The sequence below is a fragment of the Thermus antranikianii DSM 12462 genome (genome assembly GCF_000423905.1).
Lineage (GTDB): Bacteria > Deinococcota > Deinococci > Deinococcales > Thermaceae > Thermus > Thermus antranikianii.
In genome coordinates this window covers 10,586-101,466 of the sequence record NZ_KE384104.1, presented here as the reverse complement: position 1 = coordinate 101,466, position 90,881 = coordinate 10,586, and the positions used below count along the sequence as shown (strand labels likewise).

The window sequence follows — 90,881 nt, the reverse complement described above, 5'->3', positions numbered from 1 at the left end:
CCCCTTCTCCCTCAAGGCCCTTTCCCAGCGGTAGTAGGTGGCCCGGCTGATGCCCAAAAGCTCCTGAATCTCCTCCCACCTCCTCTTGCCCTCCCGCAGGGCTTTCACCAACTTCACCTTGCGCAGGCGTTCCTGGACATCCGGGTCGCCTGCCCCGGCCTCGGCCAGTCTTGCCCCTTGGCTAGCTCCTTTCCATATCGCTCGGCCAACCGTGGTAAGCTGCATATGGGGAACCTCCTCTCTCGGGTCGGTTCCCCATCTTTTTATCCCATTCAGCGTCTCACATGTGTCTGTCCGGGTTCATTCCTCGATGGGAGGGGTAGAGGAACGGTTGCGGATTGTATATGACGTTTTCCTGCATACCTGCAGTGTTACGATAAGGAAGATGGTGACTACCCCCGAACAAAAGTTGGTGCTGGACACCGTGCGCCAGGTGGCCAAGGAGGTTCTTTACCCTCTGGCCCCAGAGTACGACCGGAAGGGGGAATATCCCTGGCCCCAGCTGAAGGCTTTGGCGGAGCTGGGCTTTTTGGGCATGACCACTCCGGAGGAGTGGGGGGGAGCGGGCCTGGACTCCGTGACCTGGGCCTTGGCCCTCGAGGAGATCGCCGCCGCCGATCCCAGCGTGGCCGTGGTGCTTTCGGTGACCAGCGGCCTTCCCCAGTACATGCTGCTTCGCTTCGGCACCGAGGCGCAAAAAAGAAAGTACCTGGTGCCCCTGGCCCGGGGGGAGTGGATCGGGGCCTTCTGCCTCACCGAGCCCCAGGCGGGTTCCGATGCCGCCAGCATCCGCACGGAGGCCAGGAGGGTGCCCGGGGGTTTCGTGCTGAACGGTCTGAAAAGCTGGATCACCTCCGCAGGCCAGGCCCACCTCTACGTGGTCATGGCCAGGAGTGAGAAGGGCATCAGCGCCTTCCTGGTGGAGAAGGGCACCCCCGGTCTCTCCTTTGGTCCTCCGGAGGCGAAGATGGGCCTCCACGCTGCCCACACCGCCGAGGTTCGCCTCGAGGAGGTCTTCGTGCCCGAGGAAAACCTTCTGGGCGAGGAGGGAAGGGGCTTGGCCTACGCTCTGGCGGGCCTGGATTCGGGCAGGGTCGGGGTGGCGGCCCAGGCGGTGGGCATCGCCCGAGGGGCCTTTGAGATCGCCAAGGCCTATGCCGATGAGAGGGAGCAGTTCGGCAGGAAGCTCCGGGAACACCAGGCCATCGCCTTCAAGATCGCCGACATGCACGTGAAAATCGCTGCCGCCCGGGCCTTGGTGTTGGAGGCTGCCAGGAAAAAGGATTCCGGGGAGCGGTTCACCCTCGAGGCCAGCACCGCCAAGCTCTTCGCCAGTAGCGTGGCGGTGGAGGTGACCCGGGAGGCGGTGCAGGTCTTGGGGGGCTACGGCTACCACCGGGATTACCGGGTGGAGCGCTACTACCGCGACGCCAAGGTGACGGAGATCTACGAGGGCACCTCGGAGATCCAGCGCTATATCATCGCCCGGGAGCTTTACCGGTAGTTGGCTTTGGGCCTTTCCTTTCTCATCCTCCCGGCTTAGGGTGGAAAGGGTATGGTCCGCCGCCTCCTTTCCCTCTCCCGACCCCTCTACTGGCTTTACGAGCGGCGCCTCCTCAAGGAGGTGAGGAGGGGGCCCATGCCCAGGCACCTGGGCCTCATCCTGGATGGGAACCGCCGTTACGCCAGGGCCTTGGGCCTATCCCCCGTGAAGGGGCACGAGTTCGGGGTCCAGAAGGCCTACGAGGTTCTGGAATGGTGCCTGGAGATGGGCATCCGGACGGTGACGGTCTGGGTCTTCTCCACGGACAACTTCAAGCGCCCTCCGGAGGAGGTGGAGGAGCTCATGCGCCTCTTCGTGCGGGAGGCCGAGCGGATGGCGGAGGACCACCGCGTCCTGGAGCATCAGGTTCAGGTGCGGGTCATCGGGCGGAGGGAGGGCTTTTCCGAGGAGGTGCTTCGGGCGATGGAGCGCCTTGAGGAGCGCACCCGGCACCACCAGGGCATGGTGCTGAACATCGCCTTGGGCTACGGGGGGCGGGAGGAGATCGTGGATGCGGTGAAAAGGCTCCTTCTGGAGGCTTGGGAAAGAGGCCTTTCCCCCAAGGAACTTGCGGAAAGGCTTACCCCTGAGGACATCGCCCGCCACCTCTACACCGCGGGCCTTCCCGATCCCGACTTCATCATCCGCACCTCGGGGGAGATCCGGCTTTCCGGCTTCCTCCTTTGGCAGTCGGCCTACTCCGAGTTCTACTTCGCCGACGTGCTCTGGCCGGAGTTCCGAAAGATCGACTTCTTGAGGGCTCTAAGGAGCTACCAGGCCCGCGAGAGGCGGTTTGGGCGTTGACAAAAGGGAGGGTTTCGTATACCCTTACAGGCAAGATGCTGGCCCTGGAGAAAAAACTCGGCCGCCGGGGGGTAGGGTAGCCCCAGAGGGTTCCTTATCCCCCGGCCCGAGTTCGGGCCGGTTTTCTTTTTTGGGAGGAGCGCATGCGGGAATGGAAGATTATAGATTCCACCTTAAGGGAGGGCGAGCAGTTTGAAAGGGCCAACTTTTCCACCCAGGACAAGATCGAGATCGCCAAGGCCCTGGACGAGTTCGGCGTGGAGTACATCGAGGTCACTACCCCCATGGCCTCTCCCCAGTCCCGCAAGGATGCGGAGGTCCTGGCTTCCTTGGGCCTCAAGGCCAAGGTGGTGACCCACATCCAGACCCGGCTGGAGGCGGCCAAGGTGGCCCTGGAGACCGGGGTGCAGGGCATAGACCTCCTTTTCGGTACCAGCAAGTACCTCAGGGCTGCCCACGGACGGGATATTCCCCGGATCATCGAGGAGGCCCGAGAGGTGATCAGCTTTATCCGGGAGAAGGCCCCCCACGTGGAGGTACGCTTCTCCGCCGAGGATACCTTCCGCTCCGATGAGCACGACCTTTTGCAGATCTATCAGGCCGTTGCCCCTTATGTGGACCGGGTGGGTCTGGCGGATACCGTGGGCATCGCCACCCCCAGGCAGGTCTTCGCCCTGGTGCGGGAGGTCAGGCGGGTGGTGGGCCCGCGCGTGGACATTGAGTTCCACGGGCACAATGACACGGGCTGCGCCATCGCCAATGCCTTTGAGGCTATAGAGGCTGGGGCCACCCATGTGGACACCAGTATCCTGGGGATCGGGGAGAGGAACGGGATCACCCCTCTAGGGGGTTTCCTGGCCCGCATGTACACCTTGCAACCCGAGTACGTGCGCCGGAAGTACAAGCTGGAGATGCTCCCCGAGCTGGACCGCATGGTGGCCCGGATGGTGGGGGTGGAGATCCCCTTCAACAACTACATCACCGGGGAGACCGCCTTCAGCCATAAGGCTGGGATGCACCTTAAGGCCATCTACATCAACCCCGAGTCCTACGAGCCCTATCCGCCGGAGGTCTTTGGGGTGAAGCGCAAGCTCATCATCGTCTCCAGGCTCACGGGCCGGCACGCCATCAAGGCGCGGGCGGAGGAGCTTGGCCTGCATTACGGGGAGGAGGAGCTTGCCCGCATCACCCAGCACATCAAGGCCCTGGCGGATAAGGGTCAGCTGACCCTCGAGGAGCTGGACCGCATCCTGAGGGAGTGGATCACGGCATGAGGCTAAAGGTTCCGGAATTCCTCCTCGGTGAGGCCTACGTCCTTAAGGATGCCCAGGAAGGTGCCCCTTTTAAGTTCCTTGCGGTGAAAGGGGACTACCGTGCGCCGGCCGTCGGGGTGGATAAGGACCCTGTGACTTCCTTTGCCACCCACCTCCTCGAAGCCCAGGCGCTTCAACTTGCGCAGGACCTCCTCGGGTCTAGGCGGCATCCACTTGCACCTCTACCCATTCCTCCTCGGCCTCGGGGATGGGAAGGCCTTTGGCCTTCAAGGCTTCCAGCATGGCCTCGAGGGCTTCTTGCACGTTGCGGATGGCCTCTTCACGGCTATCCCCGTCTGAGCGCACCCCGTATACCGCGGGGACCTCGGCCAGCCAGACCCCAGGTTCTTCAGGGTCGGGATAGACCCGGATCCAGTAGCGCTTCATATCCTCAGTATAGGAGGCGGGCATGGGCATGACCTTGGCGGAAAAGATACTTTCCAGGAAGGCGGGAAGGGAGGTGCGGGCCGGGGAGCTGGTGGTGGTGGAGGTGGACCAGGTGATGGTGGTGGACTCCATCGCCGGGAGCTTCTTCAAGCGCCTGGAGTATCTGGGGGCTACCCCCCGGTACCCGGAAAGGGTTTCCATCGTCATCGACCACGTGGCCCCAGCGGCCAACCTCGAGGTGGCCAAGGCCCAGAAGGAGATCCGGGAATGGGGAAGGAAGCACGGCATCCGGGTCTTTGACGTGGGAAGAGGCGTGTGCCACCAGGTGCTCATCGAGGAGGGCCTGGCCCAGCCGGGCTGGATCGTGGTGGGGTCGGATTCCCACTCCACCACCTACGGGGCGGTGGGGGCCTTCGGCACGGGCATGGGGGCCACGGATATCGCCTTGGCCGCCGCCAGCGGCCGCACCTGGTTCAGGGTGCCGGAAAGCGTCAAGGTGACCTTCCGGGGGAAGCTTCCCAAGGGGGTCACCGCCAAGGACGCGGCCCTTGAGATGGTGCGCCTCCTCACCGCCGAGGGCGCCACCTATATGGCGGTGGAGATCCACCTCCTGGACGGGGCGGAGTCCTTGAGCCGGGGCGAGCGCATGACCCTGGCCAACCTCACCGTGGAGGCTGGGGCCAAGGCGGGGCTGGTGGTGCCCTCGGGGGAGATCCTGGATCTTTACCGGGTGCCCGAGTGGCTCTACCCCGACCCCGACGCCCAGTATGCCCGGGAGGTGGAGATCGACCTTTCCACCCTCTCCCCTAGGGTTTCCGTACCCTTCCACGTGGACAACGTGCAGGAGGTGGCCGCCGTCCGAGGCAAGCGGGTGGACCAGGTGTTCATCGGCACCTGCACCAATGGGCGCATCGAGGACCTGAGGGCCGCCGCCGAGGTGCTAAAGGGGAGGAAGGTGGCCCCCGGGGTGCGCCTTTTGGTGATTCCCGCAAGCTCCCAGGTTTTGGAGGAAGCCACCCGGGATGGCACCCTTCTCACCCTGCTGGAGGCTGGGGCCACCATCGGCACCCCTGGGTGCGGTCCTTGCATGGGGCGGCACATGGGGGTTTTGGCCCCGGGAGAGGTGTGCGTGTCCACCAGCAACCGCAACTTCCGGGGGCGCATGGGGGCTCCCGATGCCGAGATCTACCTGGCAAGCCCCCGCGTGGCGGCGGCCAGCGCCGTGGCCGGGTATATCGCCACTCCCGAGGACCTAGCCCCTTTGTCCCAGGAGGAAGCCCATGCCTAGGGTTTGGAAGTTTGGCGACCACATCAACACCGACGACATCCTTCCCGGCAAGTACGCGCCTTTCATGGTGGGGGAGGACCGGTTCCACACCTTCGCCTTCGCCCACCTGCGGCCCGAGTTTGCCAAGGAGGTGAAACCCGGGGACATCCTGGTTTTCGGAAGGAATGCCGGGCTTGGCAGTAGCCGGGAGTACGCCCCAGAGGCCCTGCGCAAGCTGGGCATCCAGGCGGTCATTGCCAAGAGCTACGCCCGCATCTTCTTCCGCAACCTGGTGAACCTGGGGATCATTCCCTTCGAATCGGAGGAGGTGGTGGATGCGCTAGAGGACGGGGATAGGGTGGAGCTGGATCTGGAAACGGGGGTTCTGGTGCGGGGAGGAGAGCGCTTTGCCCTTCGTCCCCCGCCGCCCTTCCTGTTGGAGGCTTTGAGGGAGGGTTCCCTGCTGGACTACTACAAGAAGTATGGCCGCTTCCCGGGGGAGTAAACTAGGCCTATGGAGGATCTGGAGATCACCTGCCCGGTGTGCGGCGAGGCCAGCGTGGTGCTGGCCGAGGACGTGGAGACCCTGGAAGTAGGGGACGTGCTGGAGTGCGAGGCTTGCGGGGCCTTTCTGGAGGTGGTCTCCCTGGATCCTCTTGAGGTGGAGGTGACGGAGGAGGGCCTCGAGGCCTTCTTCGTGGACTGCCCCCGTTGCGGCTATACCTTCGAGGTATCCGAGGAGGATCGAGGCCAAGAGGTGGAGTGCCCGGAGTGCGGCTTTCGGTTTGTCCCTGACTGGAGTGAAGTGGACGAGGAGGACGAGGAATGGTAGCCACTTGCCCTGAATGCGGTGCGGAGCTGACCCTGGCAAACCCCGAGTTGGGGGAACTTGTGGTGTGCGAGGACTGCGGCGCGGAGCTGGAGGTGGTGGGGCTGGACCCCCTTCGCCTGGAGCCCGCCCCGGAGGAGGCGGAGGACTGGGGAGAGTGAGGCCATCCCCTTAGGGTAGGGAGCCTCGAGGCCCTGGGCCGGGCTTCAGCCCGGTCCGGGGATTCCTGGAAGGGGAAGAGCCATCGCCATGCTGGCCATCCTGTACGACCGCATCCGCCCCGACGAGAAGATGCTCTTTGAGAGGGCTGAGGCCCTGGGCATTCCCTACAGGAAGGTCTACGTTCCCGCCTTGCGCATGGTCCTGGGGGAGAGGCCTAAGGAGTTGGAAGGGGTCACGGTGGCCCTGGAACGCTGCGTAAGCCAGACCCGGGGCCTGGCCGTGGCCCGTTACCTCACCGCCTTGGGCATCCCCGTGGTGAACCGGCCCGAGGTCATGGAAACCTGCGGGGACAAGTGGGCCACCAGCGTGGCTCTGGAACGCCATGGCCTGCCTCAGCCCAGAACGGCCCTCCTCACCGACGCGGAGGAAGCCCTGAAGCTCATGGAGGAATGGGGCTATCCCGTGGTGCTGAAGCCGGTGATTGGAAGCTGGGGAAGGCTTCTCGCCAAGATCACCGACCGGGAGGCCGCCGAGGCCATCCTGGAGCACAAGGAGGTTCTGGGGGGGTTTCAGCACCAGCTCCTTTACCTGCAGGAGTACGTGAGGAAGCCGGGGCGGGACATACGGGTCTTCGTGGTGGGGGATAGGGCCATCGCCGCCATCTACCGGAGGAGCCAGCACTGGATCACCAACACCGCCCGGGGAGGGCAGGCGGAAAACTGCCCCGTAACCCCGGAGATCGCGGAGCTTTCCGTGCGGGCGGCCCAGGCGGTGGGGGGTGGGGTGGTGGCCATCGACCTCTTTGAGTCCGAGCGGGGCCTTTTGGTGAACGAGGTGAACCACACCATGGAGTTCAAGAACTCCGTGCACACCACGGGGGTGGATATCCCGGGGGAGATCCTCCGGTACACGTGGGAGCAAGGGAGGACGGCTTCATGAGCGCCGAGAAAAAAACCGTGTCCATCGTGGGGGCCTCGGGGTATGCGGGAGGGGAGTTTTTGCGCCTGGCTCTTTCCCACCCTTACCTCGAGGTGAAGCAGGTAACCTCGAGGCGCTTCGCTGGCGAGCCCGTGGCCTTCGTCCATCCCAACCTGAGGGGGAGGACCAACCTGAAGTTCATCCCCCCGGAGAAACTGGAGCCCGCCGACATCCTGGTGCTTTCCCTGCCCCACGGGGTCTTCGCCCAGGAGTTCGATCGCTATGCGGATCTAGCCCCCATCCTCATCGACCTTTCCGCGGACTTCCGGCTTAAGGACCTGGACCTCTACCGCAAGTACTACGGGGAGCATCCCAGGCCCGAGCTTCTCGGCCGCTTTGTCTACGCCCTGCCCGAGCTTTACCGGGAGAGGCTTAAGGAAGCGGACTGGATGGCGGGGGCCGGGTGCAACGCCACCGCCACGCTCCTGGGCCTGTACCCCCTCCTTAAAGGGGGGGTGCTGAAGCCCGGACCCATCTTCGTCACCCTCCTCATCTCCACCTCGGCGGCGGGGGCTGAGCCCAGCCCTGCCAGCCACCATCCCGAGCGGGCCGGCTCCATCCGGGTCTACAAGCCCACGGGCCACCGCCACACCGCCGAGGTGGTGGAGAACCTCCCGGGAAAGCCTGAGGTGTACCTCACCGCCATCGCCACCGACCGGGTGCGGGGCATCCTCATGACCGCCCAGGCCTTTTTGCAGGATGGCTGGAGCGAGCGGGATGTCTGGCAGGCGTACCGGGAGGCCTATGGGGGTGAGCCTTTTATCCGTATCGTCAAGCAGAAAAAGGGCATTCACCGCTATCCCGACCCCCGCTTCGTCCAGGGCACCAACTATGCGGACATCGGCTTTGAGCTGGAGGAGGACACGGGGAGGCTGGTGGTGATGACCGCCATCGACAACCTGGTGAAGGGCACCGCCGGGCACGCCCTACAAGCCCTAAACATCCGCATGGGCTGGCCCGAGACCCTGGGCCTGGATTTCCCGGGACTGCACCCGTAGGTGCAAGGGGGTTGCCGTGATCGTGGTCAAGGTAGGGGGTGCCGAGGGCATCAACTACGAGGCGGTGGCCAGGGATGCCGCCTCCTTGTGGAAGGAGGGGGTGAGGCTTCTTTTGGTCCACGGGGGGAGCGCCGAAACCAACAAGGTGGCGGAGGCCCTGGGTCACCCGCCCCGGTTCCTCACCCACCCCGGGGGACAGGTGAGCCGCCTCACCGACCGCAGGACCCTGGAGATCTTTGAGATGGTCTACTGCGGCCTGGTGAACAAGCGCCTGGTGGAGCTTTTGCAAAGGGAAGGGGCCAATGCCCTGGGGCTTTCCGGGCTGGATGGAAGGCTTCTGGAGGGCCGCCGCAAGACCGCGGTGAAGTATGTGGAAGACGGCAAGATCAAGATCCACCGCGGGGACTACACGGGCACCGTGGAGCGGGTGAACCGGGATCTATTGGACCTTCTCCTTGGGGCTGGGTATCTCCCGGTCATCACCCCTCCCGCCATCAGCTACGAGGGGGAGGCCATCAATACCGACGGGGACCAGGTGGCGGCCCTTCTCGCCACCGTCTACCAGGCGGAGGCCCTGGTGTACCTCTCCAACGTGCCGGGCCTTCTGGCCCGTTACCCCGACGAGGCCAGCCTGGTGCGGGAAATTCCCGTGGATAGGGTGGAGGACCCCGAGTACCTTTCCCTGGCCCAGGGGCGGATGAAGCGGAAGGTGATGGGGGCGGTGGAGGCGGTGAAGGGGGGAGTGAAGCGGGTCATTTTCGCCGATGCCCGGGTGGAAGACCCCATAAGGCGGGCCCTGGCCGGGGAAGGCACCGTGGTACGCTAGACCCATGGCGCGCTTTGCCCTGGTCCTCCACGCCCACCTCCCCTACGTGCGCTCCCACGGGATGTGGCCCTTTGGGGAGGAAACCCTCTACGAGGCCATGGCGGAAACCTATCTGCCGCTTCTTAGGCTCCTGGAGCGGCTTTATGCCGAAGGGGTGGAGGCCCGTTTTACCTTGGGGATCACCCCCATCCTGGCGGAGCAGCTGGCCGACGCCAGGGTGAGGGAAGGCTTTTGGGCGTATGCCAGGGATCGGCTGGAGCGGGCCCAGGGGGATTATCTCCGTTACCAGGGGACGGACCTCGAGGCCAGCGCCCGCCACCAGGTGGCCTTTTGGGAACTTACCCTGGATCATTTCCACCACCTGAGGGGGGACCTCCTTGCCGCCTTCCGCCGGGCCCAGGACCGGGGCCAGGTGGAGCTTCTCACCTCCAGCGCCACCCACGGCTACTCCCCCCTTTTGGGCTACGACGAGGCCCTTTGGGCCCAGATCAAAACCGGGGTGATCACCTACCGCCGCCACTTCGCCAAGGATCCCACGGGCTACTGGCTTCCCGAGATGGCCTACCGGCCCAGGGGTCCCTGGAAGCCCCCTGTGGAGGGGGCTCCGGAAGGGGTCAGGCCCGGGGTGGACGAGTTCCTCATGCGGGCGGGGATCCGTTACACCTTCGTGGACGCCCACCTGGTCCAGGGGGGAAGGCCCCTTTCCCCTTACGGGGAGGCCTCCTTGGGTCCGGTGGAAAGCGCTGAGGCCACCTACTACGTCCACGAGCTGGAGTCGGGCCTGAGGGTTTTGGCCCGCAACCTGGAGACCTCCTTGCAGGTCTGGAGCGCCGACTATGGCTACCCGGGGGAGGGGCTTTACCGGGAGTTCCACCGCAAGGACCCCATCTCCGGCCTCCACCACTGGCGGGTGACCCACCGCCAGGCGGACCTCTCGGCCAAGGCGCCCTACGACCCCGAGGCGGCCTTTCTCAAGGTGAAGGAGCATGCCGTTCACTTCGTGGATTTGGTGGAGCGGCTCTCCCGGGAGCACCCGGATGGGGTCATCCTGGCTCCCTACGACGCCGAGCTCTTCGGCCACTGGTGGTACGAGGGGGTGGCCTGGCTGGAGGAGGTGCTGAGGATTCTGGCCCAAAGGAGGGGAGTGCAGGCGGTGACGGCGAAGGAAGCGATCCAGGGCAAGGCGGTGCGCTCCGCCTTGCCCGAGGGTTCCTGGGGCCGGGGTGGGGACCACAGGGTCTGGCTCAACGAGGCCACCTGGGACTACTGGCGCACGGTGTACCGGGCGGAAGGGGCCATGCGGGAGGCGGTGCGCCACGGCAACCTGCCCTCCAGGGTGCTCCAGCAGGCCATGCGGGAGCTGTTGCTCCTCGAGGCCTCCGACTGGCCCTTCCTCATCGATACCGCCCAGGCGGCGGGGTACGCCAAGGAACGCTACCAGGGGCATGCCGAGGCCTTCTTTCAGCTCCTCCGGGGGGTTTCCCCCGAGGAGCTTAAGGCCCTGGAGGAGCGGGATAACCCCTTCCCGGAGGCGGACCCCAGGCTTTACCTGGAGCCCAACGCTACGGTTCATGGGGGTGTAGGCTAGATCCGTGATCCGGCACGCCATCTTGCAGTTTCGTCCGGAGAAGGCCAGGGTTAAGGAGAACCTGGCCCGCTTGGCGGAGCGCCTCGAGGCCCTCCGTCCCCATGCCCCCGAGGTGGTGGTCCTTCCCGAGGCCGCCCTGACCGGGTATTTCCTGCAGGGAGGGGTGCGGGAACTGGCCCTGACCCGCCACGAGCTTTTGGAGCTCCTTTCAGGGGTGCACCGGGCCGTGGGGTGGGAGGGGCTTTTGGACGTGGTGGTGGGCTTCTATGAGCGGGATGAGGGGGCCTATTACAACAGCGCCGCCTACCTCGAGCTTCCCCACCGCGTGGTTCACGTGCACCGCAAGGTCTTCCTGCCCACCTACGGGGTTTTTGACGAGGAGCGCTACCTGGCCCGGGGCAGGCGGGTGGAGGCCTTTAACACCCGTTTCGGCCGGGTGGCCATCCTCATCTGCGAGGACTTCTGGCACTCCATCACCGCGGCCATTGCCGCCTTGGATGGGGCGGAGGCCATCTACGTGCCGGCGGCAAGCCCGGCCAGGGGCTTCCAGGGGGAACGCCCGGAGAACGTGGAGCGCTGGCGAACCCTGGCCCGGGCGGTGGCGGCGGAGCACGGGGTGTACGTGGTGCTCTCCAGCCTGGTGGGGTTTGAGGGGGGGAAGGGGATGAGCGGGGGAAGCCTGGCGGTGGGGCCCGAAGGGAGGATTCTGGCCGAGGCCCCCCTCTTTGAGGAGGCGGCTTTGCTCTTCGACCTGGACCCCGGGCGCATTCCCCCGGTGCGCTACGATAGCCCCCTGCTTTCGGACCTCGAGGCGGCCCTTCCCCTTCTTCTCCCGGACCTGGAGAGGGTTCTTGGAAAGGGGGGAGGATGAGGATCGTTCAGGCGCCCAAAGCCCAGGAAAGCCTGGAGCTCAACTGGCCCCTGGTGGCGGACTTCCTCACCCGCTTTATCCGGGAGGAGCTGGCCTGGCGGGGCTACGAGAAGGCCATCGTGGCGGTATCCGGAGGGGTGGACTCCGCCACCACCTTGGCCCTGGCGGTGCGGGCCCTGGGGCGGAAGCAAGTCCATGCCCTTTTCCTTCCCCACCGGGACTCCAGCCCCCTTTCCCGGGAGCACGCCTACCTGGTGGCGGAAACCTTCGGGGTGGACCTGGAGGAGGTGGACATTACCCCCATGGTGGAGGGCTATGCCGCCATGACCCCGGACCTCACCCCCCACCGCAAGGGCAACCTCATGGCCCGGGCGCGGATGATGGTGCTCTTTGACAAATCCCAGGCCTACCAGGCCTTGCCCCTGGGCACGGGCAACAAGACGGAAAGGCTTTTCGGCTACTTCACCTGGCACGGGGACGACACCCCCCCCGTGAACCCCTTGGGGGACCTCTACAAGACCCAGGTCTGGGGCTTGGCCCGCTTTCTCGGGGTGCCGCAGGCGGTGGTGGAGAAGGTCCCCACCGCGGATCTCATCCCGGGCCAGACGGACGAGGGGGACCTGGGGGTGCGCTACCTCCGGGCGGATGTCATCCTGGAGCATTATCTGAAGGGCTACCCCGATGCCTACATAGAGAGCCTGGGCTACACCCTGGAGGAGATAGGGCGGGTTAAGGAGCGGGTAAACCGCACCCACTGGAAGCGGGCCCTTCCCACCGTGGCCCTCCTTTCCTCCACGGCCATCGGGGAGTTTTACCTGAGGCCCCTGGACTACCGGCCATGACCGACCTGGAGCTCAAGGCCTACCTGGAAAAGGCCCGGAGCATCGCCGTTCTCGGGGCCCACAAGGATCCTTCCCGCCCCGCCCACTACGTGCCCCGGTACCTCTGGGAGAAGGGGTACCGCATCCTGCCTGTTAACCCCCGCTTTGCCGGGGAAGAGCTTTTCGGGATGCGGGTGGTGGCGAGCCTGAAGGAGATCGCCGAGCCCGTGGATATCCTGGATGTCTTCCGCCCTCCGGAGGCCCTCTTGGCCCACCTGCCGGAGGTCTTGGCCCTGAGGCCGGGCCTGGCGTGGCTGCAGACCGGCATCCGCCATCCAGGCTTTGAAGAGGCGTTAAAGGAAGCGGGCATTCCCGTGGTGGCTGATCGTTGTCTCATGGTGGAGCACCGAAGGCTTTTCGGGGTCCACTGAGCATGGAGAAGTTTCAGGAAGCTCTGCTCGCCTGGTACCGGGAAAACCCCCGCTCCCTTCCCTGGCGGGGGGAGAAGGATCCCTACCGCATCCTGGTGGCCGAGGTACTCCTCCAACAAACCCGCACCGCCCAGGCCATCCCCTACTACCACCGCTTCCTTGCCCGTTTCCCTACCCTAAAGGCCTTGCGGGAGGCTTCCTTGGAGGAGGTGCTTAAGGCCTGGCAGGGAGCGGGCTACTACCGCCGGGCCCTTCACCTCCACCTCCTGGCCCAGGAGGTGGAGGCCCTGCCCCGAAGCTACGCCGAGCTTCTTAAGCTTCCCGGCCTGGGTCCGTACACGGCGGCGGCGGTGGCCTCCCTGGCCTTTGGGGAAAGGGTAGCGGCGGTGGACGGTAACGTGAGGCGGGTGCTTTCCCGGGTTTTTGCCCTGGAAAACCCTGCCCCCAGGATGCTTCGAAACCTGGCCCAAGGCCTCCTGCCCCAAGGGGAAGCCCCGGGGGAGTGGAACCAAGCCCTCATGGACCTGGGGGCCACGGTGTGCCTACCCCGGAGGCCCCTTTGCTCGGAGTGCCCCGTCGCCCCTTTGTGCCAGGGGCGGGTGGACCCGGGGCGTTACCCAGGGGCCAGGAGGCGAAAAGTGCGGGAGGAAGCCCTGGCGGCCCTGGTCCTTTGGGGGAGGGAAGGGGTTTACCTGGAGAGGCTGGAAGGGCGTTTCGCCGGGCTTTACGGGGTGCCCCTCTTTCCCCAGGAGGAACTTCCCCGGAGGGTGCGAAGCTTTGGGGTGGACCCCCGCTTCGCCGGGGAGGTGCACCACACCCTCACCCACCGCAGGCTACGGGTGGGGGTGTACGTGGCTCCTTGGGATGGGGAAGGGGCGGCTTCCCGAAGGGAACAGCTTGTGGATCCGGGGGAAAAACCCCTACCCAAGCTCATGGAGAAGGTGCTCCGCCAGGCGCAGGCCTTCTTGGCTCATGAGGGCATACTCCCCTTCCCGCACGCAAAGGCCCACGGCGTAAAGCCCTTCGAGCCTGGTTAGACGGAAGGTAGTCTCCTCCCATTCCTCCGGATGGAAGGCGTGGTAGCTGACGGTGTAGCCAGGGGTTCCCGGGGTTTGGGGTACCTCCCTTTCCCGTTTCAGGAAGCGGAAGCCCAGGGCCTGGAGGTGGAGGAAGAGGTCCGGGTAGCTGGCCTCGGAGAGCCGGCCCGCCTCCTCCTCCACCTCGCCCATGCGGAGCCTGGCCCCGAGAAAGCTTCCCACCGCCAGCACCACATGGAAGGCCCTGGCCGGGGGGCCCTCCCACGTGCCCACCCCCACCACCCTTTTCCCCTCGAGGAGGAGTTCCGTGGCGGTGGCCTGGAAGAGATGCAGGTTGGGCTGGTTTTCCAGGAGGTACTTGGCCCGGGCGTGGAAGGCCCAAAGCCGGGGATCGGCCGGGTCGTAGGCCTGGGCCAGGAGGCTCCCTTCCGGGAAAGGGGGCATTGGGGGCAAAAAGGGCATCATCACCGAGTCCAGGCTCTGGGTGAGGAGGCCCACCCGCACCCCCCTTTGCGCTAAGCGGTAGGCGGCCTCGCTTCCCGCAAAGCCCGCCCCCACGATGAGCACCTGGTAATCCTGCATGGCAGGCGGAAGGATTTAAAAAAGGCCCTCGAGGGGCCTTAAACCTAGCCCTTTGGGCTGGCGTGGCGGGCCGTGAAGGACTCGAACCTCCAACCCCCGGTTTTGGAGACCGGTGCTCTGCCAGTTGAGCTAACGGCCCCCGCCTTCCGGGATTGTAGCACACCCCCGGGAAAAGGCCAAGGGGCGCTTCCTGTAGAATGGGGCCATGCCCCGCAGGTTGGCCCTGGTGGTTCTATGGGTTCTTTTCCCCTCGGCCCTGGCCCAGGTGGGCTCTTCCCCAGGGGGCTCTTTGGAAGGGCCTGCCCTATCGCACACCGTGGCCCCAGGGGATACCCTGTTCTCCATCGCCCGGCGCTACGGCACCACGGTGGAGGAGCTCATGCGCCTCAATGGCCTGGATACCTTTCTCATCCGGCCGGGGCAGGTGCTCAGGCTTCCCCAAGGGGGGGAGCGCATCCACGTGGTGGCCCCCGGGGATACCCTCTTCTCCCTGGCGCGCCGCTATGGGACCACGGTGGAGGAGCTCATGCGCCTCAACGGGCTTTCCACGCCGGGGCTTAAGGTGGGCCAGACCCTGAGGATCCCGGCCCCCAGGGGGGAGGATGGATCCAGGGGGAAAACCTCCCCGGAGTCCCCTCCCTCGTCCCAGGGTGGAGGCCATACCCGTGACCCGGGGGAATCCCCCCTGGGGGTGGGCGAGGATTACGACCCGGAAAGCCCGCTTCTCAAGATCGTCCTCCGCTATCTGGGGGTGCCCTACAAGTACGGGGCCAACTCGCCCACCTCCGTGGACTGCTCAGCCTTTGTAGCCCAGGTCTACGCCGAGCTGGGCATAGCCCTACCCCGCACCACCCGGGAGCAGTTTCAGGCCTTTCCCGCTGTCGAGTCCTTGCGCCCGGGGGACCTGGTCTTCTTCAGCTTTGGGGGAAAGGACGTCGACCACGTGGGCCTTTACCTAGGCCGGGGGGTCTTCGCCCACGCCAGCAGCTACGGGAGCCGGGTGGTGATCGAGAGCCTCGAGGCTCCCTTCTACCAGAAGGCCTACCGGGGTGCCCGGCGGGTGGTGCAGGAGGCCTTGAGGTAGGCCGCGCCTGGGTTCAGGGCCAGTCCTTCATCTCCCCCCGGGCCTTCCTTAGGGCAGTGAGGAGGGCCTCCCCCGGGCTTCCTTCCCCTCGGAAGGCTTCGGTTTCCCGCTCCAGCCAGGCCTCCCCCTTGCGGAAAAGGACGGCCCGGGCTTCCCCCAGAGCCTCCGCCAGCAGGGCACCCAGGGAGTAGAAGGGGGTACCGGGGGGAAGGTCGGGATCCAGGCCCTGACGGGCCAGGGCCCGGCCGTAGGGTTTTTCCCTCTCCTCCATGGTTCCCCCTTGGGCGAAGTACCGCCTCAAGACCCTTCCCCAGTCCCCCACCCGGCTATAGGGGGCCATGGCCTGGAAGGCGGCCTCGAGGTCTTCCGGGCTGTAGGGCCGGTACCGGTTTTCGTGCACCACCAGGCTCCTCGGAAGCCGGGGCCTGGGAGGGCCTTCCTCATCCGGAACGCCCACCGCCAGGCCCACCGCGGGGATGACCCCCCTGGGAAGCTCCAGGAGGTTGATGAGCTCCTCCACCCCGTTCAGCACCCCTCCGATGAAGCAGACCCCGTAGCCCAGGGCCTCGGCGGTAAGGGCCAGGTAGCTGGCGGCAAGCCCTGCATCCAAGAGGGCAAAGTGCAAGGCGGTTTTGGGCCAGAAGGCCATCCTTTCCCCCCGGTGGGCGAGAAGCCTCTCCAGGCGATGGATGTCTGCCAGGAAAACGAAGAATTCCGCTGCCTGGCGGATGTGCTCCTGGTTACCGGAAAGCTGGGCCACCTTTTCCCTGAGCCCGGGGTCCGTGATCCGGATGGCGCTATACAGTTGGGCGCTGGCGTCGGTGGGGGCTCTCTGCAGGGCGAATAGGAGCTTCTCTAAGTCTTCCTCGGGTATGGGCACCGGCTTAAAGCGGCGCACGCTTCGCCTTTGGGCCAGGATGGGAAGAAGGTCCACCGCCATCCTCCCCACTATAGCCCTAGCCAGGACATGTACATCTGCCACAGGGTTTCCCCGAAGAAGAAGGCCACCCCACCTCCTAAGGCCAAGTAGGGGCCGAAGGGGATTTTCCGTTGCCGGAAAGCCAGGCCCACCAGGGCTCCGGCGAAGACCCCCAGGAACAGGGCCAGGAGGCTATAAAGCCCAAGCCAGGCTCCCAGCGCCCCCAAAAGCTTCACATCCCCGTAGCCCATGGCCACGGGATCGGTTTCCTCCGCCTCCTTGTTTACCTCATTTACCTCGTTTACGGGTTTGAAGGCCCAGTAAAGCCCCCCTGCCAGGGCCAACCCCCCTGCGGCCAGGAAGGACCCTTTCAAGGTGCTTAGGAGCTCGGCCCCCAGGTAGGGGGCCAGGATCCAGGCCAAGGGCAAGAGGGGAAGGGTAATTCGGTCGGGAAGCACCACGGGTTTTCCCGTGCGCCCCGAAAGGGCCCAGGTGAGGAAGGCCAGGGCCATGCCCACCCCCGGGCCCAGGAGGGCACCGAAAAGGGCCGCCATGTGCACCTGGTGGGGTCCCACGGGCACCTCCGCCCTGGCCTCGCGGAAGCGCCTCAGGAAAAGCCCCCCATACCCCGCCACCAGCCCCAGGACCCCGGCGGCGATCAAGGCCCCGTCCAGGGCCTCGGCAAAGGGGCGGGGGAAGGAAAGGAGGTAGGCGGAAAGGAGCCCCAGGAAGAGGAGGCCGTAGGTGAGGGAATCGGGAAGCTCAAAGGTGTCCAGGTCTATGAAGGAAAGGGCCACCAGGAGGGCCAGGAAGGCGAAGGTGAGGAAAGCCTGGGCCGAGGGAGGGTAGAAGAGGGAAGCCAGGGCAAAAAGCAGCCCGGTGAGGGCCTCCACCAGGGGATAGCGGGGGGATATGGGGTCGTTGCAATAGCGGCACCGCCCCTTAAGGGCCAGGTAGGAGAGCACGGGTACCAGGTCCCAAGGGGCTAGGCGATGCCCGCAGGCGGGGCAGCGGGAAGGTGGGAAGACGATGGACTCCCCTTTGGGCAGGCGGTGGATGACCACGTTCAGGAAGGAGCCCACCGCTAGGCCGAGGAGCAGGGCAAAAAAAGTCCACATGGAGGCATTTTAAGGCCCAAACCCTGGGTTGCCGGCAACGGGCCAGGGGTGCCGTTCCCAGGTGCGAGGTTCTGCAAAGGCCTTAAGCCTGGCGCGAGAGGCTTTCCCCTTCCCTTGGGCGGTTGGTATCGTCAAAAAGGATGGCTCGGGAGTTTCACGGGGTTGCCAACTGCTGCCGTTTTCCTTGGCATCGGTTGCGATGGAGCGTTTCTACCAGGCCTGTCGGCAGGGGGTGGGCTACCTCACCGCCTGGCGGTGGTCCGAGGCGGGCAATCGAACGGTAAGATGCTTCCGTGAAACCTGAAGCGGCTTATCAGCAGCTTTTGGAGTTCCAAAGGGAAACCGCCTACCTGGCCTCCCTGGGGGCCCTGGCGGCTTGGGACCAGCGCACCATGATCCCGAAGAAGGGGCACGAGCACCGGGCGAGGCAGATGGCCGCCCTGGCCCGCCTCCTCCACCAGCGGGCCACCGACCCCAGGATTGGGGAGTGGCTTTCGGCGGTGGAGGGCTCCCACCTGGTGCAGGATCCCCTATCCGATGCGGCGGTCAACGTCCGGGAGTGGCGGCAGGCCTACGAGCGTGCCCGGGCCATTCCCGAGCGGCTTGCGGTGGAGCTGGCCCAGGCGCAAAGCGAGGCGGAAAGCTACTGGGAGGAAGCCCGTCCCAGGGACGACTGGCAGGGGTTCTTGCCCTACTTGCGCCGGGTGTTCGCCCTCACCAAGGAGAAGGCGGAGATCCTCTACGGCCTTCCCGTGGCTCCCGGGGACCCTCCCTATGGGGAGGTTTACGATGCCCTTCTGGACGGGTTTGAACCGGGGATGCGCTCGGGGGAGCTTCTGCCCCTTTTCGCCCAGCTGAGGGAGGGGCTTCAGGGGCTTTTGGACCGGATCCTGGGTAGCGGCCGGAAACCCGACACCACCATCCTGCACCGCTCCTATCCCAAGGAGGCCCAGAGGGCCTTTGCCCTCGAGCTTCTCGCCGCCTGCGGCTACGACCTCGAGGCGGGCCGCCTGGACCCCACTGCCCATCCCTTTGAGATCTCCATCGGGCCCGGGGACGTGCGCATCACCACCCGCTACTTCGAGGACTTCTTCAACGCCGGCATCTTCGGCACCCTGCACGAGATGGGCCATGCCCTCTACGAGCAGGGCCTGCCCAAGGAGCACTGGGGGACCCCAAGGGGGGAGGCGGTCTCCCTGGGGGTTCACGAGTCGCAAAGCCGCACCTGGGAGAACCTGGTGGGCCGCTCCCTGGGCTTTTGGGAGCGGTTTTTCCCCCGGGCCAAGGAGCACTTCCCAAGCCTCCGGGACGTGGCCCTGGAGGACTTCCACCAGGCCATCAACGCCGTGGAGCCCTCCCTCATCCGGGTGGAGGCGGACGAGGTCACGTATAACCTCCACATCCTGGTGCGCCTGGAGCTGGAGCTTTCCCTCTTCCGGGGGGAGCTTGCCCTGGAGGACCTCCCCGGGGCCTGGGCGGAACGGTACCGGGCCTACCTGGGGGTGGCTCCCAAGGACTACAAGGACGGGGTGATGCAGGACGTGCACTGGTCTGGGGGGCTTTTCGGCTACTTCCCCACCTACACCCTGGGCAACCTCTACGCCGCCCAGTTCTTCCAAAAGGCCCAGGAGGAGCTTGGGGACCTCGAGGCCCAGTTCCGGCGGGGGGAGTTCCATGCCTTTTTGGATTGGACCCGTAAGAACATCCACGCCGAGGGTAGCCGCTTCCGCCCCAAGGCCTTGGTGGAGCGGGTGACCGGCACGCCCCCCAGCGCCCGGCCCTTTTTGGCCTACCTGGAGGAGAAGTACCGGGCCCTTTACGGTTTCTGAGGGCGGGACCAGGTGGGGAGGAGGGCCAGGAAGAGGAGGACGCTGGCCGCCCAAAGCGCCCCCTCCCCCCGCCCCGCCATCTCCGCAAAGAACCCGGCCACGGCAGGTCCCACCGCCTGCCCTAGGGCGAAGGCGGCCGTGGAAAGCCCCATGGCCCGGGGCCAGGCGGAAGGGGGAAGGAGGGTGCGGAAGGCCTGGGTGAGGGCGGTGATCACCCCCAGGAAGGAAAGGCCGAAGAGAAGGGCGCTAAGGGCGGAAAGGTGCAGGGCCAGGGGTGGAAGGCTTCCCAGGAAGAGCACCAGAAGCACGTGGAAAAGCCCTTTTCTCCCCCCTACCCGCTCCACCCAGGGCCCCCAGACGGGTCCGGTGAGAAGGGCTCCCAGGCCCAGGAGGCCGAAGAGGACCAGGGAGTCCCCCACCACCGCCGCCACGAAGGTCATGTAGCCGATGTACCCCGCCCCGTAAAGGCCGTAGGCCAGGAGTAGGGGAAGGATGGGCCAGAGGCTTCCCTCGCCCTGGACGGGGGGTGGGGGTTCTTTCAGAAGAGGCCAGGCGAGGAGGGCGGGCAGGCCCAGCAGGAGGCTATACAGGCCCAGCCTGGCCCAGGCCCCCGTGGGCTCGGCGGCTCCCCATAGGAGCCACGGGGCCAGAAGAAGCCCCAGGCCCACGCCCCCGTAGTAGATCCCCAGGGTTCGCCCGGAACTGCCCAGGGCCATGAGGAGGGCCGCCCCTCCCACGAAGACCAGGGCACCCAGAAAACCCTGGAGAAACCGCAGGCTGAAGACCAGGGGGAGGTTTTCCATCCCCGTGAGGGCCAGGATGGGGCCCTGCAGGAAGAGGGCCAGAAAGAACCCTTTCCGGTAGCCCACCCGGCCTAGGAGGCGGTGGCTGAAAAAGGCCCCCACCAGGTAGCCCAGGGTGTTGGCGCTTCCCAGGATCCCCGCTTGGGCGTAGGAAAGCCCCCAGGCGTTTTGCATGAGGGGCAGGACCAGGGCGTAGGCGAACCGCCCCAGGCCCAGGGCCAGGGCGGGTCCCAAGGCGAGAAGGACGAGCCTAGTAGCCATGCAAAAGCCCCAGCTTCTTGGCCCGATGTACCGCCAGTTTGAAGAGGAAAAGCCCCAGGCCCAGGTAGAGGAAGCCGTTCAGGAAGGCCAGAAGCAGGAACAGGGGGTCCAGGGGCGCTCCTTCCGCCAGCATGCTCCGGGCTAAGGCGGCCCCGGGGGCCATGGGCAAGAGGAGAAAAAGCCCCTGGCCCGGGGCTTGCAGGAGAAAGAGCAAGAGGAACTGGGAAAGGCCCAGAAGCTGGCCGATGCGCTTGTATAAAAGGGCCAGGCTTCCCATGGCAAACCCGAGGCCATACCCCCCCAGGAGAACGGCCAGGAAGGGGAGAACCACTCCGGGATGGAAGGAAAGCCGGGCTCCCGTTAGGGCCATGAGCACCAAGGCGATGAGAAAGACCAGGAGCCCCTGGATGAGGAGGCCGGAGAGGTTCCGCACCAGAAAAAGGGGAATCGGCCCATAGGGGGTAAGGAAGACCTGCTCCAGGGTGCCCGTCTGGGCCTCCTCGGTGAGGCCGAAGGAGAGGCTGCTATAGGAAAGCAGGGTGAAGGACCAGAGCAAGTAGCCCACCAGGACGGCCTCGAGGGCCCCGAAGCGCTTGTGCAGGCCCTGGGCTTCCAAAAAGGGGCGCTCCATCCTAGCCCCCTTTCCGGGTCCAGCGCTCCCCGTCCCGGTCCCGGTACTTGGCCATGGCCTTGAGGAAGGCTTCCTCCAGGTCGATGCCCTCCCGGTTGGCCAGGGAGATGAGGACGAAGAGGAGGTCGGCGAGCTCCATGGCCAGATCCCCTTCCTCCTCCCCTGGCTTGGGCTTCTTCCCATGGCGGTGGGCCAGGACCCGGGCCACCTCCCCTAGCTCCTCCGTCAGACGGGCCAGCATGAGAAGAGGCGGGAAATAGCCTTCCTTGAACTGGCTGATCCAGGCGTCCACCTGCCTCTGGGCCTCCTTGAAGGTGAGGGCTTCCATGGAAAGGAGCATACAATGGTCCCATGAAGGCCTTGGCCCTTATCGCCCACGATGCCAAGAAGGACGATATGGTGGCCTTTTGCCAACGGCACCGGGAGCTTCTTTCCCGCTTCCCCCTCCTGGCCACGGGCACCACGGGGAAACGCATCCAGGAGGCCACCGGCCTCGAGGTGGAGCGGGTTCTTTCCGGTCCCCTGGGAGGGGATATGCAGATCGGGTCCAGGGTGGCTGAGGGAAAGGTGCTTTGCGTGCTCTTCTTCCAGGATCCCCTCACCCCCAAGCCCCACGAGCCCGACGTGCAGGCCCTCATGCGGGTGTGCAACGTGCACGGGGTGCCCTTGGCCACCAACCTCGAGGCGGCGGAGGCCCTTGTTCCCTGGCTTGCTGCCCAGGTGGGCTAGAGGGTCTTGCGGTAGGCCAAGGCCTCGGCCACGTGGTTTTCCTCCACGCTCTCCGCTCCCTGCAGGTCGGCGATGGTGCGGGCTACCCGGAGGAGGCGGTCGTAGCTCCTGGCGGAAAGGAGCATCCGCTTGGCCGCTGCCTGGAGGAGGTTTTCCGCCCCCGAGGTTAAGCGTACGTGCTCCCTCAGGGCCTTTCCCGCAAGCTCCCCGTTGGGCCTGCCCTGCCGGGCGAGCATCCTCTCCCGGGCCCTTAGGACCCTTTCCCGCACGGCCTCGGTGCCTTCCCCTTCGGGGGCGCGGGCGAGCTCAGCTGGGGTTAAGCGGGGCACCTCCACCACCAGGTCAAACCGGTCCAGGAGAGGTCCGGAGATCTTCCCCACGTAGCGCTGGCGGCTTGCCGGGGTGCAGGTGCAGGCCCGCTCCGGGTCCCCGTACCAGCCGCAGGGGCAGGGGTTCATGGCCGCCACCAGGAGGAAGCGGGCGGGGAAGGTGAGGCTGGCCCTGGCCCGGGAGACGGTCACCACCCCGTCCTCGAGGGGCTGGCGGAGGGCTTCCAGGGCATCCCGGGAAAACTCGGGGAACTCGTCCAGGAAAAGCACCCCCCGGTGGGCCAGGGAAACCTCCCCCGGCTTGGGGATGGCCCCGCCCCCGATGAGGCCCGCGTAGCTCACCGTGTGGTGGGGGGCGCGGAAGGGGGGCGTGCGCACCAGGCCCTTAAGGATCTGCCCGGCGGCGGAGTGGATGCGGCTTACCTCGAGGGCGGCCTCCTGGCTCAAAGGGGGAAGCAGAAAGGGAAGGCGCCTAGCCAGCATAGTTTTTCCCGAGCCCGGGCTTCCCACCATAAGGAGGTGGTGGTAACCGGCGGCGGCGATCTCCAGGGCCCTTTTGGCCTTGGCCTGGCCCTTCACGTCCCGGAGGTCCAAAGCCTCCAGGGCGGCCACGGGATCGTCGGGCTCCACCCTCCTGGGCTCCTCTTCTCCCCTCAGGTAGGCCACCGCCTGAAGGAGGTTTTCCACCCCGTAGACCTCCACCCCCTCCACCAAGGCGGCCTCCTTGGCGCTTTCCAGGGGCAGGAGGAGCTTTTTCCCTTCGCCCAAGGCCCCCAAAGCCAGGTTCACCGCCCCGGGCACCGGGCGCAGGGTTCCATCCAGGCCCAGCTCCCCGGCCACCGCCAGGCCCGCCAGGCCCTCCAGGGGCACCACCCCTTGGGCGGCCAGAAGCCCCAAGGCGATGGGCAGGTCAAAGTGGCTTCCTTCCTTACGGAGTTCCGCCGGGGCCAGGTTCACCACCACCCGGGCCTGGGGGTAGGGGAAGCCCGAGTTCTTTAGGGCGGCCCTGACCCGCTCCCGGCTTTCCTCCACCGCCTTGTCCGGCAACCCCACCAGGGCGTAGCTGGGAAGCCCGGGGCTAACATCCACCTCCACGGTGACGGGAACCGCGTCCAGGCCGAAGAGGGTATAGCTTCGCACCTGGGCTAGCATGGAGGGAGTTTAACCCAAAAGTGTTAGTTTTGCCCAGGCTCGGCCATTGGCTAACAGGCTAGATGCCGGCTCCTAATCGCAAAAGGTCCCCGCAAGGCCTCGAGGGCATATAACAAAGTTCGCCGCCTGCCGGGGAAAATGGAATATACTCCAAGATATCTCAGGACCCAGGAATGGTACCACCCTTTGGGCCCTTGGGAACGCCCGCTCCTTTTCCCAATCCGCTTCCGCAAGAACGCCTAGACTGACCGAATGGGGGTCCAGGAGGTTTTCACCCCGAGGTTTTCCCCAAACCGAGAAGGGGGCGGTAAAGGAAAAGAGCCAGAAGGAGAAGGCCAAGAAGGCTGCCGAAGGCGAAGGCGTATCCCAGGGTTCCCACCGCCACCCCCACCCCCCACTGCAACAGGAAGGTGCCCCCAATGCCGAAGAGGTTCACCAAGGTGGTGCCCCGGCCCACCAGGTGAGGGGGCACTAGCTCCCGGGCCTGGGTAAGGGTGAGGATGTTGAAGGCTCCGAAGAATCCCATGAGGGGGTAGGCAAGGGCAAGAAGCTTGAAGAGGGCGAGGAGGAGGCCCAGGGCGAAGAAAGAGGCCGCGCCCACCAGCACCTTGGCGGTGCCCAGGCGGTCGGCCAGGTAGCCGGATACCAAAAAGCCCAGGACCGCGCCTCCCGAGTAGAGGAGGAGGAGGTTCCCCACCTTCACCGCCTCGAGGCCCAGGGCGTAGGCGTAGGCCCCAGCCCAGAGGGTTTGCAAAGCCAGGAAGCTTCCCGCAAAGGCCAAGGCCAAAAAGGCCACCCGCAGGAGCCTGGAATTGCCCAGGACTTCCCTTAGCCCTCCGCCTCCCCCACCCTTGGGCCAGGGAACCCCAGGGGGGGTGTTCCGCACCCCCAGGTAGATGAGAAGGGCCACCAGGACCACCACCCCTGCCCCCAGGAGGAAGACCCCCCGCCAGCCCATGGCCTCCTTCAGGAGGGCCAGGGGGGTGGCCGCCAAAAGCCCCCCTGTGGCCCCCAGGCCCACCAGGAGGGTGGAAACGGTGGCGTAGGTCCGGGGGAACCAGAGGCTAAAGGCTTTTAGCGAGCCCATAAGGGCGGCGGCCATCCCCACCCCGATCAGGGCCCGGCCCAGGGCCAGGGTGGGGAAGCTTTGCGCCAGCCCGAAGACCACGCTTCCCAGGGAAGCCACCAGGAGGAGGGCCGGGGTGATGATCCGGGGACCATACCGGTCCAGGAGGCTTCCCAAGGGGAGCTGTACCGTGGCGAAGGAGAGGTAGAAGAGGCTGGTCATAAAGCCCAGCTCCGCCGGACCCAGGCCCAGGTCCTGGGACAGATCCTTGGCCAGCACCGCATTGGCCGACCGGTAGAAGTAGGAGAGGAAGTAGCCTAGGGTGAAGAGGAGAAAAACCCGCGCTGCCATATCACCTCCGGTTCAGAGCCACTCCCAGGAGGATGAGGGTACCGCCCAGAAGGCCCTCGAAGCTCAAGGGTTCTCCCGCCAGGGGCCAGGCGAAGATCGCCCCGGCCACCGGCTCCAGCATGGCGGTTAGGGTGGCGTTCCGGGCGGGTACCGTGCGCACCCCCAAGAGGAAGAGGCTAAAGGGCACCACCGTGCCCAGGATAACCAGGTAGGCCACCGCCCCCCAGTCCCCTGGGTCCAAGGTCCAAACCCGGGGAAGGTTGCCCAGGAGGATGGGGAGGGAGAGGAGGCTTCCCACCCCCGTGGCCACCCCCAGGCTCACCAAGGGCGGGGTCTTGAGCCCATGGGAGAAGGCAGCGTAAAGGGCGAAGGAAAGGGCGGAGAGGAGGCCGTAGGCCACCCCCAGGGGGCTTGCCGTGAAACCCTTGGACCCCACCACCAGCACGTAGGCTCCCAAAAGGGCCACGGCCACCCCCAAAAGGGCCTTGCCGGGAAGCCTTTCCCCCCTTAGGAGGGCGTAGAGGGTGAGGAGGGCGGGGGCCAGGTACTGAAGGAAGATCCCGGTGGCCACGGTGGTGGCGTGGATGGCCAGGTAGTAGAAGGCCTGGGCCCCGGAGAGGGCGAGCCCCACCCGGAGGAGCTGGGGCCACTCCTTGGCGGCCGGGGGAGACCGGAGCACCAGGGGGAGAAGCAGAGAAAAGCTCAGGAGAAAGCGCAAGGGGATGAGGACCGAGGGGGGAATCTCCCCCATGAACCGCCCGGCCAGAGCCCCGCCCAGGCCCCATAGAAGTGCAGCCAGGGCCACATAGATCATCGCTGTGCCCCCACCACGGCTATGCCCACCCCGAGGAGGAGGACCAGGGCTCCCAGGAGCACCTGAACCCCGGGAAGCTCCCCAAAGAGGAGGAAGGCCAGGAGGCTCGCCCCCACCGGTTCAAAGAGGATGGCCAGGGTGACCAGGACCGGGGGGATGTGTCGGGTGGCCCAGTTGAAGCTGGTATGGCCCAAAAGCTGCGGCAAAAGGGCCATGAGGAGGATGTAGCCGTAGACCGCAAGGGGATAACCCCCGTACCCTCCGCCAAAGAGGTAGGGAAGAGGAAGGAGGAGGAGGGCTGCGGTGGTGTAGGCTATCCGCACGTACTCCAGGATGGAAAGCCCCCGCCTCTGGGCTTCCCGCCCCAGGAGGAAGTAAAGGGAGGCAGCCACCGCTCCCAGGAGGGCCAGGAAGTCCCCGAGGAGGGGATTGGTTCCCCCGCCCCCTTGGGCATCCCCCAGGCCGATCAAAAGCCCTCCCAAAAGGGCTATCCCAATCCCCAGCATGGTTAGGCCGGAAGGAGCTTCCCGAAAGAAAAGCCAGCCGAAGAGGGTGACCCAGACCGGATTGGTGGTGACCAAGGCGGTGCTGGCCGCCACCGAGGTGTAGGAGAGGGAGGTGATCCAAAGGGCAAAGTGCAGGGCCAGGGAAGCCCCGGCGGCCACCGCGTAGGGAAGCCCCCTTCGGCTGGCCAGAGGTCTTCGCCAGCTGGGAAGGAGGAGCAAGGCCGCAAGGCCCATCCGCCCCGCGCTCATCACCAGGCTGAAGGCTAGGCTTCTATCCCCGGAGGCCGCCAGGGCCAGGCGCACCAGGATGCTGCCGAAGCTGATGGCGAAGATGCCCAGGAGCAGTACGGAGGCGATCTTGAGCCCGGAGGGCCGCATGGAGGCATTCTTCCATAAGGATTCGCTTCTGACCAGTGGGTCACCCTCGAGGCCAAGGACAGATGCCCGTGGCCCCGTTGGTATACTGGCGCGGAAGGAGGGTCCTATGGTGACCATAGCGGTTCCCAAGGAAAGGGCTCCAGGGGAAAGAAGGGTGGCCCTGGTGCCCGAGGTGGTGGCCCGCCTGGTGAAGCAGGGGGCCAGGGTGCGGGTAGAGAGGGGCGCCGGGGAGGGTGCCTACTACCCCGACGCCGCCTACCAGGAAGCTGGGGCAGAGGTGGTGGAGCGAGGAGAGCTTCTGAGGGGCGCCAACCTGCTTTTCACTGTTCAACCGCCTCCCTTGGACCTGGTCGAGGCCCTGGAGCCCGGGGCCATCGTGGTGGGGTTTGTCCAGGCTCACAGGAACCTGGACCTGGTGAAGGCCTTGGCCGCCAAAAAGGCCACGGTGATCGCCATGGAGCTCATCCCCCGCATCACCCGGGCCCAGAGCATGGATGCCCTCTCCAGCCAGGCCACGGTGGCGGGGTACCTGGCGGCCCTTCACGCCGCGAGGCTTTCCCCCCGCTTCTTCCCCATGCTCACCACGGCGGCGGGCACCATCCGCCCCGCCAAGGTGATGGTCATGGGGGTGGGGGTGGCGGGGCTTATGGCCATCGCCACCGCCAAGCGCCTGGGGGCCCAGGTCTTTGCCTATGACGTGCGCAAGGCGGCGGTGGAGCAGGCCCTCTCCCTGGGAGCCAAGCCCATTGAGCTTCCCATCAGCGCGGAAGGGGAGGGCGGCTACGCCCGGGAGCTTACCGAGGAGGAGAAGCGCATCCAGCACGAGGCCCTGCGGGAGCACGTGGCGGGGATGGACGCCATCATCACCACCGCCCAGGTGCCGGGCCGCCGAGCCCCCATCCTCCTCACCGAGGACATGGTGGAGCGCCTGAAGCCGGGCACGGTGGTGGTGGACCTGGCGGCGGAAAGCGGGGGTAACTGCGTCCTCACCCAACCCGGGGAGGTGGTGGAGGTAAGGGGCGTGAGGATCTTTGGCCCCTTGAACCTCCCCAGCGAGCTTTCCGTGCACGCCTCGGAGATGTATGCCAAAAACCTTTTGAACCTTTCCAGCCTGCTCGTGGAAAAGGGCGAGTTTGCCCCCAAGTGGGAGGACGAGATCATCCAGGGGGCGCTTCTCATGAAGGAAGGCGAGATCCTGCACGGGCCCACCAAGGCCCTCGTGGGAGGTGCGTGATGGAGTTTGGCTTCTGGTCTGCCCTTTATATCTTCGTGCTCACGGCCTTTTTGGGTTATGAGCTCATCACCCGGGTGCCGGTGATCCTCCACACCCCCTTGATGTCCGGGTCCAACTTCATCCACGGGGTGGTGGTGGTGGGGGCCATGGTGGTCCTGGGGCACGCGGAAACCGGTTTGGAGAAGCTTATCGGCTTCCTGGGGGTCATCCTGGGGGCGGCCAACGCCGCCGGGGGGTATGCGGTTACGGTGCGCATGCTGGAGATGTTTGAGAGGAAGCCGGGCAAGGGGGGTGGTCAGTAATGGATCTCATCCAGGCAGCCTACTTCGTGGTGGCCATCCTTTTCATCGTGGGCTTAAAACGCATGGCCCATCCCACCACCGCCAAAAGCGGCATCGTCTGGGCGGGGTGGGGCATGGCCCTGGCGGTTCTGGCCACCTTCTTCTGGCCGGGGATGCAGAACTTTGGCCTTATGCTCATCGCCCTTCTGGTGGGCTCCGTGGTGGCCTGGTGGGCGGCCGTCAAGGTGGCCATGACCGACATGCCCCAGATGGTGGCCATCTACAACGGCATGGGTGGGGGCGCGGCCGCCACCATCGCCGCGGTGGAGCTCTTGAAGGGAGCCTTTGAGAACCCCGGCCTCATGGCCTTGGCCATTCTGGGTGGCCTCATCGGGAGCGTGGCCTTCACGGGAAGCCTCATCGCCTTCGCCAAGCTTCAGGGCATCATGAAAAGCCGGCCCATCCTCTTCCCCGGGCAGAAGGCGGTGAACGCCCTGGCCCTTCTCGTTACGGTCCTCCTGGGCTTTTCCCTCCTCTGGAACGACCCCACCCTGAGCATCGTGCTCTTCTTCCTCCTGGCCCTACTTTTCGGCGTTCTCATGACCCTACCCATCGGGGGCGGGGATATGCCGGTGGCCATCAGCTTCTACAACGCCTTCACCGGTATGGCCGTGGGCTTTGAGGGCTTCGCCGTGGGGAACCCGGCCTTGATGGTGGCGGGGACCCTGGTGGGGGCTGCGGGTACCCTCCTCACCGTGCTCATGGCCAGGGCCATGAACCGCTCCGTGTGGAACGTGCTGATGGGGGGGTTCGGCGTGGAGCAGGAGGCCGGGGAGGTCAAGGGAAGCCTCAAGCCCATCGACGTGGAGGATGCTGCCGTCATGCTGGCCTACGCCAGCAAGGTGGTCTTCGTGCCCGGCTACGGCATGGCCCTTTCCCAGGCCCAGCACAAGGTGAAGGAGCTGGCGGACCTTTTGGAGAGCAAGGGGGTGGAGGTGAAGTTCGCCATCCACCCGGTGGCGGGGCGGATGCCTGGGCACATGAACGTGCTCCTGGCTGAGGCTGGCGTGGACTACGACAAGCTCAAGGACCTCGAGGAGATCAACCCCGAGTTCCCCACCGTGGACGTGGCGGTGGTCATCGGGGCCAACGACGTGGTGAACCCTGCCGCCCGCCGCCCGGGGAGCCCCCTTTACGGCATGCCCATCCTGGACGTGGACAAGGCCAAGAACGTCATCGTCATCAAGCGGGGCCAGGGCAGGGGCTTTGCCGGAGTGGAGAACGAGCTCTTCTACGCCGACAACACCCGGATGCTCTACGGGGATGCGCAGAACGTCCTCACCCAGCTCACCCAGGCCCTGAAGAAGCTTTAGAAATCCCTGGCTGGACCCCGGGGAAACTCCCCGGGGTCTTCTTCTTGACGCTTCCCAGGGCCTCCTGCTATAGTGCCTAGTGCGGTCGGTCCGCGGTAGCTCAGCTGGTAGAGCGGCCGGCTGTTAACCGGTTGGTCGCAGGTTCGAGTCCTGCCCGCGGAGCCATATGGGGGCCCTAGGGCCCCCTGGGTCTTTTTTTAGGAGAGGCGAAAGGGTATAATCTTAGCTCGTGCGGCCTGCCGGGCCCGGAGAGGAGGTGTAGATGCGCAAGTACGAGGTGAACATCATCCTGAACCCCAACCTGGACCAGAACCAGCTCGCCCTGGAGAAGGAGGTCATCGGGAAGACCCTCGAGGCCTTCGGCGCCCGGGTGGAAAAGGTGGAGGAGTGGGGTATGCGCCGCCTGGCCTACCCCATCGCCAAGGACACCCAGGGCTACTTCCTCTGGTACCAGGTGGAGATGCCCGAGGACCGGGTAAACGACCTGGCCCGGGAGCTCCGCCTGCGCGATAACGTGCGCCGGGTCATGGTGGTGAAAACCCAGGAGCCCCTCCTCACCAAGGCGTAAACTGTTCTCATGGCAAGAGGCCTGAACCGCGTTTTCCTTATCGGCACCCTTACCGCCCGTCCGGACATGCGCTACACCCCCGGGGGAATGGCCATTTTGGACCTGAACCTGGCGGGCCAGGATACTCTCCTGGATGCTTCCGGCCAGGAGCGGGAGGTGCCCTGGTACCATCGGGTCCGCCTTTTAGGCCGGCAGGCGGAGATGTGGGGGGACATCCTGGAAAAGGGCCAGCTGGTCTTTGTGGAGGGCCGGCTGGAATACCGGCAGTGGGAGCGGGAAGGGGAGAAGCGGAGCGAGGTCCAGATCCGGGCGGATTTCATCGACCCCTTGGAGGGGCGGGGCCGCGAGACCCTCGAGGACGCCCGGGGCCAGCCCAGGCTCCGCCACGCCCTAAACCAGGTGATCCTCATGGGCAACCTCACCCGCGATCCCGATCTGCGCTACACTCCCCAGGGGACGGCGGTGGCCAGGCTCGGCCTGGCGATCAACGAGCGCCGCCCGGGCCAGGGGCCGGATGGGGAAAGGACCCATTTCATAGAGGTTCAGGCCTGGCGCGACCTGGCCGAGTGGGCCGGGGAACTCAAGCGGGGCGAGGGGCTTTTGGTGATCGGCCGTTTGGTGAACGACTCCTGGATGAGCTCCACCGGGGAGAGGCGCTTCCAGACCCGTGTGGAAGCCCTCAGGTTGGAGCGACCCACCCGTGGGCCTGAAAGGACCGGCGGAAGCAGGCCCCAGGAGCCCGAGCGCTCCGTCCAGACGGGTGGGGTGGACATCGACGAAGGACTGGAAGACTTCCCGCCGGAGGAGGATTTGCCGTTTTGAGCACGAAGAACGCGAAACCAAAGAAGGAGGCGCAGAGGCGCCCATCCCGCAAGGCTAAGGTGAAGGCCACCCTGGGGGAGTTTGACCTCAGGGACTACCGGAACGTGGAGGTGCTGAAGCGGTTCCTGTCGGAGACGGGGAAGATCCTTCCCCGCCGCCGCACGGGGCTTTCCGCCAAGGAGCAGCGGATCCTGGCCAAGACCATCAAGCGGGCGAGGATCCTAGGGCTTTTGCCCTTCACCGAGAAGCTGGTGCGGAAGTAGGGGGTGAGCCGTGAAGGTCATTCTCTTGGAACCCCTGGAGAACCTGGGCGACGTGGGGCAGGTGGTGGACGTGAAGCCCGGCTACGCCCGGAACTACCTCTTGCCCCGGGGTCTGGCGGTTTTGGCCACGGAGAGCAACCTGAAGGCCCTCGAGGCCAAGATCCGCGCCCAGGCCAAGCGTCTGGCGGAGCGCAAGGCGGAGGCGGAGCGGCTTAAGGAGATCCTGGAGAACCTCACCCTCACCATTCCGGTGCGGGCGGGGGAGACCAAGATCTACGGCTCCGTCACCGCCAAGGACATCGCCGAGGCCCTTTCCCGCCAGCACGGGATCACCATTGACCCCAAGCGCCTCCAGCTGGAAAAGCCCATCAAGGAGCTTGGGGAGTACGTCCTCACCTACAAGCCCCATCCCGAGGTCCCCATCCAGCTCAAGGTGAGCGTGGTGGCCCAGGAGTAGGGGCAAACCCCTTAGGCTCCTCCCCGTCCCAAGAGGGGCGGGGGGTTTTCCTTGGCAAGGAGGTGGGGGCCGAGCTCCTCCAGGCTCCTCACCCCCGAGAGGGCCAGGGTGAGTTCCAGTTCCGCCAGCGCGTGGTCCAGAACCGCCCCCACCCCTTCCTCCCCCGCAAGGGCCAGGCCGTAGACATAAGGCCGCCCCAGGCCCACCGCCCTGGCCCCTAGGGCCAGGGCCTTGGCCACGTCCGCCCCGGTGCGGACGCCGCTATCCAGGAGGACCGGGACCTTTCCCCCCACCGCCTGGACCACCTGGGGAAGCGCATGGAGGGCGGCGAGGCTTCCGTCCACCTGCCTTCCCCCGTGGTTGGAGACGTAAATTCCGTCCACCCCCAGGGCCACCCCTTGGGCGGCGTCCTCGGGACGGAGGACCCCTTTGAGGATCAGGGGCAAGGAGGTGGCTTCCCGCAGGCGGGCCACGTCGTCCCAGGAAAGCTCCGGGTAGGAGTAGGTGGCCACGAAGCGGCGCACCGCCTTCTGCATCCGGGAAAGGCTTAGCCCAAAGCGCCTTCCCGCCCGCCTTAGGGCGAGGAGGTTCTTGAGGAGGGCGGGGGTGGGCCTAGGGCGGAAGGCGGGGCCTTCCAGGGGTTCGTCCAGGGCCTTCAGGAAGGCGGGGTCCGTGAGGTAGATGGCCAGGCCCTGCCCCTTGAGGAAGGGGAGGTGGCCGAGGTCCAGGTCCCGGGGCCGCCAGCCCAGCTGCACCGTGTCCAGGGTCAGGACCACCCCAGAGCACCCCGCGGCCTCCGCCCGCCGGAGGAAGCTTTTAACCACCTCGGGATCGGTGGAGTGGTAGAGCTGGAAGAAGACGGCGGCCTCGGGGTTGGCCGCCTTGGCCGCCTCCACCACCCGTTCCAGGGGGTAGGAGGCTTGGTTGGAGACCATGAAGGGAAGGCCCCTCTTGGCGGCGGCCCTTGCGGCGGCGAGCTCCGCCAAGGGGTGGGCGAGCTCCAAAACCCCGATGGGGGCGAGGAAGAGGGGGGCTTGCCACGTCCGGCCGAAGAGGCGCACGTCCAAAGCGGGGGGCTTGGCCCCCCGGAGCATCTTGGGAAGGAGGCGGAGGCGGCGGAAGGCTTCCCGGTTTTCCGCCATGGTCCACTCCACCCCGGCCCCGCCCGCCACGTAGGCGAAGGCCTCGGGGGACATGCGCCTTTTGGCCGCTTCCTCGAGCCCCTCCGGACGCACGGGGACCCGGGGCCTTTCCCCAAGGAGTCCTTTGAGGTAGATGGCCTGCTGCACTTGGCGGCCGATCATGGCTTTGGCCGGGATTTTACCACCCTGTTTCTCCGGCGTAAGCTGGGTGCAAATGGAAAGGACGGTCCTCATCACCGGCGCAGGGAGCGGCATCGGCCTCGCCACCGCAAGGCTTCTGGCCGGAAGGGGCTATAGGGTCTTGGGCGGGGTGCGGAAGGCGGAGGACGCCGAGGCTCTGAAGGGGCTTGGCGTGGAGCCCCTTTTCCTGGACGTGACCCGGGAGGAGGACCTGAGGCGGGCGGCGGAGGAGGTGCCGGACCGGCTTTTTGGCCTCGTGGCCAACGCCGGCATCGCCGTGGCGGGGCCCTTGGAGCTCGTGCCCCTTTCCGCCTTCGGGGAGGCTTTGGAGGTGAACGTCCTCGGGGCCTTGGCCACGGTCCAGGCCTTCTTGCCCCACCTGCGGGCGGCCAAGGGGCGGGTGGTCCTCATGGGCTCCGTCTCGGGGCTTGTGGCCCTGCCCCTCATGGGGCCCTACGCCGCCAGCAAGTTCGCCCTCGAGGCCCTGGCGGACGCCCTTAGGGTGGAGCTTCTGCCTTTCGGGGTCCGGGTGGTCCTCATAGAGCCCGGCTCCGTGGCCACCCCCATCTGGGAGCGCTCCCTAAGGCGGGCCGAAGGCTACCTCAAGCCCCCGCCCCCAGGGACGGAAGGGGTCTATGGCCGTTACCTGGAGGTGGCCCGGAAGGTGGCGGAAAGGAGCGCACAAAGAGGGCTTCCCCCGGAAAGGGTGGCGGAGGCCGTCCTAAAGGCCCTGGAAAGCCCAAGCCCTAAGGCCCGCTACCTGGTGGCCCACCCCCGGAGGGCCCGGGAGACCCTTCTTTTGCGCCTTCTTCCTACCCCCTTGCGGGACCGGCTCGTGGCCCGGCTTCTGGGCGCTTAGAGACTGTCGTAAAAGTCCGCTATACTTGAAGGGTGGCTTCTACACGGAGATCTTACCCCAGCGACCTGTCGGACGCGGAGTGGGCCATCCTGGAGCCGTTGATCCCCGCCCCCAAGCCCGGTGGCCGACCCGCAAAGGTGCCGAGGAGGGAGATCGTCAGCGCCATACTTTACGTCCTGGAAAACGGCATCAAGTGGCGGGCCATGCCTCACGACTTGCCCCACTGGTCCACGGTCTACCACTACTTCCGCAAGTGGCAGAAGGAAGGGGTTTGGGAGAAGGTAGCTCAGGTTCTGGCCCGTCGTGACCGGGAGCGGGGAGGACGGTATGCCTCCCCGAGTGCCCTGGTTATGGACAGCCAGTCGGTGGTCACGGGCATAGCCCGTATCTTGCAGACGAGTGAAAAGGGGGGCCCCGGGGACACGACGGGGCGAAGAAGGTCAAAGGGAGGAAGCGGCAGATCCTGACGGACACGGGGGGCCGTCTTTTGAAGGCCTTTGTCCACCCGGCCAATGAGCACGACAAGTGGGGTGGGCAGGCGTTGCTTTTGGGGATGGACCTCTCCTTGTGGCCCCGGGTACGCAAGCTCTTTGTGGACTGGGGTTACCGGGGTTTGCGGGAGGTGGCTAGGGGGCTGGGACTGGAGCTGGAGGTGGTGGCCCGTCCTTACGCGGGGGTGCGGGGGGTCTGGGTGCGGGAGGGGGAGGAGGTGCCGGAGATCCCGCGGGAGGGTGGGTTCAAGCCCCTGCCCAAGCGGTGGGTGGTGGAGCGGACCTTTGCCTGGATGGGGCGAAACCGACGGCTGGGGAAAGATTACGAGTACCACCCTGAGGTAACGGAAGCCTGGATGTATTTAGGCATGATACGCTTGCTGGTGAAGCGGCTGGCCAGGGCCGCATAAGCTGGAGGAGGGGACTTTTACAACAGTTTCTTAAGTACGCCACCTGGGCTTTCGCCGCGGCGGGGGCTCCAGAAGGAGCTTCCCAAGCCTCATTTCGGGCACCCCGTGTTGCGAAACCCCCGTGCGGACACTTGGCTTTGTGGCCCATCCCTTGGACGGGCGGGCTTTGGGGGCGTATCCTTAGGGCGTGGAGTTCCTGGTGGAGGACCTCGGCTTGGTGCCTTACGGGGAGGCCTGGGCGTACCAGAAGCGGGTGCACCGGGAGGTGGTGGCGGGAAACCGCCCTCCCACCCTCCTCCTCCTGGAGCACCCCAGGGTCATCACCTTAGGCCGGAAGGCCACGGGGGAGAACCTGCTCTTCCCCGAAAGCTGGTACCGGGAGAACGGCTTCGAGCTTTACTGGGTGGAGCGGGGCGGGGACGTGACCTACCACGGCCCCGGGCAGCTCGTGGGCTACCCCATCTTCCCCGTGGGCCGGGAGGTGCGCCGCTTCCTCCGGCAGATTGAGGAGGCTATCGTGCGGGTGGCGGCGGCCTACGGGATCTCCGCCTACCCCACCCCGGGCTACGCCGGGGTCTGGGTGGGGGAGGACAAGCTCTGCGCCATCGGCGTGGCGGTGAAGGAGGGGGTGAGCTTCCACGGCTTCGCCCTGAACGTCAACACCGACCTCAACGACTTCACCGTCATCGTCCCCTGCGGCCTCAAGGGAAAGGGGGTCACCTCCTTGGAGAAGCTTTTGGGCCGGAAGGTCCCCATGGAGGAGGCCAAGGCCAGGGTGGTGGCGGCCTTCGCCGAGGTCTTCGGCCTGAGGCCCGTAGAGGGGAGTGTCCATGAAGCCTAAGTTTGAGACGGTGGAGCTCCTCTCCCCCACGGGGGAGGTCATTGAGCTCAAGGTGGTGAAGCGGGGCCTGGCCCAGGCCCGGCCCGAGCCCGTGGACCGGAACAAGCCCGCCTGGATCAAGGCCCCTTTGCCCACCGGGCCCAGATACCAGGCCCTGAAGGCCATGGTGCGGGAGCTTAGGCTCCACACCGTCTGCCAGGAGGCCCTCTGCCCCAACATCGGGGAGTGCTGGACCCACGGGACCCTGACGGTGATGATCCTGGGGGACATCTGCACCCGGGCCTGCAAGTTCTGCGCCGTCCACACCGGGAACCCCAAGGGCCTCGTGGACCCGGAGGAGCCAGAGAGGGTGGCCGAGGCCATCGCCCGCATGGGGGTGCGGTACGTGGTCTTGACCAGCGTGGACCGGGATGACCTTCCGGATGGCGGCGCCAGCCACTTCGCCGCCACCATCCGGGCCATCAAGGAGAGGGCCCCTGGGGTCTTGGTGGAGGCCCTTACCCCCGACTTCCAGGGGGACCTGAAGGCCGTGGAGACGGTCCTCGCCGCGAACCCCGAGGTCTACGCCCAGAACCTGGAGACGGTGCGCCGCCTCACCCCCAAGGTCCGCGACCCCCGGGCGGGGTACGAGCAGACCCTGAAGGTTCTCGCCCACGCCAAGAAGGTCCGGCCCGACATCCTCACCAAGTCTAGCCTCATGCTGGGCCTGGGGGAGACGGAGGAGGAGATCCTCGAGGCCATGCGGGACCTCAGGGCCGCGGGGGTGGACATCCTCACCTTGGGCCAGTACCTGAGGCCCACCCCTGCCCACCTCCCCGTGGCCCGCTACGTTCCCCCCGAGGACTTCAAGCGGTACGAGGCCTGGGGGTACGAGCTGGGCTTTAGGGAGGTCTTCGCCGGGCCCTTGGTGCGGAGCTCCTACCGGGCGGACCGGGTCTTCCTGGAGGCCACCCAAAGATGAGCCGAAAGACGGCCCTTTTCCTCCTGGACCTCCTCGCCCTCCTCCTCTTCGCCGGGGTGGGCCTCCTTTCCCACGGGCTTCCCCTCTCCTTGGGAGGCCTCGCCCGGAACGTCCTCCCCGTCCTCTTCGTCTGGCTCCTCCTTGCTCCCTTCCTCGGCACCTACAGGAGGCCCACCTGGAAAAACCTCCTCCTCACCTGGCTCTTCGCCTTCCCCGCGGGGCTATGGCTGAGGCAGATGGTCTTGGGCGGGGCTTTCGGGGTGGGGTTCTTCGTCTTCTTGGGCGTGGCCATGGGGTTCAGCCTCCTTTTCCTCCTTCTCCTAAGGGGCCTCGCCAAGGGGCTTCGCCTCTGGTAAAAAAAAGCCATGGAAAAGGTGGCCTTCATCGGTCTTGGGGCCATGGGCTACCCCATGGCGGGGCACCTGGCGCGGCGTTTCCCCACCCTGGTCTGGAACCGCACCTTTGAAAAGGCCCTGAGGCACCAGGAGGAGTTCGGCTCCGAGGCCGTGCCCTTGGAGAGGGTGGCCGAGGCCCGGGTGATCTTCACCTGCCTTCCCACCACCCGGGAGGTCTACGAGGTGGCCGAGGCCCTCTACCCCTACCTCAGGGAGGGCACCTACTGGGTGGACGCCACCAGCGGCGAGCCCGAGGCAAGCCGCCTTCTGGCGGAGCGCCTTCTGGAAAAGGGGGTGACCTACCTGGACGCCCCGGTATCCGGCGGTACCCTGGGGGCCCAAAGGGGCACCCTCACGGTGATGATGGGGGGGCCGGAGGAGGCGGTGGAATGGGTCAGGCCGTATTTGGCCTACGCCGGCAAAGTGGTGCACGTGGGCCCCGTGGGGGCGGGGCATGCGGTGAAGGCTATCAACAACGCCCTCCTCGCCGTGAACCTCTGGGCGGCGGGGGAGGGGCTTTTGGCCCTGGTGAAGCAGGGGGTTTCCGCGGAGAAGGCCCTCGAGGTCATCAACGCCTCCTCGGGCCGCTCCAACGCCACGGAGAACCTCATTCCCCAAAGGGTCCTCACCCGGGCCTTCCCCAAGACCTTCGCCTTGGGGCTATTGGTGAAGGACCTGGGGATCGCCATGGGGGTTTTGGACGGGGAGAAGGCCCCAAGCCCCCTCCTCCGCCTCGCCCGGGAGGTCTACGAGATGGCCAAGCGGGAGCTGGGCCCGGATGCGGACCACGTGGAGGCCCTGAGGCTTTTGGAGCGCTGGGGCGGGGTGGAGATCCGCTGATACCACCCCATACCGGCGCAAGCCCGCACGGGGGTCCTGGGGAAAAGCCTTAGCGGAGACTTCCGGTGGTAGGCGAGCAAACGAAACAGGGGAAAAGGGTATTCGTCACGAGTCGAGGCTTTTGAGGACATGCTCCAAGAGTTTGACCCGCAGTGGGACCACGAAAGGCTGATAAGGCTCGAAGTAAACATAGGAGTAGCCTATTATGGGCTCAGAGAGGAGAAAGTCGGCCACAAAGGCAAAAGGAGCTTTAGCCCTCTTGAGGACTTTCACGTCCTCCTCGCTGGAGAGGTGCTTCACCAGAAAGTTTTCCGTCTGGGAGAGTATCTCCATGGGGATGCTGGCGGGGGACTGAGTGGAGTACAGCATTCCTATGCCGTACTTCCTCCCCTCCTTGGCCACGCGGTAGAAGATCCCTGCCTTGTCCTCCAGGAAGTTGTGGGCCTCTTCCAGGACCACGAGGAAGTTGGCCTGGCGCTTGCCGTAGAGTTCTACGGCCCTGTCGAAAAGGAGGTCCATGAGGCGCAAGGTGAAGAAGTCGGCGGCCTCGCCCAGGGAAGGAAGGTCGAGGATGACCACCTTACCTTCTCCCTCGGTTTTCTCCCCGAGGAGATCCTCTTTGATAGTTTCGAGGAAGTTCGCCTCCTTTCCAGGCGCGTGGAAAGCGCGGAGGAAAGAGAAGACCTTGGCCCGGCTGTAGAGCTCCCTCGCCCCTCCCTTATTGTCCCCTCGCTGGCTGTTGTTCTCCATGGCCTCTTGGAGGTTGCCCCAAGACTTCTCTTCGGATATGTCGTAGTTTTCGTTCTTGTACTTTATTTTGAGGCCCTTGCGAGGGGTGAGGCCCGCTTTCCGAAGCGCCCCGTAGACGTAGGCCATGCGGTCGGGGATATGCTTCCAGTCCTCGAGGTTGTAAAAGGCGTTCTCCAGGTACTGGGGAGGCTCTGCCCCCTGGAGGCGACGCCTCTGGTAGGCGAGGGCCACGGCCAGCTCGGGGAAGTGGTAGAAGTCCACTTTAAGGGGCAAGACCTCCACGTACTCCCTCCACTCCGTCCCCAGGTGTTCCTTCAACCTCCTCGCCCAGGCCTCCTCCCTGGCGGTGTAGAAGCGGATCCGGCCCCGAATCCCCAGCGCCTTGAAGGCCTGGGCGAGGCCCGGGGAGGTGGTGGCCTCCGTCTGGAGGAGGTACTCGGCGTTCTGGTCCAGGATCAACATCCCCACCCGGGGAAAGGCGTGGGCCAAAAGGGTGAGGATGACCTTGTTCTCGTTGCTCTTCCCGAAGCCCGTCTTGCCGAAGTTGGCCGTCCTTCTGCCCACGAAGAGGGCGGGGTCCACCTCCTTCACCACCTCTGGATACTCCCCGCCTTCTTCTAGGCCGTAGGCCAGGTGGCCGAAGGCGTACCTCCTCTTCCCCTCGGCCTTAACGCTCCCTGAGGTTCTGACCTCGGCGGCGAGCAACCTTTGGAGTTCCTCCTCCGTCATGCGGTAGACCCGAGCCTCCACCACGGGGGGGAGCAGGCGGGTGGAGGGGGCGAAGAGCCCTCCCTGCACGACCCTCCCTAGGAGGACGATCCGGTGGTGGTAGAAGTTGACTTCCTTTCGCGCCCAAGGGTCCTCCTTCTCCAGGTCCACCTGATTGATGTGGGCCAGAGCGAGGGTATAGGTGGGGTCGCTACGCCCCACGGGCTCGTAGTAGCCGTCTAAAACCATGCCCACGTAGTCTTTCCCGCCAGAAGAAACGCGAACGAGTTCGCCTAGGAGGAGGCGCTTGCCTTGGTCCAGCTCCTGGGGGGTGAGCACTAAGGTGAGCTCCGCCCAAGGGCCGTTCCGCCTGGAAGACACCACCACGCCGATGGGGCTTTCGGCCATCTCAGTCCTCCCTGTCTGCCAGCCTGAGCCATTCAGTGAGCTTCTTGGCGAGATCTTCGCCAAAGGCCTTTCTGAACCGAGCGAGGATCTCCTCCTCCATCCTGCGAGGGATGGACCTGGCCACGGAGGCCCTCCCGTGGGCCTCTACCACCGTTCCCACACTCCCCCCATAGAGGACGCTACGGTGTGCCCTTAGGCTTCGGGCTACCTTAACGGCATCCTCCTCCCCCAAGTAGGGGGGGAGATCAAAGATGGCCACACCCTCCTGAGGTCTAAAGGTGTCCTCAAGGAGGCGCGCCACGTAACGCCTGCCCATGACGAAGGCTCCCTCGAGGTCGGCGTTCCACTGGCGCTCGTAGCGGTAAGCCTTCTCCATGAGTTCCTGGGGGACCTGGAGCACGAAGGTTCCCCTGGCTTCGGCGAAAAGCCTCGCCATCACCAAGGAGGTGAGGCCTTCAGCGAGGAGGCGGGAGCGTTTGGTGACCCCAGCAAGAAGGAGGTGCTTCCTTGCGAAGTAGTTCTGTAGTTTAGAGCGGAAACTCTCTCTGACGCCCAATTGCGCAAGGCGCCCGTCTTTGATGAAAAGGTAGTCTTTGTAACTTTCCTGCAAGACCTTCTCCACCCCCCAAACCAGGTAGGCCCACTCCAGGACGTCCCGGAAGATCCCCATGAAGGCCCTGAGGTCCTTGGTGTAGTATTCTCCCAGATCCTCCAGGGAGATGCCTGTGGCCCGGAAGAAGGTCTTCAAAGCATCAGCGGCGGGGCTTTCTTCGGAGCGCTCGAGGAGACCTTCCAGGTAGCCCTTGGGATCCCGTAGGACTTCATACCCAGGGAGGAGGTGGGCGATGGAGGGTAGGCGGAAACCCTTCACCCCCACTGCGGCAACGCGCACGAGGCCGAAGGAGAGGAGCGGAAGCTCTTCGAAGGCGCGTCCCTCGCCTCCGTCCACGGTGAGGGTGAGGAGAGGGTAGGCCTCCCCGTCCCCGTGCAAGGGCACTTGGCGCTCCTGCTTGAGTTTTTGGTAAAGCTCGTCTAGCTCGCGCAGGAGATCCTGGTAGTGGTCTAGCCTGAGATCGTCAAGGAAGTCCTTGAGGCCAAGGGGATTGCTTCCTTCTCCCGCATACGGCATAGGAGTTCACCTGCGTTTTCCATTGTACCTCCCGGAACGCCACAGCTTCTGAATGAGCGCCTCCTCCTCGGAAGTGAGGAACTCCATCCCGAGCTTCGCCTCCACCTCCTTCAACCTCCGGTACACCTCCCGCCTGGCCTCCAGGGTGAGCCTCCCGGGCTTGCCGTCCTTCCGCTTCTCCCGGGTCCGGGGATCCCGGGTCCACGCCCAAAGCCACTCCCGGAACTCGTAGAGGGGGAGGAGGTGGGCGTGGCCGTTCTCCAGGGCCCGCGCCATGGCCTTGTCCCGCCGCACCACGGTGCAGGTCCAGCACCCGAAGCGGGTGTCCCGGCCCCCGTAGACCGCCTCCAGGCCCTCCGTGGGGTAGCCCAGGGAGGGGGCCACGAAGTTCAGGTAGTCCCACACGAAGCACTCCCGCCAGAAGGCGATGGGGGCCACGTAGAGGGCATTCAGGCGCTTGGCCTCCTGGAAGAGCACCCCCTGGCCGCACTCCCCGCCCCGGGAGCAAGAGAGGATGAGCCTCTGGTCCCGGGCGTCCGACTCCCCGAAGCGCACCCCCGTGAGGATGGCCTTCTTCCCGGGAAGGCTCTGGACCAGGCGGTCCATGGGGGCGATCTTCAACCTGCGGGTGCACCAGCGGAAGCGGTTGTGGGGCGGGGGGTAGCCCTTGCCGATGATTTGGACCCAGAAGCTCTCCTCGGGGCGGGGGCGGGCGGTGTGAACGTGGACCCCGGGGTGGAGCCTCTTCACCGCCTCCAGGAAGGCCAGGGCCTGGGCGTGGAGGGTGGGGATCTCCAGCCCCGTGTCGGCGTAGACCACGTGGATCTCCACGGGCTTCCCCCGGCGCTTCCACCACTCCAGGGTGAGGACGGTGGTGGCGGTGGAGTCCTTGCCCCCCGAGTAGGTGAGGACGAAGGCCTCGGCCCCCTGGACGAGGGCGGCCTCGAGGGCGCGCTCGGCCAGGTCTGTGGCCTCTTTGAGGTCGAAAGACCCAAAGGGTTCCCCTATCCCCGCGGCCAGCGCTTCAAGGGAAACCTTCATCGCCTCCTCCTTTAAGCATCCAGAACTTTGCCCATCCCGCCTTGGGCGTGTGTTCCAGCAAAGGAGTGTGCTCGGTTCGCCTCATGGCGCAATGCTAATGGTGGGGAATTGGTTCATCAATACCCTGCAAAGACGTCTCGGCCCTCGGGGAGCTATTGTGAGGGGTCTTCTGTATTTCCGGTCTTCGGATATACTGAAAACATGAAGGCGCTTACCTCCCTCTCCAAACGGGGCCAGATCACCCTCCCCGCGGAGGTACGCCGGGCCTTGGGCTTGAAGCCGGGGGACACCTTGGTGGTCCGGGTGGAAGCGGGCAGGGTTGTCTTGGAGCCTGCGGTGGTGTTGCCCGTGGAGCTCTACACGGAGGAGCGCATCCGGGAGTTCGCCGAAAACGCCCAGGTCACCCCGGAGGAGCTGGATGCCTTCCGCCGGGCCTGGGGCCTCTGAGTTGGTCTTTTTGGACGCCAACGTCCTTTTCTCGGCAAGCCTCGGGGGGGAGGTGTTTGAGGCGATCTGGCTGGGGGCCAGGAAGGGAAGGTACCGGCTGGCCACAAGCCCTTACTGCCTGCTGGAGGCCCGGGAAAACCTCGTGCGCAAACGACCCCAAGCCCTTAGAGGGCTCAAGGACCGGCTCAAGGTGGTGCGCTTGGTGCCGGAAGCCAAAGGCGAGGCTTGGATGGAGGGCCTGGTGCCCGAAAAAGACCTTCCCTTCCTCGCCGCCGCCGTGGCCGCAGGGGCTTCTGTTCTCCTCACCGGGGATACCCGCCACTTCGGTCCCTTGATGGCCCGTCAGGATCTCCCCCTAAGGGTCCTCACCCCCGGCGACTTCATCCGGAGCTTCCGCCCCTCAGGTTAAATGCGCTGTACGGGGAAAAGACCCCGGGTTCTCTCCTCAGGTCCGCTGGGTCGGCCCTATACCCCGCCTTAGATTCGCCGGAAAACCAGGTTGGGGGCCCCTTCTCCCTGGGAGAAGGGGAAGGGTTGACCTTTGGGGGACGTCCCCCTAAGGTGTTCTGTATGAAGAACGATCTGTTCTACGAAGTGGGGCAAAACCTCCGCCGGTTGCGCCAGGCCAAGGGGCTGACCCTGTCTGGCTTGGCGGCCAAAGCCGGGGTGGCGAAATCGCTTCTTCACGCCTTGGAAGCGGGACGCGCCAACCCCACCTTGGCCACCCTTTGGGCCTTGGCCCAGGCCCTGGAGGTGCCCTTTGGTGAGTTGGTCCAAGCCCGCCCTGTAGGCGATGAGGGCGTTACGGTTCAACTTATTGAACGAACCCGAGGGCGGTCGGGTGAGCCGCTGGAGGTGTACCGTATGGACCTCTCCCCCTGTTCTGTGCGTTGGGCGGAGGCGCACGAGCGGGGGCTTCGTGAGCGGGTCATCGGCCTAAGGGGGAAGGCCAGGGTGGGACCGCCTCCAGGCAGGGAGGTGGGGCCGGGGGAAGAGGTGGAGTTCGCTGGGGATGAACCCCATGTGTACGCCAGCGAGGAGGGGGCGAGCCTCCTGGTTTTCCTGCACTACCCACTGCCTCCCCGGCCGCAAGGGGAGGCCGGTAGCCCGGAGAAGGCCTCCTTGGCCCTGCGGGAGGTGAGCCTAGGGGTGGGGGGTCTGGCCTTGGAAGGCCGCTGGCTTGCGCCGGGGTTCCAGGAAGGGGTTTTTGTTCGTTGGGGCGCAAACCGCACCTACCTCTTTAGCCTCCCTTTGGCCTCCTTACCCCGCCTCGAGGCCCAGGGGCTTTTGGGCGAGGCCTTGGCCCTCCTCCATGCCCCTACAGAAGATCTGAGGTCCCATGGGCAAAGCCCCAGCCTCCTCCTACGCACCCTGGCTTGGGAGGGGTTGCTCCTTAAGGGGGAAGTGGCCGACCCGGCCTCTCTTCTCGTCCAAACCGCGCGGCCTCCTGTGGGCTCTTCAAAGGAAGAGAATGGGGAAAGTCGTATCTCGGTGGACCTCTACGCCCGGGTGGAACTCCTCCATCCCGGCTACGCCAGGCAGCCCCTTTTTCTGGCCTATGGGTTGCAGGCCGTGGGCCTGGAGAGGGGAAGGTTTTTGGACGTGGGCACGGGGCCTGGGCATCACCTTCTCCTGCTCTTGGAGCTGTTGCCCCATTTGGAGCCGGTGGCGGTGGAACCCAGTCCGGCCTCGAGGCAAGCCCTGGCCCAGTTGATCCCAGGCGTGGAGGTGTTGCCTGAGGATTTCACCCTTTTGGATCCGGAGGAAACCTTTCCCCTGATCGTCTGCGTGGGGGCCAGCCACCACATGTCCACGTGGCGCTTCTTAGAGAAGGCTTACCGGCTCCTGCGCCCTGGGGGCCTTTTGGCGGTGGCGGACGAGTTTTTGCGTCCCTTCACCACCCGAGAGGAGCGGGCCCGGAACCTGGTGCTTCACCACACGGCCTACCTGCTCCCCTTTCCCTTGGAGGAAACGGAGGCCCTTTGGGCTTTACGCCTGCTAGCCTTGCAAGGAAAGTCCCGAGGCCTTAGGGCCTTGGCCGAGGAGGCTCTGCAAGACCTTGAAACGCGTTCCGATGCCTTCGCTACCTTTGCGCGGCTGGAGCTCCAGGCCCTTCTGGCCGGGCTGGACTACGAGGTGGAGACCAAGACCTATCCCCGCCGTTTTTTGGAGCTGGCCTTTGCCGTGGGCTTTGAGCTGGAGCACCACCACCGTTTGTTTGCCACCCATGGCCGCGGTTCTTGGGACGGGGGCACCCACCTCTTCCTCCTGAGGAGGCCCAAATGAAGCGGGGGCTACGGGCAGCTTGGCCCATCGCCTTGGGGTATTTCCCCGTGGCCGTGGCCTTCGGCGCTTTGGGGGCGCAGGCGGGGCTCAGCCCCCTTTGGATCCAGCTCACCTCTCTCCTGGTCTTCGCCGGGGCCAGCCAGTTCGCCCTGGTGGGGCTTTTGGCCCAGGGGGTCCCGCCCTTGTTGGCGGCCCTTTTGGGGCTTCTCCTCAACCTGCGCCACGCCTTCTACGGCCCCGCCCTGAGGCCCTACCTGAGGGGAGGTCCCCTAGAGGCCTTCTTTCTCACCGATGAGGTCTTCGCCGTGGCTTTGAGGGCCCTCCCGGGCCTTCCCCCAGGGGAAAGGCGGGGCTACTTCCTGGGCTTGGGCCTCGGGGCCTACCTCTCCTGGAACCTGGGCACCGCCCTCGGGGTCTTGGGGGCCCAGGGGCTCTTGGCCTTCCCGGGTTTGGGGGAGGCCCTTTCCTTCGCCCTTCCCGCCCTTTTCTTCCTCCTGGCCCTGCCCCACCTGAAGAACCCCGTGGCCCTGCTGGCGGGCGGGGTGGCCCTGGGCTTCCACCTCCTGGGCCAGACGGCCTGGGGCCTCTTCCTGGCAGGGGTCACCGGGCTCCTTGGAGAGGGATTTGGCGAAAGGAGGCGTCCATGACCTTGGCCCTTCTCCTTCTGGCCCTGGGCACCTTTCTCCTCCGGTTCCTGCCCTGGCGGGCGGAAAAAGGCCTAAGGGCGGGCCAGGCAGGGCCCGCCTTGGTGGTGGCCCTTTTCCTGGTCTCCGCCTTTAGCCCGCCTCCTTCTTCCGAGTGGGTCCGGGCGGCCTTGGCCCTTCTTGGCACCTATCTGGGGCTTGGGCTCACCGGGAACCTGGGCGTGGCCGTCTTCCTGGGGGCAGGGCTTTACGGGCTTCTCGGGGCCCTGGGCTTTTAAGGGTCCGGTGGGGCAGAAGCCCCACCGGGAAACCTGGTTGGGTCAGCGGTTCAGGATGTGGATGGCCTGTTTGTGGAGGGCTTCCGCCGCCTCCATGAGCCCCTCGGAGAGGGTGGGGTGGGGGTGGATGGTGAGGCCCAGGTCGGAAACCGTGGCCCCCATCTCCAGGGCCAAGGTGGCCTCGGCGATGAGCTCCCCCGCTTGAGGACCCACCACGAAGACCCCGAGGAGGAGGTCGGTCTCCGCATCCCCCACCACCTTCACCAGGCCCTCCGCCCCACCCAGGGTAAGGGCCCGGCCGCTGGCGGAAAAGGGAAACTTCCCCACCTTGACCTTATACCCCGCCTTCTTTGCCTCCTCCTCCGTAAGCCCCACCCCGGCCCATTCGGGACCGGTGTAGACCACGCTGGGCACCTGGAAGTCGAAGAGGGCGTTCTTGCCGGCGGCGTTCTCGGCGGCCACCAGGCCCTCCTTCATGGCCTTGTGGGCAAGGAGGGGGGGCCTGGCCACATCCCCGATGGCGTAGACCCCGGGGGCCGAGGTTTCCATGCGGGCGTTCACCTGGATGAAGCCCCGTTCGTCCACCTTGACCCCGGCCTTTTCCAAGCCGAGCCCTTCCGTGCGGGGCCTGCGGCCCACCGCCACCAGGATTTTGTCCACCACGATCTCCTCCTGGCTGCCTCCCTGGGCGGCCTCGAGGAGCACGTGGAGGCCATCCTGCTTCTTCTCGTAACCCACCGCCTTGGTGCCCGTGCGTACCTTAAGGCCTTCCTTCTCCAGGGCCTTGCGCAGGAGGGCGGCGGTTTCCCTGTCGCCTGCGGGGAGGATCTCCGGCATGTATTCGATCAGGGTCACCTCCGAGCCCAGGCGGTGGTAGATCTGGCCAAGCTCGAGCCCCACCGCCCCGCCCCCGATCACCAAAAGGCGCTTGGGGATGCCCTCTTCCACCCTTAGGGCCCGGGTGGAGTCCCACACGTCCTCCCCGAAGGGAAAGCCCTTTAAGGGCATGGGCTCGCTTCCCGTGGCGATAATGAGGCTTTTCGCCCCATAGGCCTCGCCGTTTACCTCGATCTCCTTGGGTCCCTTGAAGCGGGCGAAGCCCCGCAAAAGCTCCACCTTGTTGCCCTTTAAAAGCCCGGCCACGCCCCCGGTGAGCTTCTTCACCACGCCATCCCGCCAGGCGCCGAGCTTGTTGAAATCCAGTTCGGGCTTGGCCTTCAGGCCAAAGCCCTCGGCCCCCTTGAGGTGGTGTACGGTTTCCGCGGCGTGCAAAAGCGCCTTGGTGGGGATGCACCCCACGTTCAGGCACACGCCCCCCACCTCGGCGGCCTCCACCGCCAGAACCTTAAGCCCGAGCTGGGCTCCCCGGATGGCGGCGTGGTAGCCGCCGGGTCCGGTGCCGATCACGATGAGGTCGTAGGTCTTCATGGGGTCCATCCTACATTTCCAGAAGGAGCAGGTCGGGGTTCTCCAGGAGCCGGATCACCTCCCGGGTGAAGGAGGCCGCCTCGGCCCCGTCCACCAGGCGGTGGTCAAAGGAGAGGGAGAGGTACATGATATCCCTCGCCTGGATGGAGCCATCCGGCATCACCCAGGGCCGCTTCCGGATGGAGTGCACCCCCAGGATGGCGGCCTCGGGTACGTTGATGATGGGAAAGCTCATCAAAGCCCCCACGGAGCCAATGTTGGTGATGGTGAAGGTGGAACCCGTGACCTCCTCGGGGGAGAGCCTTCCTTCCCGGGCCTTGGCGGAGAGCTCGGCGATCTCCTGGGCCAGCTCCAGGATGTTTTTCCGGTCCACGTCCCGCACCACGGGCACGATGAGCCCCCTTTCCGTGGCCACCGCCAGGCCCAGGTGGTAGTAGCGCTTGTAGACGATCTCCTGCCTTTCCTCGTCCAGGCTGGAGTTCAGCATGGGGTACTTCTTCAAAGCCCGCACCACCGCCTTGAAGATGAAGGGGAGGTAGGTGAGCTTCACCCCCTGGCGTTCGGCCTCGGGCTTCAGGCGCTCCCTCAGGGCCACCAGTTCCGTGAGGTCGGCCTCGTCCACGTTCAGGGTGCGCACGGTGTAGAGGTGGCTTTGCCAAAGCCCCTGGGCGATGGTGCGGCGGATGCCCCTTAGAGGGATGCGCTCCTCCAGGTGCTCGTAGCCCTTGGGGGGGGTGTAGCGGGGTGGGGGCGGGAAGCCCGTGGGAAGGGGTGCTGGGGCCTCCTTGGGGCTTGGGGGCGGGGGTACGGCCTGGGCCTTAAGCTGTTCGGCATAGGCCCGCACGTCCTCCACCCGGATGCGGCCCATGGGGCCGGAGCCGGGGATGGCCTCGAGGGGAATCCCCAGTTCCCGGGCCAGCTTCCGGGCGGCGGGCACCGCCAGGATGCGGCCTGGAGCCTGGCCTTCCCTGGGAGCCTGCTCCGCTTGGCCTCTTAAGAAGGGGTTCTTCACCGCCACCTGGGTGGTGTCCGGTTTGAAGAGGGAGAGATCCTCCTTTTCCTCCTTTGGGGGAAGCCCGGGCTCCACGATGGAGCGCTCCTCCACCGCTTGCACGGGCGGAGCCTCCTCCTTTACCACCTTTACCCCAGCCACGGCCTCCCCGGGCTCCGCCAGGAGGGCGATGGGGGCGTGGACCTTGACCACCTCCCCTTCCTTGGCCAGTTTTTTCAAAAGCACCCCCTCGTAGGGGGAGGGTAGCTCCACCGTGACCTTGTCGGTCATCACCTCCACGAAGGGCTGGTCCTTCTTGAGGTAGTCCCCTTCCTCCACCAGCCACTTGAGGATCTCGCCTTCCACCACGCTTTCCGCCAGTTCGGGCATGAGGATTTCCTTGGGCATAGGCCTCCTTACAGGTCTAAAAGCTTAAGAAGCTCTTCCCGGGTTAGGTTTCGCGCCTCCGCAATCTCCCGTAGGATCCCCGCCAGATGGTGGCGGGGGATGGTGAGGTGGTGCTCCTGGCCTCCTTCGTTCCAGGTGAGGCGAAGGTGGCTTCCCGTCTGCCGCACTACCTGGTAACCCAGGCGGGATAAGCGCTTTGCCAGCTCCTCCCCATGGAGATCCCGGGGAAGCTTCACGGGGCCAGAACCTCCTCCCGGACGAAATGCAAGCGGATGACCCTGGGGGCTTCCCCTTCGGGGAAGTGGCAACGCACGGCATCCCGCACCATCTCCTTAAGCTCCTCCCAGGTTTCCCCCTGGGTGAAGATGGGTTCCTCGAGGGCCCGGGCCACGTAGCCTCCCTCCTCCGCTTCCTCTACCAGGAAAATAAGCTCCTTGGGCATATCAGTAGTCTAACGCCCGCTTGGCGGCGTTGAGGATGCGGGTGACGGTGGGCAGGTACAGCTTGTCCTGGGCGTAGGGGTACGGGGTGTCAAACCCCGTCACCCGGATGGGAGGGGCGAGGAGCATGTCCAGGATGTCCTCGGCGATGGTGGCCGCCACCTCGCTGACGAAGCTGGCGTGCCGGGGGGCGTCGGATACCAGCACGGCCCTTCCCGTTTTGGCCACGGAGTTCATCACCGCCTCGTAATCCCAGGGCATGAGGGTGCGGAGGTCCAGAACCTCGGCGGAAACCCCCGCCTTCTCCAGCTCCTCCGCCGCCTGGAGCACCTCGGGCATCACCGTGCCGTAGCCGATGAGGGTTAGGTCCTTCCCCTCCCGCCGCAGGGCCGCCTTGCCCAGGGGAAGGGTGTAGTCCTCCTCCGGCACCTCCTCCTTCACCGAGCGGTAAAGCCTTTTGGGCTCCAGGAAGACCACCGGGTCCTCGTCGCGGATGGCGGCCTTGAGGAGGCCCTTGGCGTCGTAGGGGGTGGAGACGGCCACCACCTTGAGCCCGGCGGTGTGGACGAAGTGGGCCTCGGGGCTTTGGGAGTGGTGGTGCCCCCCCTTGACCCCGCCCCCGGAGGGCATCCGCACCACCAAAGGGGCGGTGAACTGCCCGCCGGAGCGGTAGCGGAGCTTGGCCACCTGGCTCACCAGCTGGTCGAAGCCGGGGAAGATGTAGTCGGCGAACTGGATCTCCGCCACGGGCCTTAAGCCGTGGGCGGCCATGCCCAGGGCAGCTCCCACGATGGCGGCCTCGGAGAGGGGGGTGTCTATGACCCGGTCGGGGCCGTACTTCTGCAGGAGGCCTTCCGTCACCAGGAAGACCCCGCCCCTCTTACCCACATCCTCTCCTAGGACCACTACCCGGGGGTCCAGGGCCATCTCCTCGTCCAGGGCCCGGTTCAGGGCTTGCACCATGGTCATGGGGGCCATGGGGACCTCCTTAAAGCTCTTCCTTGAGAAGGGCCTCCTGGCGCTTTAGGTGCCAGGGCTTTTCCGCAAGGACGTCGTCGAACATCCACTCGGGGGGTACAGCGCCGGCCTCCTCGGCTTCCTTCAGGCCCCGCTCCAGCTCGGCGCGGATGCTTTCCCGCAGGTCCTCCTCCCACTCCAGGTTCCAGAGGCCCTTGGCCTCGAGGAAGCGCTGGAACCGCAGGATGGGGTCCCGCTTGCGCCAGGCCTCCACCTCCTCCTTGGGGCGGTAGCGGGTGTCGTCGTCCGCGGAGGAGTGGGGGCCGTAGCGGTACACCCGGAGCTCCACCAGGCTGGGGCCCCCGCCCATGCGGGCCCGTTCCACCGCCTCCCGCACCACGTAGTAGGCGGCCAGGACGTCCATGCCGTCCACCAGATAGCCGGGGATGCCGAAGGCGTGGGCCTTGTCGGCGAGGGTGGGGCTGTGGGTCTGGTGGCGGTAGTCCACGCTGATGGCGTAGAAGTTGTTCTCGGCGATGAAGACCGCCGGAGCCCCCTGCACGGCGGCGAAGTTGATGCCCGCGTACCAGTCTCCCTCGCTGGTGGCCCCGTCCCCGAAGGTGCAGACCGCCACCTGGCCGGTGCGCAGAAGCTTCATGCTGATGGCGGCCCCAGCGGCGGGGGGCACGTGGGAGGCGATGGGGCTGGCCACGGTGAAGTAGTTGAGGGCCTTGGAGCCGGGGTGCTCGGGCATCTGGCGGCCTTTGTTGGGGTCGGCCTTGGTGGCGAGCATCTGGCCGAAGAGCTCCTTGAGAGGGATCCCGAGGGCCAGGGCCAGGCCGTGGTCGCGGTAGTAGGGGAAGACCCAGTCAAAGCCCCGGCGGATGGCGTGGGCGATGGCCACCTGGGCCGCCTCGTGCCCGGCGGCGGGGGCGATGAAGCTGGTCTTGCCCGTGCGGATGAGGATGGTGTAGCGCTCGTCCAGCATCCGGGCCGCCAGCATGTCCCGGTAGAGGCGGCGTAGCTTGTCCTCCTCGAGGTCCAGGGGGAAGTCCCCCAGCCACTCTCCCTTCTCCCCGATGAGCCTTATGGGCTCGGGGGTGAAGGGCTGAAACCGGTGGGTGTCCTTTACCATAAACCCTCCTTTTCCGGCGCTTTTGGCGCCCATAGAGCCTGCCCTGGGTAAGGGCCTGGGGCTCTTTTATCGGGGTGGGTTAGGTCCCACTTACCCTTCGCCCTGAGTATACCCTGGCCTTAGGATGGAGGCGTGCGCCTAAGGGTGGTGGCGGTGGGCAAACCCAGGCTGGATTACGCCCGGCTGGGAGTGGAAGAGTATGCGATGCGCATCCGGAAATATGCTTCCCTCGAGGTCCACTTCGTCAAGGAAGCCCAGGACCTCCTGCCCAAGGCGGAGGGCCACCGCAAGGTGGTCCTGGACGAAAGGGGAAAGCTCTTCACCACGGAGGGCCTTTGGGAAGAGTTGAGGCGCTGGGAGGGGGAACGGGTGGCCTTTTTGGTAGGGGGTGCCGAAGGGTACCCTGAGGGGGTACGTGAGGGAGCCGACCTCCTCCTTTCCCTTTCCCCCCTTACCCTGCAGCATGAGCTGGCCCTTTTGGTCCTCATGGAGCAGCTCTACCGGATCCTTACCCTGAGGGCCGGGCATCCCTACCATCGGCCATGACCTACGAGGCCTTTGTGGCGCTGGTGGAAAGGCTTTGGGCGGAGATCCCCGAGGCCTTCAAGCGGGAGCTTCAGGGGGTACACGTCCTTCCCCAGGCCAAGCCGGAGCCCGGGCTAAAGGGGGTGTGGCGGCTTGGGGAATACCTGGACCCCGGTCCTCCTTCCACCTTCCGGGGATTTGAGGGGCTCGGGCGGCACATCGCCCTCTACTACGGTTCCTTCCAAAAGGTGGCGGGGCCGGGGTTTGACTGGGAGGAAGAGGTCTGGGAAACCCTCCTCCATGAGTTAAGGCACCACCTGGAGTCCTTGGCGGGCCAGGACGACCTGGTGCGGGAGGACCTTAGGCGCCTGGCCGAGTTTCGCCGGGGCGGGAGGCCTGGGGGAGAAGGCCATTAGGTTCTCCCTTTAAGGGGCGCCGCTCGGCAACCCCCCCCGCCAGGGGATGGTAGTGGGCCACCTCGGGTTCGCCTTCCTGCCAGCAGAGGAAGACCACCTCTCCACCCACCCGGCTGGGGAAGTCCACCAGGCCCCGGTCCAAGTCCTTGAGGAAGACGCCCAGGGAGGCCAGGTAACGGGCGTCGGCTTCCAAGGAGCCCAGGAGGAAGCGGGCCTCCTCCTCCAGGGCCCTTCGTTCCAGCCCGCGGGCCTCGGGAAGCCGGGCCTGCACCTCGGAAAGCTCCTTCCGGGCCTGCCGCATCTGGGAGAGGACCCGCTGGATCTCGGGCAAGAGGGCATCGGCCTCTTCCTTGGTGAAGATGCGGGCAAACATACCTAGCCTTATCCTAGCACAAACGCTTTGGGAAATCTAAGCCTGGAATGCTCAAGGGTCGGACTTCCCGGTCCGGAGGGGGGACACGAGGGCCACCTCGCCCGCGCCGATCCTGACCCCCTCCACCTGGAGGCTGCCGTCGGGGAGGATGGCCTCCGCCACCCCCTCCACCACCCCCTTAGGGGTTTGGACCCGCACCCTTCGGCCCAGGGTGTAGGAGGCCTCCCGGTAGAGGGAGAGGAGGGTTTCCGGGCTTTCCAGAAGGGGGAGGAGGCTTTCCAGGTGGAGGAGGAAGCCCGAAAGCACCTCCCGCCGGGAGAGGGGGGAGAACTCCCTCAAGGCGGCGGCGCCCTCGGGGGCCCAGTCCACGTTCACCCCCACTCCCAGGAGGACGTAGGCCACCTCCTCCCCCTCGGCCTTGGCCTCCAAAAGGACCCCGGCCAGCTTCCGGCCATCGGGGGCCAGGAGGTCGTTGGGCCACTTGATCCCCCCCACTCCCACCGCCCGCCAAAGGGCCAGGCCGGCGAGAAGGGGAAGGAGGCCCATGGAGGAGAGGGGAAGGGTGGGACGGAGGAGGAGGGAGAAGGTGAGGCTTTCCCCCGGGCGGCTTTCCCAGGGCCTTCCCCGCCTGCCCCGGCCCCTTTCCTGCACCTCGGCCAGGACCAGGGCTCCCTCCTCGGCTCCTTCCTCCGCCCAGGCCCTTAGGACATCCTGGGTGCTTCCCACCCGCCCCAGGTAGCGGTAGGGCTGGCCGAGGCGCCCTGAGGGGTGGAAGAGGTGGGGAAGGGGAGTGCCGGGCCGGATGCGGTAGCCCTTCCGGCTCATCTCCACGGGGAAGCCCTCGGCGAGAAGCTTTTTCGCCTCCTTGGAAACCGCCTGGCGGCTTACCTTTAGGCGCTGGGCCAGGGCCTCGCCGCTTTGGTAGTCCTCGGTAAGGAGGTCCAGAAGCCGGGCCATGGGGGGTGCTCTTCAGGCCAGCTCCACCTGGGAGAGATCCCCCAGGATCAGGCGGTGGGCCCGGGGGAGGCCATCGCGGTTTTTCACCTGGGCCCCCACCCCCAGGATGCTTTCCTGGAGGCGTAAGGCCACGTCCTCCAGGATGGCGTGGTCCTCGAGGATGGAGTACTCCACCTCCGAGCGCACCACCTTGGCCCCGGGCCCTAAGGAGGTGAAGGGCCCGATGTAGGCTCCTTCCACCACCGCTCCCTCCCCGATGAAGGCGGGGCCGATCACGGTGCTTTTCCGTACCCTAGCCCCCTTCTCCACCACCACCCGCCCGGTGAGCTGGCTTTCCACCACCTCCCCCTCCACCTGGGGTTCCAGTTCTTCCAGGATGAGGCGGTTGGCGTCCAGGAGGTCCTGGGGGCGGCCGGTGTCCTTCCACCACCCCTCCACCTCCACCCCCACCACCCTCTTCCCCCGGTCGATGAGGCCCTGGATGGCGTCGGTGATCTCGTACTCTCCCCGGGCGGAGGGCTTGAGCCCCTCGATGACCTCCAGCACCTCCGGGGTGAAGACATAGACCCCGGCCACCGCCAGGTCCGAGGGAGGCTCCTTGGGTTTTTCCAAAAGGCGCACGATCCTTGCCCCTTCCAGCACCGCCACCCCGAACTGGCTGGGGTTTTCCACCCGCGCCAGGGCGATCACCGCACTCACCCCCGGGGTAAAGGCCTGGAGAAAGCGGGCGATTCCCTTCTGGAAGAGGTTATCCCCCAGGTAGAGGACGAAGGGGCTTTGGCCCAGGAAGTCCCTGGCCACCGCCACCGCATGGGCCAGGCCCTGGGGCTCCTCTTGCAGGATGTAGCGCACCCGGTAGCCCGAAAGGGCCTCCCGGATGTCCTTTTCCGTTTCCGGGGAAACCACCACCCCGATCTCATTTATCCCCGCTTGCAGGAGATTTTCCAGACCGTAGTGAAGGATAGGCCTTCCCGCCACCCGGATCACGGGCTTGGGCCGCGTATGGGTGAGGGGGCGGAGCCGGGTGCCCCGTCCGGCAGCCAGAATGAGTCCTTTCACGCTGGGAAGTATACCGTAAAATGGGAAGTAGGATGCCCAAGGCCTCCGTACGCATGGCCTACGCCTATGACCGCCTCCGGGCCTACCCGCCGGAGGTGGCGGGTCGCATCGCCACCGCCATAGGGAATGCCCTGGGGATGCGGGGGGAGGAGGCGGTGCTTCTGGAGCTTGGGGTGGGTACCGGGCGCATCGCCCTGCCCCTCATCGCCCGGGGTTACCGCTACCTGGCCCTGGACAAGGATCCCGCCATGTTGGAGGTCTTCCGCCAGAAGGTGGCGGGGGTTATGCGCAAGGTGCGCCTTATAGAGGCCGATGCCCGAGCCATTCCCCTGCCCGATGAGAGCGTGCACGGGGTGATCGTGGTCCACCTCTGGCACCTCCTCCCCGACTGGCCCAAGGCCCTGGCGGAGGCCCTGAGGGTGCTGAAGCCTGGGGGGGTGCTTCTGGAAGGCTGGGATGAGATGGAGGCGGAGGAGGAGCGCCTGATCCAGGAAAGGTGGCGCTCCCTGGTGGAGGCGGAGGGCGTGGGGGTGGTGCGGGGCTTGCACAGAAAGCGCCTCGAGGAGGTGGAGGAAGCCCTAAAGCGGCTTGGCCTTAGGCCCAAGACCAAGCAGGTGGTCCAGTGGCGGGAGGAGCGCACCCTCCGCCAGGCCCTCGAGGCCCTGGAGGAAAGGCTTTACTCCTTCACCCAGCTGGTTCCCGAGGAGGTGCACGAGCGCATCATGCCTGGGCTCTGGGCCTGGGCCCAGGGGGAGTTCGGCGATTTGGACCGCTCCTTCACCCTGGAACGGAGCTTTACCCTGCGGGCCACCCGCATGGCCTGATACCACCCCATCCTGGCAGGGCCACGCTTAAGCCCTTGCTTAAGGGATCTATCTTCGTGGCCCTATATGCTTAAAGGATGAAGGCCATCCGCATTTCCACCCCCAAGGAAGGTTTGGTGAACATCACCCGCCAGGTGGAGGAGGTCTTGGCCGGGCACACCGGCTTGGTGTACCTCTTCGTTCCCCACACCACCTGTGGCCTTACCGTGCAGGAGGGGGCGGATCCCGATGTGGCCCACGACCTTCTCGCCCGCCTGGAGGAGCTCGCCCCCAGGGTGCATCCCAAGGACCGGCATGCGGAGGGAAACTCCCACGCCCACCTGAAAAGCCTCCTCACCGGGGTGCACCTCCTCCTTCCCGCCGAGGGGGGGAGGCTTCGGCTTGGCCGCTGGCAGCAGGTTTTTCTGGCGGAGTTCGACGGGCCGAGGATGCGGGAGGTGTGGGTCAGGCTCCTCTAGCCGGGCCCGCCTAGACCCAGCGCACCTCCTGCACGCTTTTCACGCTCTTTATGGCCTGGACCAGGGATTCCCGCTCCCCGTCCTGCACGGTGAGGCGGAGGCGGATGCGGGCCAGGGGTCCGAGGATCCGGGTTTCCGAGCCCAAGGCGCTCTTCCCCGCCTCGGCCACCACCTGCATCACGTCCCTCAGGAGGCCAGCGCGGTCCTGGGCCAGGACCTCGAGGGTGGCCACCTTGCCCCCCACCCCCTCCCAGTAGGCCCCGATGATCCGGTCGGCCTCGGGTCCCTGGAGGATGCGGCGCAGGTTGGGGCAGTCCGCCCGGTGGATGGTAACCCCCCGGCCCCGGGTGACGAAGCCCAGGATGGCGTCCCCCTTCATGGGCTCGCAACAGGAGGCCAGGCGGATGGGGGCCTGGAGGTCCTGCTCCAGGCGGATTCCCCATTCGTTCCTGGGGGGTGCCTTGGGCCTTTCCGGCTTGAGAAGGGCCTTGGGGTAGAGCTTCTCCGCCACCTGCTTGGGGGTGAGGCGGTTTAGGGCCAGGGCCAGGTAGAGCTCCTCGGGGGAAGGGGTAAGGCCCAGCTTTCTGGCGGCCTCCTCCAGCTGGCTGTCGCTGGGCTTGGGAAGGCCTCTGCGCTTCAGGTAACGCTCCAGGAGGCTTTGCCCCCTCTCCAGGGTCTCCTGGCGCTCTTGGGTGCGGAAGTACTGGCGGATCTTGCTCTTGGCGGTGCGGGTCCTGGCGAACTCCAGCCAGTCCTTGGAGGGGTGGGCGTTTTTGGCGGTGAGGATCTCCACGATCTCCCCGTTTTGGAGCTCGTAGGAGAGGGGGACGATCCTTCCGTTCACCTTGGCCCCCACCATGTGGTGCCCCACCTCGGTGTGGATGTGGTAGGCGAAGTCCACGGGGGTAGCCCCCTTGGGCAGGTTGATGATCCGCCCCTTGGGGGTGAAGACGAAGACCCTGCCCCCGAGGAGGTCCCGGGTCACCGCCTCCACGAACTCCCGGGAGCTGCTAAACTCCTGCTGCCACTCCTGGATGCTTTTCAGCCAGGAAACCCGCCTTTTTAGCTCCTCGGGGTCGGTGAGGCCCTCCTTGTAAAGCCAGTGGGCGGCGATCCCGTACTCGGCGATGCGGTGCATCTCCCGCGTGCGGATCTGCACCTCCAGGGGGAGCCCTTCCAGGGCGATGACCGTGGTGTGGAGGGACTGGTAGCCGTTGGGCTTGGGTACGGCGATGTAGTCTTTGACCCGCCCCGGGATGGGCTGCCAGAGGGCGTGGACCAGGCCCAGGACGTGGTAGCAGACCTGCTTTTCCCTCAACGTCCTCCCTTCCTCCGTGAGGGCGGGCTTGGGATCCAGGATGACCCGGACCGCGAGAAGGTCGTAGATTTGTTCCAAGGCCTTTCCCTCCCGCTCCATCTTCTTCCAGATGGAGTAGAGGTGCTTGGGGCGGCCCATCACCTCAAAGCTCTGAAGCTGGGCCTGGAGGAGCTCATCCTTCCTGAGGGCTTCCTCCAGGATGGCCATGGCCTTTTGAACGATGCGTTCCCGGGCTTCCTGGGTCTCCTGGATGCGGGAGAGAAGGGCATGGTAGGCCTCGGGGTGGAGGTAGCGGAAGGAAAGGTCCTCGAGCTCCCACTTCAGCTGCCCCATCCCCAGGCGGTGGGCCAGAGGGGCGTAGATCTCCAGGGTTTCCTGGGCGATGCGCCTTTGCTTCTCGGGGGGCATGTGCTCCAGGGTGCGGAGGTTGTGAAGGCGGTCCGCCAGCTTCACGATGATGATGCGCACGTCCTCCGCCATGGCGATGAACATCTGGCGGAGGTCCTCGGCCCGTTTCTCCTCCCCCTCGAGGTTGGCCAGCTTGTAGAGCTTGCTGACCTTGGTCTCCCCCTCCACCAGCTTGCGCACCCCTGGCCCAAAGCGCCTTTCCAGCTCCTCGGGGGCCACCCCGCAGTCCTCCAGGGTGTCGTGGAGGAGGCCCGCCATCACGGTCTCCGCGTCCATGCGCAAGGAGGCCAGGATCTCCGCCACCGCCACCGGGTGGGTGATGTAGGGCTCCCCGCTTCTCCTGAGCTGGCCCCGGTGGGCTTCCTCGGCAAAGAGGTAGGCCTCCCGCACCTTTTCCCGCTCTCCCACCGGGAGGTAGTCTAGAAGGGGTGCAAGTTTTTCCCAAAGGGCCGAGACGGATACCACTATTGTTCAGTGTAGCACCCCTAGGAGGTGAGTTCCAGGAGGAAGGCGGATAGGCTGGTCTTTTCCAGCAGGGCCACCAGGGTGCGGCCCTTGCGGGGGGCCAGGACCAAGGCCTTTTCCCCCAGGAGGATGGCCGCAGGCCCCCGGGTCTGGCCCAGGCTTTTATCCAGCTGGTCCAGGGCTTGGACCAGAGCCTCCAGGGGTTCCTTGGGCAGGGGCAAGGCCCCCCCCAGGTAGCCCAGCACCTCCACCCCGGGAAGGCGCAAGGGGGCGAGGTCCGCCTCGAGCACCTTGGGGGAGGGTGTCTCCGGCGCCTTTGCCTGGGCCGGGGTTCTGCCCTGGTCGAAGACCCCGAGGAGGGCCTCGATCTCCTCGCCTCTGATCTCTCTGATCTCTTGGAGCACCGCCTTGGCGGCCTCTTGCTCCCTTTCCAGTTCCCGGAGAAGGGCCTCCGCCTGGCTTAGGGTTCTTTCCACCTGGAGGAGGCCTTGGGGTCCTAGGCGGGGAAGCTTTTCCTGGGCGCTTCTCAGCACCGGTAAAAGGGCCTTTAGGCGGCGGCCCGTTTCGCTTTGGAACCCCTCGAGGCGGGCGTAAGCCTGGAAGAAGGCGGTGAGGCGGGTGGTGAGCTCCTCCCGCTTCACCTCCATCCGCCGCTTTAAGGCCTCCAGGGCCCGGGCAATGGGGGTAGGGTCGGGGAGGGGCTTGCCCTTTTCCTCGGCGATGGCCCGCAAGACCCCTTCCCCCCCAAAGCCGCGGAAGCGCTCCGCCAGGGCCTGAAGGCGGCCCAGCTCTAAAAGGGCTTCCTGCCGGGCCTGAGCCTTGGCCTCCTCCAGGCTCTTCCGTAAGGACCCCAGGTCGGGAAGGCTCCCCTGGGCCAGGAGGGCTTCCGCCTCGGCCACCTTCTCCTTTAGGCCCAGGGCCAGGGCCTCGGGCTTTAGGGCCTCCAGGGCCTTAGCCGCCTCGGTGAGCTTGGCCCTTAGGGCGGCCTCCTCCCCTTGGGCCTTGAGGAGCTCGGCATACCGGGCCCGCACCTCGGGAAGCCTTTGGGGAAGGGCTTCTAGGGGGAGCGCCTTCAGTTCTTCCAGGAGGGGGCGGAAGGCCTCGCCCTTTTCCTTTAGCTCCTCCACCAGGGCTTCCTTTTCCTGGAGGAGGCGCTTTTCCTCCTCCGCCTTGCGCCGGGCCTCCTCCTCCAGGCGCCTGAGCTCCTCCTCCAGGGGAAGGAGGTCGGGGTAGCCTCCCTCCTCCAGGGTTTCCTCCGCCAGCTGCAAGGCCCGCTCTAGGGGGAGCTTGGCTTCCTCGGGCAGGGAGAGGAGGCGCAGGGCCTCCTGAAGCTGGATCAGGCGGGCCCGCTTCTCGGCCCGGAGGTTTCTCTCGGCCTCCTGGAAGGCTTCCTCCAGGGCTTTGAGCTTTTCCCCCACGGGGGTGCCCGCATCCAGAAGGGCCTGGACCTCGGCGAGAAGGGGGCTTACCGTGGCCCGTTCCACCAGGGGGGCGAAGCGGCTTAAGAGCTCTTCCAGCTTGCGCTTCTCCTCCTCCACCTCCAGGGCCAGGATCCTCTGGCTGGCCTCCTGGGAAAGGGCCTCGAGGTCCACCACGAGCTCCCCTTCCAGGTCGGAGGCTTCCTCCACGGTGAGGAAGACGTCGGAGGGATGGGAGGGCGTTTCCGCCTGGGGTGGGGTCTCCGGGGGGGTTTCCTGGGTTTCAAAGATGATCTCCGGCAAGGTAGGGGTCTTGACGGCGCTGGACTCCAGGAACTTCCTTAGCTCCAGGGCCAGGCTCCGGGCCCGCTCCACCTCCGCCTGGGCCAGGATGCCCTCCTTCTGGGCCTGGCGGATGGTTTCCACCAGGCTTTCCAGCCGCCGCACCTTGGGCCCTCCCAGGTGGCGCACCCTTTCCAGGGCCTCCTCCAGGTGGGCCAGGTCCTTGGCCTGGCGCAAGAGGGCCTCCTCCATCTTCTCGTCCAGGGCTTCTAAAAGCTCTTCCCCCTCCGCCAGAAGCCCAGGGTCCGGGGACTGGCGCAGGCGGTTGACCAGGGCTCGGAGCCGGGCCACCTCCGGCCAGTCCACATAGAGCCCGAAGCGCTTCAAGCCCTGTTCCAGCTTGGCCAGCCTGGCACCCTGGCCTTCTATCTTGGCCAGGACCCCCTCCACCAACCGCCTGGCCTCCTCCGGGCGCATGCGGGCCTGGAGCTCGCGGTAGACCAGGCCCTTTAGGAGGTGGGCCCCATCCGCTGGGGTGAGCTCGGAGGGCCGTTTGCCCAGGCGTTTTAGCCCCTCCTCCAATACCGCCTCGGCCCTGGCCCCCAGGTGGGGGTGGATGGCCTCCAGGATGGTTCCGTAGACGTCCGGCATCCTTACGCTCCCTTCTCCAGCCTAAGGGGTTCGCCGAAGTAGAGCTTCTGGTGGGGGTAGGGGATCTCGATCCCCTCCCGGTCCAGGCGGTTTTTGATGCGGCGGCGGAACTCCCGGGCCACGGCCCACTGCTGGGCGGGCTTGGTGCTGAAGAGGACCCGGATGACCACGGCGCTGTTTCCCAGGTCCTGCACCCCCAGGACCTCCGGGGGTTCGGTGAACCGGTCTTGCCACTCCGGGTCCTGGTGGAAGCGGGCCACCTCGTCTCGGAATACCTCCAAAACCCGGTCCAGGTCCTCCTTGTAGGCCACGCCCACGTCCACCACCGCCCGGCTCCACTCCTGGGTGAGGACCGTCACCTGGCGGACCTCGGAGTTGGGGATGAAGTGGACCCGGCCCTCCAGGTCCCGGAGCACGGTGAGGCGCAGGTTGAAGCGCTCCACCTGCCCCCCCACCCCGTTGATGAGCACGATATCCCCTACCCCGTACTGATCCTCCAGAAGGATGAAAAATCCGTTGATGAAGTCCCGGATCAGGTTCTGGGCAGCGAAGCTGATGGCCAGGCCCACCACCCCGGCCCCCGCCAGGAGGGCGGTGACGTTGAAGCCCAGGTTGGAGAGCATAAAGAGGCCGCCGATCACCACGATGCTTACCCTTAGCACCGACTCCGCCACCGCCCTTAAGGTTTTGCGCCGCACCGCCTCCCGGGTGAGCTCCCCTTCGGGCTCGGGAAGCCGGGCGAGGAGGAGGGGCACGAGGCGGTAGGCCACCAGGGTGAGGCCCATCACCGCCAGGATGGCCAGGCCCCGGCTTCCCAGCCACTGGGCGAGGGCCTTCCCCCAGGTGGCCAGGGGCTCCAGGGGCCAGGCGAGGGCGTGGGCCAGGTAGCTCAGGGCCAGGAGGACCACCACCCCCCACCAGAGGAAGCCGAGGGCCCGGAAGAAGCGGTCGTCCCGCTCCGTGGGGGTGAGGCGCCCCAGGGCGTTCAGGGCTCTGGCTCCGTAGAGGCCTAAAAGCCAGGCCAGAAGGAGGGCGAGGGCTACGTGTAGGGCCACCATGGTGGGAGTATATCCCCGGGTATATTGGGGGCATGGGAGGTCACATTCCTGAGCCCACCTTTACCCTCGAGGGCTGGCACATCCTTCACGACTTCCGCCGCCTGGACCATGCCGCCTGGTTCTCCGCCCCCAAGGAGGAACGGCAGGCCGCCTGGGGGGAGCTTTCGGAAATCCTGGGGGAGTGGGAAAAGGTAGAGGCGGAGGGCAAGGGGTCCTTCGGCGTGTACCAGGTGATCACCCACAAGGCCGACCTCCTCTTCCTGAACCTGAGGGAGAGCCTGGATGCCCTCCTGGAGGTGGAGGCCAGGCTCAACAAGAGCCTTTTCGCCCGCTACCTAAGCCCCGCCTACGGGTTTTACTCGGTGGTGGAGCTGGGGAGCCAGACCGGGCCTTTGGATCCCGAAGCCCCCTACATCAAGCCCCGCCTGACCCCCAGGCTGCCCAAGACGGGCTACGTCTGCTTCTACCCCATGAACAAGCGCCGCCAGGGCCAGGACAACTGGTACCTCCTCCCCGCCAAGGAGCGGGCGGAGCTCATGAAGGCCCACGGGGAAACGGGAAGGAAGTACCAGGGCAAGGTCTTGCAGGTGATCAGCGGGGCCCAGGGCCTGGACGACTGGGAGTGGGGGGTGGACCTCTTTAGCGAGGACCCCATCCAGTTCAAGAAGATCGTGTACGAGATGCGCTTTGACGAGGTATCCGCCCGCTTTGGCGAGTTCGGGCCCTTCTACGTGGGCAAGCGCCTCAGCCAAGAGGCCCTGGCCCGCTTCCTGGAGGTGGGGTGAGGCATGCCGCGCCTTTGGGGGTTTAGCCTCTATAGGCTTTTGCCGGAGTTCCGCCGCCTCGAGGCCGAGCACCAGGAGCACCTTAAAGAGGAGTTCGCCCAGTTCCTGGCCCGCTGGCAGGAAAAGGAGGGTTTCCTCCGGGTCTACAGCCTGGTGGGGCTTTCCCCCGAGGCCGACTTCCTCCTCTGGCAGGGGGCATCCCACCTTAAGGCCCTGCAGGCCCTGAGGCGGGAGATGCACCGCACCCGCCTCATGGGGTTTCTGGAGCCCGTGGCCCTTTACCTGGACCATGGGGAGGGGGAGCCAGGGGAGGGGTTTTTGGCCCTGTTCCCCTTCGGCCTGGAGGGAGGCCCGCCCGAGGGGGCGAGGGTCTTCCAGGGGGAGGGGCTTTTGGCCCTCGAGGGGCCCTGGGAGGTGCTCTTCCCCCTGGTTCTGAGGGAGGGGGGTTACCTGGCCGCCCGCCGCACCCCCAGGGAGGCGTTGGACGAACTCTAGCCTAGCGCAACCGCTTCAGGGCCTCCTTGATGAGCTCCTGGGCGTTGGCCGAGGGGCGCTTGGCCAGGAGGTCCAGGACCACCCCCCGGGCCTGGCCCTCCTTGAAGCCCAAGGCGGTGAGGGCCAGGATGGCCTCCTCCGCCGCCTGGCTTTCCACCTTTTGCCCGGTGAGGAGGCTTGGGGGCACCTTCCCCTTGAGCTCCAGGGCGATCCGCTCGGCAAGCCTTTTCCCCACCCCGCTTGCCGCGGTGAGGAGGCGCAGGTCCCCCTGGGCCAGGGCCTGGGCCAGAAGCCTGGGGGTGAGGGCGGAGAGAAGGGAGAGGGCCACCTTGGGCCCCACCCCGCTCACGGAAAGGAGGAGCTCAAAGAGGAGGAGGCTTTCCTCGTCAGGGAAGCCATAAAGAAACAGGCCCTCCTCCCGGAGCTGAAGATGGGTGTGGACCGCCACCTCCTGGCCCTCTTTGAGGCTTTGCAGAAGGGTCTGGGGGGCTTGCACCAGGAAGCCCACCCCATTCACCAAAAGGAGAAACCCCCCTTCCTCCCTCTTCAGGACCGTGCCCTTGAGGTAGCGGATCATCGGCCCACGAACCTGGGCGGGCGCTTTTCCCTAAAGGCCCTTACCCCCTCCTCGTGGTCCTGGGTGCGCCCGGCCTCCCCCTGGAGGATGGCCTCGAGGGCCAGGGCCTCCGTGAGGGAAAGCCGGTAGGTTTCCAAAAGGAGCTTCTTGGTGAGGGCGTAGGTCCGGGTGGGCCCCTGGGCCAGCTCCCGGGCCAGGGCCAGGGCCTCCTCCAAAAGCCTTTCCCCCGGCACCACCCGGTGCACCAGGCCGAGGGCCTGGGCCTCCTCGGCGGAAAGCCTGGGGGAGAGGAGGAGGAGTTCCTGGGCCTTGGCGAACCCCACCAGCCGGGGCAGGATAAAGCTCATCCCCGAGTCCGGCACCAGGCCGATGCGCACGAAGGCGGGGGTGAAGCTGGCCTCCAGGGCCGCCAGGCGCAGGTCGCCCCAAAGGGCCAGGCTCATCCCCGCTCCCGCCGCCACCCCGTTCACCGCCACCACCAGGGGCTTCTCCAGCCCCGCCAGAGCCTCCACCACCCGGTTGTAGCGGCGGAGGTGGGCCTCGTAGTCGGGCTTGCCCTCCCCGAACTCCCCCAGGTCCTGCCCCGCACAGAAGGCCCGCCCGGCCCCCGTGAGGAGGAGGGCCCGGACCCCGGGGTCTTCCTGGGCCTCCTTTAGGACTTGGTAGAGTTCGTCCAGCAGGGCACCGGTTATGGCGTTCAGCTTTTCCGGCCGGTTTAGGCTGAGGATAAGGACGCCTTCCTGTCTCTCCTTCAGGACCATGGCCCTATTGTAAAGGTCCTAAAGCACCTACACCGCTTTTTGGTGTAGCGTAGATGAAGGGGGTATACGCCCCCTTCTTGGGAGGTAGGATGGAGCTCACGTTGGAAAGCCAAGGCTACCTGGAGGCCCTCTACCGGGCCTATCTGGAGGATCCCTTCTCCCTGCCGGAGGAGTGGCGCCGCTACTTTTCCGCCCTCGCCCTGGAGGGTTCCCGAAGAGAACCCCTCGAGGACGGCCGACGAGCCACCCCCGCTCCCCTGGCCGAGGCGGTGGACCTGGCCTTCCTCCTCAAGGTGGAGCGCCTGGTTCAGGCCTACAGGGAGCTTGGTCACCTGGCGGCCCGCATAGACCCCTTGGGGCGGGAGCGGCCTAGGCCCAAGGAGCTTTCCCTGGAGGCCCACGGCCTTTCCCGGGAGGATCTCTTTAGGTCCCTTCCCCCCTTCTTCGGCGCCCCCACCCTGGGGGACCTCTTGGGCCGCCTGGAGGAGGTTTACCTGGGCCCGGTGGGGTTTGAGGTGGTCCATACCGAGCCCGAGGAGCGGGCCTGGCTTCTTTCCCGCATCGAGGCCCCCTGGCCCAAGCCTCCCCGCGAGGTGCGCCGGCGCATGCTGGAGCGCCTCATGCAGGCGAGCCTCTTTGAAGCCTTCCTGCAACGCAAGTACCTGGGGGCCAAGACCTTCAGCCTCGAGGGCCTGGAAAGCCTGGTTCCCCTTCTCTTAGAGGCGGTGGAGGAAGCCGCCCGCCACGGGGTCAGGGAGGTGGTCCTGGGCATGGCCCACCGGGGGCGGCTCAACGTTCTGGCCCACGTGGTGGGCAAGCCCTTTGAGCGCATCTTCCGCGAGTTCGAGGAGATCTTCCCCGAGGGCTACTCGGGGGATGTGAAGTACCACCTGGGCTTCTCCAACGACCTCACCACCCCCTACGGGAAGGTGCACGTTTCCCTCAACTTCAACCCCAGCCACCTGGAGTTCGTGAACCCCGTGACCCTGGGGAGGCTTCGGGCCAAGCAGGACCGCTTCGGCGACCGGGAGCGGAAGAGGGGCCTGGCCATCCTGGTCCACGGGGACTCGGCCTTCATCGGGGAGGGCATCGTCCAGGAGACCCTGAACCTCTCCCGGCTTCCCGGCTACCGGGTGGGAGGGACCCTCCATGTGGTGGCCAACAACCAGCTGGGCTTCACCACCCTGCCCGAGGAGTACACCTCCTGCCGCTACCCCACGGACATCGCCAAGATGGTGGGGGCTCCCGTCTTCCACGTGAACGCCGAGGCCCTGGACGAGCTCTGGTTCGTGCTGGGCCTGGCCCTGGAGTACCGCCAGCGCTTCGGCAAGGACGTGGTCATCGACCTGGTGGGCTACCGCCGCCGGGGCCACAACGAGACGGACGAGCCCACCTTCACCCAGCCCTCCATGTACGCCCTCATCTCCAAAAAGCCCGAGCCCTGGAGGGTCTATGCGGAGAGGCTCCTTGCCGAAGGGGTGGTGGCGGAAGGGGAGCTTAAAGCCAAGGAGGAAGCCTACCTGGCGAACCTGGAGAGCGAGTTCGCCCGGGTCAAGGCGGAGCCGGGCCCCGTGGTGCCCCACGGGCTTTCCGGCATCTGGCAGGGGTACGTGGGCGGGCCCGACCACCTGGTGCCCGAGGTGGATACCGGGGTGCCCCTGGAGGCGCTAAAGGAACTCCTTCTCCGCCTGAGCACCGTGCCCGAGGGCTTCCAGGTGCATCCCAAGCTGAAGCGGTTCCTCGAGGCCCGAAAGGAGATGGCCGAGGCCAAGCGCCCCCTGGACTGGGCGGCGGCCGAGGCCTTGGCCTTCGCCTCCTTGGCTGCCGAGGGGCACCGGGTGCGCCTCACGGGGCAGGATGCCCTAAGGGGCACCTTCACCCAGCGCCACGCCGCCCTGTACGACTACCAGACGGGAAGGCCCTACATCCCCTTGCAGCACCTGGCCGAGGGGCAGGCGGAGGTGGAGATCTACAACTCCCCCCTCTCCGAGGCCGGGGTGCTGGGGTTTGAGTACGGGTACAGCCTGGACTACCCCGAGGCCCTGGTCCTCTGGGAGGCCCAGTTTGGGGACTTCGTCAACGTGGCGCAGGTCTACATCGACCAGTTCCTGGCCAGCGCCGAGGCTAAGTGGAACCGGCTTTCCGGCCTGGTCCTCCTCCTGCCCCACGGCCTCGAGGGCCAGGGCCCCGAGCACTCCTCCGCCCGGCTGGAGCGCTTCCTGCAGCTTGGGGCCAAGGACAACCTCCAGGTGGCCTACCCCACCACCCCCGCCCAGTTCTTCCACCTCCTCCGCCGCCAGGTGAAGCGCCCCATCCGCAAGCCCCTCGTGGTCCTCACCCCCAAAAGCCTCCTCCGCCACCCCGAGGTGGTCTCCAGCCTGGAGGAGCTTGCCCAGGGGCGCTTCCAGAAGGTCATCCCCGAGAGGGTCAAGGGGGCCAGGAAGGTCCTTCTCACCTCGGGGAAGGTCTACTACGACCTCCTGCAAAAGCGGAGGGAGGTGGGGGCGGAGGACGTGGCCCTGGTGCGGCTTGAGCTCCTCTACCCCTTCCCCGAGGCCGAGCTCAAGGAGGCCCTGGGCTTCTACCCCAAGAAGACCCCGGTGGTCTACGTCCAGGAGGAACCGGTGAACCAGGGGGCCTGGTGGTACCTCTCCGCCCGCTTCTGCGGGGAGATCTACGGCCACCCCTTCAGCGTGGTGGCCCGGCCGGAGTCCCCAAGCCCCGCCGTGGGTTCCTCCAAGGTGCACAAAGAGGAGCAGGAAGCGCTTCTTGAGGAAGCCTTTAAGTGAGGAGGTAGACGGTGCAGGAACTGAAAGTGCCCTCCGTGGGCGAGTCCATCGTGGAAGTGGAGATCGGCGCCTGGCTGAAGAAGGAAGGGGAAGGCTTTGCCCAGGATGAGCCCCTGGTGGAGCTCATCACCGACAAGGCCACCCTGGAGCTCCCCGCCCCCTTTGCGGGAACCCTGGAGCGGATCCTGAAGCGCACCGGGGAAACCGCCAGGGTGGGGGAGGCCATCGCCCTCCTTAAGGCCTCGGGGGAGGGGCTTCCCCGGCCTGAGCCCGAGGCCGCGGTACCCCAGGCACCCGAGCCCCAGGAGCCCCTGGCCATGCCCGCCGCGGAGCGGGTTTTGCGGGAGGCGGGGGTATCCCCAGGGGAGGTGGTGGGCACGGGCCTGGGCGGGCGGATCCTCAAGGAGGACGTGGAGCGCCACCTGGAGGAGAGGGCCAAGCAGGCCCCGCCCCAGGCGGTGCCCCCCCGGATGCCGGAGCCCGCGCCGCTTCCCGCCCAACCCCCGGCCGACCGCCCCTGGCGGGTGAGCGAGGCGGTGCCCATGAGCCCCTTGCGCCGCCGCATCGCGGAGAGGCTCCTCATGGTGCGGCAGACCACCGCCATGCTCACCACCTTCAACGAGGCGGACATGTCCGCCATCATCGCCTTGAGGAAGGAGCTCGGGGAGGCCTTCCAGAAGAAGCACGGGGTGAAGCTGGGCTTCATGAGCTTCTTCGTGAAGGCGGTGGTCCAGGCCCTCAAGGAGATCCCCGAGCTCAACGCCGAGATCCGGGACAACACCATCCTCTACCACCGCTACTACGACATCGGGGTGGCCGTGGGCGGGGGAGAGGGGCTGGTGGTGCCGGTCATCCGGGATGCCGACCGGCTTTCCTTCGCCGAGATCGAGCGCCAGATCGCGGACTTCGCCGAAAGGGCCCGCACCAAGAAGCTGAAGCCCGAGGAGCTCATGGGGGGCACCTTCACCATCACCAACGGGGGGGTGTACGGCTCCCTCAACTCCACCCCCCTCCTCAACCCACCCCAGGTGGGCATCCTGGGCATGCACGCCATCCAGGAAAGGCCCGTGGTCCGGGAGGGGCAGGTGGTGATCCGGCCCATGATGTACCTGGCCCTTTCCTACGACCACCGCATCGTGGACGGCCGGGAGGCGGTGACCTTCCTGAGGCGGGTCAAGGAGCTGGTGGAAAACCCCGTGCGCCTGATGCTGGAGGTTTAGCGTGGAGGCCTACGACCTGTTGGTGATCGGGGCGGGGCCCGGGGGGTACGTGGCCGCCATCCGGGCCGCCCAGCTGGGGATGAGGGTGGGGGTGGTGGAGAAGGAGAAGGCCCTGGGGGGCACTTGCTTAAGGGTGGGGTGCATTCCCTCCAAGGCCCTTTTGGAAACCACCGAGCGCATCTACGAGGTGAAAAAGGGCTTGATCGGGGCTAGGGTGCAGGGCCTCGAGGTGGACCTCCCCGCCCTTCTCGCCCACAAGGACAAGGTGGTCCAGGCCAACGCCCAGGGGATCGAGTTCCTCTTCAAGAAAAACGGCATCATCCGCCACCTGGGAAGGGCCCGCTTCCTCTCGGACCGGAAGGTTTTGGTGGAGGAAACCGGGGAGGAGCTTTCCGCCCGCTACTTCCTCATCGCCACGGGGAGTGCCCCCCTCATCCCCCCCTGGGCGGAGGTGGATGGAAAGCGGGTGGTGACCTCCACCGAGGCCCTTTCCTTCCCGGAGGTGCCGGGCCGCCTCATCGTGGTGGGGGGCGGGGTCATCGGCTTGGAGCTCGGGGTGGTATGGCATCGCCTGGGGGCGGAGGTCCTCATCCTGGAGTACCTGGACCGCATCCTCCCCACCCTGGACGCCGAGCTATCCAGGGCGGCGGAGAAGGTCTTCCGGAAGGAGGGGCTTGAGATCCGCACCGGGGTCAAGGTGAAGGCGGTGCGCCCCGAGGGCCGGGGGGCCCGGGTGGAGCTGGAGGGGGGAGAGGTCCTCACCGCCGATAGGGTGCTTCTCGCCGTGGGCCGCAGGCCCTACACCGAGGGCCTGGACCTGGAAAGGGCAGGCCTTGCCACCGACGAGAAGGGGCGGATCCCCGTGGACGAGCACCTCAGGACCCGCGTCCCCCACATCTACGCCGTCGGGGATGTGGTGCCGGGGCCCATGCTGGCCCACAAGGCCAGCGAGGAGGGGATCGCCGCCGTGGAGCACATGGCCAAGGGGTACGGCCACGTGGACTACCTGGCCATCCCCAGCGTGGTCTACACCCACCCCGAGGTGGCGGGGGTGGGGTACACGGAGGAGGAGCTCAAGGCCAAAGGGATCCCCTATAAGGTGGGCCGCTTCCCCTACTCCGCCTCGGGCCGGGCCCGGGCCATGGGGGAGACGGAGGGCTTCGTCAAGGTCCTGGCCCACGCCAAGACCGACCGCATCCTGGGGGTCCACGGGATTGGGGCCCGGGTGGGGGATGTCCTGGCCGAGGCGGCCTTGGCCATCTTCTTCAAGGCCAGCGCGGAGGACCTGGGCCGGGCCCCCCACGCCCATCCCTCCCTCTCCGAGATCCTCAAGGAAGCCGCCCTGGCCGCCTGGGAAAAGGCCATCCACCTGTGATCCATCCGTTGAACCCCTGGCTAGGACCTGCCTGGCCAGGGATTGTATACTTATGCATACCCCCCTCGAGGGGGTAGACTAGGGGTTGGCATGAAGATCGTCCTGGCATACTCCGGCGGGCTGGATACCAGCATCATCCTCAAGTGGCTCAAGGAAACCTACAAGGCCGAGGTCATCGCCTTCACCGCGGACATCGGCCAGGGGGAGGAGGTGGAGGAGGCCCGGCAAAAGGCCCTCAGGACCGGGGCCTCCAAGGCCATCGCCCTGGACCTAAGGGAAGAGTTCGTGCGGGACTTCGTCTTCCCCATGTTCCGCGCGGGCGCGGTGTACGAGGGGTACTACCTCCTCGGCACCTCCATCGCCCGGCCCCTCATCGCCAAGTACCTGGTGAGGATCGCCGAGGAGGAAGGGGCGGAGGCCATCGCCCACGGGGCCACGGGCAAGGGCAACGACCAGGTGCGCTTTGAGCTCACCGCCTACGCCCTGAAGCCCGGCATCCGGGTGATCGCCCCCTGGCGGGAGTGGAGCTTTAAGGGCCGGCAGGAGATGATCGCCTATGCGGAGGCCCACGGCATCCCCGTTCCCGTGACCCAGGAGAAACCTTATTCCATGGACGCCAATCTCCTGCATATTTCCTACGAGGGAGGGGTCCTCGAGGACCCCTGGGCCGAACCCCCCAAGGGGATGTTCCGCATGACCGTGGACCCCGAGGAAGCCCCCGATGCCCCGGAGTACGTGGAGGTGGAGTTTGAGCGGGGGGATCCCGTGGCGGTGAACGGGGAAAGGCTCTCCCCGGCAGCCCTGCTGCAAAGGCTCAACGAGATCGGGGGCCGCCACGGGGTGGGCCGGGTGGACCTGGTGGAGAACCGCTTCGTGGGCATGAAGTCCCGGGGGGTCTACGAAACCCCGGGGGGGACCATCCTCTACCACGCCCGCCGGGCGGTGGAAAGCCTCACCCTGGACCGGGAGGTGCTCCACCAGCGGGACCAGCTTGCCCCCAAGTACGCCGAGCTCGTCTACTACGGCTTCTGGTACGCCCCGGAGCGAGAGGCCCTCCAGGCCTACTTCGACCACGTGGCCCAGGCGGTCACCGGGGTGGCCCGGCTGAAGCTCTACAAGGGAAACGTCTACGTGGTGGGGAGGAAGGCCCCCAAAAGCCTCTACCAGAAGGACCTGGTTTCCTTCGACGAGCTCGGGGGCTACGACCAGAAGGACGCCGAGGGCTTCATCCGGATCAACGCCCTAAGGCTCAGGGTACGGGCCTTGGTGGAGGCTTTGCCGTCAGGGAACGAGGGGGAAGGGAAGGGCCATGGCGCATAGGACCTGGGGTGGCCGCTTCGCCGAGGGCCCAAGCGAGCTGGCGGCCCGCTTCAACGCCTCCCTTTCCTTCGACCGGGCCCTTTGGCGGGAGGACCTCTGGCAGAACCGGGTGCACGCCCAGATGCTCCACCGGGTGGGCCTTCTCACCGAGGAGGAGCTAAGGGCCATCCTCGAGGGCCTGGACCAGATCGAGCGGGAGATCGAGGCGGGCACCTTCCCCTGGCGGGAGGAGCTTGAGGACGTGCACATGAACCTGGAGGCCCGCCTCATCGAACTCGTGGGTCCACCCGGGGGCAAGCTCCACACGGCGAGGAGCCGGAACGACCAGGTGGCCACCGATCTCCGGCTTTTCCTGCGGGGGGCCATAGACGAGCTTCTCTCCCTCCTTCTGGACCTGCGCCGGGTTCTGGTGCGGGAGGCCGAGCGGCACCTCGAGCCCCTTTACGTCCTTCCCGGCTACACCCACCTGCAGCGGGCCCAGCCCATCTTGCTTTCCCACTGGTTTTTGGCCTACTACGAGATGCTTCTCCGGGATGCGGGAAGGCTGAGGGACGCCAGGGAGCGCCTTAACGAAAGCCCCCTGGGGGCTGCGGCCCTGGCGGGGACGGGCTTCCCCATAGACCGCCACTACACCGCGCGGGAGCTTGGCTTTTCCGCTCCCATGCGGAACTCCTTGGATGCGGTGGCGAGCCGGGACTTCGCCCTGGAGGTGCTTTCCGCTCTCAACATCGGCATGCTGAACCTCTCCCGGATGGCGGAGGAACTCATCCTCTATAGCACCGAGGAGTTCGCCTTCGTGGAGGTCCCGGATGCCTTCGCCACCGGCTCTTCCATCATGCCCCAGAAGAAGAACCCGGACATCCTGGAGCTCATCCGGGCCAAGGCGGGAAGGGTCTTAGGGGCCCTGGTGGCCCTCTCCACCGTGGTGAAGGGCCTGCCCCTCGCCTACAACAAGGACCTGCAGGAGGACAAGGAACCCCTTCTGGATGCCCTCGCCACCTACCGGGATAGCCTTAAGCTCCTCACCGCCCTTCTTCCTGGGCTTAGGTGGCGGCGGGAGAGGATGTGGCGGGCGGCGGAGGAGGGCTATGCCTTGGCCACGGAGCTCGCCGACTACCTGGCGGAAAAGGGGCTTCCCTTCCGGGAGGCCCACCACGTGGTGGGGCGCCTGGTGCGAAGGCTTGTGGAGGAGGGAAGGGCCTTGAAGGACCTGACCCTGGAGGAGCTCAGGGCCCACCACCCCCTCTTCGCCGAGGATGCCCTGCCGCTTCTCCAGCTGGAATCCGCTATCCATCGGCGCAATTCCTTCGGGGGCACGGCCCCCGAGGCGGTGCGGGAGAGGATCCAGGAGGCCAAGAAGGAGGTGGGCCTTGCTTGAGACAGGAATCGAACTCTCCACGGTTACCCTGCCCGAGGTGCGGCGCCAGGCGGGGGTGGAGCTCAGGAAGGCCAGGCTGAGCGATGTGGACGCCATCTACTGGCTCATCCGCTACTGGGCGGAGAAGGGCCTGATGCTGGTCAGGAGCCACAGCCACCTCTACGAGAACATCCGCGACTTCCAGGTCCTCGAGGACGAGGACGGGAACATCGTGGGCACCGTGGCCCTGCACGTGCTCTGGCGGGATCTGGCGGAGATCAGGGGCCTGGCGGTGCACCCCAGCAGGCAGGGGGAAGGGCTTGGGCGCTGGTTGGTCCTGGGAGCGGAGCGGGAGGCCCGGGATCTGGGCCTACCCCGGGTCTTCGCCTGGACGCTTCAGGTGGGCTTCTTCCGCTCCTTGGGCTACCAGGTCACCACCCGGGAGGCCCTGCCCCCCAAGGTGTGGAGCGAGTGCAACGCCTGCCCCTTCTACGAGAACTGCCGGGAGATCGCCGTCATCAAGCACCTTTCCCCGGGGGCCTTTGGCGGCTAGAATGGATGGGATGGGCACCTTGACCCGCTACTTGGAGGAGGCCATGGCCCGGGCCCGCTACGAGCTCATCCAGGACGAGGAGCCCTACTATGGGGAGGTTCCGGACCTGCCCGGGGTATGGGCCACGGGCAAAAGCCTAAGAGAATGCGAGGCCAACCTGCAGGCGGCCCTCGAGGACTGGCTTCTCTTCCTGCTTTCCCGGGGTGAAACCCCTCCGCCCCTGGGCGAGGTCCGCATCGAACTGCCCCATGGCGAGGCGGCTTAGGCCTGTTTCTCGGAGGGAGCTGGTGGCGAGGCTTAAAGCTTTGGGATTTGCTGGGCCTTACACGGGGGGTCGGCACCAATTCATGGTGCGGGGTTCCGTGCGCTTGATCCTGCCCAATCCCCATCGGGGTGAGATCAGCGTGGACCTTTTGAAGCGCATCCTCAAACAAGCCGGGATTGAGGAGGAGGAATGGCTGGAGTGAAGGAACGGGCGGTTTTGGTCCTGGAGGACGGCACCGTCTACCACGGCTACGCCTTCGGGGCCCGGGGGAAGACGGTGGGGGAGGTGGTCTTCAACACCGCCCAGACCGGCTACCAGGAGATCATGACCGATCCCAGCTACCACGGGCAGATCGTGGTCATGACCTACCCCCACCAGGGCAACTACGGGGTCAACGTCTACGACATGCAGTCCAACCGCCCCTGGGTGAAGGGCTTCGTGGCCAAGGAGTTCAGCCGCATCGCCTCCAACCCCAGGGCCCAGCAGACCCTTAAGGAGTTCATGGAGTTCTACGGGGTGGTGGGGATCGAGGGGATCGACACCCGGGCCCTGGTGCGCAAGATCCGCGAAGGGGGGGTGCTCAAGGGTACCATCGCCCACGCCAGCCTTTTCGGGGATCCCCAGCACGCCTTCACCCCCGAGGAGCTCGAGGCCCTCCGCCAGGAGGCCAAGGCCTGGACGGACATCGACGGGCGGGACATGACCCCCGAGGTCTCCACCCCCTTGCCCTACGCCTGGCCCACCCTGAAGTCGGGGCGGCGCATCGTGGTCATGGACTTCGGTATCAAGCACGCCATCGTGGAGAACCTGGCCGCTTTGGGCTTCGAGATCCTGGTGGTGCCGGGGAAAACCCCGGCGAGCCAGATCATGGCCCTGGAGCCCCACGGGCTTCTCATCTCCAACGGCCCCGGGGACCCCTCCATGCCCCGCTACGCCCACGAGACCATCTGGAAGCTCATGGGGCTACTTCCCACCTTCGGCATCTGCCTGGGGCACCAGCTCCTGGCCCTGGCCGCGGGGGGGCGCACCTACAAGATGAAGTTCGGCCACCGGGGGGCCAACCACCCGGTGAAGAACCTCCTCACCGGGAAGATCGAGATCACCAGCCAGAACCACGGCTATGCGGTGGACATCGACTCCCTGAAGGAGTTCAGGCCCACCCACATCAACCTGAACGACGGGACCCTCGAGGGCATGGCCCACGCCCGCTATCCCGTCTTCTCCGTGCAGTACCACCCCGAGGCCGCCCCCGGGCCCCACGACGCCCTCTACCTCTTCCGCCGCTTCCTGGAGGAGGTGGAGGCCTTCCACGGGGCCACGGGGCTTCCCGTGGAGAAGCAGCGGGCGGACGGGTACGGGGTATAGCCCGGCCCTTGCGTTTCCGAACTGGGGTCCCCACCCTGGCGAAGCCAGGGTGGGGTGATTTTAGTAGTCCATCCCCCGGATGTTCCCCTCCTCGTCCACGTCGATCCCCAGGGCCTGGGGTACCTTGGGCAGGCCGGGCAGGGTCTCGATCCCTCCCATGTAGACCACCACGAACCCCGCCCCAAACCGGCACCTCAGGTCCGTGACCCGCACCCTAAAGCCTTGGGGCCTTCCCCGGAGCCTGGGGTTGTCGGAAAGGGAGGTGGCCGCTTTGGCCATGACCACGGGGAGGGCCTCGCACCCCTCCTTCTTGGCGGCCTTGAGGGCTTTCTTGGCCTCCTCGCTCCACTCCACCCCCTCCGCCCCGTAGATGCGGGTGGCGATGGTTTCCACCTTGTCCTCGAGGGGCATCTCCAGGGGATAGAGGGGCCGGTAGGCGTGGGGCAGGGAGAGGGCCTCGAGGACCCTCTCCGCCAGCTCCAACCCCCCTTCCCCCCCTTTGGCGTAGACCTCGCTTAGGGCGAAGGGCAGGCCGCGTTCCCGGGCGAACTCCCGCACCAGGGCGATCTCCTCCTCGGCGTCCGTGGGGAAGCGGTTCAGGGCGATCACCGGCTTGAAGCCGAATACCTCCACGTTCTCCACGTGCTTTTCCAGGTTGGCGAGGCCCCTCACCACCGCCTGGGGGTCCGGCATCTCGTAGGCATCCTGCCCCCCGTGGTAGCGGAGGGCCCGGAGGGTGGCCACCAGCACCACCGCCTCGGGGACCAGGCCCGTGGTGCGGGCCACCACGTTCATGAACTTCTCCATGCCGAGATCCGTGGCAAACCCCACCTCCTGCACCACGTAGTCCGCCAGGCCCAAGGCGAAGAGGCTTGCCCTCAGGGAGTTGGTGCCGTGGGCGATGTTGCCGAAAGGCCCCATGTGGATGAAGGCGGGGTTCCCCTCCGCCGTCTGCACCAGGTTGGGGAGGAAGGCCTGCCGTAAAAGGGCGGCCATGGCCCCCACCGCCCCCAGGTCCTGGGCGTAGACGGGCTTCCCCCCGTAGGTGAAGCCCACCCGGATCCTTCCCAGGCGCTTCTTTAAGTCCTTGAAGTCCCGGGCCAGGCTCATGAGGGCCATGACCTCGCTGGCCACGGTGAGCTCAAACCCTCCCTCCCGGGGCACCCCGTGGGCCTTGCCCCCCAGGCCCAGGACGATGTGCCTTAAGGCCCGGTCGTTCATGTCGATGGCCCTCTTGAGCTCGATGCGCCTGGGGTCGATCCCGAGCTCGTTTCCCTGGTGCAGGTGGTTGTCCAGGAGGGCGTTCAGGAGGTTGACCGCGCTGGTCACCGCATGGAAGTCCCCGGTGAAGTGCAGGTTGATCTCGTGCCGGGGCTCCACCCGGGCCCGGCCGCCTCCCGTGGCCCCGCCCTTCACCCCGAAAACCGGGCCCAAGGAGGGCTCCCTCAGGGCCAAGGCCGCCCTTTTCCCAAGCCGCCATAGGGCGTCCACCAGGCCGATGGCGGTGGTGGTCTTGCCCTCCCCGGCCGGGGTGGGGGTGATGGCGGTGACCAGGATCAGCTTCCCTTTGGCCTTAGGGGGCTCCCCCAGGACCTTGGCCATGTGGGGGCCGTAGAGGTAGAGCCTATCCCGGCTTAGGCCCAGCTTGCCCGCCACTTCCTCTATGGGTAGAAGCGCTTCCTTGACGATCACGGGCTAAGCTTACTCCGCCTTTCCAGGGAAAGAAGTCCCGCCTTGGGTGGCCAGGCTCCAAAGCCGCCGCATCAACTGGGGTAAAGGGGTGGCCAGGATTCCTGGGGCCAGCGGGTAGGCTTCCTCCCCTGGGTACACCACAAAGGCAGCCTGGGGCCTGAGGTCCGCCAGGGCCTGATGGAATCCCCGGGAGGGCTTGGGTACCAGGCTTCGCTTCACCTCCACGGCCCACAGGGTCCCCGTGGGGAAGAGGAGGAGGAGGTCGATTTCCGCCCCCGCATGGGTGCGGTAGAAAAAGCCTAAGGCCCCTTCCGGTGCTACCCGCAGCAGGTTTTCCACCACGAAACCTTCCCAGCTTGCCCCCACCACGGGATGGCCCAGGAGGCTTTCCCGGTCGTGGATGCCGAGGAGGGCGTGGACCAGGCCGCTATCCCGGAGGTAAAGCTTGGGGCTTTTTACCAGGCGTTTGCCCACATTGGCCTCGTAAGGGGGAAGCCTCCTTAAGAGGTAGAGGTCCGCCAGGTGGTCCAGATAGCGGCTTACGGTTCTGCCGTCCAGCCCCAGGTTGCCCGCCAGGCGGGAGAGGCGGAGGGTTTCGCCCTGGAGGTGGGCCAGCATGGTGAGGAGGCGGCGTAGGGTTTCCGCGGGCAACCTGCCGCCCAAAGCGGGGATTTCCCGCTCCGTGTAGGTGCGGAGGAAATCCTGCCGCCAGCGGAGGCTTTGGGCGTCGCTTGGCGCCAGGAAGCTTTCGGGGAAGCCCCCCCGGAGCCAGAGGCGCTCCAGCTCCTTGGGGTCCACCTCCAGGGGATCCAGGGGGGAGAGTTCCAGGTAGCTGGCCCGGCCCGCCAGGCTTTCCCCTGCCTGGCGGGAAACCTCCGGGGACACGGACCCTAGGAGGAGGTAGAGGCCGGACCTCTTTCCCCTTCGCCGGGCCCGGTCCACCAGGCTCCTCAGGACGGGGAAAAGCTCGGGCATCCGGTGCACCTCGTCCAGGATGACCAGGCGGTCCAGATGGTCCTCCAGGTAGAGCTCCGGGGCCGCAAGCTTCCCCCTGTCCCTTTCCGACTCGAGGTCCAGGTACAAGGCCCCAAGCCGATCCCCCACCGCCAAGGCCAGGGTGGTCTTTCCCACCTGCCGGGCTCCCGTGAGCACCACCACGGGTACCTGGCCTAGGCGCTCCTCGAGGACCGGTTGCAGGCGGCGGGGGATCACCCTTGAAAATATAGCATCGCGATGTCAAATTTTCAAGGATAAGCCCCGCCCTAGGGGAGGGCGGGAAACCCGCGGTTTCCCCCCGAGAGGAGGAGGGCCAGAACCTGAGGAAGCCTTTCCCCATGCTCCAGCACCGCCGCCAGGGGCAGGGCCCCGGTGGGCTCCACCACCTGCTTCGTGCGGGTGAAGAGGAGGCCCTCGGCCTCCAGGATGGCCTCCTCGCTCACGGTGAGGATGGCGTCCACCTTCCTCTTCAGGATGGGGAAGGTGTGCTGGCCCAAAGCCAGGGTCCTTACCCCGTCCGCCCGGGTTTGGGGGGCCTGGGAGAGGCGCACGATCTCACCCTTTTCCAGGCTCCTTCGGGCGTCGTCCGCCCCTTCCGGCTCCACCCCCAGGACCAGGGTGCTTGGGGAGAAGGCCTTCACCGCCGTGGCTACCCCGGCGATGAGCCCTCCTCCCCCCACCGGGACCAGAACCGCCTCCGGGAAAAGGCCCATCTCCCCCGCCTGGGCCATGAGCTCCAGCCCGGCGGTGCCCTGGCCGGCCATGACCAAGGGATCGTCAAAGGGGTGGATGAAGGCGTAGCCGGTTTCCTCCAGGAGGGCCCTGGCCACCTCCTCCCGGTTTTCCACCGTGACCCCCTGGTCCACCACCTGGGCCCCGTAGGCCCGGGCCGCCTCCTTCTTAAAGGGGCTTGCTTCCTCGGGCATGACGATGAGGGCCTTGACCCCCAGGATCCGGGCGGCGTAGGCCACCCCCTGGGCGTGGTTGCCGCTACTCACCGCAAGAAGCCCCTTGGGGTTTTCCAGGGCCAGGGCCTTGGAAAGCGCTCCCCGGGCCTTGAAGCTTCCCGTCTTCTGCAGGTGCTCGGCTTTTAGAAGCAGGCGCTTGCCCAGTAGCTCATCCAAGAGCCTCGAGGTGAGGAGGGGGGTGCGGTGGATGTGGGGGCGGATGCGCCGGTAGGCGGCATGGATCTCGGCAAGCTCCACACCTCTTTATACCGCGCCCGGGTGGACACGCCCTTCGCTCCGCGCTAAAGTGGTAGGGGTATGGACTTCCTTTACACCTTGGTCATCCTTCTTTACCTGGGCGTGGCGGGGCTTTTGGTCTACCTGGTCCTGGTGCAGGAGCCCAAGCAGGGCGCCGGGGACCTCATGGGGGCTTCCGCGGATCTCTTCTCCGCCCGCGGGGTCACCGGGGGGCTTTACCGCCTCACCGTCATCCTGGGGGTCATCTTCGTGGCCTTAGCCCTTTTGATCGGCCTTTGGCCCCGTTGACAAACCGCCCTTCCCTCGGTACCATAGGCGTTGCTTGGGGCCGTGGCGCAGTTGGGAGCGCGCCTCAATGGCATTGAGGAGGTCAGGGGTTCGAATCCCCTCGGCTCCACCAGGAACCCCCCTGGGGAAGCCCAGGGGGGTGCGCTTTTACCTTAGGGCCCTCACGCCCAGAAGGAGGAAGAGGAGGTTCGCCCCCCAGGCCCCCGCCTCCGGGGCAAGGGCCCCAATCCCTGCCAGGGAGCGGCCCAGGAAGAAGGCCCCGTAGTACCCCAGGGCCAGGACCACACTTAGGCCCAAGGCAAGCCCGGTGCTCCGGCCGTACCTCAGGGCCATGGCCGCGGCCAGGAGGACCAGGACCAGGTTGGCCAGGGGCAGGGCCAGCTTGGAGTGGAACTCCAGCCGGGCCCGCCACTTCTCCAAGGGGGCCAAGAAGGGGTCTTGGATCTTGGCCCAGGCCTGGGAAAGGCTATCCTGCCCGAAGCTGAAGGTGTCCGCGTAGTCGGCGATGGCCCGGGCCCGGGAGAGGTCGGACTCCACCTCCAGCACCTTTCCCTGGCTTACCACCCGGAATACCTTTCGGGTCTGGGCCAGGAGGTCCCGGGCGGTTTCCAGCCCGGGGACCTCACCGAAGTCTATGCGGTAGAAACGGTAATCCCTTAAGGTGATCACCTTGTCCTCCCAGCTTCCCCGCTCGGCGAAGAGGAAGGTGCCCTCCTCCCCTCGGAAGGAGGCGATGCGCACCCCCACCATCTCCTTTGTCCCCATGTCAAAGTCCTCAAAGTAGAGGCTACGCCCCTGGCCGATGGGGATCTGTAGGCCCTTTAGGCGGAAAAGCCCCGCCCCTTGGGTGTGGATCTCGTCCCACCAGGCCACCCGCACCTTTTCGTTGTAGTGGGGGACCAGCCTCTCCTGGAGGTAAAGGGCCACCCCGCTCAGCAAAGCGCCTATCCCAAGAAGGGGCAGGGCCGCCCGCCAAAGGGGAACCCCCCCGGAGAGGAGGGCGAACTGGGCCCCTTCCGCGGAAAGCCTGCCGAAGACCAGGACCGTGGTGGTGACCAAAGCGATGGGGAAGACCTGCACCAGGACCCCGGGCACGTGGTAGGAAAGCCAGCGGGCCACCTTGATGAGGGGCACCCCCTCCAGCCAGCGGGCCCCGGCGTAGAAGAAGCCGAAGAGGTAGACGGCGGTGAGGAAGAGAAGGGCCAGGAGCAGAACGGGGAGGCTTTCTTTCAGGATGTGCCGGTAAAGGGTCATGGGAGGCGGGCGGCGTACTGGGCCAGGGGGCTTGCGCTAGGGGGCACCTTGGTGCTGGCCTGGACCTTTCCCGAGGCAAAGCGCAGGTATAGCCGGGCGTTTGGCCCCTGGCCCCTCAGGGTGGCCTTCCCCTCCTGGTAGGTGAAGCTTCCGAGAGCCAAGGCCTCCTGGTCCTTCAGGTTCACCACCAGGGTTTCCGCCTGGAGCCTGGGGCTTTCCGCCTGGACCCTGCCCTTCAGGACCACGATGTTCTCGGCGAAGAGGGCCAGGGCCCTTTCCGCCTTCAGGCCCTTGAAGTCGGGGTTGCTGAAGGTGAGGCCTTTAAAGCGGGCTTCCTGCTTGGGGATGTCGTGCTCGAGGCTCTGGGCTAAAAAGGTTTCCTTCTCCGAGAGGAGCTCGGCACTCCGGGCCCGCACGAAGCTGCCCTCCTTGTACTCGAGGTAGCCCGCCTTGAGGCGGAGGCCGTTTTCGTGGTCGGTGAGGATGCCCCCCTGGGGGAGGGTGGTGACGCCGGTGTCCAGGTTGACCCGCTGGGTGCCGAAGGGTTCCACGCTGAAGGCGGCGAAGCGGGCCCCCAGGGCAACGGCCAGGAAAAGGATGGCCGTGAGAAGAAGGCGGCTAAGCCCGTTCATGGCACGTACTTTACCCGAGAGTTCTGAGGAGCGCCTTAAGGCTTCCTTGGCGTATATTGTCCCCCGTGCGCCTTTTGCCTTTCGCCTTGGCCCTGGCTCCCCTCTTTCCCCCTCTCGCCCTTTTGGCCCCCCTCTTTTTGGGCCACCTGCGGCGGCTTTCCCCTTGGGCCTTGGGCCTGTTGGGGGTCTATGCCCTTTCCGTCCTCCTTCCCGCCCTTGGGGCCCCAGAGCCTTTGGCTTTTCCCTTGGCCCTGGGCCGGGTCCTTTACGTCCTGGGCCTGGTGGGCGCCGGTGTGGCCCTTTACGCGGGAGCCTCTTCCCCTACCCAGGCTTTGAAGCCCTTAGGATATGGGCTTTTTCTCCTCTACATAACGGCCTTCGTGGCCACCTACCTCACCTTTGGGGACCAGGCGGTGCAGCAGAGGCTCATGCATCCCTTCCATAGCCCGGTGGGCCTGGGGTTTATGGGGGCTATGGGGGTGCTCCTTGCCGTGTATCTTCGCTACCCCTGGCCCTTCCGCCTCCTTTTGGGCCTTCTTGGGGGTGCGGTCTTGCTCCTTTCGGCAAGCCGCGGGGGGATGCTGGCCCTGCTTGTCGGAGGAGCCGGAGGGCTTCTTTTCCGGGGGCGGGGCCTTTGGGCCTTGGGGCTTGCGGGTCTTGTCCTCTTCGCCGCCTCCACCCTGGATACCCCTATCTCCGAGCGCTTCTTCCAGGCCCACCTCTCGGGGCGCGAGGGGTTATGGCTCAGGGCCTACGAGGTCTACCAGGCCCATCCCTGGACGGGGGTAGGGCCCTATGTGCTGGGGGATTACCTGAAGGGAACCCTCTTTGGGGAGTGCTTCCTCTTTCCCCTCCTCGAGGCCCGCGGCCTCACCTGCCCCGGCTGGCTTAAGCCCTTGGGGGGGCTTTGGAGCTTCGCCCACAACCACCTCCTCCAGGCCCTGGGGGAAAGCGGGATCTTTGGTGGGGTAGGGCTTCTCCTCCTGGTGGGGGGGTTTTTGGCGGCGGCCTGGGGGGAAGGGCTTCTCTTCTCCCTCCTCCTGGCCTTTGTGGCCATGGGGATGACGGATAATCCCTTCAGCGTTCCGAGCCCCTTCCGGGGGGAGATCTTCTTCCTGGTGGGGGGGATGGCCCTGGCCCGGGGGGTGAGGCTTCCCGCCACCTTGGGCCTGGCCGGGGCGGCGGCCCTTCTTTGGTCCCTGCCCTTCCTCTACCTGGCCACCAGGCCGCCTACGCCTCCTCCGGCCCTGGCCTACCTGGCCTTCCCCCAGGAGGGGGTAGGGTTTTTGCGCCTAGCGGGGGCTGAGGGGTACCGGGTTCAGGTGTGGCTATGCCAAAAGGGCTGCCAGCGCTTGGGTTGGGAGTGGCCCGGGGATCGCCTGGTTGTGTTCCCTCTTCCTCAAGACCTTCCCCCCGGGGAGTACCGGCTTCGGATCCTCCTTTTCAGCCAGCACCGCCTGGCCCTTAAGCCCCGCTACGTCCTGGAGAGGGAGGTGAGGCGGTGAGGGGCTTGGCCTGGTTCCTCGGCCTTGGGGTTTTCGCCCTCGGGTTTTCCCTGGCCCTTTGGTCCTTGGACCGGGGCTTCCGCCTAGCCCCCCTCGCCCAGGAGGCCTGTCTGCCCGGCCCTCTTCCCGAAAGGGCGGAGCTATGGAGCAACGGAGCCGTGGAAATCCCCCTTTGCCGGAAGGCGCGGGTGGGGCTTCTCCTCGAGGGCACCCTGGCCCAGGGGAAAGGGCCTTACGCCCTGGTGGTGGAGGGAAGCCGGGTGCTCTGGCAGGGGGAGGTGCGGGGGGTGAGGGAGGTCTGGGTGACGACCAGCGGCAGGGGAACCCTGGCCTTGGCCTTCACCAACGACCTCTACCGCCCTCCTGAGGACCGGAACCTCTTCCTTCGGGCCTTGCGGGTGGAGCCTTAGCGGAGAAGGGTTAGCAGGGCCAAAACCACCCCGATGGCGGTGAAGACCAGCATGGCCTTGTTGAAGGCGGTGCTGATATCCGCCTTAACCTCCTGCCGCAGGGCCTCCAGCCTGGTCTCCAGCTGTCCCATCCGGGTGTCCAGTTCCTGGCGGGTTTGCTGGATCTGCCCTTCCAGCTGGTTTTGGACCTGACTGATTCTGGCTTCCAGCCTTTCTTCCACCTGGTGGATCTGCCCTTCCAGCTGGCTTTGGACCTGACTGATTCTGGCTTCCAGCTTTTCTTCCACCTGGTGGATGTGGGTTTCCAGACGCCCGTCCAGCTGGTGGATTTGTCCCTCGAGCTTTTCCTCCGTGCGCCTAAGCTGGGCCTCTAGCGCCCCCTGGACTTGACCGATCTGGGCCTCCAACTTGCCTTCCGTTTGGAGGATCCGGCCTTCTAGCTCTTGGCGGGTCTGCTGGATCTGCCCTTCAAGGCGGACCTGGATCTGGTCCATCCGGGACTCCAGCCTGTTTTCCGCTTCCGCCAAGCGTCTTTCCATGGAACCAAGCCGGGCCTCCAGCTTGGTTTCCAACTCGCCCAAACGCTTCTCCAAGGACCCAAGCCGGCCTTCCATGTGAGCCCGGGTTTCCCGAAGCTCGGCCTTGACCTCCTCCCGCAGGGTGTCTATGCGGCGGGAGAGGTCCTGGACCAAGGGGGGGAGCACCCGGATGGTGGCCTCCACCACCCCCTCCAGCTTTTCCAGCCTTTCCCCTAGCCCCTCCACCTCGGGCATGGCCTTAGTCTACCGCAGGGAAAGGCCAAAGGAGAGGCTCTGCCCTGTGGCCTCGCTGTACTGCCCCTTCAGGATGTTCTGCCAGCGCACCTCGTAGGCGAAGCAGCCGTCGTAGTAGCGGAAGGTGAGGCCAAGGCGGGTGAGGCCCTCCCGGTTAAGCCCCACCTCGGGGGCAAGCCAAAGGGCCTGGCAGCAGGTGCGCTCGGGAAGGGGCATGGCGTAGCCCAGGCGGACTTCCTCCAGGCTTCCCCGCACGTACCCCAGGCGGAAGGTGCCAAGGCCAGGGTCTTGGAACTCCCCTTCCAGGCGGTCCAGCCGCTGGCCCAAGGGGTTTTCCAGGGTGTAGCGAAGGCCAAAGGGTCCATACCGCCCCTCCAGGCTTAGGCGCTGGAACTCGTCCCGGTGCTCAAAGGTGAAAGGGGGCATGGGGGAAAGGGGCTCGAGCCTCCCCGCATAGCTGGCCCGCAGGCTGAGGTCCCCTTCCCGGAACAGGCCTTCCAGGCTTCCCCCCAGGGCCAGGTAGGGGGCGTAAGGGGTGAAGGGGTAAAAGGCGAATAGGAGGCTGGGGCTAAAGGTAAGGCTAAAGGGCCCCTTCTTCAGGGTTTCCCGGTACCCCCCCTCGAGGCCCACCGTGGTCCCCTGGCTCCTTGCCGTTTCCGCATAGCGCAGGAAGGGCCTTAGGGTGAGGTTTCCCAAACGGAAGGTGGGGGTGTAGCGGGCTTCCAGCCTGGGGGTGTCGGCGTCGGGAGGGTTGGGGCTTGCGGCGAAGAGGAGGTCGTCCCAGTAGGCCTTAACCCAGGGGGCGTAGCCCAGCTGCACCTCGGCACCCCGGCCGCCTTCCCGTAGGCCCAGGCGCAGGGCTTCTTGGGAAGTGCCCAGGCCTGAGGCCAGAAGGGTGAACCTTCTTGGCCACTGCCCGATCTCATCGCCAGGCCTGGGGAGGGGAAAGTCCTGTAGGCCCAGGGTCCAGCCCCCGGTATCCGAGCTGGAAAGGATCAAGGGGTTTTTGAGGTCGGGCCTCCGGTTCACGTTGGCCCGGGCTTCCTCCAGGGGAACCTCGAGGCCCCAAAGCCCCAAGGTGGCGTCTCCCTTAAGCTCCCCGGTTCGCACCAGGAAGGTGGCCTCTTCCATGGCCAGGCGCACATCCTCCCCGCAAGGGCAGGGGGTGGCCAGGAAGCCCTTGAGCTGGGCTTCCTCCCGGGTGAAGGTGGCTTCCTCCGCCCGCACCCGGTAGGCGGGGCTTTCCAGAAGGATGCCCCTTCCCTTCAAGGGAGTTCCCAGGGCCAGCGAGGCCACCTCCGCCTTCAGCTGCCCCTGGGCCAGGCGTACCTCCTTGAGTTCCTTTCCCAAGAGCACCCTGGCCTCCACCCGCCAGCCCTCGGCCTCGCCCTTTAGGCCTTCCGCCTGGAAGCTTCCTTCCCCTTCCAGGTAGCGGATCACGGGGGCCTCCAGGTAAAGGCCATCCCTTTCCAAGCAGGCCCGGCCCTCAAAGACCAGGACCTCCCCGTCGTAGCTCATCTCCTGGCCCCCTAGAAGCCCCTCTTCCGTTTCCAGGGTGTAGGGCCTTTCCTTGCAGGGAGAAGCGAGGGCTAGGCCTAAAACCAACCCCAAGACCAAGAGTCTCCGCATGCATTGCATTTTAGGCTTTAGGGGTTATGGAAAGCCAAGGATACTCGGGAGCCGTGATAATCTTTTTCGGGGGAAGGAAGATGCCTAAACACTTAGCAACCACTTTGTCGAAGGAGCGGAAGGCCAAGATCGCCGCTCGGAAGGCACTGAGCCGAGGACATGTGGATCTTAAGGGAGCCAGACGGCTTTACAGCTCCGGGCTAGCTTAAGCGGCAGACTTCGGGACAATATCCTCAGGGCATTATGAAGGGTTTTCTGCGTTCCCTTTTTCCCAGCCCCGAGCGGTTGACCAAAGCGCTCGTTGGCAAGTCCGCCTCAGGGGGCTTAGCCACCAACATTCTGGCCCTTTATGGAGTCCACATTGCTAACTACCTCTTTCCCCTCCTCACCGTGCCCTACCTGGCCCGGGTCTTGGGGCCCAAGGAGTGGGGCCTATTGGCCTTTGCCCAAGCCTTTGGGGGGTACCTTCAGCTTTTAGTGGAGTTTGGCTTTAGCCTTTCCGCCACCCGCCAGGTGGCTAGGGCCCGGGATTCCTTGAGGGGGCGGGCCGAGCTTTTAGCTTCGGTGTTGGGCGCTAAGGCTTTTCTTGGCCTTTTGGCCATAGGGGTAGCCCTCTTAGTGGGAGGGTTCATCCCCGCCTTCCGTGACCATCCCCAGGTCTTGTGGGCCGGGGTATTCTGGGCCTTGGCCACCGCCTTTAGCCCCGTCTGGTACTTCCAAGGGCTCGAGCGGATGCGCCTGGTGGCCGGTCTGGAGGTCTTGGCCAAGGGGCTGGTTTTGCTTCTCCTCTTCCTTTGGGTAAAGGGTCCTTCCGACACCTGGAAGGTCCTTGCCCTACAAGGGGGCGCCTCCTTGCTGGCTACCTTGCTGGCCCTCTACCTCGCCTACCGGGAGGTGCCTTTGTTCCTGCCAACGCTAAAGGGGGTCTTGGAAGCCCTCCGCTTGGGGTGGAGCATGTTCTTCTTCCGCAGCGCAGTGAGCCTCTACACCCTGGGAAATACCTTCATCCTAGGCCTTTTTGCTCCGCCCCAGGTGGTGGGGTACTACGCCGGGGCGGAGAAGATCAGCAAGGCGGTCTTGGGGCTTCTCTCCCCGGTGAGCCAGGCCCTTTACCCGAGGCTAAGCCACCTGGTTCGGCGTGCGCCTGCGGAGGCGGCCCGGTTAGCCCGGTTGGGACTTTGGACCATGGGGCTTTCGGGGCTTTTCCTGGGGCTTTTGGTCTTTGCCCTGGCCCCCTTCCTGGTCAGGCTCTTCCTGGGGGAGGGATATGACCCCGCGGTCCTGGCTTTGCGCCTCCTGGCCTTCCTGGTACCCCTCATTGCCCTCTCCAACGTACTGGGTATCCAGTGGATGTTGCCTTTGGGCCTGGACCGCCCCTTCAACGCCATCATCGTGGGGGCTGGGCTCTTCAACCTGGGACTGGCGCTGCTCCTGGCCCCCCGCCTCTTCCACGTGGGCATGGCCCTGGCGGTGGTGGTCTCGGAGCTTTTCGTCACCCTGGGGATGTGGCTGTATTTGAAGAGGAGCCGCCAAGACCCCTTCGCCTTTCAGGGAGGTGGCCAATGAAGGTGGACTACCTCATCGTGGGCGCTGGCTTCACTGGGGCTACCTTGGCGGAGCGCATCGCTAGGGAGCTGGACAAGAAGGTCCTGGTGGTGGACCGGAGGCTCCACATGGGGGGGAACGCCTACGACGAATACGACGAGCACGGGGTTTTGGTCCACCGCTACGGCCCCCACATCTTCCACACCCAGAGCAAGAAGGTATGGGACTACCTCTCCCGGTTCACCGAGTGGCGTCCCTACTACCACCGGGTGCGGGCGGTGGTGGAGGGCAAGGAGATCCCCCTTCCCTTCAGCCTGGCCTCCTTAAGGCGGCTCTTTTCGGAGAGGCTTGCGGACCTACTGGAGGAGAAGCTTATCGCCCACTTTGGCTACGGGGCCCGCATTTCCATCCTAAAGCTCAAGGAGGTCCAGGACCCCGACCTCCGCTTCCTGGCGGACTACGTCTACAAGAACGTCTTTGAGGGCTATACCCTCAAGCAGTGGGGCTTGAAGCCGGAAGAGCTCTCCCCCTCGGTCACCGCCCGGGTCCCCATCCTGGTGAGCTACGACGAGCGTTATTTTCAGGATACCTACCAGGCCATGCCCAAGGAGGGGTACACGGCCCTTTTCCGGAGGATGCTGGCCCATCCCAACATCCGGGTGCTCCTAGGGGCGGACTGGAAGGAGGTGGAGGGGGAGGTGCGCTTTGACCGTCTCATCTTCACCGGGCCCATGGACGAGTTCTTCGGCTACCTGCACGGGCCCCTGCCCTACCGCTCTCTACGCTTTGCCTTTGAACACCACCAGAGGCCCTGGTTCCAAGAGGTGGGCACGGTGAACTATCCCAATGACCATGGCTTCACCCGCATCACCGAGTTCAAGCACCTCACCCATCAGGCCTACCTGCCCCACACCACCGTGGTCTACGAGTACCCGGAGGCCTACGAGCCTGGGAAAAACGAGCCCTACTACCCGGTGCCCCGGGAGGAGAACGAGGAAAGGCTCGCCCTCTACCAGAAGGAGGCGGCCAAACTCAAGACGGTTCTCTTTGCGGGGAGGCTTGGGGACTACCGCTACTACAACATGGACCAGGCGGTGGCCAGGGCCCTGAAGCTGTTTGAGGAGGTGGCGCGTGGATAGGGTTTGTGCGGTGATCGTGACCTACAACCGCAAGGAGCTCCTGCGGGAGTGTTTGCAGGCTGTTCTTTCCCAGACCCGGCCCCCGGACCACGTACTGGTGGTGGACAACGCCAGCACCGACGGGACCCGGGAGATGCTCAAGGAAGAATTCCCCCAGGTGGAGGTCCTGGCCCTGCCGGAGAACCAGGGGGGAGCTGGGGGCTTCCATGAGGGGATGAAGCGGGCTTATGAAGCAGGGTATGACTGGATATGGGTGATGGATGATGATGCCTTTCCTAGGGCGGATGCCCTTGCCCTCCTCTTGGAAAGAGCTGGGGAAGCAAAGGTGTTGGTCCCTCTTCTCCAAAGCTCGGAGGGACACAGGTATGGTGCGGGGTATTGGAAGGGTGGGTATAAGGCAGATAATCTGGAGGCCCTTACCCACACCCCTTTACGCGTGGAAATATTCGCGTTTGTAGGACCTTTGTTCCATAGGGAAGTGGTGAAGAGGGTTGGCTTTCCCCGGAAGGAATTCTTCATTTGGTTTGATGATGTTGAGTATGCTCTTAGGATAAGAAAGCAGGGAATAAAGGTGTTGTTAGTGCCTGGCTCGGTGGTTGTCCATGATAACCTCGGTCGACGTAAAAAGGTATCCTTTTTAGGAAGGAGCAAATTGAGGGTGGATGCCCCCGCATGGAAGCTCTACTATGGCGTGAGAAACTGGGGTTGGACAATTTTGTGGACTCCATACGCAAAACCGCGCATGAGGAGCTTGGTGGCTTACATAGCAAGGAATTTTCGTGAGGGCTTGGGGGACTTGGTGTATGAGCAGGATCGATGGACGAGGGTAACCCTCAGGCTCCTAGGTATGTGGCATGCGCTAACAGGGAAATTAGGTAGGATAGATCTCAAAAATAGGTGAGGAAGTGAAGTTCAAGGGTGGGTGGAACCTAGAGCAGCACGCGGTTAAATATTGTGGGAGCTTACTTTCTGGTTTCGCTTGCCCTAAAAGGCTTGTCAGGGTTTTGTGGACTTCCGGGCTTTAGAGTAGAGGGGTGGACAGGTGAAAGTGGCGCTTTTCTTACCTTCCCTCGAGGGTGGCGGAGCCGAACGGGTTAGCTTGCTCCTGGCCCAGGGCCTTAAGGAAAGGGGCGCGGAGGTAGATCTTGTTTTGGCCCAGGCGCAAGGGCCTTACCTCTCGGCCGTTCCAAAGGGGGTTAGGGTGGTGGATTTGAAAGCGCCCCGTGTGCTCTTTTCCCTGGTTCCCTTGGTGGCGTACCTTAGAAGGGAAAGGCCCAAGGCCTTGTTCTCTTCTTTGAGCCACGCCAATATCCTAGCCCTCTGGGCCAGAGGCCTGGCCCAGGTCCCGACCCAGGTGTTCGTGGTTGAGCATACCCCGCTTAAAGAAAGCCGGTTGGGTACGATTTCCTTCAGGGAAAGGGCAGCCCATGCCCTTTTGCCCTGGGTATACCCTAAGGCTCAAGGCGTGGTGGCGGTTTCCAAGGGGCTTGCTGAAGAGCTGGTGGAGGTTTTCCGGATTCCACGGGATAAGGTTCGGATGATTTACAACCCTGTGGTGAGTGAAGGGTTGTTTAGGAAGGCGGATGTTGAAGAGGAGGTGCTTTCGCATCCTTGGTTTGCACCAAACCAACCGCCGGTCCTCCTTGCAGTGGGGCGCCTTTCAAGGGAGAAGAACTTTTCCTTACTCCTGCGGGCTTTTGCCAGGGTGAGAAGGCGGGTACCAAGCCGCTTGCTCATCCTGGGCGAGGGGCAGGAACGGGGGTTTCTGGAAGCCCTTGTTGGGGAGCTGGGTCTTTCAGAAGATGTCTCCTTACCAGGCTTTGTGCCCAATCCGTATCCTTTCATGCGTAAAGCGGCCGCCCTTGTTCTCTCCTCTCGGTATGAGGCCCTACCCACCGTGCTGATAGAAGCCATGGCCCTCGGTACCCCCGTGGTGGCCACGGACTGTCCCTTCGGTCCCCGCGAGATCCTGGAAGGGGGGCGGTGGGGCCAGCTGGTGGCTGTGGATGATGAGGTTGGGCTTGCCAACGCTATGCAGGAGGTGCTAGAGAACCCACCGCCTTCAGAAGAGCGGGAGCTCATGCGAAAAGTAGCCTTAGAGCGGTTTGGCGTGGATAGGGCAATCCAAGAGTATTGGCAACTCTTAGGGGGGTGAATACGTGATAAGCAAGCCCCGATTATCCACAGTTTCTTTCTTTATCCTTTTTCTCCTTTCCCTTGGCCTATTGACCACATCTCAACTTGCTCATCTTCTCGGGAACAGAGAAGTGGCGGTAGGGTTAGGGCTTGGAGCCATGGGCGTAGCATGGGTTTTGATAGTACGCTTGGAAAAGGCTAATTTGCTAAGTTGGCCTGTTCTTTTTGCAACTTTTTTTGTTGCATATGTGGGTAGTCCAACCCTTGAGGCCCTACTGGGGGTGTCGCCCAGCCATGGGGAGATTCTGGGAATGATCATTCAGAGCCAAGAGCTCCCATTAGAAGAGATTGCCTTCTTAGGGGGTGTATCGCTGGTTGCTTTTGCCTTTGGTTTAGGGTCTTGGTATGCGCTGCCTTTTATAAAGCCAAGAGTAAAGCTGTTTGCCAAAGGGGAGTATGTTAGAGAAGCCTCCTCCTTTTATTGGGTGGGGGTTGGGGCTTTACTTTTGGGTTTGGCCTTGATGCTTTATGACATGACGAGGGTGGGTGGGTTGCAGGGGCTCTTAACTCCCAGGGTGGAACGGCTTTATGGACTTGCCACAACGAGGGGAAGTTTGCCAGCTGCGCCGCTGGTTTTTGCAGGCATGGCTCTGGCTATAGTGGGGTGGTCATCCGGCAGGCACAGGTTTATACGTGGCTTACTGTTAGGGTTACTTCTCTTTGGATGGGTTGCTTATCTTTTGATTCAAGGGGATCGTAGATTTATTCTTTATACTCTTTTGGTGGCGTTGGGGAGTTTTTTTATTGTTCGGGGCGCTACCCTTCGTCTCTCATGGTCTGCATTTCTCGCGTTTTTTGGTCTATATATCCTCTCCTCTTTTTTTGGAGGAATTCGTTGGCTATTTACGCCGCTTTTACAAGGTTCGCTAAGCCTGGGTGAGGCTTTCGCTTGGGTGAGCGAAAATGTATCTTGGTCTTGGTTTACACCATCGTCTACCGAGTTTATGGGACCTTATACTACTCTAGTGTTCACACTTACGGACCCCGCCTGGTGGAGCACCACCCAGGCTCCTCTGGGAGGGTATAGCTATTTGTTTTCTCTGCCCAATCTCCTGCCCCGTAGCTTGTACCCCGGAGATAAGTGGCAGACCCTCGGCTTCCAGTTTAGTGATTACATTTACACAAATTATTTAGCTCCATACTTCGGGGCTCCAGTAGGCTTTGGCCTGAGCCCCTTGGCTGAGGCTGTACTTAACTTTGGCAGAGGTTTTTGGGCACCTCTTCCCCTTTTTTTCATCCTAGGATGGGTAAGCGGCTGCCTTGGATCGTGTGCAAGTAGAAGGCCTTTACCTTGGGGTATTGTTTACGCTTTGCTTCTCCCCCAAGCTTTCAACCTCAACAGAATTGATTTAGCCTGGTCCTTTCAGGAAGCCGTTTATTATGCAATAACTGGACTGGTTTTGCTTGCAGGTGTCCGGCTTCTCCTAAAACCACGGAGCCTGAAAGAGGGTGAAAGAGGGTTATGAGTCTAGGTTCTAGAAGGGTGTTGTTTCTGATTACCGGTTTAGGTCGGGGTGGGGCAGAGAGCCAAGTGGTCCTGCTGGCTAAAGGTTTGAAGGCTCGAGGTTGGCAAGTAGAGGTGGTGTCTATGATCCCCCCAGATTCCGAAGGGCCTAAGGGGGAACTGGCATCGTCTGATATCCCGGTGCATTCCCTCAGTATGCTCCGGGGTAAGCCAAGCCTCCGGGGCGTTTGGCGTTTGGCCCGTTTGGTCAGGGAGTTTAGGCCCCAAGTGCTCCATGCGCACATGATCCATGCCAACCTTCTGGCTCGTGTGGTGCGTTTTTTGGTTCCTATTCCCGTTGTGGTATGCACTGCGCATAGCACTGTTGAGATAGGGCGCTCTTTTGGTACGGAGCGATCCACTCACCTCGTCTACCGCTTAACCGACTTTCTCTGCGATCTCACCACCCAGGTGTCCCGGGAGGGGTATGACCGGTTCCTCAAAGGCAAGGCGGTTCGCCCAGAC

General features: G+C 65.4%; 97 protein-coding genes, 3 tRNA genes and 1 pseudogene. 62 read left to right on the top strand and 39 right to left on the bottom strand.

The genetic code is table 11. The features are described from left to right. Positions 1 to 225 (bottom strand): helix-turn-helix domain-containing protein (locus G584_RS12320; protein ID WP_038051222.1); only part of this gene is annotated, 225 nt, incomplete at its 3' end. A gap of 160 nt (positions 226 to 385) precedes the next feature. Here G584_RS12320 and G584_RS0111775 point away from each other — a divergent pair. The 3 genes from G584_RS0111775 to lysS all read left to right on the top strand — a co-directional run bounded on the left by G584_RS0111775 (position 386) and on the right by lysS (position 3,621). After that, on the top strand, positions 386 to 1,504 hold the full coding sequence (locus G584_RS0111775) for an acyl-CoA dehydrogenase family protein (RefSeq protein ID WP_028494752.1): 1,119 nt from the start codon (positions 386 to 388) through the stop codon (positions 1,502 to 1,504). 51 nt (positions 1,505 to 1,555) lie between these two features. Further along, positions 1,556 to 2,347 carry an isoprenyl transferase gene (locus G584_RS0111770; protein ID WP_028494751.1) on the top strand — a complete coding sequence of 264 codons (792 nt, stop codon included), beginning with the start codon at positions 1,556 to 1,558 and terminating at the stop codon, positions 2,345 to 2,347. A gap of 143 nt (positions 2,348 to 2,490) precedes the next feature. Further along, on the top strand, positions 2,491 to 3,621 hold the full coding sequence (lysS, locus tag G584_RS0111765) for a homocitrate synthase (RefSeq protein WP_028494750.1): 1,131 nt from the start codon (positions 2,491 to 2,493) through the stop codon (positions 3,619 to 3,621). 2 nt (positions 3,622 to 3,623) lie between these two features. Here the strand turns inward: lysS and G584_RS0111760 are convergent, their stop codons facing one another. Then, positions 3,624 to 3,830 (bottom strand): type II toxin-antitoxin system HicA family toxin, encoded by a 207-nt coding sequence (locus G584_RS0111760; RefSeq protein ID WP_028494749.1) that lies wholly within the window; start codon positions 3,828 to 3,830, stop codon positions 3,624 to 3,626. Next, positions 3,820 to 4,047, bottom strand: coding sequence for a type II toxin-antitoxin system HicB family antitoxin (locus tag G584_RS0111755; protein ID WP_028494748.1), 228 nt, complete (start codon positions 4,045 to 4,047; stop codon positions 3,820 to 3,822). Before G584_RS0111755 ends, G584_RS0111760 begins: the two co-directional genes overlap by 11 nt. 22 nt (positions 4,048 to 4,069) lie before the next feature. On the opposite strand from G584_RS0111755, the gene G584_RS0111750 reads away from it, so the two are divergent. The 12 genes from G584_RS0111750 to G584_RS0111695 all read left to right on the top strand — a co-directional run bounded on the left by G584_RS0111750 (position 4,070) and on the right by G584_RS0111695 (position 13,855). Next, positions 4,070 to 5,335 (top strand): 3-isopropylmalate dehydratase large subunit, encoded by a 1,266-nt coding sequence (locus G584_RS0111750; protein WP_028494747.1) that lies wholly within the window; start codon positions 4,070 to 4,072, stop codon positions 5,333 to 5,335. Beyond that, complete coding sequence (locus tag G584_RS0111745) at positions 5,328 to 5,819, top strand: LeuD/DmdB family oxidoreductase small subunit (protein WP_028494746.1); 492 nt, start codon at positions 5,328 to 5,330, stop codon at positions 5,817 to 5,819. Before G584_RS0111750 ends, G584_RS0111745 begins: the two co-directional genes overlap by 8 nt. Positions 5,820 to 5,828: 9 nt before the next feature. Next, positions 5,829 to 6,146 (top strand): paraquat-inducible protein A, encoded by a 318-nt coding sequence (locus G584_RS0111740; protein WP_019550470.1) that lies wholly within the window; start codon positions 5,829 to 5,831, stop codon positions 6,144 to 6,146. Then, positions 6,140 to 6,304 carry a lysine biosynthesis protein LysW gene (gene lysW, locus G584_RS0111735; RefSeq protein WP_015716121.1) on the top strand — a complete coding sequence of 55 codons (165 nt, stop codon included), beginning with the start codon at positions 6,140 to 6,142 and terminating at the stop codon, positions 6,302 to 6,304. The genes G584_RS0111740 and lysW overlap by 7 nt, the downstream gene beginning before the upstream one ends. Positions 6,305 to 6,392: 88 nt before the next feature. Next, a complete protein-coding gene (gene lysX, locus G584_RS0111730; RefSeq protein ID WP_028494745.1) occupies positions 6,393 to 7,244 on the top strand; it encodes a lysine biosynthesis protein LysX in 852 nt (283 codons plus the stop codon). Then, on the top strand, positions 7,241 to 8,281 hold the full coding sequence (argC, locus tag G584_RS0111725) for an N-acetyl-gamma-glutamyl-phosphate reductase (RefSeq protein ID WP_038051220.1): 1,041 nt from the start codon (positions 7,241 to 7,243) through the stop codon (positions 8,279 to 8,281). The genes lysX and argC overlap by 4 nt, the downstream gene beginning before the upstream one ends. Positions 8,282 to 8,297: 16 nt before the next feature. Beyond that, on the top strand, positions 8,298 to 9,107 hold the full coding sequence (locus G584_RS0111720; protein ID WP_028494743.1) for a [LysW]-aminoadipate kinase: 810 nt from the start codon (positions 8,298 to 8,300) through the stop codon (positions 9,105 to 9,107). A 4-nt stretch (positions 9,108 to 9,111) separates the two neighbouring features. Continuing rightward, positions 9,112 to 10,695: a 1,4-alpha-glucan branching protein gene (locus G584_RS0111715; protein ID WP_028494742.1), complete on the top strand. Its 1,584-nt coding sequence runs from the start codon at positions 9,112 to 9,114 to the stop codon at positions 10,693 to 10,695. A gap of 4 nt (positions 10,696 to 10,699) precedes the next feature. Next, positions 10,700 to 11,566: a nitrilase-related carbon-nitrogen hydrolase gene (locus tag G584_RS0111710; protein ID WP_028494741.1), complete on the top strand. Its 867-nt coding sequence runs from the start codon at positions 10,700 to 10,702 to the stop codon at positions 11,564 to 11,566. After that, positions 11,563 to 12,408 carry an NAD+ synthase gene (locus tag G584_RS0111705; RefSeq protein WP_028494740.1) on the top strand — a complete coding sequence of 282 codons (846 nt, stop codon included), beginning with the start codon at positions 11,563 to 11,565 and terminating at the stop codon, positions 12,406 to 12,408. The genes G584_RS0111710 and G584_RS0111705 overlap by 4 nt, the downstream gene beginning before the upstream one ends. Continuing rightward, positions 12,405 to 12,818 (top strand): CoA-binding protein, encoded by a 414-nt coding sequence (locus G584_RS0111700; RefSeq protein WP_028494739.1) that lies wholly within the window; start codon positions 12,405 to 12,407, stop codon positions 12,816 to 12,818. Before G584_RS0111705 ends, G584_RS0111700 begins: the two co-directional genes overlap by 4 nt. Positions 12,819 to 12,820: 2 nt before the next feature. Further along, the gene (locus G584_RS0111695) at positions 12,821 to 13,855 is read left to right on the top strand and encodes an A/G-specific adenine glycosylase (protein WP_028494738.1); all 1,035 of its coding nucleotides are present in this window, start codon (positions 12,821 to 12,823) and stop codon (positions 13,853 to 13,855) included. Here the strand turns inward: G584_RS0111695 and G584_RS12580 are convergent. Beyond that, a complete protein-coding gene (locus tag G584_RS12580; RefSeq protein ID WP_028494737.1) occupies positions 13,739 to 14,437 on the bottom strand; it encodes an FAD-dependent oxidoreductase in 699 nt (232 codons plus the stop codon). The two genes, G584_RS0111695 and G584_RS12580, sit on opposite strands and share 117 nt — an antisense overlap. Positions 14,438 to 14,500: 63 nt before the next feature. Continuing rightward, a tRNA-Trp gene (locus G584_RS0111685) sits at positions 14,501 to 14,576 on the bottom strand. 66 nt (positions 14,577 to 14,642) lie between these two features. Here G584_RS0111685 and G584_RS0111680 point away from each other — a divergent pair. Next, positions 14,643 to 15,521: a C40 family peptidase gene (locus G584_RS0111680; RefSeq protein ID WP_028494736.1), complete on the top strand. Its 879-nt coding sequence runs from the start codon at positions 14,643 to 14,645 to the stop codon at positions 15,519 to 15,521. A 13-nt stretch (positions 15,522 to 15,534) separates the two neighbouring features. Here the strand turns inward: G584_RS0111680 and G584_RS0111675 are convergent, their stop codons facing one another. After that, positions 15,535 to 16,461 carry a nitroreductase family protein gene (locus tag G584_RS0111675; RefSeq protein ID WP_038051218.1) on the bottom strand — a complete coding sequence of 309 codons (927 nt, stop codon included), beginning with the start codon at positions 16,459 to 16,461 and terminating at the stop codon, positions 15,535 to 15,537. A gap of 8 nt (positions 16,462 to 16,469) precedes the next feature. Then, positions 16,470 to 17,558, bottom strand: a complete 1,089-nt coding sequence (locus G584_RS0111670; protein WP_028494734.1) for a prepilin peptidase — start codon at positions 17,556 to 17,558, stop codon at positions 16,470 to 16,472. 293 nt (positions 17,559 to 17,851) lie between these two features. On the opposite strand from G584_RS0111670, the gene G584_RS0111665 reads away from it, so the two are divergent. Beyond that, positions 17,852 to 19,387 carry a carboxypeptidase M32 gene (locus tag G584_RS0111665; RefSeq protein WP_028494733.1) on the top strand — a complete coding sequence of 512 codons (1,536 nt, stop codon included), beginning with the start codon at positions 17,852 to 17,854 and terminating at the stop codon, positions 19,385 to 19,387. Here the strand turns inward: G584_RS0111665 and G584_RS0111660 are convergent. Genes G584_RS0111660 through G584_RS0111650 form a run of 3 tightly spaced genes read right to left on the bottom strand, consistent with a single transcriptional unit; the run spans position 19,375 to position 21,410 of the window. Beyond that, the gene (locus G584_RS0111660) at positions 19,375 to 20,451 is read right to left on the bottom strand and encodes a YbfB/YjiJ family MFS transporter (protein WP_028494732.1); all 1,077 of its coding nucleotides are present in this window, start codon (positions 20,449 to 20,451) and stop codon (positions 19,375 to 19,377) included. The two genes, G584_RS0111665 and G584_RS0111660, sit on opposite strands and share 13 nt — an antisense overlap. Further along, positions 20,441 to 21,082, bottom strand: a complete 642-nt coding sequence (locus G584_RS12315) for an ABC transporter permease (protein ID WP_245563408.1) — start codon at positions 21,080 to 21,082, stop codon at positions 20,441 to 20,443. The genes G584_RS0111660 and G584_RS12315 overlap by 11 nt, the downstream gene beginning before the upstream one ends. Position 21,083: 1 nt before the next feature. Beyond that, entirely contained in the window at positions 21,084 to 21,410 is a 327-nt protein-coding gene (locus G584_RS0111650) for a nucleotide pyrophosphohydrolase (protein WP_028494731.1), read from the bottom strand. 23 nt (positions 21,411 to 21,433) lie between these two features. Between G584_RS0111650 and mgsA the strand changes: the two genes are divergently transcribed. Then, the gene (mgsA, locus tag G584_RS0111645; protein ID WP_028494730.1) at positions 21,434 to 21,811 is read left to right on the top strand and encodes a methylglyoxal synthase; all 378 of its coding nucleotides are present in this window, start codon (positions 21,434 to 21,436) and stop codon (positions 21,809 to 21,811) included. Here mgsA and G584_RS0111640 read toward each other — a convergent pair. The 4 genes from G584_RS0111640 to G584_RS0111625 all read right to left on the bottom strand — a co-directional run bounded on the left by G584_RS0111640 (position 21,808) and on the right by G584_RS0111625 (position 26,407). Then, the gene (locus G584_RS0111640; RefSeq protein ID WP_028494729.1) at positions 21,808 to 23,292 is read right to left on the bottom strand and encodes a YifB family Mg chelatase-like AAA ATPase; all 1,485 of its coding nucleotides are present in this window, start codon (positions 23,290 to 23,292) and stop codon (positions 21,808 to 21,810) included. The two genes, mgsA and G584_RS0111640, sit on opposite strands and share 4 nt — an antisense overlap. Positions 23,293 to 23,563: 271 nt before the next feature. Further along, positions 23,564 to 24,709 carry an MFS transporter gene (locus G584_RS0111635; RefSeq protein ID WP_028494728.1) on the bottom strand — a complete coding sequence of 382 codons (1,146 nt, stop codon included), beginning with the start codon at positions 24,707 to 24,709 and terminating at the stop codon, positions 23,564 to 23,566. Between the two features lies 1 nt (position 24,710). Beyond that, a complete protein-coding gene (locus G584_RS0111630) occupies positions 24,711 to 25,523 on the bottom strand; it encodes an EamA family transporter (RefSeq protein ID WP_028494727.1) in 813 nt (270 codons plus the stop codon). Then, positions 25,520 to 26,407 (bottom strand): DMT family transporter, encoded by an 888-nt coding sequence (locus G584_RS0111625; RefSeq protein ID WP_028494726.1) that lies wholly within the window; start codon positions 26,405 to 26,407, stop codon positions 25,520 to 25,522. The genes G584_RS0111630 and G584_RS0111625 overlap by 4 nt, the downstream gene beginning before the upstream one ends. Before the next feature lie 106 nt (positions 26,408 to 26,513). Here G584_RS0111625 and G584_RS0111620 point away from each other — a divergent pair, with 106 nt between their 5' ends. The 8 genes from G584_RS0111620 (at position 26,514) to rplI (ending at position 31,405) form a co-directional block, all read left to right on the top strand. Further along, a complete protein-coding gene (locus G584_RS0111620; protein ID WP_028494725.1) occupies positions 26,514 to 27,641 on the top strand; it encodes an NAD(P) transhydrogenase subunit alpha in 1,128 nt (375 codons plus the stop codon). Next, positions 27,641 to 27,943, top strand: a complete 303-nt coding sequence (locus G584_RS0111615; protein WP_028494724.1) for a proton-translocating transhydrogenase family protein — start codon at positions 27,641 to 27,643, stop codon at positions 27,941 to 27,943. The genes G584_RS0111620 and G584_RS0111615 overlap by 1 nt, the downstream gene beginning before the upstream one ends. Next, the gene (locus G584_RS0111610) at positions 27,943 to 29,295 is read left to right on the top strand and encodes an NAD(P)(+) transhydrogenase (Re/Si-specific) subunit beta (RefSeq protein ID WP_028494723.1); all 1,353 of its coding nucleotides are present in this window, start codon (positions 27,943 to 27,945) and stop codon (positions 29,293 to 29,295) included. The genes G584_RS0111615 and G584_RS0111610 overlap by 1 nt, the downstream gene beginning before the upstream one ends. Before the next feature lie 89 nt (positions 29,296 to 29,384). Continuing rightward, positions 29,385 to 29,460: transfer RNA gene (locus G584_RS0111605), tRNA-Asn, on the top strand. 97 nt (positions 29,461 to 29,557) lie between these two features. After that, the gene (rpsF, locus tag G584_RS0111600; RefSeq protein ID WP_028494722.1) at positions 29,558 to 29,863 is read left to right on the top strand and encodes a 30S ribosomal protein S6; all 306 of its coding nucleotides are present in this window, start codon (positions 29,558 to 29,560) and stop codon (positions 29,861 to 29,863) included. Between the two features lie 9 nt (positions 29,864 to 29,872). After that, entirely contained in the window at positions 29,873 to 30,685 is an 813-nt protein-coding gene (locus G584_RS0111595) for a single-stranded DNA-binding protein (RefSeq protein ID WP_028494721.1), read from the top strand. After that, positions 30,682 to 30,948 carry a 30S ribosomal protein S18 gene (gene rpsR / locus G584_RS0111590; RefSeq protein WP_008630522.1) on the top strand — a complete coding sequence of 89 codons (267 nt, stop codon included), beginning with the start codon at positions 30,682 to 30,684 and terminating at the stop codon, positions 30,946 to 30,948. Before G584_RS0111595 ends, rpsR begins: the two co-directional genes overlap by 4 nt. A 10-nt stretch (positions 30,949 to 30,958) precedes the next feature. After that, complete coding sequence (rplI, locus tag G584_RS0111585) at positions 30,959 to 31,405, top strand: 50S ribosomal protein L9 (protein ID WP_008630523.1); 447 nt, start codon at positions 30,959 to 30,961, stop codon at positions 31,403 to 31,405. 11 nt (positions 31,406 to 31,416) lie between these two features. On the opposite strand, the gene G584_RS0111580 is transcribed toward rplI, so the two are convergent. Continuing rightward, complete coding sequence (locus tag G584_RS0111580) at positions 31,417 to 32,709, bottom strand: alpha-hydroxy-acid oxidizing protein (RefSeq protein ID WP_014628914.1); 1,293 nt, start codon at positions 32,707 to 32,709, stop codon at positions 31,417 to 31,419. Between the two features lie 52 nt (positions 32,710 to 32,761). On the opposite strand from G584_RS0111580, the gene G584_RS0111575 reads away from it, so the two are divergent. The 6 genes and pseudogenes from G584_RS0111575 (at position 32,762) to G584_RS0111545 (ending at position 37,524) form a co-directional block, all read left to right on the top strand. After that, the gene (locus tag G584_RS0111575) at positions 32,762 to 33,586 is read left to right on the top strand and encodes an SDR family oxidoreductase (protein WP_014628915.1); all 825 of its coding nucleotides are present in this window, start codon (positions 32,762 to 32,764) and stop codon (positions 33,584 to 33,586) included. Positions 33,587 to 33,618: 32 nt separating this feature from the next. Then, positions 33,619 to 34,487 (top strand): annotated as a pseudogene (locus tag G584_RS12765) (IS5 family transposase). Between the two features lie 187 nt (positions 34,488 to 34,674). Next, complete coding sequence (gene lipB / locus G584_RS0111560; RefSeq protein WP_008630526.1) at positions 34,675 to 35,328, top strand: lipoyl(octanoyl) transferase LipB; 654 nt, start codon at positions 34,675 to 34,677, stop codon at positions 35,326 to 35,328. Beyond that, positions 35,318 to 36,289, top strand: coding sequence for a lipoyl synthase (gene lipA, locus G584_RS0111555; RefSeq protein ID WP_014628916.1), 972 nt, complete (start codon positions 35,318 to 35,320; stop codon positions 36,287 to 36,289). The genes lipB and lipA overlap by 11 nt, the downstream gene beginning before the upstream one ends. Beyond that, complete coding sequence (locus G584_RS0111550; RefSeq protein ID WP_028494719.1) at positions 36,286 to 36,645, top strand: DUF3054 domain-containing protein; 360 nt, start codon at positions 36,286 to 36,288, stop codon at positions 36,643 to 36,645. The genes lipA and G584_RS0111550 overlap by 4 nt, the downstream gene beginning before the upstream one ends. 9 nt (positions 36,646 to 36,654) lie before the next feature. After that, positions 36,655 to 37,524 carry an NAD(P)-dependent oxidoreductase gene (locus G584_RS0111545; protein ID WP_008630530.1) on the top strand — a complete coding sequence of 290 codons (870 nt, stop codon included), beginning with the start codon at positions 36,655 to 36,657 and terminating at the stop codon, positions 37,522 to 37,524. Between the two features lie 105 nt (positions 37,525 to 37,629). Here the strand turns inward: G584_RS0111545 and G584_RS0111540 are convergent, their stop codons facing one another. The 3 genes from G584_RS0111540 to G584_RS0111530 are packed head-to-tail and all read right to left on the bottom strand — an operon-like array spanning position 37,630 to position 41,560. Further along, complete coding sequence (locus G584_RS0111540; protein ID WP_028494718.1) at positions 37,630 to 39,390, bottom strand: ATP-binding protein; 1,761 nt, start codon at positions 39,388 to 39,390, stop codon at positions 37,630 to 37,632. A 1-nt stretch (position 39,391) separates the two neighbouring features. Further along, positions 39,392 to 40,519, bottom strand: a complete 1,128-nt coding sequence (locus G584_RS0111535) for a hypothetical protein (protein WP_014628919.1) — start codon at positions 40,517 to 40,519, stop codon at positions 39,392 to 39,394. A 6-nt stretch (positions 40,520 to 40,525) separates the two neighbouring features. Further along, positions 40,526 to 41,560 carry a phosphoadenosine phosphosulfate reductase domain-containing protein gene (locus G584_RS0111530; protein ID WP_028494717.1) on the bottom strand — a complete coding sequence of 345 codons (1,035 nt, stop codon included), beginning with the start codon at positions 41,558 to 41,560 and terminating at the stop codon, positions 40,526 to 40,528. A 201-nt stretch (positions 41,561 to 41,761) separates the two neighbouring features. Here G584_RS0111530 and G584_RS0111525 point away from each other — a divergent pair, with 201 nt between their 5' ends. The 5 genes from G584_RS0111525 (at position 41,762) to G584_RS0111500 (ending at position 45,215) form a co-directional block, all read left to right on the top strand. After that, a complete protein-coding gene (locus tag G584_RS0111525) occupies positions 41,762 to 42,007 on the top strand; it encodes an AbrB/MazE/SpoVT family DNA-binding domain-containing protein (RefSeq protein WP_024118851.1) in 246 nt (81 codons plus the stop codon). Further along, a complete protein-coding gene (locus tag G584_RS0111520) occupies positions 41,979 to 42,416 on the top strand; it encodes a PIN domain-containing protein (protein ID WP_028494716.1) in 438 nt (145 codons plus the stop codon). Before G584_RS0111525 ends, G584_RS0111520 begins: the two co-directional genes overlap by 29 nt. A gap of 161 nt (positions 42,417 to 42,577) precedes the next feature. Beyond that, complete coding sequence (locus G584_RS0111510) at positions 42,578 to 44,293, top strand: helix-turn-helix domain-containing protein (protein WP_083964895.1); 1,716 nt, start codon at positions 42,578 to 42,580, stop codon at positions 44,291 to 44,293. Further along, the gene (locus G584_RS0111505) at positions 44,290 to 44,940 is read left to right on the top strand and encodes an AzlC family ABC transporter permease (protein WP_008630546.1); all 651 of its coding nucleotides are present in this window, start codon (positions 44,290 to 44,292) and stop codon (positions 44,938 to 44,940) included. The genes G584_RS0111510 and G584_RS0111505 overlap by 4 nt, the downstream gene beginning before the upstream one ends. Then, positions 44,937 to 45,215 (top strand): hypothetical protein, encoded by a 279-nt coding sequence (locus tag G584_RS0111500; RefSeq protein WP_028494715.1) that lies wholly within the window; start codon positions 44,937 to 44,939, stop codon positions 45,213 to 45,215. The genes G584_RS0111505 and G584_RS0111500 overlap by 4 nt, the downstream gene beginning before the upstream one ends. Positions 45,216 to 45,257: 42 nt before the next feature. Here G584_RS0111500 and lpdA (G584_RS0111495) read toward each other — a convergent pair whose 3' ends face one another. Genes lpdA (G584_RS0111495) through G584_RS0111470 form a run of 6 tightly spaced genes read right to left on the bottom strand, consistent with a single transcriptional unit; the run spans position 45,258 to position 50,574 of the window. After that, the gene (lpdA, locus tag G584_RS0111495; RefSeq protein ID WP_028494714.1) at positions 45,258 to 46,643 is read right to left on the bottom strand and encodes a dihydrolipoyl dehydrogenase; all 1,386 of its coding nucleotides are present in this window, start codon (positions 46,641 to 46,643) and stop codon (positions 45,258 to 45,260) included. Positions 46,644 to 46,653: 10 nt separating this feature from the next. Next, positions 46,654 to 48,042: a dihydrolipoamide acetyltransferase family protein gene (locus G584_RS0111490; RefSeq protein WP_028494713.1), complete on the bottom strand. Its 1,389-nt coding sequence runs from the start codon at positions 48,040 to 48,042 to the stop codon at positions 46,654 to 46,656. Between the two features lie 8 nt (positions 48,043 to 48,050). After that, positions 48,051 to 48,278 (bottom strand): type II toxin-antitoxin system HicA family toxin, encoded by a 228-nt coding sequence (locus G584_RS0111485; protein WP_028494712.1) that lies wholly within the window; start codon positions 48,276 to 48,278, stop codon positions 48,051 to 48,053. Continuing rightward, the gene (locus G584_RS0111480; RefSeq protein WP_015716163.1) at positions 48,275 to 48,484 is read right to left on the bottom strand and encodes a type II toxin-antitoxin system HicB family antitoxin; all 210 of its coding nucleotides are present in this window, start codon (positions 48,482 to 48,484) and stop codon (positions 48,275 to 48,277) included. The genes G584_RS0111485 and G584_RS0111480 overlap by 4 nt, the downstream gene beginning before the upstream one ends. Position 48,485: 1 nt before the next feature. Next, positions 48,486 to 49,460 (bottom strand): alpha-ketoacid dehydrogenase subunit beta, encoded by a 975-nt coding sequence (locus G584_RS0111475; protein ID WP_028494711.1) that lies wholly within the window; start codon positions 49,458 to 49,460, stop codon positions 48,486 to 48,488. A gap of 10 nt (positions 49,461 to 49,470) precedes the next feature. Then, positions 49,471 to 50,574 (bottom strand): thiamine pyrophosphate-dependent dehydrogenase E1 component subunit alpha, encoded by a 1,104-nt coding sequence (locus G584_RS0111470; RefSeq protein WP_018111074.1) that lies wholly within the window; start codon positions 50,572 to 50,574, stop codon positions 49,471 to 49,473. Positions 50,575 to 50,706: 132 nt separating this feature from the next. Here G584_RS0111470 and G584_RS0111465 point away from each other — a divergent pair, with 132 nt between their 5' ends. Together G584_RS0111465 and G584_RS0111460 are read left to right on the top strand one after the other, a co-directional pair. Next, positions 50,707 to 51,120: a 23S rRNA (pseudouridine(1915)-N(3))-methyltransferase RlmH gene (locus tag G584_RS0111465; protein WP_028494710.1), complete on the top strand. Its 414-nt coding sequence runs from the start codon at positions 50,707 to 50,709 to the stop codon at positions 51,118 to 51,120. Beyond that, positions 51,117 to 51,515 carry a metallopeptidase family protein gene (locus G584_RS0111460; RefSeq protein WP_028494709.1) on the top strand — a complete coding sequence of 133 codons (399 nt, stop codon included), beginning with the start codon at positions 51,117 to 51,119 and terminating at the stop codon, positions 51,513 to 51,515. The genes G584_RS0111465 and G584_RS0111460 overlap by 4 nt, the downstream gene beginning before the upstream one ends. On the opposite strand, the gene G584_RS0111455 is transcribed toward G584_RS0111460, so the two are convergent. From G584_RS0111455 to G584_RS0111445, 3 genes are read right to left on the bottom strand one after another with little or no spacing between them, the layout of a single operon-like run. After that, positions 51,460 to 51,888 carry a DUF2203 domain-containing protein gene (locus G584_RS0111455; protein WP_028494708.1) on the bottom strand — a complete coding sequence of 143 codons (429 nt, stop codon included), beginning with the start codon at positions 51,886 to 51,888 and terminating at the stop codon, positions 51,460 to 51,462. The genes G584_RS0111460 and G584_RS0111455 overlap by 56 nt on opposite strands. Positions 51,889 to 51,939: 51 nt before the next feature. Beyond that, on the bottom strand, positions 51,940 to 52,845 hold the full coding sequence (locus tag G584_RS0111450; RefSeq protein ID WP_028494707.1) for a biotin--[acetyl-CoA-carboxylase] ligase: 906 nt from the start codon (positions 52,843 to 52,845) through the stop codon (positions 51,940 to 51,942). Positions 52,846 to 52,857: 12 nt separating this feature from the next. Next, positions 52,858 to 53,904 (bottom strand): glucose-1-phosphate thymidylyltransferase, encoded by a 1,047-nt coding sequence (locus tag G584_RS0111445; RefSeq protein WP_028494706.1) that lies wholly within the window; start codon positions 53,902 to 53,904, stop codon positions 52,858 to 52,860. A 32-nt stretch (positions 53,905 to 53,936) separates the two neighbouring features. Between G584_RS0111445 and G584_RS0111440 the strand changes: the two genes are divergently transcribed. Both G584_RS0111440 and G584_RS0111435 read left to right on the top strand, forming a co-directional pair. Further along, a complete protein-coding gene (locus G584_RS0111440) occupies positions 53,937 to 54,728 on the top strand; it encodes a class I SAM-dependent methyltransferase (protein WP_028494705.1) in 792 nt (263 codons plus the stop codon). A 77-nt stretch (positions 54,729 to 54,805) separates the two neighbouring features. Further along, positions 54,806 to 55,186: a secondary thiamine-phosphate synthase enzyme YjbQ gene (locus tag G584_RS0111435; RefSeq protein WP_015716171.1), complete on the top strand. Its 381-nt coding sequence runs from the start codon at positions 54,806 to 54,808 to the stop codon at positions 55,184 to 55,186. A gap of 10 nt (positions 55,187 to 55,196) precedes the next feature. Here the strand turns inward: G584_RS0111435 and G584_RS0111430 are convergent, their stop codons facing one another. From G584_RS0111430 to G584_RS0111420, 3 genes are read right to left on the bottom strand one after another with little or no spacing between them, the layout of a single operon-like run. After that, positions 55,197 to 57,377, bottom strand: coding sequence for a RelA/SpoT family protein (locus G584_RS0111430; protein ID WP_157626431.1), 2,181 nt, complete (start codon positions 57,375 to 57,377; stop codon positions 55,197 to 55,199). 20 nt (positions 57,378 to 57,397) lie between these two features. Next, complete coding sequence (locus tag G584_RS0111425) at positions 57,398 to 59,728, bottom strand: coiled-coil domain-containing protein (RefSeq protein ID WP_028494703.1); 2,331 nt, start codon at positions 59,726 to 59,728, stop codon at positions 57,398 to 57,400. A 2-nt stretch (positions 59,729 to 59,730) separates the two neighbouring features. Then, entirely contained in the window at positions 59,731 to 60,786 is a 1,056-nt protein-coding gene (locus G584_RS0111420) for a mechanosensitive ion channel family protein (protein WP_028494702.1), read from the bottom strand. A gap of 32 nt (positions 60,787 to 60,818) precedes the next feature. Between G584_RS0111420 and hemQ the strand changes: the two genes are divergently transcribed. Beyond that, positions 60,819 to 61,571 (top strand): hydrogen peroxide-dependent heme synthase, encoded by a 753-nt coding sequence (gene hemQ / locus G584_RS0111415; protein WP_028494701.1) that lies wholly within the window; start codon positions 60,819 to 60,821, stop codon positions 61,569 to 61,571. Positions 61,572 to 61,574: 3 nt separating this feature from the next. After that, the gene (locus G584_RS0111410) at positions 61,575 to 62,066 is read left to right on the top strand and encodes a chlorite dismutase family protein (RefSeq protein WP_028494700.1); all 492 of its coding nucleotides are present in this window, start codon (positions 61,575 to 61,577) and stop codon (positions 62,064 to 62,066) included. A 1-nt stretch (position 62,067) separates the two neighbouring features. Here the strand turns inward: G584_RS0111410 and ruvA are convergent, their stop codons facing one another. Together ruvA and G584_RS0111400 are read right to left on the bottom strand one after the other, a co-directional pair. Further along, positions 62,068 to 62,643 (bottom strand): Holliday junction branch migration protein RuvA, encoded by a 576-nt coding sequence (gene ruvA / locus G584_RS0111405; protein WP_028494699.1) that lies wholly within the window; start codon positions 62,641 to 62,643, stop codon positions 62,068 to 62,070. Beyond that, positions 62,640 to 63,404: an enoyl-CoA hydratase-related protein gene (locus G584_RS0111400; RefSeq protein WP_028494698.1), complete on the bottom strand. Its 765-nt coding sequence runs from the start codon at positions 63,402 to 63,404 to the stop codon at positions 62,640 to 62,642. Before G584_RS0111400 ends, ruvA begins: the two co-directional genes overlap by 4 nt. A gap of 89 nt (positions 63,405 to 63,493) precedes the next feature. On the opposite strand from G584_RS0111400, the gene G584_RS0111395 reads away from it, so the two are divergent. The 9 genes from G584_RS0111395 to carA all read left to right on the top strand — a co-directional run bounded on the left by G584_RS0111395 (position 63,494) and on the right by carA (position 73,648). Then, positions 63,494 to 66,193: a 2-oxoglutarate dehydrogenase E1 component gene (locus tag G584_RS0111395; RefSeq protein WP_028494697.1), complete on the top strand. Its 2,700-nt coding sequence runs from the start codon at positions 63,494 to 63,496 to the stop codon at positions 66,191 to 66,193. Between the two features lie 11 nt (positions 66,194 to 66,204). Continuing rightward, complete coding sequence (gene odhB, locus G584_RS0111390; protein WP_028494696.1) at positions 66,205 to 67,413, top strand: 2-oxoglutarate dehydrogenase complex dihydrolipoyllysine-residue succinyltransferase; 1,209 nt, start codon at positions 66,205 to 66,207, stop codon at positions 67,411 to 67,413. A gap of 1 nt (position 67,414) precedes the next feature. Beyond that, on the top strand, positions 67,415 to 68,788 hold the full coding sequence (gene lpdA / locus G584_RS0111385) for a dihydrolipoyl dehydrogenase (RefSeq protein ID WP_028494695.1): 1,374 nt from the start codon (positions 67,415 to 67,417) through the stop codon (positions 68,786 to 68,788). Between the two features lie 90 nt (positions 68,789 to 68,878). After that, positions 68,879 to 70,108 (top strand): argininosuccinate synthase, encoded by a 1,230-nt coding sequence (locus G584_RS0111380; protein ID WP_028494694.1) that lies wholly within the window; start codon positions 68,879 to 68,881, stop codon positions 70,106 to 70,108. Continuing rightward, the gene (argH, locus tag G584_RS0111375; protein WP_028494693.1) at positions 70,098 to 71,486 is read left to right on the top strand and encodes an argininosuccinate lyase; all 1,389 of its coding nucleotides are present in this window, start codon (positions 70,098 to 70,100) and stop codon (positions 71,484 to 71,486) included. The genes G584_RS0111380 and argH overlap by 11 nt, the downstream gene beginning before the upstream one ends. Beyond that, positions 71,479 to 72,018: an N-acetyltransferase gene (locus G584_RS0111370; protein WP_028494692.1), complete on the top strand. Its 540-nt coding sequence runs from the start codon at positions 71,479 to 71,481 to the stop codon at positions 72,016 to 72,018. The genes argH and G584_RS0111370 overlap by 8 nt, the downstream gene beginning before the upstream one ends. Position 72,019: 1 nt before the next feature. Beyond that, complete coding sequence (locus tag G584_RS0111365; RefSeq protein ID WP_028494691.1) at positions 72,020 to 72,283, top strand: type II toxin-antitoxin system HicB family antitoxin; 264 nt, start codon at positions 72,020 to 72,022, stop codon at positions 72,281 to 72,283. Further along, a complete protein-coding gene (locus G584_RS0111360) occupies positions 72,267 to 72,485 on the top strand; it encodes a type II toxin-antitoxin system HicA family toxin (protein WP_028494690.1) in 219 nt (72 codons plus the stop codon). Before G584_RS0111365 ends, G584_RS0111360 begins: the two co-directional genes overlap by 17 nt. Continuing rightward, a complete protein-coding gene (gene carA / locus G584_RS0111355) occupies positions 72,473 to 73,648 on the top strand; it encodes a glutamine-hydrolyzing carbamoyl-phosphate synthase small subunit (protein ID WP_028494689.1) in 1,176 nt (391 codons plus the stop codon). The genes G584_RS0111360 and carA overlap by 13 nt, the downstream gene beginning before the upstream one ends. Positions 73,649 to 73,708: 60 nt before the next feature. On the opposite strand, the gene G584_RS0111350 is transcribed toward carA, so the two are convergent. The 3 genes from G584_RS0111350 to G584_RS0111340 are packed head-to-tail and all read right to left on the bottom strand — an operon-like array spanning position 73,709 to position 77,541. After that, positions 73,709 to 75,340: a formate--tetrahydrofolate ligase gene (locus G584_RS0111350; protein WP_028494688.1), complete on the bottom strand. Its 1,632-nt coding sequence runs from the start codon at positions 75,338 to 75,340 to the stop codon at positions 73,709 to 73,711. A gap of 9 nt (positions 75,341 to 75,349) precedes the next feature. After that, complete coding sequence (locus G584_RS12310; RefSeq protein ID WP_038051213.1) at positions 75,350 to 76,552, bottom strand: ATP-binding protein; 1,203 nt, start codon at positions 76,550 to 76,552, stop codon at positions 75,350 to 75,352. A 50-nt stretch (positions 76,553 to 76,602) separates the two neighbouring features. After that, positions 76,603 to 77,541: a threonine/serine dehydratase family protein gene (locus tag G584_RS0111340; protein ID WP_028494687.1), complete on the bottom strand. Its 939-nt coding sequence runs from the start codon at positions 77,539 to 77,541 to the stop codon at positions 76,603 to 76,605. Positions 77,542 to 77,601: 60 nt separating this feature from the next. Between G584_RS0111340 and secG the strand changes: the two genes are divergently transcribed. Then, entirely contained in the window at positions 77,602 to 77,829 is a 228-nt protein-coding gene (gene secG / locus G584_RS0111335) for a preprotein translocase subunit SecG (protein ID WP_019551217.1), read from the top strand. 36 nt (positions 77,830 to 77,865) lie between these two features. After that, positions 77,866 to 77,941 (top strand) — tRNA-Ala (locus tag G584_RS0111330). Between the two features lie 35 nt (positions 77,942 to 77,976). On the opposite strand, the gene G584_RS0111325 is transcribed toward G584_RS0111330, so the two are convergent. Together G584_RS0111325 and G584_RS0111320 are read right to left on the bottom strand one after the other, a co-directional pair. Continuing rightward, complete coding sequence (locus tag G584_RS0111325) at positions 77,977 to 79,083, bottom strand: LptF/LptG family permease (protein WP_028494686.1); 1,107 nt, start codon at positions 79,081 to 79,083, stop codon at positions 77,977 to 77,979. After that, positions 79,080 to 79,715, bottom strand: coding sequence for a hypothetical protein (locus G584_RS0111320; protein ID WP_028494685.1), 636 nt, complete (start codon positions 79,713 to 79,715; stop codon positions 79,080 to 79,082). Before G584_RS0111320 ends, G584_RS0111325 begins: the two co-directional genes overlap by 4 nt. Positions 79,716 to 79,780: 65 nt before the next feature. Here G584_RS0111320 and G584_RS0111315 point away from each other — a divergent pair, with 65 nt between their 5' ends. Together G584_RS0111315 and G584_RS0111310 are read left to right on the top strand one after the other, a co-directional pair. After that, positions 79,781 to 81,220: an O-antigen ligase family protein gene (locus G584_RS0111315; RefSeq protein ID WP_028494684.1), complete on the top strand. Its 1,440-nt coding sequence runs from the start codon at positions 79,781 to 79,783 to the stop codon at positions 81,218 to 81,220. A 5-nt stretch (positions 81,221 to 81,225) separates the two neighbouring features. Then, entirely contained in the window at positions 81,226 to 81,630 is a 405-nt protein-coding gene (locus tag G584_RS0111310; protein WP_028494683.1) for a hypothetical protein, read from the top strand. Here the strand turns inward: G584_RS0111310 and G584_RS0111305 are convergent. Continuing rightward, entirely contained in the window at positions 81,627 to 82,403 is a 777-nt protein-coding gene (locus tag G584_RS0111305; RefSeq protein WP_028494682.1) for a hypothetical protein, read from the bottom strand. The genes G584_RS0111310 and G584_RS0111305 overlap by 4 nt on opposite strands. 9 nt (positions 82,404 to 82,412) lie before the next feature. After that, complete coding sequence (locus G584_RS0111300; protein ID WP_028494681.1) at positions 82,413 to 84,032, bottom strand: LPS-assembly protein LptD; 1,620 nt, start codon at positions 84,030 to 84,032, stop codon at positions 82,413 to 82,415. 243 nt (positions 84,033 to 84,275) lie between these two features. Between G584_RS0111300 and G584_RS0111295 the strand changes: the two genes are divergently transcribed. The 6 genes from G584_RS0111295 to G584_RS12575 all read left to right on the top strand — a co-directional run. Next, the gene (locus G584_RS0111295) at positions 84,276 to 85,598 is read left to right on the top strand and encodes a flippase (RefSeq protein WP_028494680.1); all 1,323 of its coding nucleotides are present in this window, start codon (positions 84,276 to 84,278) and stop codon (positions 85,596 to 85,598) included. Then, a complete protein-coding gene (gene glf / locus G584_RS0111290; RefSeq protein WP_028494679.1) occupies positions 85,595 to 86,716 on the top strand; it encodes a UDP-galactopyranose mutase in 1,122 nt (373 codons plus the stop codon). Before G584_RS0111295 ends, glf begins: the two co-directional genes overlap by 4 nt. Then, complete coding sequence (locus G584_RS12305) at positions 86,709 to 87,617, top strand: glycosyltransferase family 2 protein (protein ID WP_051209290.1); 909 nt, start codon at positions 86,709 to 86,711, stop codon at positions 87,615 to 87,617. The genes glf and G584_RS12305 overlap by 8 nt, the downstream gene beginning before the upstream one ends. A 141-nt stretch (positions 87,618 to 87,758) precedes the next feature. Further along, on the top strand, positions 87,759 to 88,871 hold the full coding sequence (locus tag G584_RS0111280; protein WP_028494678.1) for a glycosyltransferase: 1,113 nt from the start codon (positions 87,759 to 87,761) through the stop codon (positions 88,869 to 88,871). Between the two features lie 4 nt (positions 88,872 to 88,875). Next, on the top strand, positions 88,876 to 90,378 hold the full coding sequence (locus G584_RS12760) for a hypothetical protein (RefSeq protein ID WP_157626428.1): 1,503 nt from the start codon (positions 88,876 to 88,878) through the stop codon (positions 90,376 to 90,378). Next, positions 90,375 to 90,881: glycosyltransferase (locus tag G584_RS12575; protein WP_157626434.1), on the top strand; the 507-nt coding region annotated here is incomplete at its 3' end. The genes G584_RS12760 and G584_RS12575, both read left to right, overlap by 4 nt.

Bases quoted from the DNA above. Each gene is read 5' to 3' on its own strand.
- G584_RS0111300 (WP_028494681.1), bottom strand. From the start codon at position 84,032: ATGCGGAGACTCTTGGTCTTGGGGTTGGTTTTAGGCCTAGCCCTCGCT.
- argH (WP_028494693.1), top strand. From the start codon at position 70,098: ATGGCGCATAGGACCTGGGGTGGCCGCTTCGCCGAGGGCCCAAGCGAG.
- G584_RS0111535 (WP_014628919.1), bottom strand. From the start codon at position 40,519: ATGCCGTATGCGGGAGAAGGAAGCAATCCCCTTGGCCTCAAGGACTTC.
- G584_RS12580 (WP_028494737.1), bottom strand. From the start codon at position 14,437: ATGCAGGATTACCAGGTGCTCATCGTGGGGGCGGGCTTTGCGGGAAGC.
- G584_RS0111630 (WP_028494727.1), bottom strand. From the start codon at position 25,523: ATGATCTATGTGGCCCTGGCTGCACTTCTATGGGGCCTGGGCGGGGCT.
- G584_RS0111740 (WP_019550470.1), top strand. From the start codon at position 5,829: ATGGAGGATCTGGAGATCACCTGCCCGGTGTGCGGCGAGGCCAGCGTG.
- G584_RS0111575 (WP_014628915.1), top strand. From the start codon at position 32,762: ATGGAAAGGACGGTCCTCATCACCGGCGCAGGGAGCGGCATCGGCCTC.
- G584_RS12315 (WP_245563408.1), bottom strand. From the start codon at position 21,082: ATGGAGCGCCCCTTTTTGGAAGCCCAGGGCCTGCACAAGCGCTTCGGG.
- G584_RS0111580 (WP_014628914.1), bottom strand. From the start codon at position 32,709: ATGATCGGCCGCCAAGTGCAGCAGGCCATCTACCTCAAAGGACTCCTT.
- G584_RS0111715 (WP_028494742.1), top strand. From the start codon at position 9,112: ATGGCGCGCTTTGCCCTGGTCCTCCACGCCCACCTCCCCTACGTGCGC.
- G584_RS0111550 (WP_028494719.1), top strand. From the start codon at position 36,286: ATGAGCCGAAAGACGGCCCTTTTCCTCCTGGACCTCCTCGCCCTCCTC.
- G584_RS0111755 (WP_028494748.1), bottom strand. From the start codon at position 4,047: ATGAAGCGCTACTGGATCCGGGTCTATCCCGACCCTGAAGAACCTGGG.
- G584_RS0111440 (WP_028494705.1), top strand. From the start codon at position 53,937: ATGCCCAAGGCCTCCGTACGCATGGCCTACGCCTATGACCGCCTCCGG.
- G584_RS0111365 (WP_028494691.1), top strand. From the start codon at position 72,020: ATGGATGGGATGGGCACCTTGACCCGCTACTTGGAGGAGGCCATGGCC.
- lipA (WP_014628916.1), top strand. From the start codon at position 35,318: ATGAAGCCTAAGTTTGAGACGGTGGAGCTCCTCTCCCCCACGGGGGAG.
- G584_RS0111380 (WP_028494694.1), top strand. From the start codon at position 68,879: ATGAAGATCGTCCTGGCATACTCCGGCGGGCTGGATACCAGCATCATC.
- G584_RS0111660 (WP_028494732.1), bottom strand. From the start codon at position 20,451: ATGGCTACTAGGCTCGTCCTTCTCGCCTTGGGACCCGCCCTGGCCCTG.
- G584_RS0111520 (WP_028494716.1), top strand. From the start codon at position 41,979: ATGCCTTCCGCCGGGCCTGGGGCCTCTGAGTTGGTCTTTTTGGACGCC.
- G584_RS0111670 (WP_028494734.1), bottom strand. From the start codon at position 17,558: ATGTGGACTTTTTTTGCCCTGCTCCTCGGCCTAGCGGTGGGCTCCTTC.
- G584_RS0111305 (WP_028494682.1), bottom strand. From the start codon at position 82,403: ATGCCCGAGGTGGAGGGGCTAGGGGAAAGGCTGGAAAAGCTGGAGGGG.
- G584_RS0111295 (WP_028494680.1), top strand. From the start codon at position 84,276: ATGAAGGGTTTTCTGCGTTCCCTTTTTCCCAGCCCCGAGCGGTTGACC.
- G584_RS0111420 (WP_028494702.1), bottom strand. From the start codon at position 60,786: ATGGTGGCCCTACACGTAGCCCTCGCCCTCCTTCTGGCCTGGCTTTTA.
- G584_RS0111360 (WP_028494690.1), top strand. From the start codon at position 72,267: ATGGCGAGGCGGCTTAGGCCTGTTTCTCGGAGGGAGCTGGTGGCGAGG.
- G584_RS0111640 (WP_028494729.1), bottom strand. From the start codon at position 23,292: ATGCTAGCCCAGGTGCGAAGCTATACCCTCTTCGGCCTGGACGCGGTT.
- G584_RS0111490 (WP_028494713.1), bottom strand. From the start codon at position 48,042: ATGCCCAAGGAAATCCTCATGCCCGAACTGGCGGAAAGCGTGGTGGAA.
- G584_RS0111680 (WP_028494736.1), top strand. From the start codon at position 14,643: ATGCCCCGCAGGTTGGCCCTGGTGGTTCTATGGGTTCTTTTCCCCTCG.
- G584_RS0111435 (WP_015716171.1), top strand. From the start codon at position 54,806: ATGAAGGCCATCCGCATTTCCACCCCCAAGGAAGGTTTGGTGAACATC.
- G584_RS0111460 (WP_028494709.1), top strand. From the start codon at position 51,117: ATGACCTACGAGGCCTTTGTGGCGCTGGTGGAAAGGCTTTGGGCGGAG.
- G584_RS0111395 (WP_028494697.1), top strand. From the start codon at position 63,494: ATGGAGCTCACGTTGGAAAGCCAAGGCTACCTGGAGGCCCTCTACCGG.
- G584_RS0111705 (WP_028494740.1), top strand. From the start codon at position 11,563: ATGAGGATCGTTCAGGCGCCCAAAGCCCAGGAAAGCCTGGAGCTCAAC.
- carA (WP_028494689.1), top strand. From the start codon at position 72,473: ATGGCTGGAGTGAAGGAACGGGCGGTTTTGGTCCTGGAGGACGGCACC.
- G584_RS0111530 (WP_028494717.1), bottom strand. From the start codon at position 41,560: ATGAAGGTTTCCCTTGAAGCGCTGGCCGCGGGGATAGGGGAACCCTTT.
- G584_RS0111625 (WP_028494726.1), bottom strand. From the start codon at position 26,407: ATGCGGCCCTCCGGGCTCAAGATCGCCTCCGTACTGCTCCTGGGCATC.
- G584_RS0111745 (WP_028494746.1), top strand. From the start codon at position 5,328: ATGCCTAGGGTTTGGAAGTTTGGCGACCACATCAACACCGACGACATC.
- G584_RS0111675 (WP_038051218.1), bottom strand. From the start codon at position 16,461: ATGGCGGTGGACCTTCTTCCCATCCTGGCCCAAAGGCGAAGCGTGCGC.
- G584_RS0111500 (WP_028494715.1), top strand. From the start codon at position 44,937: ATGACCTTGGCCCTTCTCCTTCTGGCCCTGGGCACCTTTCTCCTCCGG.
- G584_RS0111475 (WP_028494711.1), bottom strand. From the start codon at position 49,460: ATGGCCCCCATGACCATGGTGCAAGCCCTGAACCGGGCCCTGGACGAG.
- G584_RS0111410 (WP_028494700.1), top strand. From the start codon at position 61,575: ATGCCGCGCCTTTGGGGGTTTAGCCTCTATAGGCTTTTGCCGGAGTTC.
- G584_RS0111775 (WP_028494752.1), top strand. From the start codon at position 386: ATGGTGACTACCCCCGAACAAAAGTTGGTGCTGGACACCGTGCGCCAG.
- G584_RS0111700 (WP_028494739.1), top strand. From the start codon at position 12,405: ATGACCGACCTGGAGCTCAAGGCCTACCTGGAAAAGGCCCGGAGCATC.
- G584_RS0111470 (WP_018111074.1), bottom strand. From the start codon at position 50,574: ATGGTAAAGGACACCCACCGGTTTCAGCCCTTCACCCCCGAGCCCATA.
- G584_RS0111540 (WP_028494718.1), bottom strand. From the start codon at position 39,390: ATGGCCGAAAGCCCCATCGGCGTGGTGGTGTCTTCCAGGCGGAACGGC.
- G584_RS0111450 (WP_028494707.1), bottom strand. From the start codon at position 52,845: ATGGCCCGGCTTCTGGACCTCCTTACCGAGGACTACCAAAGCGGCGAG.
- G584_RS0111325 (WP_028494686.1), bottom strand. From the start codon at position 79,083: ATGACCCTTTACCGGCACATCCTGAAAGAAAGCCTCCCCGTTCTGCTC.
- G584_RS0111425 (WP_028494703.1), bottom strand. From the start codon at position 59,728: ATGCCGGACGTCTACGGAACCATCCTGGAGGCCATCCACCCCCACCTG.
- G584_RS0111320 (WP_028494685.1), bottom strand. From the start codon at position 79,715: ATGAACGGGCTTAGCCGCCTTCTTCTCACGGCCATCCTTTTCCTGGCC.
- lpdA (WP_028494714.1), bottom strand. From the start codon at position 46,643: ATGAAGACCTACGACCTCATCGTGATCGGCACCGGACCCGGCGGCTAC.
- secG (WP_019551217.1), top strand. From the start codon at position 77,602: ATGGACTTCCTTTACACCTTGGTCATCCTTCTTTACCTGGGCGTGGCG.
- G584_RS0111760 (WP_028494749.1), bottom strand. From the start codon at position 3,830: ATGCCGCCTAGACCCGAGGAGGTCCTGCGCAAGTTGAAGCGCCTGGGC.
- G584_RS0111505 (WP_008630546.1), top strand. From the start codon at position 44,290: ATGAAGCGGGGGCTACGGGCAGCTTGGCCCATCGCCTTGGGGTATTTC.
- G584_RS0111620 (WP_028494725.1), top strand. From the start codon at position 26,514: ATGGTGACCATAGCGGTTCCCAAGGAAAGGGCTCCAGGGGAAAGAAGG.
- argC (WP_038051220.1), top strand. From the start codon at position 7,241: ATGAGCGCCGAGAAAAAAACCGTGTCCATCGTGGGGGCCTCGGGGTAT.
- G584_RS0111595 (WP_028494721.1), top strand. From the start codon at position 29,873: ATGGCAAGAGGCCTGAACCGCGTTTTCCTTATCGGCACCCTTACCGCC.
- rpsF (WP_028494722.1), top strand. From the start codon at position 29,558: ATGCGCAAGTACGAGGTGAACATCATCCTGAACCCCAACCTGGACCAG.
- lysS (WP_028494750.1), top strand. From the start codon at position 2,491: ATGCGGGAATGGAAGATTATAGATTCCACCTTAAGGGAGGGCGAGCAG.
- G584_RS0111750 (WP_028494747.1), top strand. From the start codon at position 4,070: ATGGGCATGACCTTGGCGGAAAAGATACTTTCCAGGAAGGCGGGAAGG.
- G584_RS0111615 (WP_028494724.1), top strand. From the start codon at position 27,641: ATGGAGTTTGGCTTCTGGTCTGCCCTTTATATCTTCGTGCTCACGGCC.
- G584_RS0111610 (WP_028494723.1), top strand. From the start codon at position 27,943: ATGGATCTCATCCAGGCAGCCTACTTCGTGGTGGCCATCCTTTTCATC.
- mgsA (WP_028494730.1), top strand. From the start codon at position 21,434: ATGAAGGCCTTGGCCCTTATCGCCCACGATGCCAAGAAGGACGATATG.
- G584_RS0111770 (WP_028494751.1), top strand. From the start codon at position 1,556: ATGGTCCGCCGCCTCCTTTCCCTCTCCCGACCCCTCTACTGGCTTTAC.
- G584_RS0111545 (WP_008630530.1), top strand. From the start codon at position 36,655: ATGGAAAAGGTGGCCTTCATCGGTCTTGGGGCCATGGGCTACCCCATG.
- G584_RS0111695 (WP_028494738.1), top strand. From the start codon at position 12,821: ATGGAGAAGTTTCAGGAAGCTCTGCTCGCCTGGTACCGGGAAAACCCC.
- G584_RS0111650 (WP_028494731.1), bottom strand. From the start codon at position 21,410: ATGGAAGCCCTCACCTTCAAGGAGGCCCAGAGGCAGGTGGACGCCTGG.
- hemQ (WP_028494701.1), top strand. From the start codon at position 60,819: ATGGGAGGTCACATTCCTGAGCCCACCTTTACCCTCGAGGGCTGGCAC.
- G584_RS0111525 (WP_024118851.1), top strand. From the start codon at position 41,762: ATGAAGGCGCTTACCTCCCTCTCCAAACGGGGCCAGATCACCCTCCCC.
- lysX (WP_028494745.1), top strand. From the start codon at position 6,393: ATGCTGGCCATCCTGTACGACCGCATCCGCCCCGACGAGAAGATGCTC.
- G584_RS0111455 (WP_028494708.1), bottom strand. From the start codon at position 51,888: ATGTTTGCCCGCATCTTCACCAAGGAAGAGGCCGATGCCCTCTTGCCC.
- G584_RS0111400 (WP_028494698.1), bottom strand. From the start codon at position 63,404: ATGGTCCTGAAGGAGAGACAGGAAGGCGTCCTTATCCTCAGCCTAAAC.
- lysW (WP_015716121.1), top strand. From the start codon at position 6,140: ATGGTAGCCACTTGCCCTGAATGCGGTGCGGAGCTGACCCTGGCAAAC.
- G584_RS0111480 (WP_015716163.1), bottom strand. From the start codon at position 48,484: ATGCCCAAGGAGCTTATTTTCCTGGTAGAGGAAGCGGAGGAGGGAGGC.
- glf (WP_028494679.1), top strand. From the start codon at position 85,595: ATGAAGGTGGACTACCTCATCGTGGGCGCTGGCTTCACTGGGGCTACC.
- G584_RS0111635 (WP_028494728.1), bottom strand. From the start codon at position 24,709: ATGGCAGCGCGGGTTTTTCTCCTCTTCACCCTAGGCTACTTCCTCTCC.
- ruvA (WP_028494699.1), bottom strand. From the start codon at position 62,643: ATGATCCGCTACCTCAAGGGCACGGTCCTGAAGAGGGAGGAAGGGGGG.
- G584_RS0111510 (WP_083964895.1), top strand. From the start codon at position 42,578: ATGAAGAACGATCTGTTCTACGAAGTGGGGCAAAACCTCCGCCGGTTG.